At 71.5% G+C, this 96,231-nt stretch carries 73 protein-coding genes and 1 riboswitch; of the genes, 54 read left to right on the forward strand and 19 right to left on the reverse strand.

Annotated elements, in window-relative coordinates; all coding sequences use genetic code 11:
- Positions 1–201 precede the first annotated feature (201 nt).
- From glgB to ACZ61E_RS19315, 5 genes are all read right to left on the reverse strand, one after another.
- Positions 202–2,778, reverse strand: coding sequence for a 1,4-alpha-glucan branching enzyme (gene glgB / locus ACZ61E_RS19295; protein ID WP_469700886.1), 2,577 nt, complete (start codon positions 2,776–2,778; stop codon positions 202–204).
- 105 nt (positions 2,779–2,883) lie between these two features.
- The gene (locus tag ACZ61E_RS19300; RefSeq protein ID WP_469700887.1) at positions 2,884–4,374 is read right to left on the reverse strand and encodes a maltokinase N-terminal cap-like domain-containing protein; all 1,491 of its coding nucleotides are present in this window, start codon (positions 4,372–4,374) and stop codon (positions 2,884–2,886) included.
- A 270-nt stretch (positions 4,375–4,644) separates the two neighbouring features.
- Positions 4,645–6,369, reverse strand: coding sequence for a maltose alpha-D-glucosyltransferase (gene treS, locus ACZ61E_RS19305; RefSeq protein WP_469700888.1), 1,725 nt, complete (start codon positions 6,367–6,369; stop codon positions 4,645–4,647).
- Positions 6,366–8,354 carry an alpha-1,4-glucan--maltose-1-phosphate maltosyltransferase gene (locus ACZ61E_RS19310; protein ID WP_469700889.1) on the reverse strand — a complete coding sequence of 663 codons (1,989 nt, stop codon included), beginning with the start codon at positions 8,352–8,354 and terminating at the stop codon, positions 6,366–6,368. The genes treS and ACZ61E_RS19310 overlap by 4 nt, the downstream gene beginning before the upstream one ends.
- A gap of 441 nt (positions 8,355–8,795) precedes the next feature.
- The gene (locus ACZ61E_RS19315; RefSeq protein ID WP_469700890.1) at positions 8,796–9,713 is read right to left on the reverse strand and encodes an SDR family oxidoreductase; all 918 of its coding nucleotides are present in this window, start codon (positions 9,711–9,713) and stop codon (positions 8,796–8,798) included.
- 119 nt (positions 9,714–9,832) lie between these two features.
- Between ACZ61E_RS19315 and ACZ61E_RS19320 the strand changes: the two genes are divergently transcribed.
- From ACZ61E_RS19320 to ACZ61E_RS19350, 7 genes are all read left to right on the forward strand, one after another.
- The gene (locus ACZ61E_RS19320; protein WP_469700891.1) at positions 9,833–10,798 is read left to right on the forward strand and encodes an AraC family transcriptional regulator; all 966 of its coding nucleotides are present in this window, start codon (positions 9,833–9,835) and stop codon (positions 10,796–10,798) included.
- A 176-nt stretch (positions 10,799–10,974) separates the two neighbouring features.
- The gene (locus tag ACZ61E_RS19325) at positions 10,975–12,450 is read left to right on the forward strand and encodes a 4-hydroxyphenylacetate 3-hydroxylase family protein (protein ID WP_469700893.1); all 1,476 of its coding nucleotides are present in this window, start codon (positions 10,975–10,977) and stop codon (positions 12,448–12,450) included.
- A 521-nt stretch (positions 12,451–12,971) separates the two neighbouring features.
- On the forward strand, positions 12,972–14,402 hold the full coding sequence (locus ACZ61E_RS19330; protein ID WP_469700894.1) for an MFS transporter: 1,431 nt from the start codon (positions 12,972–12,974) through the stop codon (positions 14,400–14,402).
- 216 nt (positions 14,403–14,618) lie between these two features.
- Complete coding sequence (locus ACZ61E_RS19335; RefSeq protein ID WP_469700895.1) at positions 14,619–15,950, forward strand: monodechloroaminopyrrolnitrin synthase PrnB family protein; 1,332 nt, start codon at positions 14,619–14,621, stop codon at positions 15,948–15,950.
- Positions 15,947–17,245 (forward strand): flavin-dependent oxidoreductase, encoded by a 1,299-nt coding sequence (locus ACZ61E_RS19340; protein WP_469700897.1) that lies wholly within the window; start codon positions 15,947–15,949, stop codon positions 17,243–17,245. The genes ACZ61E_RS19335 and ACZ61E_RS19340 overlap by 4 nt, the downstream gene beginning before the upstream one ends.
- Positions 17,246–17,453: 208 nt before the next feature.
- Positions 17,454–20,090 carry an alpha-glucan family phosphorylase gene (gene glgP / locus ACZ61E_RS19345; RefSeq protein ID WP_469700898.1) on the forward strand — a complete coding sequence of 879 codons (2,637 nt, stop codon included), beginning with the start codon at positions 17,454–17,456 and terminating at the stop codon, positions 20,088–20,090.
- Positions 20,091–20,314: 224 nt separating this feature from the next.
- Positions 20,315–21,556 (forward strand): alginate lyase family protein, encoded by a 1,242-nt coding sequence (locus ACZ61E_RS19350; RefSeq protein WP_469700900.1) that lies wholly within the window; start codon positions 20,315–20,317, stop codon positions 21,554–21,556.
- A gap of 33 nt (positions 21,557–21,589) precedes the next feature.
- Here ACZ61E_RS19350 and ACZ61E_RS19355 read toward each other — a convergent pair whose 3' ends face one another.
- From ACZ61E_RS19355 to ACZ61E_RS19375, 5 genes are all read right to left on the reverse strand, one after another.
- Positions 21,590–23,188 carry a helix-turn-helix domain-containing protein gene (locus tag ACZ61E_RS19355; RefSeq protein ID WP_469700901.1) on the reverse strand — a complete coding sequence of 533 codons (1,599 nt, stop codon included), beginning with the start codon at positions 23,186–23,188 and terminating at the stop codon, positions 21,590–21,592.
- Positions 23,189–23,802: 614 nt separating this feature from the next.
- Positions 23,803–25,818 (reverse strand): M4 family metallopeptidase, encoded by a 2,016-nt coding sequence (locus ACZ61E_RS19360; RefSeq protein ID WP_469700902.1) that lies wholly within the window; start codon positions 25,816–25,818, stop codon positions 23,803–23,805.
- A gap of 287 nt (positions 25,819–26,105) precedes the next feature.
- On the reverse strand, positions 26,106–26,324 hold the full coding sequence (locus ACZ61E_RS19365; RefSeq protein ID WP_469700903.1) for a hypothetical protein: 219 nt from the start codon (positions 26,322–26,324) through the stop codon (positions 26,106–26,108).
- Positions 26,325–26,608: 284 nt separating this feature from the next.
- The gene (locus ACZ61E_RS19370) at positions 26,609–28,882 is read right to left on the reverse strand and encodes an ABC transporter ATP-binding protein (RefSeq protein WP_469700905.1); all 2,274 of its coding nucleotides are present in this window, start codon (positions 28,880–28,882) and stop codon (positions 26,609–26,611) included.
- The gene (locus ACZ61E_RS19375) at positions 28,879–30,786 is read right to left on the reverse strand and encodes an ABC transporter ATP-binding protein (protein WP_469700907.1); all 1,908 of its coding nucleotides are present in this window, start codon (positions 30,784–30,786) and stop codon (positions 28,879–28,881) included. The genes ACZ61E_RS19370 and ACZ61E_RS19375 overlap by 4 nt, the downstream gene beginning before the upstream one ends.
- A 230-nt stretch (positions 30,787–31,016) precedes the next feature.
- Between ACZ61E_RS19375 and ACZ61E_RS19380 the strand changes: the two genes are divergently transcribed.
- From ACZ61E_RS19380 to ACZ61E_RS19395, 4 genes are all read left to right on the forward strand, one after another.
- Positions 31,017–32,036: an ABC transporter ATP-binding protein gene (locus ACZ61E_RS19380; RefSeq protein WP_469700908.1), complete on the forward strand. Its 1,020-nt coding sequence runs from the start codon at positions 31,017–31,019 to the stop codon at positions 32,034–32,036.
- Between the two features lies 1 nt (position 32,037).
- On the forward strand, positions 32,038–32,781 hold the full coding sequence (locus ACZ61E_RS19385; RefSeq protein ID WP_469700910.1) for an ABC transporter permease: 744 nt from the start codon (positions 32,038–32,040) through the stop codon (positions 32,779–32,781).
- A 131-nt stretch (positions 32,782–32,912) separates the two neighbouring features.
- Positions 32,913–34,220: a sensor histidine kinase gene (locus ACZ61E_RS19390; RefSeq protein WP_469700911.1), complete on the forward strand. Its 1,308-nt coding sequence runs from the start codon at positions 32,913–32,915 to the stop codon at positions 34,218–34,220.
- On the forward strand, positions 34,183–34,821 hold the full coding sequence (locus ACZ61E_RS19395; RefSeq protein WP_469700912.1) for a response regulator: 639 nt from the start codon (positions 34,183–34,185) through the stop codon (positions 34,819–34,821). The genes ACZ61E_RS19390 and ACZ61E_RS19395 overlap by 38 nt, the downstream gene beginning before the upstream one ends.
- Positions 34,822–34,872: 51 nt before the next feature.
- On the opposite strand, the gene glgX is transcribed toward ACZ61E_RS19395, so the two are convergent.
- On the reverse strand, positions 34,873–37,239 hold the full coding sequence (gene glgX / locus ACZ61E_RS19400; protein ID WP_469701015.1) for a glycogen debranching protein GlgX: 2,367 nt from the start codon (positions 37,237–37,239) through the stop codon (positions 34,873–34,875).
- Positions 37,240–37,444: 205 nt separating this feature from the next.
- Here glgX and ACZ61E_RS19405 point away from each other — a divergent pair, with 205 nt between their 5' ends.
- The 15 genes from ACZ61E_RS19405 to ACZ61E_RS19475 all read left to right on the forward strand — a co-directional run bounded on the left by ACZ61E_RS19405 (position 37,445) and on the right by ACZ61E_RS19475 (position 52,076).
- Positions 37,445–38,668 (forward strand): L,D-transpeptidase, encoded by a 1,224-nt coding sequence (locus ACZ61E_RS19405; RefSeq protein WP_469700914.1) that lies wholly within the window; start codon positions 37,445–37,447, stop codon positions 38,666–38,668.
- A gap of 248 nt (positions 38,669–38,916) precedes the next feature.
- A complete protein-coding gene (locus tag ACZ61E_RS19410; protein ID WP_469700915.1) occupies positions 38,917–40,176 on the forward strand; it encodes a L,D-transpeptidase in 1,260 nt (419 codons plus the stop codon).
- 125 nt (positions 40,177–40,301) lie between these two features.
- Positions 40,302–41,072 carry an enoyl-CoA hydratase/isomerase family protein gene (locus ACZ61E_RS19415; protein ID WP_469700917.1) on the forward strand — a complete coding sequence of 257 codons (771 nt, stop codon included), beginning with the start codon at positions 40,302–40,304 and terminating at the stop codon, positions 41,070–41,072.
- 262 nt (positions 41,073–41,334) lie between these two features.
- Positions 41,335–41,844: an ATP-binding protein gene (locus ACZ61E_RS19420; protein ID WP_469700919.1), complete on the forward strand. Its 510-nt coding sequence runs from the start codon at positions 41,335–41,337 to the stop codon at positions 41,842–41,844.
- A 125-nt stretch (positions 41,845–41,969) separates the two neighbouring features.
- Entirely contained in the window at positions 41,970–42,185 is a 216-nt protein-coding gene (locus ACZ61E_RS19425) for an EF-hand domain-containing protein (RefSeq protein WP_469700920.1), read from the forward strand.
- Between the two features lie 49 nt (positions 42,186–42,234).
- Positions 42,235–43,137, forward strand: a complete 903-nt coding sequence (locus ACZ61E_RS19430; protein WP_469700921.1) for a CopD family protein — start codon at positions 42,235–42,237, stop codon at positions 43,135–43,137.
- A 269-nt stretch (positions 43,138–43,406) separates the two neighbouring features.
- Positions 43,407–43,787, forward strand: a complete 381-nt coding sequence (locus tag ACZ61E_RS19435; RefSeq protein WP_469700922.1) for a DUF6221 family protein — start codon at positions 43,407–43,409, stop codon at positions 43,785–43,787.
- A gap of 241 nt (positions 43,788–44,028) precedes the next feature.
- Positions 44,029–45,684 carry an ATP-binding protein gene (locus ACZ61E_RS19440; RefSeq protein ID WP_469700923.1) on the forward strand — a complete coding sequence of 552 codons (1,656 nt, stop codon included), beginning with the start codon at positions 44,029–44,031 and terminating at the stop codon, positions 45,682–45,684.
- A 2-nt stretch (positions 45,685–45,686) separates the two neighbouring features.
- A complete protein-coding gene (locus ACZ61E_RS19445; protein WP_469700925.1) occupies positions 45,687–46,094 on the forward strand; it encodes a roadblock/LC7 domain-containing protein in 408 nt (135 codons plus the stop codon).
- On the forward strand, positions 46,091–46,462 hold the full coding sequence (locus ACZ61E_RS19450; RefSeq protein WP_469700926.1) for a DUF742 domain-containing protein: 372 nt from the start codon (positions 46,091–46,093) through the stop codon (positions 46,460–46,462). Before ACZ61E_RS19445 ends, ACZ61E_RS19450 begins: the two co-directional genes overlap by 4 nt.
- Positions 46,440–47,045: a GTP-binding protein gene (locus ACZ61E_RS19455; protein WP_469700928.1), complete on the forward strand. Its 606-nt coding sequence runs from the start codon at positions 46,440–46,442 to the stop codon at positions 47,043–47,045. The genes ACZ61E_RS19450 and ACZ61E_RS19455 overlap by 23 nt, the downstream gene beginning before the upstream one ends.
- A 137-nt stretch (positions 47,046–47,182) precedes the next feature.
- Positions 47,183–48,388, forward strand: a complete 1,206-nt coding sequence (locus tag ACZ61E_RS19460) for a cytochrome P450 (RefSeq protein ID WP_469700929.1) — start codon at positions 47,183–47,185, stop codon at positions 48,386–48,388.
- Between the two features lie 92 nt (positions 48,389–48,480).
- Positions 48,481–49,734, forward strand: coding sequence for a cytochrome P450 family protein (locus tag ACZ61E_RS19465; RefSeq protein ID WP_469700931.1), 1,254 nt, complete (start codon positions 48,481–48,483; stop codon positions 49,732–49,734).
- 225 nt (positions 49,735–49,959) lie between these two features.
- The gene (gene ctaD / locus ACZ61E_RS19470) at positions 49,960–51,729 is read left to right on the forward strand and encodes an aa3-type cytochrome oxidase subunit I (protein WP_469700933.1); all 1,770 of its coding nucleotides are present in this window, start codon (positions 49,960–49,962) and stop codon (positions 51,727–51,729) included.
- Positions 51,726–52,076 carry a hypothetical protein gene (locus ACZ61E_RS19475; protein WP_469700935.1) on the forward strand — a complete coding sequence of 117 codons (351 nt, stop codon included), beginning with the start codon at positions 51,726–51,728 and terminating at the stop codon, positions 52,074–52,076. Before ctaD ends, ACZ61E_RS19475 begins: the two co-directional genes overlap by 4 nt.
- 50 nt (positions 52,077–52,126) lie before the next feature.
- Here the strand turns inward: ACZ61E_RS19475 and ACZ61E_RS19480 are convergent, their stop codons facing one another.
- The 5 genes from ACZ61E_RS19480 to gcvT all read right to left on the reverse strand — a co-directional run bounded on the left by ACZ61E_RS19480 (position 52,127) and on the right by gcvT (position 57,121).
- Positions 52,127–52,624 carry a DUF4396 domain-containing protein gene (locus tag ACZ61E_RS19480; protein ID WP_469700936.1) on the reverse strand — a complete coding sequence of 166 codons (498 nt, stop codon included), beginning with the start codon at positions 52,622–52,624 and terminating at the stop codon, positions 52,127–52,129.
- Between the two features lie 76 nt (positions 52,625–52,700).
- Entirely contained in the window at positions 52,701–54,083 is a 1,383-nt protein-coding gene (locus ACZ61E_RS19485; RefSeq protein ID WP_469700938.1) for an L-serine ammonia-lyase, read from the reverse strand.
- 132 nt (positions 54,084–54,215) lie between these two features.
- Positions 54,216–55,484, reverse strand: coding sequence for a serine hydroxymethyltransferase (glyA, locus tag ACZ61E_RS19490; protein WP_469700939.1), 1,269 nt, complete (start codon positions 55,482–55,484; stop codon positions 54,216–54,218).
- Positions 55,485–55,500: 16 nt separating this feature from the next.
- Positions 55,501–55,878, reverse strand: a complete 378-nt coding sequence (gcvH, locus tag ACZ61E_RS19495; protein WP_469700941.1) for a glycine cleavage system protein GcvH — start codon at positions 55,876–55,878, stop codon at positions 55,501–55,503.
- 79 nt (positions 55,879–55,957) lie between these two features.
- Positions 55,958–57,121 carry a glycine cleavage system aminomethyltransferase GcvT gene (gene gcvT / locus ACZ61E_RS19500; RefSeq protein ID WP_469700942.1) on the reverse strand — a complete coding sequence of 388 codons (1,164 nt, stop codon included), beginning with the start codon at positions 57,119–57,121 and terminating at the stop codon, positions 55,958–55,960.
- A gap of 157 nt (positions 57,122–57,278) precedes the next feature.
- A riboswitch (glycine riboswitch) is annotated at positions 57,279–57,376 on the reverse strand.
- A gap of 227 nt (positions 57,377–57,603) precedes the next feature.
- On the opposite strand from gcvT, the gene ACZ61E_RS19505 reads away from it, so the two are divergent.
- From ACZ61E_RS19505 to ACZ61E_RS19580, 16 genes are all read left to right on the forward strand, one after another.
- Positions 57,604–58,278: an AAA family ATPase gene (locus ACZ61E_RS19505; protein ID WP_469700943.1), complete on the forward strand. Its 675-nt coding sequence runs from the start codon at positions 57,604–57,606 to the stop codon at positions 58,276–58,278.
- A gap of 594 nt (positions 58,279–58,872) precedes the next feature.
- On the forward strand, positions 58,873–59,622 hold the full coding sequence (locus ACZ61E_RS19510; protein WP_469700945.1) for an enhanced serine sensitivity protein SseB: 750 nt from the start codon (positions 58,873–58,875) through the stop codon (positions 59,620–59,622).
- Between the two features lie 132 nt (positions 59,623–59,754).
- Complete coding sequence (locus tag ACZ61E_RS19515; protein ID WP_078074958.1) at positions 59,755–60,549, forward strand: enhanced serine sensitivity protein SseB C-terminal domain-containing protein; 795 nt, start codon at positions 59,755–59,757, stop codon at positions 60,547–60,549.
- A gap of 397 nt (positions 60,550–60,946) precedes the next feature.
- Positions 60,947–61,945 carry an ABC transporter permease gene (locus ACZ61E_RS19520; protein WP_469700947.1) on the forward strand — a complete coding sequence of 333 codons (999 nt, stop codon included), beginning with the start codon at positions 60,947–60,949 and terminating at the stop codon, positions 61,943–61,945.
- A gap of 83 nt (positions 61,946–62,028) precedes the next feature.
- Complete coding sequence (locus ACZ61E_RS19525; RefSeq protein WP_469700948.1) at positions 62,029–63,783, forward strand: ABC transporter substrate-binding protein; 1,755 nt, start codon at positions 62,029–62,031, stop codon at positions 63,781–63,783.
- A 108-nt stretch (positions 63,784–63,891) separates the two neighbouring features.
- Entirely contained in the window at positions 63,892–64,905 is a 1,014-nt protein-coding gene (locus ACZ61E_RS19530) for an ABC transporter permease (protein WP_469700949.1), read from the forward strand.
- Positions 64,902–66,035 carry an ABC transporter ATP-binding protein gene (locus tag ACZ61E_RS19535; RefSeq protein ID WP_469700951.1) on the forward strand — a complete coding sequence of 378 codons (1,134 nt, stop codon included), beginning with the start codon at positions 64,902–64,904 and terminating at the stop codon, positions 66,033–66,035. The genes ACZ61E_RS19530 and ACZ61E_RS19535 overlap by 4 nt, the downstream gene beginning before the upstream one ends.
- A gap of 35 nt (positions 66,036–66,070) precedes the next feature.
- A complete protein-coding gene (locus tag ACZ61E_RS19540; protein WP_469700952.1) occupies positions 66,071–67,321 on the forward strand; it encodes an ABC transporter ATP-binding protein in 1,251 nt (416 codons plus the stop codon).
- 288 nt (positions 67,322–67,609) lie between these two features.
- Entirely contained in the window at positions 67,610–69,280 is a 1,671-nt protein-coding gene (locus ACZ61E_RS19545) for an ABC transporter substrate-binding protein (protein WP_469700953.1), read from the forward strand.
- A 164-nt stretch (positions 69,281–69,444) separates the two neighbouring features.
- The gene (locus ACZ61E_RS19550; protein ID WP_469700954.1) at positions 69,445–70,449 is read left to right on the forward strand and encodes an ABC transporter permease; all 1,005 of its coding nucleotides are present in this window, start codon (positions 69,445–69,447) and stop codon (positions 70,447–70,449) included.
- 19 nt (positions 70,450–70,468) lie between these two features.
- Positions 70,469–71,422, forward strand: coding sequence for an ABC transporter permease (locus ACZ61E_RS19555; RefSeq protein WP_469701017.1), 954 nt, complete (start codon positions 70,469–70,471; stop codon positions 71,420–71,422).
- Positions 71,423–71,428: 6 nt separating this feature from the next.
- A complete protein-coding gene (locus ACZ61E_RS19560) occupies positions 71,429–72,508 on the forward strand; it encodes an ABC transporter ATP-binding protein (protein ID WP_469700955.1) in 1,080 nt (359 codons plus the stop codon).
- A complete protein-coding gene (locus tag ACZ61E_RS19565; RefSeq protein WP_469700957.1) occupies positions 72,505–73,578 on the forward strand; it encodes an ABC transporter ATP-binding protein in 1,074 nt (357 codons plus the stop codon). Before ACZ61E_RS19560 ends, ACZ61E_RS19565 begins: the two co-directional genes overlap by 4 nt.
- Before the next feature lie 248 nt (positions 73,579–73,826).
- The gene (locus tag ACZ61E_RS19570) at positions 73,827–74,501 is read left to right on the forward strand and encodes a trimeric intracellular cation channel family protein (protein WP_469700958.1); all 675 of its coding nucleotides are present in this window, start codon (positions 73,827–73,829) and stop codon (positions 74,499–74,501) included.
- 38 nt (positions 74,502–74,539) lie between these two features.
- The gene (locus ACZ61E_RS19575; protein ID WP_469700960.1) at positions 74,540–75,397 is read left to right on the forward strand and encodes a thioesterase family protein; all 858 of its coding nucleotides are present in this window, start codon (positions 74,540–74,542) and stop codon (positions 75,395–75,397) included.
- 711 nt (positions 75,398–76,108) lie between these two features.
- On the forward strand, positions 76,109–77,272 hold the full coding sequence (locus tag ACZ61E_RS19580; RefSeq protein ID WP_469700962.1) for a cysteine desulfurase family protein: 1,164 nt from the start codon (positions 76,109–76,111) through the stop codon (positions 77,270–77,272).
- A 760-nt stretch (positions 77,273–78,032) separates the two neighbouring features.
- Here ACZ61E_RS19580 and ACZ61E_RS19585 read toward each other — a convergent pair.
- Entirely contained in the window at positions 78,033–78,797 is a 765-nt protein-coding gene (locus tag ACZ61E_RS19585; protein WP_469700964.1) for an N-acetylmuramoyl-L-alanine amidase, read from the reverse strand.
- A gap of 60 nt (positions 78,798–78,857) precedes the next feature.
- Here ACZ61E_RS19585 and mnmA point away from each other — a divergent pair, with 60 nt between their 5' ends.
- The 3 genes from mnmA to ACZ61E_RS19600 all read left to right on the forward strand — a co-directional run bounded on the left by mnmA (position 78,858) and on the right by ACZ61E_RS19600 (position 83,826).
- On the forward strand, positions 78,858–79,988 hold the full coding sequence (mnmA, locus tag ACZ61E_RS19590; protein ID WP_469700966.1) for a tRNA 2-thiouridine(34) synthase MnmA: 1,131 nt from the start codon (positions 78,858–78,860) through the stop codon (positions 79,986–79,988).
- A 203-nt stretch (positions 79,989–80,191) separates the two neighbouring features.
- Positions 80,192–82,741, forward strand: a complete 2,550-nt coding sequence (locus tag ACZ61E_RS19595) for a beta-galactosidase (RefSeq protein ID WP_469700967.1) — start codon at positions 80,192–80,194, stop codon at positions 82,739–82,741.
- 161 nt (positions 82,742–82,902) lie between these two features.
- Positions 82,903–83,826, forward strand: coding sequence for an acetamidase/formamidase family protein (locus ACZ61E_RS19600; protein WP_469700968.1), 924 nt, complete (start codon positions 82,903–82,905; stop codon positions 83,824–83,826).
- 108 nt (positions 83,827–83,934) lie between these two features.
- Here ACZ61E_RS19600 and ACZ61E_RS19605 read toward each other — a convergent pair whose 3' ends face one another.
- Together ACZ61E_RS19605 and ACZ61E_RS19610 are read right to left on the reverse strand one after the other, a co-directional pair.
- Complete coding sequence (locus tag ACZ61E_RS19605) at positions 83,935–84,723, reverse strand: alpha/beta fold hydrolase (protein WP_469701019.1); 789 nt, start codon at positions 84,721–84,723, stop codon at positions 83,935–83,937.
- 98 nt (positions 84,724–84,821) lie between these two features.
- Entirely contained in the window at positions 84,822–85,151 is a 330-nt protein-coding gene (locus tag ACZ61E_RS19610; RefSeq protein WP_469700969.1) for a DUF427 domain-containing protein, read from the reverse strand.
- 124 nt (positions 85,152–85,275) lie between these two features.
- On the opposite strand from ACZ61E_RS19610, the gene ACZ61E_RS19615 reads away from it, so the two are divergent.
- The 9 genes from ACZ61E_RS19615 to gatB all read left to right on the forward strand — a co-directional run bounded on the left by ACZ61E_RS19615 (position 85,276) and on the right by gatB (position 96,066).
- Positions 85,276–85,815 (forward strand): LOG family protein, encoded by a 540-nt coding sequence (locus ACZ61E_RS19615; RefSeq protein ID WP_469700971.1) that lies wholly within the window; start codon positions 85,276–85,278, stop codon positions 85,813–85,815.
- A gap of 74 nt (positions 85,816–85,889) precedes the next feature.
- Positions 85,890–86,579, forward strand: a complete 690-nt coding sequence (locus ACZ61E_RS19620) for an SDR family oxidoreductase (RefSeq protein ID WP_469700973.1) — start codon at positions 85,890–85,892, stop codon at positions 86,577–86,579.
- 44 nt (positions 86,580–86,623) lie between these two features.
- Positions 86,624–87,637, forward strand: a complete 1,014-nt coding sequence (locus ACZ61E_RS19625) for a methionine synthase (protein ID WP_469700975.1) — start codon at positions 86,624–86,626, stop codon at positions 87,635–87,637.
- Positions 87,638–87,707: 70 nt separating this feature from the next.
- Positions 87,708–89,972 (forward strand): NAD-dependent DNA ligase LigA, encoded by a 2,265-nt coding sequence (ligA, locus tag ACZ61E_RS19630; protein WP_469700977.1) that lies wholly within the window; start codon positions 87,708–87,710, stop codon positions 89,970–89,972.
- 235 nt (positions 89,973–90,207) lie between these two features.
- Complete coding sequence (locus ACZ61E_RS19635) at positions 90,208–92,334, forward strand: putative bifunctional diguanylate cyclase/phosphodiesterase (protein ID WP_469700979.1); 2,127 nt, start codon at positions 90,208–90,210, stop codon at positions 92,332–92,334.
- Between the two features lie 141 nt (positions 92,335–92,475).
- Positions 92,476–92,772 carry an Asp-tRNA(Asn)/Glu-tRNA(Gln) amidotransferase subunit GatC gene (gatC, locus tag ACZ61E_RS19640; protein ID WP_015036350.1) on the forward strand — a complete coding sequence of 99 codons (297 nt, stop codon included), beginning with the start codon at positions 92,476–92,478 and terminating at the stop codon, positions 92,770–92,772.
- 5 nt (positions 92,773–92,777) lie between these two features.
- Positions 92,778–94,283, forward strand: a complete 1,506-nt coding sequence (gene gatA / locus ACZ61E_RS19645; RefSeq protein WP_469700980.1) for an Asp-tRNA(Asn)/Glu-tRNA(Gln) amidotransferase subunit GatA — start codon at positions 92,778–92,780, stop codon at positions 94,281–94,283.
- A gap of 5 nt (positions 94,284–94,288) precedes the next feature.
- Positions 94,289–94,522, forward strand: coding sequence for a hypothetical protein (locus ACZ61E_RS19650; protein WP_242574006.1), 234 nt, complete (start codon positions 94,289–94,291; stop codon positions 94,520–94,522).
- A gap of 26 nt (positions 94,523–94,548) precedes the next feature.
- Positions 94,549–96,066, forward strand: coding sequence for an Asp-tRNA(Asn)/Glu-tRNA(Gln) amidotransferase subunit GatB (gatB, locus tag ACZ61E_RS19655; RefSeq protein WP_469700981.1), 1,518 nt, complete (start codon positions 94,549–94,551; stop codon positions 96,064–96,066).
- Positions 96,067–96,231 lie beyond the last annotated feature (165 nt).

Genomic DNA, 96,231 nt, shown 5'->3' on the forward strand with positions numbered 1-96,231 from the left:
CCCCCCCCCCCCCCCCCCCCCCCCCCCCCCCCCCCCCCCCCCCCCCCCCCCCCCCCCCCCCCCCCCCCCCCCCCCCCCCCCCCCCCCCCCCGGGAAGCAGGCCGGGACGCACACCGGGACGCCCGCGAAGACGTCCGCCGGGACGCCGCGCGCCGCCTCACCCTGCTGAGCGCCGCCCGGCCGGGACGCGCGGGCGGCGGGTCACACCGGCTTCAGCCACAGCGTCGCCAGCGGCGGCAGTGTGAGCTGGATGCTCGCCGGGCGGCCGTGCGCGGGCACCGCCTCCGGCTTCAGGGTGTCCGCGTTGAACACGTCCCCGCCGCCGTACCGCCCGGCGTCGGTGTTCAGGACCTCGGTCCAGCCCGAGACTCCCTCCGGGACACCGATGCGGTACTGGTGCCGCACCACCGGCGAGAAGTGGGACACGGCGAGCAGCGGCTCGCCCCGCGCGTCGAAGCGCAGGAACGCGAACACGTTGTCCTCCCCGGCGTCCCCCTCCACCCAGGCGAAGCCCTCGGGAACGGTGTCGCGCTGCCAGAGCGCCGGGGTCCGGCCGTAGACGTCGTTCAGATCGCGCACCAGGTCCCGTACGCCCCGGTGGTCGGCCTCCGCCGCGTACGACGGGTCCAGCAGCCACCAGTCCGGGCCGTGGCTCTCCGACCACTCCGCGCCCTGGGCGAACTCCTGTCCCATGAAGAGGAGTTGCTTGCCAGGATGCGCCCACATCCAGCCGAGGTACGCCCGGTGGTTGGCGCGCTGCTGCCACCAGTCACCGGGCATCTTGGAGACCAGTGACCTCTTGCCGTGGACCACTTCGTCGTGCGAGATCGGCAGGACGTAGTTCTCGCTGTACGCGTAGACCATGGAGAAGGTCATCTCGCCGTGGTGGTACTTGCGGTGCACCGGCTCCTTGGAGACGTAGTCCAGGGAGTCGTGCATCCAGCCCATGTTCCACTTCAGGCCGAAGCCGAGACCGCCGAAGCCGCCCGGTCCGATGTGGTGCGTGGCACGGGTGACGCCGTCCCAGGCCGTGGACTCCTCGGCGATCGTGACGACACCGGGGCAGCGGCGGTAGACGGTCGCGTTCATCTCCTGGAGGAAGGCGACCGCGTCCAGATTCTCCCGTCCGCCGCGCTCGTTCGGTGTCCACTCACCGGCCTCGCGCGAGTAGTCGAGATAGAGCATCGAGGCGACGGCGTCGACCCGCAGGCCGTCGATGTGGAACTCCTCGCACCAGTACACGGCGTTGGCGACGAGGAAGTTGCGGACCTCGGTGCGGCCGAAGTCGAACTCCAGCGTGCCCCAGTCGGGATGCTCGGCGCGGGACGGGTCCGAGTGCTCGTACAGCGGCCTGCCGTCGAACTGGGCGAGCGCCCACTCGTCCTTGGGGAAGTGCGCGGGCACCCAGTCCACGATGACGCCGATGCCCGCGCGGTGCAGCGTGTCCACCAGGAACCGGAAGTCGTCGGGCGTGCCCATCCGGGAGGTGGGGGCGTAGAAGCCGGTGACCTGGTAGCCCCAGGAACCGCCGAAGGGATGCTCGGCGACCGGCATCAGCTCGACATGGGTGAAGCCCAGGTCCTTGACGTACGAGGGGAGCTGGAGCGCGAGTTGACGGTATGTCAGTCCCGGTCGCCAGGAGCCTAGATGAACCTCGTACACGGAGAACGGCGCCTCGTGCGCCGGCACCTCGCCGCGGTGCGCCAGCCACTCCTCGTCGTGCCACACATGGTGCGACTCGGTGACGATCGACGCCGTCGAGGGCGGCACCTCGGTGCGGCGGGCCATCGGGTCGGCGCGCAGCGTGTGCGAACCGTCGGGGCGGGTGATGTCGAACTTGTAGAGCGCGCCCTCGCCGACACCGGGCACGAACAGCTCCCACACCCCGGTCGAGCCGAGCGAGCGCATCGGATAGACCGTGCCGTCCCAGTAGTTGAAGTCACCCGAGACCCGCACACCCCGCGCGTTCGGCGCCCAGACGGTGAAGCGGGTGCCCGTGACGCCCTGGTGGACCATCGGGCGGGCGCCGAGCGCGTTCCACAGCTCCTCGTGCCTGCCCTCGCCGATGAGATGCAGGTCGAGGTCGCCGAGGGTGGGCAGGAAGCGGTACGGGTCGTGCACCTCCAGCTCGTCGGTCTCGCCGGCGCCGGCCGCGCCCTCCTCGGCCGTGGGACCGTAGCGCACCAGGAGGGAGTACTCGGGGACCTCGCGCCACGGCAGGACGCCGGAGAAGAACCCGTCGCCGTCGTCGTGCAGTCGGACCCGCAGGTCCTTGGCGACGACGGTCACACCCTTCGCGTACGGGCGCAGTGCCCGCAGCACGACACCGCCCTCGCCGGTGTGGGCGCCGAGCACGGAGTGCGGGTCGTGGTGCCCGCCGCTCAGCAGCCGGTGCCGGTCGGCCTCCGCCGGCGGGGCGGGGCGCGCGACACGACCACCGGCCTCCTCGCGCGGTTTCGTCGCCTTGGACGGCTCCGGCACGTTCGCGGACCCGGCGGCGGACTCTCCGGCGGCGGGTCCGCCGGTGGCTCTGCCCGTCTCACCCGTGCCACCCGCCCTCTCGGCCCGCGCGGCCTTCTCGGCCTTCTCCGGTTTGGCGGCCTTCGCCGCCTTCCCGGCCCCGCCGGACTTGGTGTCCTTCGCCTGCTTGGCTTCCTTCGCCCCCCTCGCCGGGGGTTCGTCGCGCTTGCGGCGCGGGCCGGCGGGGGCCGGGACGCCGTTGGCGGGGCGCTGGGGCTGTGGCTCTGACGGGTTCTCGGACGGCGGGCGGGCGGTCACTGGGGCTGCCTCCTCGGCGGGGACGACGGGGGTCTCGGGGCCGGTGGGCCGACGGGTCGGCCCACCGGTCTTCGGTGTCGGCGGTTCGGTGTCGCGTGACGGATGTCAGGGACGGTGGCCGGCCAGCCGCTGGATCGCCGCCATCGGGACGGGGAGCCAGTCGGGGCGGTTCCGGGCCTCGTACAGCACCTCGTACACCGCCTTGTCCGTCTCGTATGCCCGCAGCAGCGCGGCGTCCTCGCGCGGGTCGGTGCCCGTCGCCTCCGCGTAGCCGTCGCAGAACGCGGACCGGGAGCGCTCCGCCCAACCGGGGTTCCACGGCTGGTGGTTACGGGCGGCGTAGTCGAACGAGCGGAGCATGCCCGCGACATCGCGCACCGCGGGCTGCGGACGGCGGCGTTCGGTGAGGGGCCGGGCCGGTTCGCCCTCGAAGTCGATCAGCGACCACTCGCCGTCCGGTGTCCGCAGCGTCTGACCGAGGTGCAGATCGCCGTGCACACGCTGCGCCCGTGTCACGGAGCCGCCTCCGGCCGCCGTCCCTTCCGCGTCGTCCGGACCGCTCCCGGAGCGGGCCAGCGCGTCGAAAGCGGTCCGCAGCCCGCCGACGTACGGCAGCAGCGCGGGCACCGCCTGCGCGGTCGCGTCCAGCCGCCCGGACATGGCCTCGGCCAGATTCGCCGTCTGGTGCGGGCCGAGCGAGACGGTGGGCAGCGCGGCGGCCAGCGCCAGGTGCACCTCGGCGGTGGCCCGCCCCAGCGCCCGTGCCTCACCGGTGAATTCACGCCCGTCGGCCAGCGCGCGCAGCGCGAGCCGCCAGCCGTCCTCGGAGTCGCGCAGGAACGGCTGGAGCACCCCGAGCGTCAGCGACTGGGGTCCCGCCCCGCCGCCCACGTCCGCGTCCACCGCCCCGAACCAGGCGACGGGTGACGGCACGCGTCGGCTGCCCTGGCGGGCGAGGGCGAGCGGCAGCTCCAGATCGGGGTTGGCGCCGGGGAAGACCCTGCGGAGGATCTTGAGGATGTACTTCTCGCCGTAGACGAGCGACGAGTTCGACTGCTCCGCGCCCAGCAGCCGCGGTGTGAGTCCGGCCGGGATCGCGACCGCGCGGTCGAAGCGCAGCGGGCCCAGGGCCCCGGGGGAGCGCAGCTGCTCCAGCAGAAGATCGGCCAGGCGCGGATCGTGCAGCGCCTCGTAGACGACCCGGCCGGCCAGCGGCCCCTCACCCACGGGGCCGATACGGGCGGCGGCGAGCTCCGGCGGCAGGGCCGGGCGTACGCCGATCAGCAGTTGGTAGCAGTCGTCGGCGGGGGCGACGGGGACCGCCGGCGCGTCCGGGTCGGGGGTGGAGCGCTGCTCGACACGGACCAGCAGATGGAGGAGGCCCGGCCCCTGCCCGTGGGTGTCGGGAGGCATCAGCTCGGTGGCGGCCACCGCCGAGAAGCCGGTGATCGGCCGGCCCTTGCCCGCGAACCAGCGCTGCCGCGGCAGCCACTCGTGGAGCAGGGGGGCGAGTGAGTCGATCAGTCTCCCGGCTCCCGCGGGTGGCAGCGCGGCGCCGGAACGTGGTGAGCTCCGGGTGGATGCAGCCTTCGACATGGCATCGCGTCCTTTCCCCGGGGCACACCACAGGATGCGCAGAGTGTCCCGGATTGCGGCAACGGAGTCCGGCCTGTGCGGGACGTGTCGGGTGAGGATGGCCCGTACGGACCGAAAGCCCGCCCGGCGCGGGAGTCCGCCCGGACCGTGAGTCGGTTCGTACGTACGGACTCGATGTCGGGGATGGTGCCCCGTGCGGGGCGGACGTAACCGACCGCCCCGCACCTGCGTTCGGACCGGTCGGATCGCGCCGGCCCGAAGTGCCCGTCGTCAGCCGGGTGTGGGGTCCTGCCTGAGCCGGAACCAGTAGAAGCCGTGGCCCGCCAGCGTGAGCAGATAGGGCCAGTCGCCGATCGCCGGGAACCGCACCCCGCCGATCAGTTCGACCGGGTGGCGACCGCTGAACGCGCGCAGGTCCAGCTCGGTGGGCTGTGCGAAGCGCGAGAAGTTGTGCACGCAGAGCACCAGGTCGTCGCCTTCGCCGTCCTGTGACGGGGCCTCGCGCAGGAACGCGAGCACCGCCGGGTTCGTCGAGGGCAGTTCGGTGTACGAGCCGAGTCCGAAGGCCGGGTTCTGCTTCCGGATCTCGATCATGCGGCGGGTCCAGTGCAGCAGCGACGAAGGCGACGCCATCGCGGCCTCGACGTTCGTCACCTGGTAGCCGTAGACCGGGTCCATGATCGTCGGCAGGTAGAGCCGGCCGGGGTCGCAGGACGAGAAGCCGGCGTTGCGGTCCGGGGTCCACTGCATCGGGGTGCGGACCGCGTCGCGGTCACCGAGCCAGATGTTGTCGCCCATCCCGATCTCGTCCCCGTAGTAGAGGATCGGGGAGCCGGGCAGCGACAGCAGCAGGGCGGTGAACAGCTCGATCTGGTTGCGGTCGTTGTCCAGCAGCGAGGCCAGCCGGCGCCGGATGCCGATGTTGGCGCGCATCCGCGGGTCCTTGGCGTACTCCGCGTACATGTAGTCGCGTTCTTCGTCCGTGACCATTTCGAGCGTCAGCTCGTCGTGGTTGCGCAGGAAGATGCCCCACTGGCAACCTGTGGGGATCGCCGGGGTCTTGGACAGGATCTCCGAGACCGGATAGCGGGACTCGCGCCGTACGGCCATGAAGATCCGCGGCATCACGGGGAAGTGGAACGCCATGTGGCACTCGTCGCCGCCCTTGGCGTAGTCGCCGAAGTAGTCGACGACGTCCTCCGGCCACTGGTTGGCCTCGGCGAGCAGCACGGTGTCCGGGTAGTGCGTGTCGCAGATCTCGCGGACCTCGCGCAGCAGCGCGTGGGTGGCGGGGAGGTTCTCGCAGTCGGTGCCCTCCTCCTGGTAGAGGTACGGCACGGCGTCGAGACGGAAACCGTCGATGCCCAGGTCCAGCCAGAAGCGCAGCGCCGAGATGATCTCCTCGCGCACGGCCGGGTTCTCGTAGTTGAGGTCCGGCTGGTGGGAGAAGAAGCGGTGCCAGTAGTACTGCTTGCGGACCGGGTCGAAGGTCCAGTTGGACGTCTCGGTGTCGACGAAGATGATCCGCGCGTCCGGGAACTGCTTGTCGTCGTCGGCCCAGACGTAGTAGTCGCCGTACGGCCCGTCGGGGTCCTTCCGGGACTCCTGGAACCAGTTGTGCTGGTCGCTGGTGTGATTCATGACGAAGTCGATGATCACGCGCATGCCGCGCTGGTGGGCGGCGTCGACGAACTCCACGAAGTCGGCGAGGTCGCCGAACTCGGGCAGTACGGCGGTGTAGTCGGAGACGTCGTAACCGCCGTCGCGCAGCGGGGACTTGAAGAACGGCGGCAGCCAGAGACAGTCGACACCGAGCCACTGGAGGTAGTCCAGTTTGGCGGTGATGCCCTTGAGGTCTCCGACGCCGTCGCCGTTGCTGTCCTGGAACGAGCGCACCAGGACTTCGTAGAAGACGGCTCGTTTGAACCAGTCGGGGTCACGGTCCTTCGCGGGAGTGTCCTCGAACAGGTCGTGGACGGGCTCATTGATGATCATGTTGTGGGTGACCCTCCGATCGGCGGGGACGGTCGCAGAACGACGATGTGCGCGGGTGTCACACCCGGCTCCAGGCGCACGTAGTTGGCCCTGCCCCAGTGGTAGATCTCTCCGGTGAGCTCGTCGCGCACCGGGGCGGTCTCGTGCCAGTCGAGGCCGAGCCGCGGCATGTCCAACGAGACCGTCGCCTCCTGGGTGTGGTGAGGATCGAGGTTCACGACGACCACCACGACGTCCGCGCCCGACCGCTTGCTGTACGCGATGACCGCGTCGTTGTCGGCGTGGTGGAAGTGGACGTCGCGCAACTGGCGCAGCGCGGGGTGCCGGCGTCTGATCCGGTTGAGCGCGGTGATGAGCGGGGCGATGGTGCGTCCCTCTCGCTCCGCCGATTCCCAGTTGCGGGGGCGCAGCTCGTACTTCTCCGAATTGAGGTACTCCTCGCTCCCGGGTTTCGCGGGGGCGTTCTCCATGAGTTCATACCCTGCGTAGACGCCCCAGGACGGCACCATCGTCGCGGCGAGTACCGCGCGTACCTCGAATGCCGGACGGCCGCCGTTCTGAAGATAGGCGTGCAGGATGTCGGGCGTGTTGACGAAGAAGTTCGGCCGCATGTACGACGCGGCCTCGCCCGAGAGCTCGGTGAGGTAGTCGGTGAGCTCCTGCTTGGAGTTGCGCCAGGTGAAGTAGGTGTACGACTGCTGGAAGCCGATCGCGCCCAGGGTGTGCATCATGGCGGGCCGGGTGAACGCCTCGGCCAGGAAGATCACATCGGGGTCCGACTCGTTGATGTCGGCGATCACCCGCTCCCAGAAGACCACCGGCTTGGTGTGCGGATTGTCGACACGGAAGATCCGCACACCGTGGTCCATCCAGTACCGCAGCACCCGGAGGGTCTCCGCGACGAGACCGTCCATGTCGCGGTCGAAGGCGATCGGATAGATGTCCTGGTACTTCTTGGGCGGATTCTCGGCGTACGCGATCGTGCCGTCCGGGCGGTGGTGGAACCACTCCGGGTGCTCCTTCACCCAGGGGTGGTCGGGGGAGCACTGGAGCGCGAAGTCCAGCGCGATCTCCATGCGCAGCGAGGCCGCCTTCGCCACGAAGGCGTCGAAGTCCTCGATCGTGCCGAGGTCGGGGTGGATCGCGTCGTGGCCGCCGTCCGCGGAGCCGATGGCCCACGGGACGCCGACATCGTGCGGCCCGGCGGTGAGCGTGTTGTTCGGGCCCTTGCGGTGCGCGGTGCCGATGGGGTGGATCGGCGGCAGATAGACGACGTCGAAGCCCATGGCCGCGACGGCGGGCAGCCGCTCGGCTGCGGTCCTGAACGTGCCGCTGACCGGCGGCTCGCCCGGCGTGACGACCGCGCCCTCGGAGCGCGGGAACAGCTCGTACCAGGAGCCGTACAGCGCTCTCTCGCGCTCCACCAGCAGTTTCACCGGCTTCGACGACGAGACCAGCTCGCGCAGCGGGTGGCGCGAGAGGGCGTCGTCGGCCTCCGGGGTGAGGGCCGCGGCCAGCCGGTCCTGGGCGGGCCGGCGCTCGTCGCGCAGGGCGTCCACGGCGGCGAGGACCGCCTCGCGGCCGTCCCGTTTGGGGACACCGGCCGCCGCCCGTTCGTAGAGGGCGGCGCCCTCGGCCAGGACCAGCTCCGTGTCGATACCGGCCGGGATCTTGATCCGGGCGGCGTGGCGCCAGGTGGCGAGCGGATCGCTCCACGCCTCCACCTTGTACGTCCACCGGCCCTCGGACGTCGGCGTGACGTCGGCGCCCCAGCGGTCGGTGCCGGGGGCCAGTTCGCGCATGGGGGTCCACGGGCCCGGCCGGCCGTCGGGGCCGCGCAGGACGACGTTGGCGCCGACGGCGTCGTGGCCCTCGCGGAAGACGGTCGCGGTGACCTGGAACGTCTCTCCGCTCACCGCCTTGGCCGGGCGTTTGCCGCAGTTGACGAGAGGGCGTACGTCCAGGACGGGAATGCGACCGATCATGAGATCACCTGAGGGCTGAGCGGGCGTGGCAGGCATGACAGGTGGAGCTGAATAGGGGCTTTCGCCGGAGTTTGATGTTATTTGTAGCTGCTCTGTCGGTGACTGGCGGGCTGCGGGCATGGCCGCTCCTGTCCGCGTTCACTCCAATAGCGGTGGTAATCGGGTGAAACGAGCGTGGTCCTTGCGTACCGGATGAGCCTTCCCCCGATGTTCCGGTCCACAATCCGCCGCCCCGTTAAGACCTGGGGAACTCTGGAGGCGTGGCCGTAATCGGCCAGAAAAGGCAAACGCCCCGTCCCCGCGGAGCCGCACGGGTGGCTCCGCGAGAACGGGACGGGATCGGGGGAAGGAGGAAACGGGTGGACCAGCGACAGGACCGGGACCGGCGACAGGACCAGGGACAGGGACGGGCCGGGGGTGAGTGGGGGGTGCCCGGGGGCGTCAGCTCGCCTCCGTCGACCAGACCTGCCACGGCTGGCGCGTCACCCACTCGTCCACCGGCGCCGGCTTGACGGCGAGCGCGTCCGCCGTCCGGCCGCCGTCGCCCGCCATCAGCAGCGGATCGGTGCCCGTGGCCATGTAGTGGTAGATACCGGCGACCCCGGCCGCCGCCTCGGCACCGGCGACCTGGGAGAGGGCCTGCTCGAACACCGTCGGCGGCAGCGGCAGGTACCGCACCTCGCGGCCGAGCCCGGTCGCGAACGCCGACGCCAGCTCGTCACCGGTCAGTGACTCGCTCCCGCCGATGTCGAAGGTCTCGCCCTCCACACCGTCCACGGTGAGCGCCGCGAAGACCGCCTCCGCCAGGTCCCGGTGCGAGATCCAGGCCGCGGTGGTGCCCGCGGGCAGCGGATACGCCAGTACGCCCTCGGTGACCAGCGCCGGACCGTTCCACGGGCTGAACAGGTTGTCCAGATAGACCGGCGGCCTCAGCACCACCAACGGCACACCGCTCGCCCGCAGTTCCTCCTCGGCGATCCGGCGCGTCTCGAAGGCGGCGACGTTCGTCGACTGCGCGGGGATACGGGTGTTGGCGTTGTAGACGATTCGCTGGATCCCGGTCTCGCGCGCGGCGGTGGCGATGTTACGGGCGTACCGCCGCACCTGCTCCGTCCCGTACACCAGCGGCATCATTACGGAGGCGTGCGTCGCGCCCCGCATCAGCCGCCGCACATCGACGGGATCGGCCAGGTCGCCGCCGACGAACGAGGCGCCGCGCAGCGGCGGGCGGTCCGCCTCGGCGGCACGCGTGAGCGTACGGACCCGCTGTCCGCGTTCGGCCAGCAGACGGGCGACGGCACCGCCCTGGAAGCCCGTCGCCCCCACGACGGCCACACGCATCGGAATCTGATCGGACATGTGTCTGAAGGCCCTTCGGTAGGGTGTGTCTGCTGTCGATGACGGCTCTCTCACAAGGCTGGTGGCGGCGGCTTCGGCCGATCAATTAACAAACCGGGGCGGGGGTTGAAGGATCGTCCATGGAACCGATGGAGCCCATCCAGACCGAAAGTGACGACCTCCTGAGCGAGTTGCTGAAGCCGCTCCGGCTCACGGGGGTCTTCGACAGCCGTTGGCACGTCAGCGCGCCGTGGGCCATCGAGGGTGACGCCGAGCAGAGCTGCGCGATCCTCCACTACATCGTCCAGGGCGGCTGCTGGGTCAGCGGCGAGGGCCAGCAGCCGCTGGAACTTCGCGAAGGCGATCTCGCGGTCTTCCCCACCGGCACCGCGCACCGCATCGCCGACCGGGCGGACCGGGGCGGCGCCCTGCGCCTCGGCGCCGTACTGCCCGAGCGGCTGCCCGGGACCTCCGGGGAGCTGAAGATCGAGGGCGGCGGTCCGGAGAGCCGGCTGCTCTGCGCCGGACTCCACTACGACGCGAGCGCCGCCACCGGTCTCTACTCGGCGCTGCCGTGGGCGCTGGTCCTCGACCGCACCCAGGTGGACAACGAGCCGCTGCTCCGCGACACGCTGCGGCTGCTGGCCTCGACACAGCGCCCCGTCGGCCCCGGCGACCGCCTCATCACCCTGCGCGCCTTCGAGATGGCGCTGGTCCTGGCGCTGCGCCCGCTGCTGCGCGAGATCGCGGACAATCCGGCGTCGCTGCCCGTCCTGAACCATCCGGGGATCAGCAGGGCGATGGTGATCATCGCGACGCGGTTCGCCGAGCCGTGGACGATCGAGTCGCTGGCACGTGAGGTCGGCATGTCCAGATCGGCCTTCACCGCGGCCTTCCGCGAACTGGTGGGGGAGGCCCCGGCCCGGCATCTGACGGGACGTCGGATGCAGGAGGCGGCACGGCTGCTGGGGGAGACGTCACTGCCGCAGTCGGCGGTGCCGCAGCGGGTGGGCTACCGCAGCGCGGTCGGTTTCCATCTTGCCTTTCGCAAGTGGTTCGACAGGACGCCGGGCGAGTACAGGAGCGGTGCGGTGCCCGCCGCGTAGGGGGCGCCGAGGTCGCGGTCTGGCCGGTTATTAAGGACCGCTGGACGGTCGTTCATTGCTGACCTCGCTTGCGTCAGGAAAGGCTCTCAACGTTGGGGGTGCCGTTCCGTTTGTTCCCGGTGTGCCTCGTGTGTCTCGTCCGTCGCAGGATTCGTTTGATCCGTTGAGGAGAAGTGTTGACCAGGTCGGGCCAGGAGTATTTGGAGTCGTTGCGCGACGGCCGGTCGATATGGCTGGACGGCGAGCGGGTCGGGGACATCACGCGGCATCCGGCGTTCCGCAACACGGCGGGATCCATCGCCCGGCTCTACGACCTCTCGCACGACTCGGCGCACACGCCGGTCCTCACGCGCGACGGCGCGCACCGCGCGTTCGCCGTGCCCCGCGGTTACGAGGACCTGGTCGCGCGGCGGCAGGCGTACAAGGTCTGGGCCGAGGCCGGTTTCGGCTTCCTGGGGCGTACGCCGGACTACATGGCCGGTGGCGCGGCGGGGTTCGCCGCCGCGCCGGACGTCTTCACCACCGACGGGTTCGACGGTGCGGCGAACGCGCTCGCGTACCACCGGCGGCTCGCCGACGGCGACCTATACCCGACGTTCACGATCACCAACCCGCAGGGGGCGCGCACCCCCTTCGACGCGGCGGGCGGCACGGCGGACGACGACCCGGTGGTACGGGTGGTCGCCGAGAAGGACGGCGGGATCGTCGTACGCGGCGCGAAGATGATCGGCACGGCGGCGGTCTTCGGCAACGAGGTCATCGTCGGGACGATCGAACCGCTCGCGCCGCGGGACGTCGACCGGGCGGTCTGCTTCTCGATCCCGGTCGACACACCGGGGCTAAGTTTCATCTCGCGCGTCTCCTACGAGGGCCGGGCGCGGAGCGTCTTCGACAACCCGCTGTCGTCACGGTTCGACGAGAACGACGCGCTGCTCGTCTGCGACGACGTCTTCGTCCCGTGGGAGAACGTGCTCACCTACCGCAACGTCGACGCGAGCTTCGGGATGTGGTGGCGGACACCGGCGTACGTGAACTTCGTGCACCAGGCCGCGACGCGCTTCTGGACCAAGCTGGAATTCCTCGCCGGGCTGGCGATCCTGCTGACGAAGTCCAACGGGACGTACGAACTGCCGCCCGTCACCCAGGCGATCGGCCGGCTGCTGGGCAGGGTCGCCCAGGCGAAGGCGTTCGTACTGGCCGCCGAGGCGAGCCACGAGCAGGTCGACGGCGGGCGCGGCGGAGTGATGCCGGGCAAGGACATCTCGTTCGCGCAGCGCATCATGGCGGGCGAGCTGTATCCGCAGGCGGTGCAGGAGATCAAGCTCCTGGCGGGCGGCGGAGTGATCCAACTGCCCGCCTCGGGCGAGGACTTGCTCCACCCGGAGCTGGGCCCGCTGGTACGGCGCTACATGCGCGCCCCGGGGCACTCGTCCGAGGACCGCGTCAAACTCCTCAAACTCGCCTGGGACGCGCTGGGTTCGGAGTTCGCCTCCCGCCACGAGCAGTACGAGCGCTTCTACCACGGCGCGCCGCACGTCTACCTGATGCAGCAGGTGTGGGAGGGCGACACGGCGTCCTGCGAACAACTGGCCCAGTCATGCCTCGACGGCTACACGCTCGGCGGTGAGCCCAAGGCCCCGGACTCCCGGTGACCGCGGCACGGGGCGAGGACGGTGAGCCCGACGCCGGGCGGCGACGTGCCGCCGGGCCCGGCCCCGTGCTCCCGCCGGGTCGGTCCGGCGCGCCCGAACCTGACGGCCCCGGCCGGCGACCCGACCCGACGGGCGGTTCCGACGGTCCGGCCGGCTCGGCCGGTCTCGCCGATTCGCCCGGACCGACGGATGGCTGTGACGACCCCACGGGTCCGGCCGACGCCTTCGGCGAGGCCGGGGAGCCGCTGTCCGGCACCGGTGTTCCGGCCGGGTCTGTACGGCCGTTGGGCAACTCCCTCCGCCGCGGCGGGCGGGCGGCGGGTGACGGGGCCGAGCCTGGCGGGCCCGCCGGTCCGGTCGGCGCCTTCGGCGAGGCCGGTATCGCCGCTCCCGCCGGGTCCGTAGGGCCGTTGGGCAAGTCCCGCCGGCGCGAGGGGCCGGCGGCCGGTGACGGGGCCGAGCCGTCGCCGCAGGGCGGGACAGAGTCTCCCGGCGCCCCGGGGTTTCGCTCCCCCGGCCCCGTGGCGCCGGGATCCCGGCACGGAGGCGCGCTCGCGCTGCTCGCGGGCGCGCAGTTGCTGCTCGTCATGGACACCGCCATCGTCAACGTCGCCCTGCCGTCCGTCGGGGCGGATCTCGGGTCCGGTTCCGCCGGGCTCTCCTGGGTCGCCAACGCGTTTCTGATCACCTTCGGCGGGCTGCTGCTCCTCGGCGGGCGCGCCGCCGATCTGCTCGGCCACCGGCGGGTGTTCCTCGGCGGGCTCGGGGTGCTCGGTGCCGCGTCCGCCGCGGGCGGGGCCGCCGGGTCCGTGGAGGTGCTCGTCGCGGCCCGCGCCGTCCAGGGCGTCGGTGCCGCGTTCGCCGCCGCGGCCGCCTTCGCCCTGCTGCTGAACCTGTTCCCCGACGGCCCCGCCCGGCACCGCGCCCTCGGCGCCTTCGCCGCGATGGGCGGGCTCGGCGGCGTCCTGGGCACCGTACTCGGCGGCGTACTCACCGACCTCCTCGGCTGGCGCTCCACCTTCTGGCTGAACGTCCTCGGCACACTCGTCCTCGCCGTCCTCGCGCTACGCCTCGTCGACGCCGGCACCCGCGGCGCGGAACGCGGCTTCGACATCGGCGGCGCGCTCACCGCGACGGCCGGGCTCGGGCTCGTCGCCTTCGGCCTGGTCGGCGCGGGCGAGGCCGGCTGGACCGGCGCGCGGACCCTCGGCGCGTTCGCCGCCGGGCTCGCACTCCTCGCGGCGTTCGCGGTTCTGGAGAAACGAATCGCCCGCCCGCTCGTGCCGCCCGCCGTCCTGCGCCGCCCCACCCTCCGGCTCGCCAACTGCCTCAGCGCACTCGCCCAGATGGCGCTGTTCCCGATGTTCTTCCTGGTCAGCCTCTACCTCCAGAGCGTCCTCGGCCAGAGCCCCCTCCAGGGCGGTCTCGGCCTGTTGCCGCTCTCCCTCGTCGTCGTCGCCACCGCCCCGCGGACCGGCCGCGTCATCCACCGGCTCGGCCTGCGCGCCACGATGACGCTCGGCTTCACGCTCCTGTTCGCCGGCATGCTCTGGCTGGCACTCGCCCTCGCCCCCGAGGGCACCTTCCTCTCCACCGTCCTCGCGCCCAGCCTCCTGCTGGGTGTCGCGCTGCCGCTCGTCATGGTCACCACCAACGTCGCCGCGACCGCCGGCGCGGCGCCCGGTGAGACCGGGCTCGCGTCCGGACTCATCAACACCAGCCAGCAGTTCGGCTCCGTGCTCGGCCTTGCCGTACTCGTCGCGGTCGCCACCGCGCGTACCGACGCCCTCGGGGCGGCCGGCGCCGCCGACGAGACCGCGGGCTTCAAGGCCGCACTCCTCGTCGGCGCCGTCTTCGCCGCCTGCGCCGCGCTGCTCACCCTCCGGCTGAGACATCCCGCGCCTGTGTCCGCGCCCCCGCACCGGGACCGGGTCGGCGGCGCCCAGGGGTAGACGCAGGAGGAGGAGCGAGTGCGCAGGCGGGGCAGGGCCCGGTCGACGGTCCAGGTCCGGACAGGGCCAGGGGGGATCGCCGCGAGCGGGCAAGGGGCCGCCGGCCGGTCGGGGCGCGCGATCGAGCGCGACAGTGGCCGCGACGGCGGGACGCCGCCCGTCCCGTGTCCCACCACCCACCCGACCCACGGCGAATTCATAGGGGGATGCACTTCCATGACGCTGTACGACCTGGTCGCGCCCGCGATCGAGGCGCGCTGCGAACCGCGCTACCGCATAGCCGCCATCCGCGCGGCCGATCCGCTGGGCGCCGACGCGACAGCCGCCGCCGTACCCGCGATGAACCGGGACGCCGACGTTCCCGCCCTCACCCTCGCACTGCGCGCGCTCGTCCCCGATGCCGGCCGCGCCGCCTCGCTCGGCGTGGTGGACGCGCTCGCCGCCGTACGCGACCTCGGCCTGCTTCTCGGCTCGCTCAAACGCCACGGCGTGGAGCCGCTCGCCGCCGTCCCCGAGGCCCTGCCCGTACTCCAGGAACTGGGCCGCCGCACCGGCATGGTGCCGCGCGACACCGTCCACCACTACACGACGTGGAACCCGCTCGGCGAACGCCAGCGCATGTACACCGGCGACAAGATGGAGGGGTACCTCCAGGACTCCGTGCGGATGGTCTTCCCCGCGCTCGTCGCCTCGCTCGACACCTGCACCGAGCTGGCCGGGCTGGAGCCGTACGACCCTCGATTCGCCGACGCGCTCGACCGTACGGGCCGGCACGTCCAGGCCATGGTCGACTCCATCGACTTCACGGTCGCGCAGGTCACACCGGAGTTCTTCGCACGCGGACTCCGCCCGTACTTCGAGGAGATCGACATCGCCGGCCGCCCCCATCTGGGCCCGGCGGCGGCGCAGGTGCCGCTCTGGCTGGTCGATCTGACGCTGTGGCAGAGCGACCGCAGCAGCCCCGAGTACGACGCGTTCCTCGACGACTCGGTCCGCTACAGCCTGCCGTCGTGGCGGGTCTTCCACGCCGCGCACCGGGGCTCGACCTCCGCCGTCAGCAAGCTCTCCGCCGCGATCAGCTGGGAGTCCACGCCCCGGCTGCCGCCGGTCCTCGCCGCCTCGGCGGTGTCACTGGCACGGGTGCTGCGGACACTCAAGACGTTCCGCGCCCGGCACATCGGCATCGCGCGCAAGGCGTACAGCGACGAACTGCGGCTGTACGAGGCGGGCAGCGGGGGCGCCCCGATCGCGCTGCTGCGCTCGGTGCTGGACCTGACGCGGGACAACGAGACGCTGGTGCGGCACGCGAACGTCCGCATGCAGGCGCCGATGACACCACCCGCGTCCGCGCGCAAGCCCGTGGCGAAGTCCGCGCCGAAGGCCGGGGGGAAGGCGGCGAGCGTGTCGGCGTCGGCGACCGCCTCGGCGGCAGCGGCGGCGGCCACCTCCGCGGCCACGCCGCGCCCGGCGCCCGCGCCCCTGTCCCTGCCCGCGCCCCTGCCCGCCTCCGCCGTCGCACCGCTTCGCGAAAAGAGACTCACCCCATGACCCAGATCATGATCGCGGGCGGTGGCATCGCCGGCCTCACCGCGGCCCTGTCCCTGCACGCCGCCGGTTTCGACCGGATCACCGTCGTGGAGGCGGCCCGCGAGATCCAGCCGCTGGGCGCCGGGCTGAACATCATGCCCAACGCGGTACGCGAACTCGACGCGCTCGGACTCCTCGGCCCTCTCGACGAGTGCTCCGTACGCACCGCCGAACTGCGCTACTACCACCGCGGCGGCGGTCTGATCTCCCGCGAACCGCGCGGTCTCTCGGCCGGCTACCGCTGGCCGCAACTGTCCGTCCACCGCGGCGATCTGCAACGCGTACTGGCCGGCGCCGTGCGCGAACGGCTCGGCAGCGACGCGGTGGTCGCCGGCGTGCGGGTCAGCGGTCTGGAGACCGCGCCGGACGGCCGCGCGCGCGTCCTGCTCGCGCACCGCGACGGGCGCGGCCGGGGCGGCGGCGCCTCCCTGGAGCCCGACGTGCTGATCGGCGCCGACGGCATCCGCTCGGCGGTACGGGCCGCGCTGAACCCCGGCGAGGGCGAGCCGCCGTGGAACGGCATGCTCGTCTGGCGGGGCGTCTCCCGCGTGCCCGCCGACCGCGTGGGCACGTTCATGTTCATCGCGGGCGACGACCGGCAGAAGGCCGTCGTCTACCCGATGACGCACCCGTCCGGCCCCACCGGGCGCGACCGGCACGTCCTCGTCAACTGGGCGCTGGCGATGCCCGCGACGGAGATCGCCGCCGCCGGGCGCGGCGACTGGAACCGGCCGGTGCCGGTCGCGAGGTTCGCCCACCACTACGCCGGCTGGGAGTTCGACGGTGTCAGCGTCCCCGAGATCCTGGCCGCCGCCGACCGCGCCCTGGAGTACCCGATGGTGGACCGTGAGCCCCTGGCGCGCTGGACCCACGGCCGTACCACGCTGATCGGCGACGCGGCCCACGCGATGTACCCGATCGGTTCGAACGGCGCGACGCAGTCGATCGTCGACGCGCGTGCGCTGGCACACGCCATGGCGACGCACCCGGACCGGGCCGAGGCGCTGGCGGCGTACGAGGCCCGGCGACGCCCCGCCATGACGGAGTTGCAGCGCGCCAACCGGCGGCAGGGGCCGGAGGTCGTCATCAATCTGGCCCACGAGCGCGCCCCGGGCGGCTTCACCGACATCGCGGACGTGATCCCGCCTGCCGAACTGGCGGAGATAGCGGCGCGGTACGCGGCGACGGGCGCGTTCGACCCCGAGACGGTGAACGCGGGCTCCCCGTACGAGGTCCCCCAACCGGCGCGCGGTTGACGGTGCGCGCCCCGGCCCCGCGCCGCTCCGCCCCGCCCGGCCCCGCCGGGTGCCGTTCACACGTCCGGGCCCGCGCGGACGGCCCCCGGCATGTGCGCTCGTGCGCCGTGGCCGACGCGGGGGCCGGGGCACTACCGTCAGGGTGATGGCGGGGCGCACAGCGTGGTGCGGTCGGCCGGTCCGGACGTCCCCTGCGAAGGTGGAACACGTGAAGGCAATCCGTCGATTCACCGTGCGCCCCGTCCTGCCCGAACCTCTGCGACCACTCAGCGGCCTCGCGCGCAATCTGCGCTGGTCCTGGCATCCCGAGACCTGTGATCTCTTCGAGGCCGTCGATCCCGACGGCTGGCGCGCCGCCGGGCATGATCCGGTGCGGCTGCTCGGGGCCGTATCCGCCACGCGACTGGTCGAACTGGCCGGGGACGCGGCGTTCCTCGAACGGCTGGCCGGTGTCGCCGCCGGACTCGACGACTATCTGCGCGGCGACCGCTGGTACCAGCGGCAGAGCGGCCAGGGTGCCGAGCTGCCCGACGCCGTCGCGTACTTCTCGCCCGAGTTCGGCGTCACCGCCGCCCTGCCCCAGTACTCCGGCGGTCTCGGCATCCTCGCCGGTGACCACCTCAAGGCCGCCAGCGACCTCGGCGTACCGCTCATCGGCGTCGGGCTGCTCTACCGGCACGGCTACTTCCGCCAGTCCCTGTCGCGCGACGGCTGGCAGCAGGAGCACTATCCCGTCCTCGATCCGAACGAACTGCCGCTGAGCCTCCTCCGGGAGGAGGACGGCAGGCCCAGCCGGGTCGCGCTCGCACTGCCCGGCGGCCGGTCCCTGCACGCGTGCGTCTGGCACGCGCGCGTCGGCCGGGTCCCGCTCCTGCTCCTCGACTCGGACATAGAGGACAACGGGCCGACCGAGCGGGAGGTGACCGACCGCCTCTACGGCGGCGGCAGTGAGCACCGGCTGCTCCAGGAGATGCTGCTCGGCATCGGCGGCGTCCGCGCCGTCCGCGCGTACTGCCGCGTCTCCGGCCACCCCGAGCCCGAGGTCTTCCACACGAACGAGGGCCACGCCGGCTTCCAGGGCCTGGAGCGGATCCGTGAACTCAGGCACACGGGGCTCGGGTTCGACACCGCGCTGGAGGCCGTCCGGGGCGGCACGGTGTTCACCACGCACACACCCGTGCCCGCCGGCATCGACCGCTTCGACCGCGAACTCGTCGCGCGGCACTTCGGTGACGACGGCGAACTGCCCGGGGTCGGCACCGATCAGGTGCTGCGCCTGGGCAGCGAGACCTTCCCCGGCGGCGACCCGAACCTGTTCAACATGGCGGCCATGGGTCTGCGGCTCGCCCAGCGCGCCAACGGCGTCTCCACCCTGCACGGAGCCGTCAGCCGCCAGATGTTCGCCGGTCTCTGGCCCGGCTTCGACCCGCAGGACGTACCGATCACCTCCGTCACCAACGGTGTGCACGCGCCGACCTGGGTCGCGCCCGAGATCGCCCGGCTCGGCCGCGGGAGTGCCGGTGTGGCCGACACCCCGGACGCCGACATCTGGGCCGTACGGCGCACCCTGCGCGAGCGGCTGGTGCACGAGGTGCGTGACCGGCTGCGCGCCTCCTGGCACCAGCGGGGAGCGGCCGACGCCGAACTGGGCTGGATCGACGGGGTCCTCGACCCCGACGTCCTGACCATCGGCTTCGCCCGCCGTGTCCCCTCGTACAAGCGCCTCACCCTGATGCTGCGCGACCGCGACCGGCTGACGGAGCTGCTGCTCCATCCCGAGCGGCCGATCCAGATCGTCGTCGCGGGCAAGGCGCACCCGGCGGACGACGGCGGCAAGCGGCTCGTCCAGGAGCTGGTGAAGTTCGCCGACGACCCGCGGGTGCGCCACCGCATCGTCTTCCTGCCCGACTACGGGATGGCGATGGCGCGCAATCTCTACCCGGGCTGCGACGTCTGGCTGAACAATCCCCTCCGCCCGCTGGAGGCGTGCGGCACGAGCGGGATGAAGGCCGCGCTGAACGGCTGTCTCAACTTGTCGGTGCTCGACGGCTGGTGGGACGAATGGTTCGAGCCGGACTTCGGCTGGGCCATCCCGACGGCCGACGGTTCGTCCGACGAGGACCGGCGGGACGCGCTGGAGGCGAACGCCCTCTACGCGCTGATCGAGGACCGGGTCGCGCCCCGCTTCTACGACCGTACGGGGACCGCGACCGCGACCGCGCCGGGTGCCGGTGCGGGCGGGGCCGCGCAAGCGGACCACGGTGACGCGCTCCCCGGACGCTGGATCGAGATGGTCCGGCGCACCATGACCACCCTCGGCCCGAAGGTGCTCGCCGACCGCATGGTGCGCGAGTACGTGGAGCGGCTGTACGCGCCCGCCGCCCAGGCCCACCGCGCGCTGGACCCGGTCGCGGCCGGGGAGTTGGCCGACTGGAAGAGCCAGGTCAGGGCCGCCTGGCCGGATGTGGCCGTCGACCATGTGGAGGCCGTCTCGGCCACCGCGTCGGGCGGCAGCGCGGAGCTGGGCTCGACTCTCGCGCTGAAGGTGCGGGTGACCCTCGGCCGGCTCCGGCCCGACGACGTGGAGGTGCAGGCCGTGGCGGGCCGGGTGGGCGCGGACGACACGATCGCCGACGCCCAGGTCTTCCCGCTGAAACCGGCGGGCGGGCCCGACCAGTCGGGCCGCTGGGTGTACGAGGGCCCGCTGGCCCTGGACCGTACGGGACCGTTCGGCTACACCGTCCGTGTCCTGCCCACCCATCCCATGCTCGCCGCCGCCGATCTCGGCCTGGTCGCGCTGCCGACCGAGGCGACGGGGGAGGGCGCGGGCGTACTGATGCGCTGACAGTGGCAGCCGCGGGGCCCGGTGGACAGTGTCCGCCGGGCCCTTTCGGCTGTCGGCTCGGCCCATTGGTCCAGACCTTGACGTGTCCATGCGATGGCTCTACATTCCTCACTCACACAAGGATTCACAACTCCGCTCATCGTTCATGTGGGTGAACTTGAACATGGTGAACGGCTCGCATGCGCAACGGAGTTGCGGAGCACCCCCCAACCGGAAGGCACCCCATGCGTCCCGGAGTCATCCCCAGAGTCCTCGGACTGTCCGCCGCGCTGGCCGGTCTGCTCGGCGCGGTCTTCACGGCCCCCGCGTCGGCCGGCGACCGTCCGGCGGACCGTCCCGCCGTCTCGCCCCGGCCCCTCCCGGCTGAGGCCGTCGCGGCCCCCGCGACCTTCACCCACCCCGGTGTCGGCGTCAGCCGCCCCCAACTCGACTTCGTACGCGGCAAGGTGCAGGCCGGCGCCCAGCCGTGGAAGGCCGCCTACGACCAGATGATGGGGAGCAAGTACGCCTCCCTGTCCCGCGTGCCCAAGCCCCGCGCGGTCGTGGAGTGCGGCTCGTACTCCAACCCCAACTACGGCTGCACGGACGAGCGCGAGGACGCCATCGCCGCGTACACCACCGCGCTGGCCTGGTACATCAACCGCGACGACCGTTACGCCAAGAAGTCCATCGAGCTGATGGACGCCTGGTCCAACACCATCCGCGACCACACCAACAGCAACGCGCCGCTCCAGACCGCGTGGGCCGGATCCTCGTGGCCCAAGGCCGCCGAGATCATCAAGCACACCTACACGAGCTGGCCCAACTCCGGCCGCTTCGCCACGATGCTGCGCACCGTGTACCTGCCGGAGATCATCAACGGCTCGGGCTCCAACGGCAACTGGGAGCTGAGCATGAACGAGGCCGCGATCGGCATCGCCGTCCATCTGGAGGACCGCGCCGCCTACGACAGGACCGTCGGCATCTTCCGCAACCGTGTCCCCGCGTTCATCTACCTGCCCTCCGACGGCGCGCTGCCCAGGACGGTGCCCGGCAGTGGTCTCGACACCCGCGACGAGATCGTCCGCTACTGGCACAACCAGTCCACCTTCATGCAGGGACTCGCGCAGGAGACCTGCCGCGACCTGACCCACACCGGCTACGGCCTCTCCGCCATCTCGCACGTCGCGGAGACCAGCCGCATCCAGGGCCAGGACCTCTACCCCGAGGTGGGCGACCGGCTGCGGCACGCGTTCGGGCTGCACACCAAGTACCAGAACGGCGAACCCGTCCCCGGCAACCTCTGCGGCGGCAGCCTGAAGGACAACCTCGGGCCGATCAGCGAGGTCGCCTTCAACGCGCTGGGCAACCGGCTGGGCAACGCCATGACGAACACCCAGCAGTACACCGAGCGGATGCGTCCGCAGGGCACGAACAACCTGTTCGTCGCCTGGGAGACGCTGACGCACGCGAACAACCCCGCGTGAAACCGTGATGCACGCTGGGACCCTGACGCTACGTCAGGGTCCCTTCACCCATTTCCCGGTCTCGTAGTCGTGCCCGTACAGGCCGTCCGAGGCCGACGCGCTCGTACGGAACGGCTTGCCGCCCTCGTCGATGCGCGCGACGCCCGTACGGTCCCCGGCCGACCAGCGCAGCTCCACGAACCAGTCGCAGTCGCAGCCGGTCGTGCTCGCCTCGATCCTCAGGACGAGCGGTTCGCCCGATGTCACCTGGTACGGCAGCTTCGGCGCGGGCAGCGGCCCCTGCTCGCTCCCGCCGTCCACGGGGCGGACGACGGGGCGTGACTTGTCCAGGTCGACGGCGAACACGGCGGGAGTGATCGAACCGCCGCAGCCGCTGCTCATGTCGTACGCGTTCCAGTCCAGCGGCGCCCGCCGCCCCACCACCCGGACGAACACCTCCTGGATGACCACGGGGCCCGCGCCCGGCGCGGCGCGCACCGTGGCCTGGGTGATGGACGACTTGCCGTGCACCGCGCCGAGCGCGTTCGCCCACGAGCGGGCGTCCTGGGCGTTGGGCGGCGGCGGTACGGCGGACGGCGCGCGGTTGATCAGATACGTATGGCCGCAGTCCAGCTGCCACTTGTGGCTGTCCACGCTCCACACCAGCGGCTTCGCGCCGTCCTTCCCGGCGTCCGGCTTCCCGCCGTCCGCCGAGGTGCCGCCGTCGCCCTCGTTGCCGCCCCCGGCCTCGCCGACGGCCGAGGACCCGGACGGCGACGCCTTCCGATCGCCGCCGGACTTCGACGGGCTCGCCTTGGCCGACGGGGCGCTCGACCGGGCGGACGGGGTCCGCGGATCCACCGGTCCGTCCGGCCCGGGATCGGAGAGACGCGGAGCGCCGTCGTCGCGCCGGGAGTCGGCGCCGCCGAGGTCGGCCGCGACGACGACGGTGCCGGCGAGGACGGCGACGACCGCGAGCGCGGCCCCGACGACCTGACGGCGGCGCAGCCGTGAGGCGCGGAAGCGCGGGACGGGCGGTGGCGCGGCGGCGGGCGGCGGCGGGTCGTCCTCGTCGGCGGAGCCGTCGTCGCGGTCGTCGTCGGAGTCGCGAGCCGAGTCGTGGGCGGTGCCGGAGGCGGAGGCCGCTCCGGCGCTCGGGGGACCTGCGGGACTGTCGGCGCCCTCCGGCGATGCCGGCCCGGGACCCGGCTCCGGCGCCGGCTCGCGTACGGGCTCCGGCTCACGCACCGCCCCCTGTCCGGCGACCCCGGGTGCGATCGCGGTCGCCGCCGTGGCCCCGGCCGCCTCCTCCCGCGCCTCCGCGTTCTCCTGCGCGTCGGCGCTGTCGGCGCTGTCGCCGGGGTCGCCGTCGTTCCCGTCCCCGTCCTCCGTGCGGGCCGCGTGCGCCCGCAGCCAGAGGCGGTGCAGCTCCACGCGCTCGGCCGACGTCGCGCCGACCACCCGGGCCAGCCGCTCGACGGGCGCGTAGTCCACGGGCAGCGCGTGCCCGTGGCAGTAACGGTGCAGGGTCGAGGCGCCCAGATGCAGTTGGGTGGCGAGCGATCCGTAACTGCGGTCGGTTCTCTCCTTCAGCGCGCGCAGACGCCGCGCGAATTCGGCGGTATCCGCCGGGATCTTCTCCGACCTGCCCATTACAGCGTCCCCGTCCCGCCCGTCGCGCGATTCCGCGCTCATTCCAGGCACTTGTCATTCCCCCAGGCCAGGGTACGCGCAGGCGTTCCACGCGTTCCGCACTTCCCCCGGGTTGTTGCGGGCGGGATCGATCACCGTCCAGTCTGGGATCACCGGCCGGGACGACACGCCCCGGTCGGCGGTTCACCAGAAGACCACCACCACGGCGATGGGCGGCTCCGGGAGGGGCGCACGCCGGGTGGAGGGCGCGGGCGACGGGGGAAACGGCGCGACGGGCCCGGCGGATCGGTGGCAGTGAGGGAGCGGGGGAGCCGTCGCGGCTCGGTCGGCGGCGGTCGGTCTCCTCACTGCCCGTGCCGACCACGATCCGCCGGCCCGCGAGCCGGTCGTCTGTGACACGCAGCCGGCGGACGGACGACGTGACGCGCTCCTCGACCGGGAGCGCACGGGGAGAAGTCCGCGCCGGCCGGTTCCCGGCCCACCCCTTCGGGCGCGCCTCCGAAGGGGTGGCCGGGGATTCGTCCACGGAGCGCATCGAGCACGGAGCGCATCGGGCACGGAGCACGGAACCGCCCGGGTCCCCAGGACCCGGGCGGTTCTCAACTCGACGTCGCTCAGGGGAACGTGAGCTTCACACTGTTGATACGTCCGGTGTCCTGCGCCGCGACGTCCCGGACCTGGAGCTTCCACGCGCCGTTGGCCGCCTCCGACGAGGCGTTCACGGTGTACGTCTCCACGACGTTGTCCGCCGAGTCGCCGCTGCTGGAGTTCTTCAGCCGGTAGGCCGTGCCGTCCGGGGCGAGCAGGTCGATGACCAGGTCACCGCGCCAGGTGTGCGTGATGTCCACGCCGACCGGGAGGGCGGCGGGCGCGTTGCCCGTACGGCCGGTGACGTTCACGGTCGAGGTGACCGCCGCGCCGTTGTCCGGGATCGCCACGGTCGCGGTGTTCTCGAAGACCGTGCCGCCGCTGCCGCCGGGGCGGGTGCCGACGTTGATGCCGGCCCACGCGTCGGCGACCGACTTGTACTCGGCGCTCGACGTGCCGTACAGCTCACCGGCGACCGCGAGCGTGCCGGTACGGGCTCCCGCGTAGTTGGTCGTCGAGTTGAACTTCGTGGTGAGCGCCTTGAACCAGATCTGCTCGGCCTTGGCCCGGCCGATGCCGGTCACCGGCAGCCCGTCGGACGTCGCCGAGTTGTAGCTGACGCCGTTGATGGTCTTGGCGCCGCTGCCCTCGGAGAGCAGGTAGAAGAAGTGGTTCGCCGGGCCCGAGGAGTAGTGGACGTCCACGCTGCCGATGCCGGAGTACCAGTAGTCCTTGGACGCCCCGTCCTTGCTCGGCTTGTCCATGTACCGCAGCGGCGTGCCGTTGCCGTTGATGTCGATCTTCTCGCCGACCAGGTAGTCGCCCGGGTCCTGGGCGTTGCCGGCGCTGAACTCGACGGCGGCGGCGAAGATGTCCGAGGTCGCCTCGTTGAGACCACCGGACTCACCGCTGTAGACGAGGCCCGCGGTGTTGGAGGTGACGCCGTGCGACATCTCGTGCGCGGCCACGTCGATGGACGTCAGCGGCTTGGCGTTGCCCGCGCCGTCGCCGTACGTCATGCAGAAGCAGCTGTCCTGCCAGAAGGCGTTGACGTAGTTGTTGCCGTAGTGCACCCGCGAGTACGCGCCGACGCCGTCGCCCCTGATGCCGGAGCGGCCGTGCACGTTCTTGAAGTAGTCCCAGGTGAGCGCGGCACCGTAGTGCGCGTCGGCGCCGGCCGTCTCCGCGCTGGAGGCGGAGCCGTTGCCCCAGATGTCGTCCGGGCCCGAGAAGAGGGTGCCGGTGCCCGAGGTGCCGCGGTTCAGGTTGTACGTCTTGTGGTTGCCGCGGCCCGTGTCGGTCAGCGTGAACGACGGGGCCGTCCCGAGCGTGACCTGCCCGCTGTACTGGGTGTTGCCCGTGCCCTCGTGGACCGCCTGCCACTCGTAGAGCTTCTCGCCGGTGGCCGCGTCGGTGACGACGTGCAGTTCGTTCGGGGTGCCGCCCTTCTGGACACCGCCGACGACCGTTTCGTACGCCAGGGTCGGCTTGTCGTCCGCCAGCCAGACGACCTTGCGCGGCGCGCGCTCGGCCGCGGCCTTCGTCGAGCCCTCGGCCTTCGCGGCGGACAGCGCCTGCTTCTCCGCGGTGGCGGCCGGTACGTCGGCGTTGGTGTCGACGGACTTGAGGGCCGCCTTCGACGCCTTGGTGACCGTCTCGGTGGCGCCCGCCTTCGTGGTGGCGACGACGAGGTCACCGCCGAGGACGGGGAGGCCGGCGTAGGTGCGCTCGTAGCGGGTGTGCGTGGTGCCGTCCCGGTCCTGGACGACGTCGCGTACGACGAGCTTCTCCTCGGCGCCGAGGCCGAGTTCGCCGGCCGTCGCCGCCTTCGTGGCGTTGGCCTCGCGTATCAGCTCGGCGCGCTGCGCGGGGGAGAGGGCCTTGGGGAGCGCGCCGGGGTCGGCCTTGCCGGCGACCGGTGCCGCGGGTGCCGAATCGGGAGCGGCGGCGGCACTGCCGGCCTGGACTCCGACGGCGAGAAGGGCTGTGACAGCGATCAGAGCGCCGGTCGCGGTGATGCGGCGGCTGGGCGTGGGTCTCACGCGAACTCCTTCTGCGAGGGGGGTACCGGGCCGCTCTCGGGTGGGCGGCCCGGACAGTGCGGGGCAAACGCGGGAGCAGGTGCAGGAGTGGGCTGGAGCACGAGATGTGGTGCACGAGATGCGGAGCTGCGGTGCACGAGATGCGGAGCGGTGGTGCTCAGAACGGAGAGAGAGTCCCAGGAATCCGGTCACTCTGTCAGGAGCGCGTCAACAAGTTGGCCGGAAATCGTCCGCTGCGCGAACTGCCGTGTTCGTTAAGCGAAATCCGCGGTGGTGTTGCGGCGGTGTTAAGCGGGCGTACGCCGGGCGATCGTGATGATCTCCGGACTCGGACCGGTCAGCGGGCCGCGGTCCCCGTCGCCGTACCGCTCCTCGACCGTCAGTCCCGACTCCACGAGGCACGCGTCGATCCGCTCGGCCCCGAGGAAGCGCAGGGTGCTGTCCCCGCCGGGGAACGTGCTCGCCGGGGAGGGTGAGACCGGGCCTGAAGGAGACGATTTCGCCACGCACGGACAGGACTTGACGGGTCATCCGAGCGCGGCGGAGCCCTCCGGGCCCGGCGCCGGCACCTTGACGGGCGCGGCCGGTCGTCCATGACTCCCACGCGCGAGCCAGCGGATTGCGCGTCTCGAAACCGAACCGGCCGTCGTCGGTCAGCGCCGCGCGTACGCCGGCCGGCGCGGACCGCGGCGTGTCGCCCCCCGAGCAGCTCCTGGAACGCGTGTCCGGTCATCACCCGCGCCGGGGGACCGGACGTCGCTCGGGCCGGGGCCGGGAGGCGGCCCGGAGGTCAGGCCAGGCTGTCGCGCCAGGCGCGGTGCAGGCCCGCGAACCGGCCGACGCCGCCGATCAGTTCGGCCGGGGAGCCGTCCTCCACGATGCGGCCGTGCTCCATCACCAGCACCCGGTCGGCGATCTCCACGGTCGACAGACGGTGCGCGATCACCACCGCCGTACGGCCGTTGAGCACCGTGTCCATCGCCCGCTGCACGGCCCGCTCACCGGGGATGTCCAGCGAACTCGTCGCCTCGTCCAGGATCAGTACGGAGGGATCGGCGAGCAGCGCGCGGGCGAACGCCACCAACTGGCGCTGGCCCGCCGAGATCCGGCCACCCCGCTTCCGTACGTCCGTGTCGTACCCGTCCGGCAGACCGGTGATGAAGTCGTGCGCGCCGATCGCCTTCGCGGCCCGCTCGATCTCGTCGCGCGACGCGTCGGGACTGCCGATCGCGATGTTCTCGGCGACGGTCCCGGAGAAGAGGAACGCCTCCTGGGTCACCATCACGACACCGCGCCGCAGCTCGGGGGTGTCCAGGTCCCGCAGGTCGGTGCCGTCGAGCAGGACGCGGCCCTCGGTGGGGTCGTAGAACCGGGCCAGCAGCTTGGCCAGCGTGGACTTGCCCGCGCCGGTCGAACCGACGACGGCCACCGTCTGACCGGCCGGGAGCGTCAGGTCGAAGCGGGGCAGGACCTCGCCGCCCGTCCGGTACGAGAAGCTGACCGAGTCGAAGACGACCTCGCGGCCCGGGTGCCCGCCCGTCAGCTCGGGCAGCGGGCGGGGGTCCGCCGCCTCGGGCACGGACGGGGTCTGGGCGAGCAGCCCCGCGATCTTCTCCAGGGACGCGGCCGCCGACTGGTAGGAGTTGAGGAACATCCCGAGCCGGTCGATCGGGTCGTACAGCCTCCGCAGGAACAGCACCGACGCGGCGAGCACACCGAGGGCGAGCGTCCCGTCGGCGACCCGGAAGGCGCCCCACAGCACGATTCCGGCCACGGCGACGTTCGCGGTGAGCCGGGAACCGATCACATAGCGCGCCATTTCGAGGATGGCGTCGCCGTTGGTGCGCTCGTGATGGTGGTTGAGCGCGTGGAACTCGGCGTCGTTGGCACGCTCGCGGCGGAACGCCTGCACGGGCCTGATGCCGTTCATCGTCTCCGCGAACTTCACGATGACCGCGGCGATGGCGGTGGAACGCTTGCCGAATATGGCGCCGGCCCTGCACTGGTACAGCCGCACCAGCGCGTACAGCGGTACGAAGGAGAGCACGGCGAGTCCGCCGATGCCGAGGTCCAGGTAGAGCAGCATCGCCGAGATGTAGACGAAGGCGAGGATCACCGCGACGAGTTCCTGGAGCCCCTCGGCGAGCAGCTCGCGCAGTGACTCGACGTCCGTGGTGGAGCGGGAGATCAGCCGCCCGGAGGTGTAGCGCTCGTGGAAGTCCACGCTCAGCGCCTGGGCGTGCCGGAAGATCCGGCCGCGCAGATCGAGGAGCACGTCCTGGTTCACCCGGGCGGACGAGCGGATGAACGCGTACTGGAAGACGCCGGCTCCGGCGGCGCAGAGCAGATAGCCGACGGCGACCGCGACGAGCGGGCCGCTGTCGTCGGCACGGAAGGCGGGTACGCCCCGGTCGATGGCGTACGCGACGAGCAGCGGGCCCGCCTGAACGGCGGCCTGCTGGAGCAGCAGGAGCAACGCGGTCACCGCCACCCGGCCCCGCCGGGCCCGCAGCAGCGACCGCAGCAGCGCGCCGGTGGCCCCACGAGGGGCGGGCAGCGCGTCCTTTGCGAAGGGGTCGTCGTCGGAACCCGCCTCCACGCCGGGCCCACCGGCGTCCCCGACGCCCGGGGGCGTGACGACGGTGCCGGAAGCCGCGAAGCCCGTGCCCGTGCCCGTACTCCCGACCGTCTCCGCGCCCGCGCCCGTGATGCCGCCCGCACTCGGGCGCGTGCCGGTGCGGGTGTCCTTGGCCGGTGCGGTGTCCGGGCCGGCGGGCGTGATGCTGTCTGTGCCCGTGATGGCGGGGCCTGTGCTCGGGCGCGTGTCGGTGCCGGTTTCCTTGGCCGGTGCGGTGTCCGTGTCGGTGGGCGTGCACATCCCGGTGGCCGGGCCCCCGGCCGGGCCCGTGCCCGCCCCCGTGCCCACGAGAGGCTGGGCCGATTCGGCCGTACGTGGTCCGCCCGGCACGGCGCCCGCGTCGGTCGAGCCGGGGGCGGGGGTCGTGTCGTCGTCCCGTCCCGGTTCGGTCGGACCGTCGCTCGTGGTCGTCGGCGACGACGTCATCCCATGCTCCTCTCGACGGATTCCGCCCCCGTGTCGATTGCCTCGTCGCGGCCCGCGCCCGGCCGCGACCCCGTCTCCGCGTCCGCCCCGGACATCAGCCACGCGTACTCCGCGTTGTCCCGCAGCAGTTCGTGGTGCGTCCCCACCGCCGTGATCCGGCCCTCCGAGATCAGCGCCACCCGGTCCGCGAGCATCACCGTCGAAGGCCGGTGCGCCACGACCAGTGCCGTGGTCTCGTCGAGCACCCGGCGCAGCGCCGCCTCGACCAGCGCCTCCGTATGGACGTCGAGCGCGGACAGCGGATCGTCGAGCACCAGGAAGCGCGGTCCGCCGACCACCGCCCTGGCCAGCGCCAGCCGTTGCCGCTGGCCGCCGGAGAGGCTGAGTCCCTGCTCGCCGACCTCGGTGTGCACACCCTGCGGCAGGTCCTGGACGAAGTCGGCCTGCGCCACGTCCAGCGCCCGCAGCAGCGCCGCCTCGTCCGCGTTCTCGGCGCCCATGCGAACGTTGTCGCCGACGGTCGCCGAGAACAGCGTCGGTTCCTCGAAGGCCACCGACACCAGCTCACGCAGCCGCTGCCGTGGCATCAGCGCGATGTCCTCGCCGTCCAGCGTGATCCGTCCGCCCGTCACCTCGTGCAGCCGGGGCACCAGCGCCGTGAGCGTCGTCTTCCCGGAGCCGGTCGCGCCGACGAGCGCCATCGTCTCGCCGGACCTGATGTGCAGGTCCACCTCCGCGATGACGGGTACGGACCCGTCCTCCGCGTCGGGATAGCGGAACGACACGCCCTCGAAGCGCAGCCCGCCGGACTCCTTGGCCAGGACCGTGTCCCGGCCCCCGCCTCCGGCCGCGACGACCCCGCCCCCGGCCGCCCCCTGCGCGTCCGCCGTCTCCTGTTCGGCGTCCATCACCTCGAAGTACCGCTCCGTCGCGGTCGCCGACTCCTGGCTCATCGCCAGCAGGAAGCCGATCGACTCCACCGGCCAGCGCAGCGCCAGCGCCGTCGACAGGAAGGCGACCAGCGTGCCGGTGGACAGATGACCGTCGGCGACCTGGACCGTGCCCAGCACCAGCGCCGCGCCGATCGCCACTTCGGGGATGACCATGATCAGTGCCCAGATGCCCGCCAGCAGACGGGCCTTGCCCAGCTCCGTACCGCGCAGCCGCTCCGCGAGCGCGCGAAACGCGAGCGCCTGGCTGCGGTGCCTGCCGAAGCCCTTCACGATCCGTACGCCGAGGACGCTCTCCTCGACCACCGTCGTCAGATCGCCCACCTGGTCCTGCGCCTTGCGGGCGACCAGTGAGTACTTCGCCTCGAAGACCGAGCAGAGGATCACCAGCGGCACCACGGGCGCCAGCAGCACCAGCCCGAGCGTCCACTCCTGCATCAGCAGGATCACGAAGCCGACGAGGATCGTCGTCGCGTTCACCAGCAGGAAGGTCAGCGGAAAGGCCAGAAACATACGCAGCAGCATCAGGTCCGTCGTGCCGCGCGACAGCAACTGCCCCGAAGGCCACCGGTCGTGGAACGCGATCGGCAGCCGTTGCAGATGCCGGTACAGATCCGCCCGCATCGCGGCCTCGACCCCCGCCAGCGGCCTGGCGACCAACCACCGCCGGAAGCCGAAGAGCAGGGCTTCGAGGATGCCGAGCAGCAGCAGATACAGCGCGCCGCGCCAGATGCCGGCCGTGTCACCCTCCGCGATCGGGCCGTCGACCATCCACTTCAGCACGAGGGGGAACACCAGCGCCAGGGACGAGGCCAGCACGGCGACGAACGCGGCGCTGAACAGGCGCACACGCACCGGCCGTACGTACGGCCACAGCCTGAGCAGCGAACGCACGGCCGAGCGTTTCTGGACGGCGGCTGGGTCCTTGGTAGATACATCTTCGGAGGTCGGCATCAAGGTGAGCCTACGTATCACCACTGACAGTGCCCACCGATTTCCGGCTGACGTCGGTAGCGGCGAACACCGACCGGTGCCCACCGTCCGCGCCCACCGTCCGGTGTCCGCCGGACGCCGTCGGCCCGGCGCCCCCGTCGAGGCCGATGCCGGTATCAACCGATCGGTTGATACGACTTCAAGCGCGATGGCCGATGCCGCCCCGCGCCGCCCGGGGGCATCCTGCTGCCATGGCGATCATCGAAGTGAACGGCCTGCGCAAGGCATACGGGGGAAAGCCCGCCGTCGACGGTGTCGACTTCACCGTCGAGGAGGGCGAGATCTTCGGGGTCCTCGGTCCCAACGGTGCGGGCAAGACGACGACCGTCGAATGCGTCGTGGGGCTCAGGGTCCCCGACGCCGGTACGGTCCGGGTCGCCGGGCTCGATCCGGTCGGCGACCACGAGCAGGTCACACGGATTCTCGGCGCGCAGCTCCAGGAGAGTGAGCTCCAGCCGAAGCTGACGGTGCGCGAGGCGCTTGAGCTGTACTCCGCGTTCTACCCCGAGCCCGTCGACTGGCGTCCGCTCGCCGCCCGCCTCGGACTGGAGGCCAAGCTCTCGACGCGCTTCGCGAAGCTCTCCGGCGGCCAGAAACAGCGCCTGTCCATCGCGCTCTCCCTGATCGGCGGCCCCCGCGTGGTCGTGCTCGACGAGCTGACCACCGGCCTCGACCCGCGTGCCCGGCGCGACACCTGGAGCCTGATCGAGGAGATCAGGGACTCCGGGGTGACCGTGCTGCTGGTCACCCACTTCATGGAGGAGGCGCAGCGGCTCTGCGACCGCATCGCCGTGATCGACCGGGGGAAGGTCGCCGCGCTCGACACCCCGTCCGGGCTGATCGCGCGCTCGGCGGCGTCCACCGTCATCTCCTTCACACCGTCGCAGCCGCTGCGCGACGAGGACCTGGCCGCGCTGCCCGAGGCGGTCTCCGTCGAGACGAAGGGCGACCGGATCGTCATCAACGGCACCGACGAGACCGTCAACGCGGTCATCACGCTGCTCGCCCGCCACCGCGTCACGGCGCACCAGCTCCGGGTCACCGAGGCGACGCTGGACGACGCGTTCCTCGACCTCACGGAGACCCCGGCCGGGAGAGCGACGCCGACGCCGACGCCGGCGCCGACGCCGACGAACACCGACACCGACCCCGGCGGCGCCGAGCACCGCGCCGCCACGGCGACCGCACCGCAGCCCGAAGAGAGGGTCTGACATGGCCTCCGCCTCCACCGCCGTCCTCAAGACCGAGGCGCGCCTGCTGGGCCGCGAGCCGGGAGTGCTCTTCTGGATCATCACCTTCCCGACGCTGCTGATGGTGATCCTCGGACTGATCCCCGGCTTCGACGACCCCGACCCCGACCTCGGCGGCCGGCGGGTCATCGACCTGTACGTCCCCGTCGCCGCCCTGCTCGCCGTGATCACGGCCGCGCTCCAGGCCATGCCGTCGATTCTGATCGGCTACCGCGAACGCGGCATCCTGCGCCGTATGTCCACGACGCCCGTGCGTCCCGCGACGCTCCTCGTCTCGCAGCTCGTACTGCTCGGCGGCGGCGCGCTCGCGTCGGCCGTGCTGGTGGTCGCCGTCGGCAGGACCGTCTTCGGCGTGGCGCTGCCCGGTCAGCCCGCCGGCTATCTGCTGGCACTGGTGCTCGCGACCGCCGGCGCCCTGGCGCTGGGCGGGCTCGTCTGCGCGATCGCCCGTACCCAGAAGGCGGGTCAGGCGATCGGCTCGGCCCTGTTCTTCCCGTCGATGTTCACCGCGGGCGTCTGGCTGCCCGTCCAGACGATGCCCGACCTGCTGCGCGACATCGTCGGCTACTCGCCCATGGGTGCCGCGTCCGAGGCGCTCGACGCCGCGATGCGCGGCGGCTGGCCGCACTGGGCGGACCTGGGCGTGATGGCCCTGTGGACGCTGCTGCTGACCGCCGGCGCCGCCCGCTGGTTCCGCTGGGAATGACCACCGGCGGGCGCTCGCGGCGACTGGTGCCGGTGCCGGGACGCGGGGGCCGGGCGGGTGCGGACCACAGGGGGGTCCGCAGCCGTCCCGGCTCCCTCCGGCCGCCGGCCGGGACGGGGCACACTGTGGGGATGACGACTGCCAGGGCGGCGCGCGTGCCGGTCTCCGTGGAGCAGCGGTGGGAGCAGTTCCACCGGTGGGGCCCCTTCGCCCTGCTGGCGCTCTCCTCGGTGATCTCGGCCCTCAGCGCGGACGCCTTCGGCATGACCCGCACCGCGCGGTACACGGCCGGGGCGCTGGTCGTCGTCGCCGTCGTCCTCCAGCTCTGCTGGGGCGCGCTGGGGAGCGACCCCCCGACCGAGCGCGAGCCGTCCGCCGCCGGCTTCGTCTACTACGGCCTGCGGACCGTCCTCGCCTTCGTCCTCACCTGGCTCAATCCGCTCTTCGCCGTCTACGCCGTCATCGGCTACTTCGACAGCGGCCATCTGCTGCCCGAGCGCGCCGTCCGGGCGGGCCTGCTCGTCTACGCCGTCATCATGGCGGGCTCGCAGTCCGGCGGACTGCCGCCGGACGGCGTCCTCCAGTGGGTCCTCTTCGCCGGGCTCCTGTTGCTCAACGGCTCCCTCACCCTCGTCTTCGCGCATCTAGGCCGCCGGGAGTCCGAGATCGCCGCCGAGCGTTCCGCCACCATCACCGAGCTCGAACAGGCCAACGCCCGCCTGGAGCAGGCCCTGGAGGAGAACGCGGGGCTGCACGCCCAGCTCCTCGTCCAGGCACGGGAGGCGGGCGTCGCGGACGAGCGCCGCAGGCTCGCCGCCGAGATCCACGACACCATCGCCCAGGGGCTGACCGGCATCATCGCCCAGCTCCAGGTGGTGACCGCCACCCCCGACCCCGAGCTGGCCCGCGAGCACCTCACGCGGGCCGCCGCCCTCGCCCGCCACAGTCTCGGTGAGGCGCGCCGCTCGGTGCGCAATCTCGGTCCGGCGGCGCTGGAGCACGACACCCTGGCCGAGGCCCTGAAGAAGACCGTCGCCGAGTGGTCCGACCGGACCGGCGTGCGGGCCGGGTTCACCGTCACCGGCACGGAGGAGCCCCTCCACGACGAGGTCGCCGCCACACTGCTGCGCATCGCCCAGGAGGCCCTGGCCAACACCGCCAGGCACGCCGGGGCGGGCCGGGCCGGCGTCACCCTCTCGTACATGGGCCATGAGATCACCCTCGACGTACGGGACGACGGGCGCGGCTTCGACCCGCTCGTGCTGCGCCCGCGCTCCGGCTCGAACGGGTTCGGACTCGACGGCATGCGCGCCCGCGCGGAGCGCATGGCGGGCACCGTCACCGTGGAGTCCGAGGTCGGCGGCGGCACGGCGGTCTCGGCTCGCGTACCTTTGGTCCGTCATGCCAGAGCGGACCATCACCCTGATCGTCGTCGATGACCATCCCGTCGTACGGGACGGTCTGCGCGGCATGTTCGAGTCCGCCGACGGTTTCGAGGTGCTGGGCGAGGCGTCCGGCGGCGTCGCCGGTGTCGAGCTGGCGCTCCGTGTGGACCCGGACGTCGTGCTGATGGACCTGCGGATGCCGGACGGCGGGGGAGTCGACGCGATAGCGGCGCTGACCCGGCGTGGCGCCCGTGCCAAGGTGCTCGTTCTCACCACGTACGACACGGACTCCGACACCATCCCCGCGATCGAGGCGGGCGCCACCGGCTACCTCCTCAAGGACGCGCCGCGCGAGGAACTGTTCACGGCGGTACGGGCGGCGGCCGGGGGGCGTACGGTCCTGTCGCCCGCCGTCGCGTCCCGGCTGGTCTCCCGCGTCCGTGCGCCCGCGGCGGGCAACGAGCCGCTCTCCGCGCGGGAACGCGAGGTCCTCGAACTCGTCGCGCGGGGCACGTCGAACCGGGAGATCGCCGCCGAGCTGTTCATCAGTGAGGCGACGGTGAAGACCCATCTCACCCACATCTACGCCAAGCTGGGCGTCAAGGACCGCGCGGCGGCCGTCGCCGTGGGGTACGACCGCGGGATCCTGGGCTGAGCCCCCCGCCGTCGCCCCTCACCAGGAGGCGGCGGCCGGCCCCGCCCCTCCTCAGGAGGGCGCGTCCCACCCCCGTACGCGCAGCAGCAGTACCGACCGCGCGGGCACCGTCGTCACCGTCCCCCCGTCGAGCACCGTCCCCGGCTCCGTCTCCTGGTCCTCCGACGAGGTGTCGACCACCAGCTCGTACGCCCGCGCCCACGGCTCGCCGGGCAGCGTGAAGTCCTGCGGCCGCGAGCCCGAGTGCAGCACCGCCAGGAAGCTGTCGTCGGTGATCTTCCGCCCGCGCGCGTCGCGCCCCGGGATGTCGCGGCCCGACAGGAACAGGCCCAGCGTCGAGGCGGGCGCGTACCAGTCCCCCTCGGTCATCTCCTCGCCGTCGGGCCGGAACCACGCCAGGTCGCGCAGCCCGTCGGGCGCCTGTGCGCGCCCGGAGAAGAACGCCCGGCGGCGCAGCACCGGATGCCTCCGCCGCAGCGCCAGGAGCCGTCCGGTGAGCCGGTGGAGGGCGTGGGCGCCCGGCTGGTCGAGCAGTGACCAGTCCAGCCAGCTCGTCTCGTTGTCCTGGCAGTACGCGTTGTTGCTGCCGCCCTGGGTGCGGCCCATCTCGTCGCCCGCGACCAGCATCGGCACACCGGTCGACAGCAGCAGGGTGGTCAGGAGGTTGCGCAGCTGCCGCCGCCGCAGGGCGTTGATCCCGGGGTCGTCGGTCTCGCCCTCCGCACCGCAGTTCCAGGCGCGGTTGTCGTCCGTGCCGTCCCTGTTGCCCTCGCCGTTGGCCTCGTTGTGCTTGTGCTCGTAGCTGACCAGGTCGCGCAGGGTGAAGCCGTCGTGGGCGGTGACGAAGTTGACGGACGCGTACGGCCGCCGGCCGCCCCACGCGTACAGGTCGCTCGACCCGGACAGCCGGTAGCCCAGATCCCGCACGTCGGGGGTGGCACCGCGCCAGAAGTCGCGTACCGCGTCCCGGTAGCGGTCGTTCCACTCGGCCCACAGGGGCGGGAAGGCCCCGACCTGATAGCCGCCGTCGCCGACGTCCCACGGCTCCGCGATGAGCTTCACCCGACGCAGCACCGGATCCTGCGCGATCACGGCCAGGAAGGGCGACAGCATGTCGACGTCGTGCATGGAGCGGGCGAGCGCCGCCGCCAGGTCGAAGCGGAAGCCGTCGACGCCCATCTCCGTGACCCAGTACCGCAGCGAGTCCGTGATCAGCCGCAGCACCTGCGGCTGGACGACATGGAGGGTGTTGCCGCAGCCCGTGTAGTCGCTGTACCTGCGGGCGTCGGCCTGGAGACGGTAGTAGCCGCGGTTGTCGATGCCGCGCAGGGAGAGCGTCGGGCCGTGCTCGCCCGCCTCCGCCGTGTGGTTGTAGACGACGTCGAGGATGACCTCTATCCCGGCGTCGTGCAGGGCGCGCACCATCCGCTTGAACTCGCCGACCTGCTGGCCCCGGGTGCCGCCCGCCGCGTAGCCGGCGTGCGGGGCGAAGTAGCCGATGGAGTTGTAGCCCCAGTAGTTGCGCAGCCCGCGGCGCAGCAGATGCTCCTCGTGCGCGAACTGGTGCACCGGCAGCAGCTCGACGGCGGTCACCCCGAGCCGTACGAGGTGCTCGATCGCCGCCGGGTGGGCCAGGCCCGCGTAGGTGCCGCGCAGCTCGTCGGGGATGCCCGGATGGCGCATGGTGAAGCCGCGTACGTGCAGCTCGTAGATGACCGTGTCCGCCCAGGGCGTCTTGGGGCGGCGGTCGTCGGCCCAGGTGTCACCGGGGGCGTCGTCGTGGACGACGACGCCCTTGGGGACGTGGGGCGCGGAGTCGTGCTCGTCGCGCACCGTGTCGGCCACCTGCCGCTGCGGCCAGTCGCGCACATGGCCGTACACCTCGGGCGGCAGCGCGAAGTCGCCGTCGACGGCGCGCGCGTACGGGTCGAGGAGGAGCTTCGCCGGGTTCCACCGGGCGCCCGTCCAGGGGTCCCAGCGGCCGTGCACCCGGAAGCCGTACCGCTGGCCGGGGCGTATGCCGGGCACGAAACCGTGCCAGATCTCGTGTGTCAGCTCCGTCAGCGGGAGGCGGGTCTCCACGGCGCCGCCTTCTGGGGAGCCACCTTCACCGACTCCGCCTCCTTCGGAGGCCGCGCCGTCGGCCCGGCCGCCGTCCGGCGCCCCGGCGTCGTCGAACAGGCACAGTTCGACGGCCTCCGCGCCGCCCGCCCAGAGGGCGAAGTTCGTCCCCGCGACCCCGTCCGGACCGACCCGGTACCGCGCTCCCAGCGGTGTCGGCGCGCCCGGCCACACCTCGGGCGGGGGAGCGGCGGAGGCCGTCTCCCCGACGGCCTCCGTCCCGCTCCCCGCCTGCCGCCCGGCGCCCGTCCGGACGCCCGGCTCGCCCTCTTCGACCGGATCTCTCACATGATCCATCATCGGATCCCGGACCGGTTCCCGCACTGTCTCCCGCTCGGCTGCGCTCGTCACCTGCCAGCCCTCCCGGCTCGTCGGCCCCGCACGTCCGGCGGCCACGGCGTCCCGGCCCCGGCTCCCCCTCGCGTGGTCCTCCCACGAGTTCTGCCCGCCGGAAGGCCCCCACTCACGTTTCCCCCGCGGGGGGGTCGTCGTTGGGTGGGTCGTGACACACGTACTGAAGCGGGCAAGGACCGGCGTCGCCGCCGTACTGACATACGCAGGTCTGATGGCGGGGCTGGCCGGACTCACGGCCTGCACCGTCGGCGAGACCTTCACCGAGAGCAAGTCCCGGGCGCCCGGGGACACGATTCGTATCAGCCCCGAGGACGGGGCCGGGAACATCAAACGCGGTGACCGGATCGAGGTGAGGATCCCCGACGGCCGGCTGGAGCGGGTCGAGGTCGCGCGGGTCGACGGCGCGCAGCGCACGAAGCTGCCGGGCCGGACCTCCGACGACGGCCTCGTGTGGTCGCCGGACGCGGAGGCGCGCGTCGTGCTCGCCGCCAAGTACAGCGTCGACGTGGTCGCCGTGGACGGCGAGGGCCGCAGGTCGGCCCGGCACTCCACCTTCACCACCGCTGTGCCGAAGCACCGCTTCATCGGCTACTTCCAGCCCGAGAACCGCTCGACCGTCGGCACCGGAATGATCGTCTCCTTCGACTTCAACCGGAAGATCGAGAACCGCGCCGCCGTCCAGCGCGCCGTCCGCGTCACCTCGGACCCGCCGGTCGAGGTCGTCGGCCACTGGTTCGGCGACCGGCGGCTGGACTTCCGGCCCCGGGAGTACTGGAAGCCGGGCACCGAGGTCACGGTCGATGTGCGGCTGCGGGACGTGCAGGCCGCGCCGGGGGTCTTCGGCATCCAGGAGAAGACCGTCGGATTCACGGTCGGCCGCTCCCAGGTGTCCCTCGTCGACGCGGAGAAACACAGCATGGAGGTGCGGCGCGACGGTGCGCTGGTGTCGACGGTGCCGATCACGGCCGGGGCGCCCGAGACCACGACGTACAACGGGAAGATGGTCGTCTCCGAGCTGTACGACGTGACGCGGATGAACGGCGCGACGGTGGGCTTCGGCGGTGAGTACGACATCAAGGACGTGCCGCACGCCCTGCGCCTGACGACGTCGGGGACGTTCCTGCACGGCAACTACTGGGCCACGCCGGACACGTTCGGCTCCACCAACGTCAGCCACGGGTGCGTCGGACTGCGGGACGTCAAGGGAGGCAGCGCGGACACTCCGGCGGGCTGGTTCTTCGACAGGACGCTCGTCGGTGACGTCGTGGAAGTGGTCAACTCCCGTGACAGAACGGTCGCTCCGGACAACGGGCTGAGCGGCTGGAACCTCGACTGGGCCAAGTGGAAGGCGGGTTCCGCGGCCGCCGGCTGACGGCGGGGAGCCGCACGCTCCCGGAGTCCCGGCCCCGCACCCACCCTCACCTGCGTGACCGTCCCTGATTCCGGGCGACGTTGGAACGGAACAGTGACAATCCCGGGGAGTCCGGGACGGCTCGCGGTGTGATTGTCTAGCGCCGTGCGCGCGAGCAGAGCGCGCGGGGGTGTGGAGCCCGGTCGTGCGTTGTTCGCACCCGGCTCCGAGGCCGTGGCGGGGCCCGGCCGTGTGAGGGGAGACGACCATTGAACGGGCAGCCGATATCGGGGGCATCGGCGGAAGCCGGCCGGGCGCGGCGAGCGGGACGGGGCAGGGGGCTCGCGGCGTTCGCGCTGGGGAGCCTGCTCCTGTTCGTGACGGCGTGCGGCGGGGGAGGCGGCGGGGGCGCCGACAGCGGTGACGGCAAGGGCGAGAAGGACGGCGGGAAGGTCGAGAACGCCGCCTCCCAGGCCGTCGTGACGATCGCGCCCAAGGACGGCGCCAAGTCGGTCGCCACGAGCGGCGCCCTGAAGATCACCGCGAGCAAGGGCAAGCTGACCAGCGTCGACGTCAAGGACGGCAAGGGCAACGCGGTCGACGGCGAGATCGCCGCCGGCGGCACCGCCTGGGAGCCGGCCCGGCATCTGGCCGGAGCCACCAAGTACACGGTGCACGCCATCGCCAAGGACTCCGAGGGCCGGGTCTCGGCGAAGGACACCACCTTCACCACCCTCGTACCGAAGAACACCTTCATCGGTCACTACACGCCCGAGGACGGCTCGACGGTCGGTGTCGGCATGCCGGTCTCGCTCAACTTCACCCGGGGGATCACCGATCCCGAGGCGGTGGAGCGGGCGATCAAGGTGACCGCCGAGCCGTCGGTCCCCGTCGAGGGGCACTGGTTCGGCAACGACCGGCTGGACTTCCGGCCCGAGAAGTACTGGGCCGCGGGCACGAAGGTGACCGTGGAGCTGAACCTCGACGGTGTCGAGGGACGGCCCGGTGTCTACGGCGAGCAGGCCAAGACGGTGAAGTTCACCATCGGCCGCTCCATGGTCTCCACGGTGGACGCCAAGGCCAAGACGATGAAGGTCGTCAAGGACGGCAAGCAGATCAAGAAGATCGACATCACCGCGGGCGCGCCGTCGACCACCACGTACAACGGCGAGATGGTCATCAGCGAGAAGCACAAGGTGACGCGGATGAACGGCGCGACGGTGGGCTTCGGCGGTGAGTACGACATCAAGGACGTGCCGCACGCCATGCGGCTGTCCACGTCGGGCACCTTCATCCACGGCAACTACTGGGCGTCGGCCGGGACGTTCGGCTCGGCCAACGTCAGCCACGGGTGCGTCGGACTGCGCGACGTACGGGGCGGGCACGACAAGAAGACGCCGTCCGCGTGGTTCTACGACCAGTCGATCATCGGCGACGTGGTGATCGTGAAGAACTCCGACGACAAGAAGATCGCCCCGGACAACGGACTCAACGGCTGGAACATGCCCTGGGCGCAGTGGACGAAGTAGTCCCGGAGTAGCCCCTCCCGCTGTTCCGGCGCGGCCCCCGAGGGCCCGGCGCACCCCGGCCAGGGTGCGCCGGGCCCTTCCGCGTACCGGCCTCCTCGCGCGTCGCACCGCCTAACCTGCCTGGTATGGCATCTGTGAATCTCGAAGTCTCCGGCGGCGTCGGCACCATCCGGCTCGACCGCCCGCCCATGAACGCGCTGACAATCGCGATCCAGGACCGCCTCCTCGAACTCGCGGCGGAGGCCGGTCGCCGCGAGGACGTCAGGGCCGTGATCCTGTACGGCGGTGAGAAGGTGTTCGCCGCCGGCGCGGACATCAAGGAGATGCGCGACATGGACCACGCGGCGATGGTCGTACGGTCCCGGGCCCTCCAGGAGTCGTTCACGGCCGTGGCCCGGATCCCCAAGCCCGTGGTCGCCGCCGTCACCGGCTACGCGCTGGGCGGCGGCTGTGAACTGGCGCTCTGCGCCGACTTCCGCATCGCCGCCGACAACGCGAAGCTCGGCCAGCCGGAGATCCTGCTCGGCCTGATCCCGGGCGCGGGCGGCACCCAGCGCCTGGCCCGGCTCATCGGCCCCTCCAAGGCCAAGGACCTCATCTTCACCGGCCGTCAGGTGAAGGCGCCCGAGGCGCTCGCGCTGGGGCTCGTGGACCGTGTCGTACCGCCGGAGGAGGTCTACGAGCAGGCGCACGCGTGGGCCGCGCGGCTCGCCCAGGGGCCGGCCCTGGCGCTGCGGGCCGCCAAGGAGACGGTGGACGCGGGCCTGGAGACCGATCTGGAGACGGGCCTCGCGATCGAACGCAACTGGTTCGCGGGCCTGTTCGCCACCGAGGACCGCGAGCGCGGCATGCGCAGCTTCGTGGAGGAGGGGCCGGGCAAGGCCAAGTTCCTCTGATCGCCGTGTGGTTGGACAGCCGGAGCGAGCGCGTCAACCTGGTGCCCGGTTCAGCTCCGCCTTAAGGCAACCTTAAGGCGGAGCGGTTGATCACATCCGGTGATCACCCGTGTGTGACGTGTTATCGCAGATCAGGATGGGTAACGGGGGTGGCTTCCTGCCACCGTCATATGCCGAACTCCCCTCCGTGGGTCGGCCGTTCGGGGGTACTCAATCCCCCGGAACGCCCCCGGCGGCCCGTCTGGGCAGCCATGATGGACCCATGGCGGGCCTTGAGGGTGTGGAACAACCGCGGCATGGCGGCGACGCGGCCGCTACGCGATTGACGCCGGCCGTCGAGGACGAACACGGGCGCGGAGTGCTCGAACTGTTCGGCAATCCGACGGAAGCGGAAGTCCGGCTGCCGTCCCGCCCGGAGTCCGCCCTGGCGGCACGCAGACTCACCCATGTCGTCGTGCTGCGCCAGTGGGCACTGTCCCCGCAACTCGCCGAGCACGCGGTGCTCCTCGTCTCCGAACTCGTCGGCAACGCCGTACGGCACACGGGCGCACGCGTCTTCGGCCTGCGGATGCTGCGCCGCCGCGGCTGGATCCGCGTCGAGGTGCGGGACCCCTCCCGCGGCCTGCCCTGTCTGCTGCCGGTGCGCGAGATGGACACCAGCGGGCGGGGGCTGTTCCTGGTGGACAAACTCTCCGACCGGTGGGGCGTGGATCTGCTGCCGCGCGGCAAGACGACCTGGTTCGAGATGCGGGTCTCGGACCGCCGTCCCTGAGCCGCGCGGCCCCTCGGGCGGCGTCGCCGCGAGCCGCGGCCTCCACCACCGGGCTGCCGCTGAGTTGGCGGAGCGGTGCCGATAATCTGACCACTGTCAGTAGGGACCAAGAAGGGGCTGAAGCAGTGGCGGACATCGAAGAGGCGCGCAAGGCGTTCGACCGTTTCGACGCGAACAGCGACGGGCTGATCACGGCGGCGGAGTACAAGAGCGCGATGGCGCAGCTCGGCGACTTCCATGTGACCGAGACCGTGGCCCAGGCCGTGATCAACGCCCATGACTCCAACAACGACGGCCTCCTCACCTTCGAGGAGTTCCTGGCGTCCCGCGCGAAGGGTTAGTACGGCCGCAGGCCCGGGCAGGCCGGCCACCGCACAGGAGGGGCGAGGGTTGCCGACACGGGTCAGGGCCGCCGCAGCCGGCGGCGTCGCGCTGGCGCTGCTCGTCGTGCTGTACGGCGCGGGCGTGGCCTCGCGCGGCACCGGCGAGCTGCGCATACCCGCCGCCGGCACCACCTCCCTCCTGCGCGCCGCGGTCTTCACCGCGCTCGCGCTGCACCTGGGTGAACTGGCCGGCGCCGCCCTCGCCCGCACCGGGCCGCTGCCCCGCGCGTGGGCGCTCCCCGCGGCGCTGGCCGGGGCCGCCGCGTCGGCCGGGCAGATCGTGGTCCTCGCGGTGGTGAGCGACCTGGACATCCCCGCGACGTACGCCACCCGCGAGGGCGGCCTGCTGCTCGTCATGGCCAACGGCTTCCTGCTGGCCGCCGGCTGCGCCGCGACGGGCCGGCCCCGCTGGGCGCTCGTCCCGCTCGCCGGCGTCGTCATCGCCGAGGCGCTGCGCGCCCATCCGGAGCCGTACACCCCCGAACTGGGCACGGCGCTCACGGTTGTGCACCTGACCGCCGCGTCCCTGTGGGCCGGCGGTCTCTGGCACGTCCTGCGCACGACGTGGCTGCGGCGCGCCGACCCCGCGGACGCCCGGGCCCTGCTGACCCGCTACGCCCGCGGCGCCGTCTGGCCGCTGGTCGTGCTGGCCGCCACCGGGACCCTGTCCACGCTGCGCCGGCTGCCCGCCGACACCGTGGTCACCTCCGCGTACGGCCGTGTCCTGATCGCCAAGCTCGTCCTCGTCGCGATGGCGAGCACGCTGGCCCTGGTCGCGCGCCGGCGGCTGCTGCTGAGCCGCGGCGCGCACCGGGCGGCCCGGGTCGAACTGGCCGTCCTGGCCTCCGTGTTGCTGCTCTCCGCCGTCCTCACGGTGGTCCCGGACCCGCACTGGATCAGCACCCGCTGAACGACTCCCCGGCCCGCGCCCCGGCGTACCCGTGCCGATGTCCGAATCGATGAGCGCCGGACTCGCGCGCGGCAATACTCCGGACCCCGCCGGGCAGGGTGAAGCGGGAGAGGGGGCCGTCAGAGGCGTACGGCGGCACGTGCCGCCGTACCGGTCGGTGAGGTGCCCGCCGCAACCTCCGTGCGGCATCCTCTGTTGGACTGAGCGGACGGGTACGAGATGAGCGGCACGGCGAGGGATCACGGATCGTGACAGAAGAGAACACGGACATGCTGGCTTTTGTTCGGGCGCGCCTGGACGAGGAGGAGCAGGTCGCGCGGGCGGCCGGCGGGGAGAGCTGGCGGTGTCCGCCCGAGGCGCCCGGCGAGGTCCACGACCGGTCCGGCGGGATCTCGTTCAGCGTGCGGACGCAGGGGTACGACCGTCACATCGCCCTCCAGGACCCGGCGCGCACGCTGCGCCGGATCGAGACGAGCAGAGTGCTGCTCGGCGAGTACGCCGAGGTCGCGCACCTGGACGTGGACCGCCCCGCGCACGACTTCCCCTCCGGCCGCGCCGTGGGGCTGGGCTTCGTCGTCCGCCAGATGGCGGCGGAGCACGCCGGGCACGGCGACTACCAGGCACGATGGCTGCCGCGTTTCGCGAGGTAGCCAACTGCATTGGTACGGGGGCCCGTTCGGACTCGGGCGGGGGCGGTCGCGGTGCGAATCGGGCAGGTCACCGCCCGTGTTCGAGAAGTGACCGCCTCATATGCCGATCGGATATACGATCACTCAACAATGTCCGGCACGGGGCTGGTTGACCGGTCCCGCCCATTCCGGAACCGCCCACGGACCGCTGCGGACGACTCACCGCCGGACATCGGCTTCAGCTCCCACTCGAAGGTTTCCCATGGTCCGATCCCCCACCACCCCGGCGGCCCCGCCGCACGAGCGCCGGGCACGCCTCCTGTGGCCGGTGGCGCAGCTTCTGGCCCTTCTCACCGCGGCCGTCGGCGCGGTGGCCCTGGCCGGCGCGCACATCGGGGCGGCGGTGGCGTACGGCGCGCTCGCCCTGCTGGTACCGGTCGCCATGGAACACCTGCGCAGACGGCACCGGGACGCCCTGTCGGACGCCGCCGGGCGGCGGGCCGAGACCGAACGCGTACGGGCCGAGGCCGCCGTCCGCGATGCCCACTGGCACCGGCTGAGCCGGGAACGCGCCGAACTGGTGCGCGCGGAGGTCGAGTTCCTCGTCACCAAGCGGCTCCCCGCGGCCTTCTCACGGACCGACGTCCCACGACCGCGCTACACCGAGGACGAGTTGGGCGCGGGCGTCGCCGAGTGGTTCGACCGGCTGCTGACCGCGGTCACCGAGGAGGCCGACGACCGCGAGGAGTCGCAGCGGCTCTCGCTGGTCGAGCTGGCGAGCCGGGTGCAGACGTCGGCGCACCGGATCCAGGCGACCGTGACCGGTCTGGCCGACCGCTATCCCGGCGACACGGACCTGCTGGAGACCACCATGCTGGTGGACCACGCCGCCACCCAGCAGGCCAGGCACGCGCAGAGCCTCAAGGTGCTGTGCGGTGAGTGGCCGGGCCAGCAGTGGCAGCGGCCGCTCGCGCTGGTGGACGTGGTCCGCGCGGCGTCCGGCCGCATCGTCGCCTTCAAGCGCGTCGAGGTCAGCGGTGACCCCGACGTCGGCGTCACCCCCTCCGTGGTCGAACCGCTCATCCACCTCATGGCCGAACTGCTTGCCAACGCCACGGAGTACTCGCCGCCCAAGACCGGCGTACCCGTCACGGTGCGCACGGTGCAGCGCGGCGCGGTCATCGAGGTCGACGACGGCGGCCTCGGGCTCGACGAGTACCGCCTCGCCGAGGCGCGCGAGATCGTGTCGGGCCGCAGGCTCCTCGGCGTCGGCGATGTCGGCGAGATCCCCCAGACCGGTCTCGCGGTGGTGGGCCGCTTCGCCGAACGGCACGGCTTCCAGGTCGACCTCGGGCCCTCTCCGTACGGCGGTGTCCGCGCCGTGGTCCTGGTGCCGGTGGACGTACTGGAGACGCTCGCGCCCGCCGGTACGCCGGCCGGGCGGGTCCTGCCCGCCGGCGTACCGGTCCCGGAGGTCCCCGCACGGGCCCCCGCGCCGCGCACGGAGCCCCCGGTCGCGCCCGCACCGGCCGGGACACCGGCGCCCGCCGCGACCCCCGCACCCCCGCCGGACGCCGGGCCCGGCACGCCGCGCACCGGCCGGCAGCTCCCCCGGCGCCGTTCGCGGCGCGAGGACTACGCGCCCCGCGCCCACGCGCCGACCCCCGCCCCCTCCGCCGTCACCCCGCCCGGCTCGCCGGAGGAGGCCGGTGACTGGATGGAGCAGTTCTTCGAGGGCTGCCGCCCCCAGCCGGACCCCGACGAGTCCGCGCAGGCGCCCGACACGACCACCGCGCCCAACACGACCACCGCGCCCGACATGCCCACCGGGTCCGGCGCCCCGGACCCCGCCCCCGACGAGAGCCCGAACGGCCCGTCTTCCGCCGCCACCCCCCACCCCCCGGAAGGACAGACGTGAGTATGAGCTACGTGGAGAACCCGGAGCAGCGCGGCTGGATGATCGCCGACGTCGCCGTCGTACCGGGCGTCGAGCGGGTCATCGTCTTCAGCGCCGACGGACTCCTGCTGGCCAGTTCGGACGGAATGGACCGGGACGCCGCCGAGCGCCTGTCGGCCAGCTGCTCCGGGCTCCAGTCCCTCGGCCGCAGTCTCGGCCGGGAGTTCGGCACGGACGGCGGAGCCGTGCACCAGCAGATGGTCGAGTTCAACGGCGGTTTCCTCTTCATGCGCAGCGCCAACGGCGCCCATCTCGCGGTGGTGACGGGCCCCGTGGTGGACCCGAAGCTGGTCGCCCGGCAGATGCAGGCGCAGGTGATGAAGATCGGCGCGGGCAACCTGAGCAGCCCGCCGAGGCAGGACTCCGCATGAACGGGCCGGGAGGGGAGTACGACGACAGCGCCGGCGCGTTACGTCCGTACGTCATCACCAAGGGGCGCTCCCGGCCGAGCCGCAACACCATAAGCATCGAGACACTCCTCGTGGCGATCGGCCCGCCACGCGCCCTGCCGGTCTCGGCGACCAGGGAGGAACGCGCCCTGGTACGGATGTGCGAGCGGCTGCTCTCCCTCGTCGAGGCCGCCGCGCATCTCGGTCTGCCGGTCAGCCTGGTGAAGGTGCTGGCGTCCGATCTCGTCGACAGCGGTCATCTCTCCGCCCGTTCGGGCGTCCCCCAGGCCGCCCCGCCCGACTCGCAACTCCTCCAGGAGGTACTGGATGGTCTCCGTCGGCTCCGCTGACCGCTATCTGCCCGACACCGTCCAGCAGGCCGTCAAGATCCTCGTCGTCGGCGCGTTCGGCGTCGGCAAGACCACGCTCGTCGGCTCGGTCAGCGAGATCGAGCCCCTGCGCACCGAGGAGGTCATGACACAGGCCAGCGTCGGCGTGGACGTCCTGGCCGGACTCACCACGAAGACCACGACCACCGTCGCGATGGACTTCGGCCGGATTACCCTCAACTCCCGCCTCGTGCTCTATCTGTTCGGGACACCGGGCCAGCGCCGCTTCTGGGATCTGTGGGAGGGGCTGGCGGAGGGCGCGCTCGGCGTGCTCGTCATCGTCGACACCCGCAGACTGGAGGACAGCTTCGACGTCCTCGAACAACTGGAGCTGCGCGGACTGCCGTTCGCGGTCGCGGTGAACCAGTTCCCGGACAGTGAGCGGTACGGCCCGGAGGAACTCCGCGACGCGCTGGACCTGTTGCCCCGCACACCGGTGACGGTGTGCGACGCGCGTGACCACGCCTCGTCCGTCGACGCCCTGATCAGCCTTGTCGAGTACGTCTCGGCCGGCTCGGCACGCACCCCGGAGACCGCTTCATGAGTTCGGCACCGAAGCCCGCCCCCGTACCCGATCCTGACGCACCGTCAGGCTTAGGCCCCGAGCCGGCGCCCCCGCCCGGCTGCCCCGCCCACCGCGCCCCGGGCCGCGCCACCGGACTGCTCCCGCTGTCCGCCGCCGTGGGCGCCCCCGACCCGCGCGCCGTCTACCGCGAACTCCGCGCCGAATGGGGCAACGTGGCCGGGGTGGAACTCGAACCGGGCGTCCCCGCCTGGCTCGTCATGGGCTACCGGGAACTGCTGACCGTCACCCGCCAGGAACAGATCTACTCCCGCGACGGCCGCAAGTGGCGCCACATGCACGACGGCGTCGTCTCACCCGACTCGGGCCTGCTGCCGATGATGGGCTGGCGCGCCAATGTCATCGGCGCCGACGGCGCGGAGCACCGGCGGTTGCGCAAACCGCTCGACGACGGCATCGCCCGGATCGACCAGCGCGGGATGCGCCGCCACGTCGAGAGGATCTGCACCGACCTGATCGCGGAGTTCTCCGAACGCGGCAGCGCGGACCTGGTGAACGAGTACGCCACGATCGTCCCGATGCTCTCCCTCGCCTCGCTGTTCGGCCTCGACGCCATCGAGGGCCGGGAGCTGCTGGACGCGCTCATCGCGCTGTTCGGCAGCGCCGGCGACTCGCAGGCCGGCAACCGCCACTTCGAGGAGATCCTGCTCGACACGGTGCGCGAGCGGCGCCGCAACCCGACCGACGACATGACCACGGTCTTCATCAACCACCCGAACCTCCGCAACGAGGCCGAGCGCCTCCAGTCCATCGTGGTGATGATCTCCGCCGGCAACGAGACCGTCACCGCCTGGATCTCGCACACGCTGCGCCTGATGCTCACGGACCCGCGGTTCGCCGCGCGGCTGCACGGCGGCCGGCTCGGAGTCGACGACGCGCTCGACCAGGCGCTGTGGCGCGACCCCCCGATGAACAACATGCCGGCCCGGTACGCCCTGCACGACACGGAGCTGGGCGGCCGGCTCATCCGGCGCGGCGACTGTCTGATCCTCGGGCACGCCGCCGCCAACGACGACCCCGCGATCCGGCCCGACGAAGGCGACGAGGAGCCCGGCAACCGCGCCCACCTCGCCTTCTCCGCCGGACCGCACGTCTGCCCGGCGCAGGTACCGGCGCGGCTCATCACCCGTACGGCGGTGAACACCGCGCTCAACCTGCTGCCGGACATGAAACTCGCCGTCCCCGCGGAACGGGTGACCTGGCGCCCCTCCCCCTGGACGCGGGTCCCCGTCACGCTCCCGGCACGGTTCTCCGCGGCCCGCGTCCCGGTCCGCGCCGGCCGGGGGCGGTTCCGGCGGGACTGAGCGGCCGGAGCGTACGGCACGCCCGAAACGGCCCGAAACCGGCGGGACTTCCCGGGAATCCCACCCACCAGCCCGAGTTCTGGAGAAGCGACATGACCACACCAGCGGCAGCCTCGTCCGAGGCCGGCATACCGGTCGTCACCCTCGACCCGCACGGCACCGACCACCACGGCGAGGCCGCCAGGCTCCGCGCACTCGGCCCCGTGGTCCGTATCAAGCTGCCCGGAGACGTCATGGCGTGGTCCGTGACCGACCACGCCCTGCTGAACGACCTGATCGCCGACCCGCGCTTCAGCAAGGACTGGCGCCGCTGGAACGCCGTCCTGCGCGGCGAGATCTCCGACGGCTGGCCGCTGATCGGCATGGTCAAGGTCACCAACATGGTCACCGCCGACGGCCAGGAGCACCGCAGGCTGCGGAAGCTGGTCACCCAGACGTTCACGCCCCGCCGGGTCCAGGAGCTGCGCCCGCGCATCGAGCAGATCGTGAACGAGCTGCTGGACGCGCTGCCTTCGCACGCGGACGCCGACGGCGGCGTCGATCTCCGGCGCCACTTCGCCCACCCGGTGCCCATGCGGGTGATCTGCGAACTCTTCGGCGTCCCCGAGCACGAGCGGCCCCGGCTCAAGGAGCTGATGGACAACATCTTCCGCTCCGACCTGGGGCCGGAGGAAGTGACCGCCAGCCAGATCGAGCAGTACCAGCTCCTCGCCCGGGTGGTCGACAACTGCCGCGAGAACCCCGGCCCCGATCTGACCAGCGCGCTCATCGCGGCGCGCGACGCGGACCCCGACTCGCTCAGCGAGGAGGAACTGGTCGGCACGCTCCTGCTGATGCTCTCCGCCGGTCAGGAGACCACGCTGAGCCTGATCACCAACGCCGTACGCGCCCTGCTCACCCATCCCGACCAGCGCGCCCTCGCCGAGCGGGGCGACGAGTCGGTCTGGGCGGACGTGGTCGAGGAGACCCTGCGCTGGGACGCCCCGATCGGCAACTTCCCCTTCCGCTATCCCCTGGAGGACGTGGAGATCGCGGGCGTGCGCATCCCCAAGGGGGAGGCGATCATGGCCCCGTACAGCGCGGTCGGCCGCGACAGGGCCCACCACGGCGAGTCCGCCGACGCGTTCGACATCACCCGGGAGCGGCGCAAGCACCTGGCGTTCAGCCACGGCCCGCACTTCTGCCTCGGCGCCCCGCTGGCCAGGCTCGAAGCGGCCCTGGCGATCCCCGCGGTCTTCACGAGGTACCCGGACCTGACCCTGGCCGTCGACCCGGCCGACCTGATCCCCGTCCCCTCGCTCTTCTCCAACAGCTCGACCACACTGCCGGTACGCCTGCGACCCTGACCGCCCCGAGAGGGTGTCGTAATGCAGATCATCATGAGTGCGCGGTCCAGGCGCGCACCCTCGCGCCCCACGAACGTGTGAAACCGGCCCTCATACCCCCTTCCATGTCACTCCGCGTACCCGGCATGCCATACATTGCGGGCGTAATCATCTTTGTTTGTCGTGATTTGCCCTGACGGCACAGGCGGGTTCGCTTTGGCGGTCGGTGACTGAACTGGAGTTGGTGTGGCCGCACAGTCCGGATCCGAGGTCGACGCGCCGCGGGAGAGTGACGACGACGCGTACGAGAACGAACTGCCGGTACGCCGCAAGAAGCCCGGCACCGTCGTCATCAAGTGGCTGACCAGCACCGACCACAAGACGATCGGCACGCTGTATCTGATCACGTCGTTCGCGTTCTTCGTGATCGGCGGCGTGATGGCGCTGGTCATGCGCGCCGAGCTGGCGCGTCCCGGACTGCAGATCGTGTCGAACGAGCAGTTCAACCAGGCGTTCACGATGCACGGCACGGTCATGCTGCTGATGTTCGCGACGCCGCTGTTCGCCGGATTCACCAACTGGATCATGCCGCTCCAGCTCGGCGCGCCGGATGTCGCTTTTCCCCGGCTGAACATGTTCGCCTACTGGCTCTACCTGTTCGGCTCGACGATCGTGGTGGCCGGTTTCATCACCCCGCAGGGCGCCGCGGACTTCGGCTGGTTCGCCTATTCGCCGCTGTCGGACGCGGTCCGTTCACCGGGCGTCGGCGCCGACCTGTGGATCATGGGGCTGGCCTTCTCCGGTTTCGGCACCATTCTCGGTTCGGTCAACTTCATCACCACGATCGTCTGTATGCGCGCGCCCGGCATGACGATGTTCCGGATGCCGATCTTCTGCTGGAACGTGCTGCTGACCGCCGTACTGGTCCTGCTCGCCTTCCCCGTACTCGCCGGTGCGCTGCTCGCGCTGGAGGCCGACCGGAAGTTCGGCGCGCACATCTTCGACGCCGCCAACGGAGGGGCGCTGCTCTGGCAGCACCTGTTCTGGTTCTTCGGGCATCCGGAGGTGTACATCATCGCCCTGCCGTTCTTCGGCATCGTCACCGAGATCATTCCCGTGTTCAGCCGGAAGCCGATCTTCGGCTACATCGGACTGGTGGGCGCGACGATCGCCATCGCGGGTCTCTCCGCCACGGTGTGGGCGCACCACATGTTCGTGACCGGCGGTGTGCTGCTGCCGTTCTTCTCGTTCATGACCTTCCTGATCGCGGTGCCGACCGGTGTGAAGTTCTTCAACTGGATCGGCACGATGTGGAAGGGCTCGCTGTCCTTCGAGACACCGATGCTCTGGTCGATCGGCTTCCTGGTCACCTTCCTCTTCGGCGGTCTGACGGGCGTCATCCTGGCGTCGCCGCCGATGGACTTCCATGTCTCCGACTCGTATTTCGTCGTCGCCCACTTCCATTACGTCGTCTTCGGCACGGTCGTCTTCGCGATGTTCGCCGGATTCCACTTCTGGTGGCCGAAGATGACGGGCAAGATCCTCGACGAACGGCTCGGAAAGATCACGTTCTGGACGCTCTTCGTCGGTTTCCACGGCACGTTCCTGGTCCAGCACTGGCTGGGCGCCGAGGGCATGCCGCGCCGTTACGCGGACTATCTGGCGGCCGACGGATTCACCACGCTGAACACCATCTCCACCATCAGCTCGTTTCTCCTGGGCCTCTCGCTCCTGCCGTTCTTCTACAACGTCTGGAAGACCGCCAAATACGGGAAGCCGGTCGAGGAGGACGATCCCTGGGGCTACGGCCGTTCGCTGGAGTGGGCGACTTCCTGTCCGCCCCCGCGGCACAACTTCATCACGCTGCCGCGCATCCGCTCCGAGTCCCCGGCGTTCGACCTGCACCACCCGGAGGTGTCCGCCCTCGACGACGCGCACAACGCGGGCCGACGGGACATCGTGGAGCCCGGACAGGGCGTCGCCGCCCCGCTGGGAGACGACAAGGGCGGGTCGTGACCGGCGGGCCGGCGCCGTCGCCCGGCGAGGCGTCCTCCGGCATCCAGCAGCTGGAGGGCTACCTGCTGGCGCAGAGCAGGGTGCGGGAGGCCCGTACGCACGCCGTGCTCTTCGCCGACCGCATGCCCTGGCTGACCAGCGCGCAGCACGAGGAAGTCGTCAGCCTCTACACCCAGGACCACATCGCGATGTCCCGCCGGGCGCTGGAGGTGGTCGTGGCGCGCGCGGGCGAGCTGAGGGCGGAGTACACGGCGCGCTACGAACTGCTCAGACGCAGGCTGCTGTGCGCCTACCTCGTCGCTCTGGCCTGCCTCGGGTTGGTGTTCCTCTGGCACTTCCCGCGCTGAGGCCCCGGGCGCCCCGCCCGGCGCGCGGGAGGGCGGTGAGCGGTGAGCGGTCAGCGCAGTGCGTGGACCACGGCATGGCCCTTGCCCCGCCCGATCATCCACTTGTTGACCGGGGCCGTGATCAGGAACGCGACGGCGAAGCCGCCGAGGAGCGCGTACCAGAACAGTCCGTCGGACAGATGCGCGTCCATCGCTCCGGGGGTGAGGGCGATGATGCCGTTGTCGACGAGTTCCATGACGGCGATGGAGACGGTGTCGGCGGCCAGCGCGGTCCGGATCGCCGATCTCCGGTCGAGGCCGGCCCCGCGGACCGCGAACAGGGTGAAGGAGTAGCCGAAGACGAAGGCGAGCGAGATCGCCAGGACCATCGTGGGCACGTTGCCCCACAGCAGAGCGGTGCCGATGACCATGCCGAGGATCTCGCCGACGGCGCACCCGGTCAGACAGTGCAGCGTCGCCCTGACCGCCGTGCCCCACGACGCGCCGCCGCCCGAGCCCGTTCCGGCCGCCGGGTGTTCCGCGTGGTCGCTGTGGTCGCCGTGGTCCATGGGTCTCGACCTCTCTCCGGTACCGCCCGGCGCCGCGCTTCCCGGCTCGGTGGCGGTCGCGGCCAGGATTGCCCGTTCAGCACTCGATGATGTTCACCGCGAGACCGCCCCGCGCGGTCTCCTTGTACTTGACCGACATGTCGGCGCCCGTCTCCTTCATCGTCTTGATGACCTTGTCCAGGGACACCTTGTGGCTGCCGTCGCCGCGCAGCGCCATCTTCGCCGCCGTCACCGCCTTGACCGCCGCCATGCCGTTGCGTTCGATGCACGGGATCTGTACGAGACCGCCGACCGGGTCGCAGGTCAGGCCCAGGTTGTGTTCCATACCGATCTCTGCGGCGTTCTCGACCTGTTCGGGGCTGCCGCCCAGGACCTCCGCCAGCGCGCCCGCCGCCATCGAGCAGGCCGAGCCGACCTCGCCCTGGCAGCCGACCTCGGCGCCCGAGATGGAGGCGTTCTCCTTGAAGAGCATGCCGATCGCGCCTGCCGCGAGCAGGAAGCGGACGACGTCGTCGTCCTTCTCGGCGCCCGTGTGGCCGGCCGCGGCGAAGTTCAGGTAGTAGTGCAGCACCGCCGGGATGATGCCCGCCGCGCCGTTGGTGGGGGCGGTGACGACCCGTCCGCCCGCCGCGTTCTCCTCGTTGACCGCCATCGCGTAGAGGGTGATCCACTCCATCGCACGCGCCGCCGGGTCGCCCTCGGCGCGCAGCTGCCGGGCCGAGTTCGCGGCGCGGCGGCGGACCTTGAGGCCGCCGGGCAGGATGCCCTCGCGCGTCATGCCGCGCGACACGCACGCCCGCATGGCGCCCCAGATCTCCAGCAGCCCCTCGCGGATCTCGGCCTCCGTGCGCCACGCCTTCTCGTTCTCCATCATCAGCGCGGAGATCGAGAGCCCGGTGTCACGGGCCAGCCGCAGCAGTTCGTCGCCGCTGCGGAAGCGGTACGTCAGCACCGTGTCGTCCAGTTTGATGCGGTCCTCGCCCACCGCGTCCTCGTCCACGACGAAGCCGCCGCCGACCGAGTAGTAGGTCTTCTCCAGGAGGGTGCCGCCCTCGGAGTCGTACGCGTGGACCGTCATGCCGTTCGCGTGGTACGGCAGCGCCTTGCGCCGGTGCAGGATCAGGTCCGCGTCGAAGTCGAAGGGGATCTCGTGCATCCCGAGCAGACTGATCCGGCCGTCGCCGCGGATGGCCTCGACGCGGGCGTCGGCGGACTCGATGTCGACCGTACGGGGGGACTCGCCGGCCAGTCCGAGCAGCACCGCCTTGGGTGTGCCGTGGCCGTGCCCGGTGGCGCCGAGCGAGCCGAACAGCTCGGCCCGTACGGAGGCGGTGTGGACCAGCAGGCCCTCGTTCTTCAGCCGCCGGGCGAAGAGGCTCGCCGCCCGCATGGGACCGACGGTATGGGAACTGGACGGGCCGATGCCGATCGAGAAGAGGTCGAAGACCGAGACGGCCACGGTGGAACTCCTTGCTGGTGGTAGACGCCGTTGTCTGCCGGGGTGGTGCGGAGAACGTACGTACGGGGGGGAACGGTGCGGGGCACCGCGCGCACCGGTCGGGTGCGCGCGGTGCCCCCTGGACCGGTGCGGTTACAGACCGGGGTACAGCGGGTGCTTCGCCGCCAGCGCCTTCACGCGCGCCGCCAGGGCGTCTCGGTCGAACTCCGGCTTCAGCGCCGCCGCGATGACGTCCGCGACCTCGGTGAAGTCCTCGGCCGTGAAACCGCGGGTGGCGAGCGCCGGGGTGCCGATCCGCAGGCCGGAGGTGACCATCGGCGGGCGCGGGTCGTTCGGTACGGCGTTGCGGTTGACCGTGATGCCGATCTCGTGGAGCCGGTCCTCGGCCTGCTGGCCGTCCAGCTCCGAGTTCCGCAGGTCGACCAGGACCAGGTGCACGTCCGTGCCGCCGGAGAGGACGGACACGCCGGCCTCGGTGACGTCGTCCTGGACCAGACGCTCGGCGAGGATCCGGGCGCCGTCCAGCGTGATCCGCTGGCGCTCCTTGAACTCCTCGGTCGCCGCGACCTTGAAGGACACCGCCTTCGCCGCGATCACATGCTCCAGCGGACCGCCCTGCTGACCCGGGAAGACCGCGGAGTTGATCTTCTTGGCCAGCTCCTGGGTGGAGAGGATCACGCCGCCGCGCGGACCGCCGAGGGTCTTGTGCGTGGTCGTCGTGACGACGTGCGCGTGCGGCACCGGGTTGGGGTGCAGCCCCGCGGCGACCAGACCGGCGAAGTGCGCCATGTCGACCATCAGATAGGCGCCGACCTCGTCGGCGACCCGGCGGAACGCGGCGAAGTCGAGCTGGCGCGGGTACGCGGACCAGCCGGCCACGATGAGCTTCGGGCGCGACTCCTTGGCCAGGCGCTCGACCTCGGCCATGTCGACCTGACCGCTCTCGTCGTCGACGTGGTAGGCGACGACGTTGTAGAGCTTGCCGGAGAAGTTGATCTTCATGCCGTGCGTCAGGTGACCGCCGTGGGCGAGGTTCAGGCCCATGATCGTGTCGCCGGGCTTCAGCAGCGCGAACATCGCCGCGGCGTTGGCCTGCGCGCCGGAGTGCGGCTGCACGTTGGCGTGCTCGGCGCCGAACAGGGCCTTGACGCGGTCGATCGCGATGGTCTCGATCACGTCGACGTGCTCACAGCCGCCGTAGTAGCGGCGGCCCGGGTATCCCTCGGCGTACTTGTTGGTCAGGACGGAGCCCTGCGCCTCCATGACGGCGACCGGAGCGAAGTTCTCCGACGCGATCATTTCGAGCGTCGACTGCTGGCGGTCCAGTTCGGCGTCGACGGCGGCGGCGACGTCGGGGTCGAGCTCGTGGAGGGAGGAGTTGAGGAGCGACTTCGAAGACATCACAGTCCCTGGGGTCTCAGTTGCCGGAGAATTCCGTGTACTCGTCGGCGGAGAGCAGGTCCTTCGGCTCCTCCGCGACGCGTACCTTGAACAGCCAGCCGCCCTCGAAGGGTGCGGAGTTCACCAGCGAGGGGTCGTCCACGACGTCCTGGTTCGTCTCGGTGACCTCACCCGTCACGGGGGAGTACAGGTCGCTGACCGACTTGGTCGACTCCAGCTCGCCGCAGGTCTCGCCCGCGGTCACCGAGTCACCGACCGCGGGGAGCTGGGCGTACACGACGTCGCCGAGGGCGTTCGCCGCGAACTCCGTGATGCCGACCGTCGACACGCCGTCATCGGCGGCCGACAGCCACTCGTGCTCCTTGCTGTAACGCAGCTGCTGGGGGTTGCTCATGTCGTGAATTCTCCTGTACGCGGGGGAGTGGTGGTGAACACGTGTCTTGCGGACTGAGATGCGGTGCGGTACCGGAGGGTCACTTCCGGCGCTTGTAGAAGGGCAGCGCCACGACCTCGTACGGCTCGATCGAGCCCCGGATGTCGACCCCGACGCCCGCCGTGCCCGCCGCGGCGTGCGACGCGTCCACATAGGCCATCGCGATCGGCCGGCCGAGCGTCGGCGACGGCGCGCCGGAGGTGACATGCCCCACCACCTGGCCGCCGGCCACGACCGGGTACCCGGCGCGCGGCACCCGGCGGCCCTCGGCGACGAGCCCGGTCAGCTTGCGCGGCGGCGCGCTCTCGGCGCGCTCCGCGGCGGCCTCCAGCGCCGTACGCCCCACGAAGTAGCCCTCCTTCTCGAACTTCACGACCCGGCCGAGGCCCGCGTCGAAGGGCGTGAGGCCGGTGGTCAGCTCCTGCCCGTACAGCGGCATACCGGCCTCCATACGGAGGGTGTCGCGGCAGGAGAGACCGGCCGGTACGAGTCCGGCGGACGCGCCCGCGGCCATCAGCGCCTGCCACAGCCCTTCCGCGTGCCCGGGCTCCACGAACAGCTCGAAGCCGTCCTCACCCGTGTAGCCGGTACGGGCGATCAGCGCGGGCACCCCGGCGACGGTGCCGGGCAGCCCGGCGTAGTACCTGAGCCCGGCCAGATCGGCGTCCGTGAGCTGGGCGAGGATGCCGGGGGAGAGGGGGCCCTGGACGGCGAGCAGCGCGTACGCGTCGCGGTCGTCCCGCACCTCGACGTCGAAGTCCGCGGCGCGGCCGGTCAGCTCGTCGAGCACCACCTGCGCGTTGGAGGCGTTCGCGACGACCATGAACTCGGGCTCGCCGTGGCTGTCGAGGCGGTACACGATCAGGTCGTCCAGGATTCCGCCGTCCTCCTGGCAGATCATGGTGTAGCGGGCGCGGCCGACGGCGAGCGAGCCGATGTTGCCGACCAGCGCGTAGTCCAGCGCCTCGGCCGCCTGCGAGCCGGTGACGGTGATCTCGCCCATGTGGGAGAGGTCGAAGAGACCGGCCTTCGTACGGACGGCGAGGTGCTCCTCACGCTCGCTGGCGTAGCGCAGCGGCATGTCCCAGCCGGCGAAGTCGGTCATCGTGGCGCCCAGTGAGCGGTGCACGGCGTCCAGCGCGGTGAGGCGCGGGGCGTCGGGACCGGCCGCTTCGGGGGCGGGGGTGTGAGACGTATTGCTCATAGGTGTGGCTCCCAGGGCATGACAGAGAGGACAATCCTCCCCATCTGTCATCGGAACCTGAGAGGTTCGTCACGACCGCACGTACACAGACGCATACGGAGTCACGACTTGCACCTTGGGTGGAACCACCTGACGGCGGCTCGCTTTTCAGATCTGCCTCGTCCGCGCGGTACTGGGCCTGAGAGATTCAAGGGAGGAACTTGCTCCTTCGGCGCCCGGCACCCACGGTGACCAGGACTCTCCCGCGCGGATTCGAACGGCCGGTATGGAGTTGGCGCGGACATCATCGCACGCGTCGGCCTCCGTAGGGAGGGAGGGCGCCGGGGAGATCGGTCGAGCCACCGCCGGTGGCACCTCTCCGGCGGGCGGGCCGGGACCGGCAGGGCCGTGATCAGCAAAACGCTTGTGCCGCATTACCAGTTCTTTACACTTCAAGGGCAAGGGTCATCGGCGATGACGATGGACCCGACAGGGGGAGGGCGATGACGTTGCAGCGGTCCCGTGCAAGTGCCTACGCGGCGACCGCGGGGGTGCCCGCCCAGCCGGAAGCGGTCCCCCGCAAGGCCCTGGCGGCCGTCCCGCCGGTCGTCCGCGACCTGCGGCAGCGGGGATGCCGGGTGCCCCGGCGCCTGGTGTTCGGCGACGGTGACGTGGTCGTCGTCTCGGGTCTGCCGGGCAGCGGGAAATCCACACTGATCGCCCGGACGGCCGCCGGCCGGGGGATCGACTCGCAGGACACCCGCGACCGCTGGGCGCGGCGGCTGCCGGGGAGGCTGCCGTACGCCGTCTACCGGCCGCTCGTGCGTCTCGCGCACTACGCCGGGCTGCGGCGTGCGCTGCGCTCCGGCGGGAGCGTCGTCGTGCACGACTGCGGCACCCAGGCGTGGGTACGGCGCTGGCTGGCCCGCGAGGCGCGCAGACGTGGCAGACGGCTCCATCTCGTCCTGCTCGACGTGACGCCGAAGACCGCCCGCGCGGGCCAGCGCGAGCGCGGGCGCGGGGTGTCCGGATACGCCTTCGCGCGCCACCGGCGCGCGGTCTCCCGCCTCGTCGCGGACGCGGAGGCGGGGCGGCTCCCGGCGGGCTGCGGATCGGCGGTCCTCCTGGACCGGGACGCCGCGGGCGCGCTGACGGGGATCGACTTCCCCGTCACCTGAGCGGCGGGGCCGCCCCGGCCCGGTGACCGCACCGGCACTCGGGCCTGCGCCTCGACCGGCCGCTCGGAGTGGCGTCCGGACCGGCGGTCGCGGCGGCGTTTGGACTGGTGTTCGCACCGCCGCTCGGAGTGGTGTCCGGACCGGCGTTCGGGCCTGTGCCTCGACCGGCCGCCCGGACCGGCGTTTCGCACCGGAGTTCGGACCGGCATCCCGACCGGCATTCGCAGTGGCGCCTGGACCGGCGTTCGCACCCCCGCTCGGAGTGGCGTTCGCACCGGCGTCCGGACCGGCGTCTGCACCGGCGTCCGAAGCGGCGCTTGGACCGGAGTTGGCACCGGCGTCCGGAGTGGCGTTCGCGGTGGCGTCTGGACCGGCGCTCGGGCCTGCGTCTCCACCGGCGTCCGGACCGGCGGTCGCAGCGGTGCTCGGACCCGGCATCCGGGGCGGTGCCCGGATCGGCGGTCGCAGTGGTGCTCGTCTTCGATCGCCGGATGCGGCCTCGATCCCGCCCCCTCCGCGATTGAGGACACCCCACCCACCGGCGTTAGGGTTTCCGCGGCGCGCCAGTGCGCACGGGCGGACACGGGAGAGTCAGTGAACACAGCATGGCCGGGCAACGAGCTGGAAGAGGTGCTCGCCGCCTCGCTCGGGAACGCCTCGGCGGGCGGACGGCTGGTCGAGGTCCTCGGCCGCAGTCAGCTCTGGGTGCCGCTGCCCAACGGCGGCGGACCCGACAGCCCCGCACTCGATCTGCCCACCATGGAGATCGACGGCGTGCCGTACGTCCCCGTCTTCAGCTCCGAGCAGCAGTTCCTCCAGTGCGTCGGCGCCCATATGCCCTTCACCGTCGCCCCCGCCCGTGAGTTCGCCCGCGGTCTGCCCCCTCGCCTCGGGATAGCCGTGAACCCCGGCGGCATGGTCGGGGCGCCCCTTCCGCCGCCCGCCGTCGCTGAGCTGTGCCGGGCGGGCCGTACACCGCTGGACGGCCCCGCCGGCGGAGGCCGGGTGCGGCTCTTCGAGCCCGACTGGCAGGAGGACCCCGTCGACTTCCTGACGGCGGCGGCCGAGGAGTTCGAGGCGTCGGGCGTCGTCCTCACCGCGCGCCGCGGCCTCGCGAGCATAGAGGGCGAGGCACCCGTCCTCTTCGTCGGCGTCCAGCTCTCCTCCTGGGAGGCCGCCGAACGCAACGCGCCCATGGACGCGCTCGGCCGGGCGCTCGGCCGGGTCCGGGCCGGCTGGCCGGTCAACCTGGTGCTGCTGGACGTCACCCAGGACCCGGTCGGCACCTGGATGCTGGAGCGGGTGCGGCCCTTCTACCAAAGGACGGCCGCGCCGTCCGCGTAACACGCCGTGGCGCTTCGGCCCCGGAACCGGCGATGACCGGCCGGACTAAGCTGGTTTGATGGCCCGGCCGGCACGGGCCCCGAGCGGGGGAGGCCGGTCCGGATGGTGGATCGACGAGGGGCGGGACCAAGAGTGAGCGCGTCAGGCACCGCGGCGACGGGGCAGGTCGAGCACATGCTGCGCCAGGTGACGCCAGGACGCTACGACGCCTACGAGGCGCTGCTCCAGGCACTCGCCGACAGCACCGCCGGCCAGGTGTGGATGCTGCTCTGGCACGGCCGCGCGGGCTCACCCGACGCGCAGTACGGGAACATGGAGGTCGACGGCCTCGGCTACGCGCCCTGCGTCACCTCCGCCCAGGAGCTCTCCGTCAGTGGCTGGAACCGCGCGCACGAGGTCGTCACCGGCCGCGACATCGCCCGCGCCCTCTACCCCGAACGCTGGGGGATCTGGCTCAACCCGCACGCGCCGGGCGGCGGCGTCGGCATCCCCTGGCTCGACCTGCGACGGATCGCCACGGGGCTCGACCGCATGCCGGCCGGTCCGCTGCGGCTGTCCGAACCGGCCGTGGAGATCCCGCAGTTCTACGCGCTGCTCACCCAGAACGCCCACCGCACCCCCGCCGTACGGTCGTTGCGCCGCGCGTGGGTCCACCCCGCGCTCGGCGCGCCGTACCTGACCATCGGCCTGGATCTGTACGACACCAGCCCGGCGTCCGTCGACGCCGTACGCGCGATGATGCAGCAGTCCATCGGCGCGGTCCCCGAGGGGCTTCCGGTGTCCACCGTCGCGATGTCAGACGAGTACGACCCGGTCACGATGTGGCTGCGGGCCAACTCCCGGCCTTTCTACGACCGGGAGGCCCACGGGGCGCCGCAGGCGGCCTCCGGTTACGGCTACCCGCCCGCCGCGCCGCGCGCCTACTGATTCAGCCGCCGCCGGGGTGCACCGACCAGTTCGGTCCACCCGGCGGCGCTGCTTCTCTCCGGACCGCCGCGAGCCGTAACGAAGCGCCCGGGGAGCGGTCGTCCGCCCCGCTCACGCGATCACAACGTCCGGATAACGGTAGGTGTGTGACTCCATCACGTTTGGGCAAACATTCCCTTTGGACTATGGCGGGTGATCACTACCGCAATGAAGACTCCCCGGCAGCGGGGACCGTCCGTCCTCCGTGCGAGCAGCCCGGCACCGCTCCACGGGAAGCCCCTTGGCGGGATCTTCCGCGACCATCAGCGCCGACGCGTGCGCCAACTGACGCGAGACAGGCCGTTGCAGCGGCGGGTACGGGGCCGGCGAGCGTCGGCCAGGAGGGGTCGAAGACGTTGTGACCGCACCGATCGAGACCACCAAGTCGGCCGCCGAGGTGCAGCCGGAGGCAGTGCTCACGGGCGCCAAGCAGAGCCAGATCGAGGGTCGTTCGCTCGGGCGAATAGCCTGGACGCGCTTCAAGCGCGACAAGGCCGCCGTGGCCGGCGGCATCGTTGTCATCCTCCTGATCCTCCTCGCGGTACTGGCCAAGCCGATCCAGGCCGTCTTCGGTCTCGATCCCAACGCGCTCAACCAGGACCTGGTGGATCCCTCGCTCCTCGCCCCCAAGGGCGCCTGGGGCGGCACGAGCTGGGACCATCCGCTCGGTGTGGAGCCCGGTCTCGGCCGTGACCTCCTCGCCCGCATCATCGAGGGCTCCTGGGTCTCGCTCCTGGTCGCCGCCGGAGCGACCCTGCTCTCCGTCGCCATCGGCACCCTCCTCGGCGTCGTCGCCGGTTACTACGGAGGCTGGGTCGACGCGGTCGTCAGCCGGCTGATGGACACCTTCCTCGCCTTCCCGCTGCTGCTCTTCGCGATCTCGATCTCGGCCGCCCTCCAGGACGGCGCCTTCGGGCTCAGCGGACTGCCCCTGCGGATCGGTGTGCTGATCTTCGTGATCGGCTTCTTCAACTGGCCCTACATGGGCCGGATCGTGCGCGCGCAGACCATGAGCCTGCGGCGGCGCGAGTTCGTCGACGCGTCCCGGAGCCTGGGCGCCGGAGGGCCGTTCATCCTCTTCCGGGAACTGCTGCCGAACCTCGTCGCGCCGATCCTCGTCTACGCGACGCTCCTGATCCCGACCAACATCCTCTTCGAGGCCGGTCTGAGCTTCCTCGGGGTGGGCATCGCCCCGCCGCAGGCGTCGTGGGGCGGCATGCTCACCACCGCGGTGGACCTGTACGAGGTCGATCTGCACTACATGTTCGTGCCGGGCATGGCGATCTTCATCACCGTGCTGGCGTTCAACCTGCTGGGCGACGGGCTGCGTGACGCACTCGATCCCCGCGGCAAGTGACCCCCGGTTCCACCGGCACCATCCACAGCGGCCGAACCTCCAGCTCCGTGCCGTACTCCATTGATAGAGGGGCTTTCCTCAGGATGAAGACCAAGAAGGCGACAGCTGTCCTGGCGACAGCCATCGTGCTGGCGCTGAGCGCGTCGGCGTGCGGCGGCTCGGACAGCAAGGACAACGACAGCAAGGGTGGTGCCGGCAAGGACGCCGGGCTGACCTCGGTCGTCAACAAGTCCGACAAGAAGGGGGGCACCGTCACCTACGAGCACTCGGACGTGCCGGACTCCCTCGACCCGGGCAACACCTACTACGGCTGGGTGCAGAACTTCTCCCGCCTGTACGGCCGTTCGCTCACCTCCTTCAAGCCGGCCGCCGGCAAGGAGGGCCTGGAGGTCGTCCCCGACCTCGCCGAGTCGCTGGGTGAGGCGAGCGCGGACGCCAGGACGTGGACGTACAAGCTCCGCACGGGCGTCAAGTTCGACGACGGCAGCCCGGTCACGTCCAAGGACGTCAAGTACGCGATCGAGCGCAGCAACTTCGCGCCCGAGGCCCTGTCGAACGGCCCCACCTACTTCAAGGCGTATCTCGAAGGCGGCGAGAAGTACAAGGGTCCCTACAAGGACAAGTCCGCCGAGGGCCTGAAGTCCATCGAGACCCCGGACGACCAGACGATCGTCTTCAAGCTCAACAAGCCGTTCGCCGACTTCGACTACCTGGCGACCTTCTCCCAGACGGCCCCGGTGCCGCAGGCGAAGGACAAGGGCGCCGAGTACGTCAAGCAGATCTCGTCGTCGGGCCCGTACAAGTTCGAGTCGTACAACGAGGGCCGCGGCGCGACCCTCGTGCGCAACCCGCACTGGGACAAGGCCACCGACCCGATCCGCCCGGCGCTCGCCGACAAGATCACCATCAAGTTCAAGGTCAACCCGACCACGGTCGACCAGCACCTGATGAGTGACAACCTCACCGTGGACGCCGCGGGCACCGGTCTCCAGACGAAGACCCAGCCCAAGGTCCTCACCAAGAAATCCGAGCTGGCCAAGACGGACAACTCGTACGCCGGCGCCACCTCTTACCTGGCGCTGTCGACGAAGGTGAAGCCCTTCGACAACGCGGACTGCCGCAAGGCCGTGCACTACGCGATCGACAAGGCGTCCGTCCAGGGCGCGCTCGGTGGCCCCACCAAGGGCGACGTGGCGAGCACGCTCCTCCCGCCGACGGTCAACGGGTACCAGAAGTTCGACCTGTACCAGACCGAGGGCGACAAGGGCGACGTCGCCAAGGCCAAGGCCGCGCTCGCGGACTGCGGTCAGCCGGACGGCTTCAAGACCAACCTGACGGCCCGCTCCGACCGCCCCGACGAGGTGCAGATGGCGACCGCCATCCAGGCGTCGCTGAAGAAGGTCGGCATCGAGGCGGAGATCAAGCAGTACCCGGCGGGCAAGTACTTCAGCAACTTCGCCGGTGTCCCCAGCTACGTCAAGGAACACGACCTCGGCATGATGATGATGGCGTGGGGCGCCGACTGGCCGACCGGCTTCGGCTTCCTCGACCAGATCGTCAACGGCTCCGCCATCAAGCCCTCGGGCGGCAACAACCTGATGGAGCTGGACGACCCGAAGATCAACAAGGCGCTGTCGGACGGTATCGCGCAGACCGACGACGCCGCCCGCACCAAGGCGTGGGGCGAGATCGACAAGCTCGTCCTGGAGAACGCCTCGGCCGTGCCGCTGATCTACCGCAAGAACCTGCTGTACCGCCCGGACTCGGCGACCAACGTCACCGTGACCCAGGCGTACCTGGGCATGTACGACTACCTGCTGATCGGCTCCACCACCTGATTCAGCGGCAGCGCCTTTCCAACCCCCCGACATGCCTGAAAGGCAGGTGAAGGCATCGGGTCCGCCGGCCGGGTCGTCCCCGGCCGGCGGACCCGGCGCCGATCGGCTGTGACTGCGTACATCATCCGACGCGTGATCGCCGCGGTAATGCTGTTGCTGGTGGTCAGCGCAGTCACCTTCGCGATCTTCTTCCTCGTCCCACGGCTCGGTGGGCAGACGATCGACCAGCTGGCGGTCCAGTACGTCGGTAAGGACGCCAACCCCGAATCGGTCGCCGCCGTCAAGGCGAACCTGGGGCTCGACCAGCCCCTCTACACGCAGTACTACGACTTCATCAAGGGCATCTTCGTCGGCGCGGAGTACAACTTCGGCCCCGACCCGTCCCTGTGCAACGCGCCCTGCTTCGGCTACTCCTTCAAGACGCACGTCGAGGTCTGGCCCGAGCTGATGGACCGGGTCCCGGTCACCTTCTCCCTGGCCATCGGTGCCGCCGTGATCTGGCTGCTCTCCGGCGTGGCCATCGGTGTCCTCTCGGCCCTCAAGCGCGGCTCGGTCTTCGACCGCCTCGCCATGACGCTGGCCCTCACCGGTGTCTCGCTGCCGATCTTCTTCACCGGCATGCTCGGTCTGGCCCTCTTCACCGTCCAGTGGCCCCTGTGGTCGGACGGCGTCAACTACGTCCCGTTCACGGAGAATCCGGCGGACTGGGCCTGGAACCTGATCATCCCCTGGTGCAGCCTCGCCTTCCTCTACTCCGCGCTGTACGCCCGGCTCACCCGGGCCGGAATGCTGGAGGTGATGGGGGAGGACTACATCCGTACGGCACGGGCCAAGGGCCTGCGGGAGAGCACCGTCGTCGGCAAGCACGGACTGCGGTCCGCGCTGACACCCATCGTCACGATCTTCGGTATGGACTTCGGTCTGCTGCTCGGCGGCGCCGTCATCACCGAACAGGTCTTCTCCTTCCAGGGCATGGGCGCGTACGCGATCCAGTCGGTGAAGGAGGCCGACCTGCCGATCGTGATGGGCGTGACCCTGTTCGCCGCCTTCTTCATCGTCTTCTGCAATCTGCTGGTGGACCTGGTGTACGCCGCCATCGACCCCAGGGTGAGGTACTCGTGAGCGAGGTTTCCAAGGAGCAGTCCGCCGTACGGGTTCCCGGTCCCGCCCCCGCGCCGGGCGAGCCGATGGCCGCCGGGTTCGCCGGGGCCACCGGGGCCGGCGGCCCCGGCGAACCCTTCCTCTCCGTACGCGACCTGCGTATCCACTTCAGCACCGACGACGGTCTGGTGAAGTCGGTCGACGGCGTCAGCTTCGACGTCCACGCCGGCCGGACCCTGGGCATCGTGGGCGAGTCGGGCTCCGGCAAGTCGGTCACCTCGCTCGGCGTGATGGGCCTGCACCGCTCCGCCAACGCCGCGATATCCGGCGAGGTCCTGCTGGACGGCGAGGAGCTGGTCGGGGCCGACCCCGACCGCGTACGGCGGCTGCGCGGCCGGAAGATGGCCATGATCTTCCAGGACCCGCTCTCCGCGATGCACCCGTACTACCGCATCGGCGCGCAGATCGTGGAGGCGTACCGCGTCCACCACAAGGTCACCAGGAAGGCCGCCCGCGCACGTGCGGTGGAGATGCTCGACCGGGTCGGCATCCCCGAGCCGCACAAGCGCGTCGACAGCTATCCGCACGAGTTCTCCGGCGGTATGCGCCAGCGCGCGATGATCGCGATGGCCCTGGTCAACAACCCCGAACTGCTCATCGCCGACGAGCCGACGACCGCCCTGGACGTGACCGTCCAGGCGCAGATACTCGACCTCATCCGGGACTTGCAGAAGGAGTTCGGCTCCGCCGTCATCATGATCACCCATGACCTCGGGGTCGTCGCCGAGATGGCGGACGACCTGCTGGTCATGTACGGCGGCCGGTGCGTCGAACGCGGACCGGCCGAGAAGGTGTTCTACGAGCCGCAGCACCCCTACACCTGGGGGCTGCTCGGCTCGATGCCCCGGATCGACCGCGAGCAGACCGAACGGCTCGTCCCCGTCAAGGGCCAGCCGCCGTCGCTCATCAACGTGCCGGAGGGCTGCGCCTTCAACCCGCGCTGCCCGTACGCGGATGTGCCCAAGGGCGGCATCACGCGCACGGAGCGCCCCGAGCTGGAGCCGGTCGGCTCCGGGCACCACTCCGCCTGCCACATGACGCGGGAGCAGCGGAACAGGATCTGGACCGAAGAGATTGCGCCGAAGCTGTGAGCGCCGACGCCGTGAGCAACGCAAAGGATCCCGCTGTGGCGGACAGGCCGGTGGAAACGGTGAAGGACGGGGCGCGTGAGCCCCTGCTGAGGGTCGAGGGGCTGGTCAGACACTTCCCCGTCAAGAAGGGGCTGTTGCAGCGCCAGGTGGGCGCCGTCAAGGCGGTCGACGGGCTCTCCTTCGACGTGCACGCCGGTGAGACGCTCGGCGTCGTCGGCGAGTCGGGCTGCGGCAAGTCGACCATGGGCCGGCTGATCACGCGGCTGGACGAACCGACCGGCGGGCGCATCGAGTTCCAGGGCCACGACATCACGCACATGTCGGCGGGCAGGATCCGGCCGCTCCGCCGCGACGTGCAGATGATCTTCCAGGACCCGTACTCGTCGCTGAATCCGCGCCACACGATCGGCACGATCGTCGGCGCGCCGTTCAGACTCCAGCACGTGGAGCCCGAGGGCGGGGTCAAGAAGGAGGTCCAGCGGCTGCTGGGCCTGGTCGGGCTGAGCCCCGAGCACTACAACCGCTATCCGCACGAGTTCTCCGGCGGACAGCGCCAGCGCATCGGCATCGCGCGGGCCCTGGCGCTCAGCCCGAAGCTGGTCGTCGCCGACGAGCCGGTCTCGGCGCTGGACGTGTCGATCCAGGCGCAGGTGGTGAACCTGCTGGACGACCTCCAGGACGAGCTGGGGCTCACGTACGTGATCATCGCGCACGACCTCTCGGTCATCCGCCATGTCTCGGACCGGATCGCCGTGATGTACCTCGGCAAGATCGTCGAGCTGTCGGACCGCAAGTCGCTGTACGAGCGGCCGATGCACCCGTACACGAAGGCGCTGCTGTCCGCGGTGCCGGTGCCGGACCCGAGACGGCGCGGGGTCAGGAGCGAGCGGATCCTGCTCAAGGGCGACGTGCCGTCACCGCTCTCGCCGCCCGGCGGCTGCCGGTTCCACACCCGCTGCTGGAAGGCGACGGAGGTGTGCCGGACGGTGGAGCCGCCGCTGATCCGGCTGGAGCCGGGGCACGAGGCGGCCTGTCACCACCCGGAGAACGCGCCGGACCAGATCCCGGACGACACGAAGGTGCTCGCCTCGGCGCGCGAGGCGATCGCGCTCGTGGGCGATGCCGTGGCCTCCGGCGCCGCCGCACCCTCCGGCCCCACCGGGGCTCCCGCACCGGGAGCCTCCGGGAAGGCCTCCGGGGGGCCTCCCGCGGCTGCCACGGGCGCCTCCGGGGAGGTTTCCCGGGGCGCCGCCCCAGGGGCCTCCGAGGGGCTCACCGGGGATTAGCCCGCGGGCGCCGCGAACCGTCGCGCCCCTTCCGTCCGCATGGTCCATCATGCGGACGGAGGGCTTCTGCGGCGTACGGGAGGTTCATCCGGTTCGCCCGCCCAACTGCGTCTCACCTGGCGTGACTTGACTGGTAGGGGTGAGATGCCCGAAGTAGGATGATTTGTCGAGTGTCCGGATCTCAGGTCTGCAACTCCGGATTGCGATCTGTTCATTTGGCACTTTCTTGACTGTAATGTTCGGCCGTCAAGACCGAGCCCTCGACTCGTTGGACCCCTGGGGTGGACCATGCGAATAATCAAGTCCCGAGCCGCTGGGGCGATCGTGACGGCCGTGGCCGTCACGCTGATCGCCACAGGCTGCTCCAGCGATCGCGACAAGGAAGGTGACTCGGGCGGCGCGAAGGACACCTTCGTCTTCGGCGGCCCCGGTGACCCCGGTTCGCTCGACCCGGCGCTCGCCAGCGACGGCGAGACCTTCCGGGTCACCCGGCAGGCCTTCGAGGCGCTGCTGGAGCACGAGTCGGGCGGCAGCGAACTGGCCCCCGGCCTCGCCGAGAAGTGGTCGAGCAACGAGGCCGGCACGGTCTGGACGTTCAACCTCCGCAAGGACGTGACCTTCCACGACGGCGAGAAGTTCAACGCCGCCGCCGTCTGCGCCAACTACGACTACTGGTTCAACTGGACGGGCACGTACCAGTCCAGCGCGGTCTCCTACTACTGGCAGACCATCATGGGCGGCTTCGCGAAGAACGAGGACCCCGAGACCCCGAAGGCGAACTACAAGTCCTGCACCGCGACGGACGAGAACACCGCCGTCATCGAGGTCAACGAGCCCTCCGCGAACCTGCCGGGCGGCTTCTCCCTCCAGGCGCTGGCGATCCACTCGCCCAAGGCCCTGAAGGAGTACGCGAAGCAGGAGGCCACCGCCAAGGGCGACGCGATCACGTACCCCAAGTACAGCCAGGTGGCCGGTACGGTCGCGGGCACGGGGCCGTACAAGATCAGCGAGTGGAACAAGGGCAACAAGGAAGTCTCGCTGGAGCGCTTCGACGACTACTGGGGCACCAAGGCCAAGATCAAGAATCTGGTCTTCCGCACCATCGACACCGAGGACGGCCGCCGTCAGGCCCTCCAGGCCGGTGACATCGACGGCTACGACCTGGTCGCTCCCGCCGATGTGAAGACGCTGGAGAACGGCAAGTTCCAGGTCCCCACGCGTGACGTCTTCAACATCTTCTACGTCGGCATGAGCCAGGGTAAGAGCGCCGCCCTGAAGAAGCCCGAGGTCCGGCAGGCGATCGCGCACGCCATCGACCGCGAGAACCTGGTCAAGACCCAGCTTCCCGAGGGCGGCGTGGCGGCGACGCAGTTCATGCCCGACACGGTCGCCGGCTACTCGGACGCGGTGAAGACGTACCCGTTCGACACCGCCAAGGCGAAGTCGCTCCTCAAGGACGCCGGTGAGAGCGCCCTGAAGATCGACTTCTGCTACCCGACCGAGGTCACCCGCCCGTACATGCCCGCTCCGCAGGACATGTTCGAGCTGATGAAGTCCGACCTGGAGAAGGCCGGGATCACCGTCACCCCCAAGCCCATGAAGTGGGCCCCGGACTACCTGGACGCCACCGAGGCGGGCAGCTGCGCGCTGCACATGCTCGGCTGGACCGGTGACTTCAACGACGGCTACAACTTCATCGGCACCTGGTTCGCCGAGTTCGACAAGCAGTGGGGCTTCAAGGACAAGGGCGTCTTCGACGCGCTGAAGACCGCGTCGACTGAGACCGACCCGGCCAAGCGGACCGACCTGTACAAGAAGGCCAACGAGACGATCATGGAATACCTGCCGGGTGTGCCGATCTCCTCGTCGCCGCCGGCGATCGCCTTCGCCGCCGACGTCAACCCGCCGAAGGTCTCCCCGCTGACGCAGGAGAACTTCGCCGAGGTGTCCTTCAAGTAAGGACAGCGCGCACGCCGGGTCCGCCCGGTCGCGGTGCACGTCCCGACCGCGACCGGGCGGACCTGTCTCGCTGACGGTCGGTCCACCACACGTGGACCGACCCGGACACAGATGAACACGGATGAACGACGCCAGGAGTACGCAATGAGAAAGGGGCACGCGGGGTGCTGCGACTCGTCGCACGACGACTGCTACAGCTGATACCCACCCTGCTCGGTCTGTCGGTTCTGCTCTTCCTGTGGCTGAACCGGCTGCCCGGCGGACCCGCTTCGGCGATCCTGGGTGAACGGGCGACCGACGCCGAAGTGGCCCGGATCAACCGGGCACTGGGACTCGACGAGCCGGTCTGGGTCCAGTACTGGCGGTTCATCAAACGGATCTTCGAACTCGACCTCGGTACCTCCACACAGACCGGCCAGCCGGTGTGGGAGGAATTCACCCTGCGCTTCCCGGCGACCGTCGAACTCAGCGTCGCCGCGATACTCATCGCGGTCGTGGTCGGCGTCCCTCTCGGCTACTTCGCCGCGCGGCGCCGCGGCAGCTGGCTGGACGTGACTGCGGTCTCTGGCTCACTGCTCGGCATCTGTATTCCGGTCTTCTTCCTGGCGCTGCTCCTCAAGGGTTTCTTCGCCGTCAACCTCGGGCTCTTCCCGAGCTACGGCCGGCTGTCGACCGGCATCGACGCGACGAAGGTCACCGGATTCGCCGTCCTGGACGGCCTGCTGACCGGCGAGTTCGACGCGTCGTGGGACGCGATCACGCATCTCGTACTCCCGGCGGTCGCGCTCGCCTCCATCCCGCTCGCCGTCATCGTGCGGATGACCAGGGCCAGCGTGCTCGAAGTGCTGGGCGAGGACTACGTACGCACGGCCGAGTCCAAGGGCCTGGACAAGCGCGTCGTACGCGGCCGCCACGTCCTGCGGAACGCGCTGCTGCCGGTGATCACCGCCATCGGCCTGCTGACCGGCAGCCTGCTGTCCGGCGCGGTACTCACCGAGTCGGTCTTCAGCTTCGGCGGGATCGGATCCTTCATCCGCACGTCGATCGACGCCCGCGACTATCCCGTGCTCGTCGGCTTCATCCTCTTCATCGCGCTGGTGTACGTCCTGATCAATCTGCTGGTCGACGTGGCGTACAGCCTCATCGACCCGAGAGTGCGGGTGCACTGACGTGAACGCCATACCGAACATGACGAAGAAGGCCGACAAGATCGACCGGCTCGCACAGCTCACCGAGCGGACCGAGAGCACCTCGGGCGCCGGACTGTGGCGCGAGGCCTTCCGCCGGCTGCGCACCAGCAAGACCGCGATCATCGGCGGCGTGGTGATCGGCCTGTTCGTGCTGATCGCGATCGTCGGCCCGTGGCTCGCCCCGTACAGCCCCACCGCGCAGGACTGGCGCGGCGAGGTCTTCCCCAACCAGGGCCGCTTCGTCGGACCGCGCGGTGAGAACTGGTTCGGCCTGGACCACCTGGGCCGCGACGAGTTCTCCCGGATGCTCGTCGGTGCCCGGCAGACCCTCCTCGTCGGTGTCGTGTCGATGCTCATCGGCCTGGTGGCCGGCGCGATCGTCGGCGCCGTCTCGGGTGCCGCCGCCACGCTCGGCGGCGAGGCGGGCAAGCGTGTGGACACCGTCATCATGCGTTTCACGGACATGATGCTGGCGCTGCCCTCGCTGCTGCTGGCCGTGTCCGTCGCGGCCGTGCTCGGCCAGTCGCTGACCACGGTGATGATCGCGGTGGGCGTGGTCCAAGTGCCGGTGTTCGCCCGGCTGCTGCGCGGTTCGATGCTCGCGCAGGGCAGCTCCGACTATGTGCTGGCCGCCAAGGCGGTGGGCATCCGAAAACGCCGTATCGTCCTCACCCAGATCCTGCCCAACTCGCTCAGCCCGGTGATCGTCCAGGCGACGCTCAGCCTGGCCACCGCGATCATCGAGGCCGCCGCCCTGTCCTATCTGGGCCTCGGCAATCCGGACCCGGCGATCCCGGAGTGGGGCGTGATGCTGTCACAGGCACAGCGCTTCTTCGACAACGCGCCGATGATGTCGGTCTATCCGGCGGTCGGGATCATCGTCACCGCTCTCGGCTTCACGCTGCTCGGTGAGGCCATGCGGGAAGCTCTCGATCCGAAGCTGCGAGGCTGAAGTCCCATGTCACTTCTCTCAGTTGACGAACTGTCGGTCACCTTTGCCGGGCACGCGACGGGCCGGGGCGCGGGGCGCGACACCAGGGCCGTCGACGGCGTGTCCTTCGACGTCGCCGAGGGCCAGGTCGTCGGCCTGGTGGGCGAGTCGGGCTGCGGCAAGTCCGTGACGGCGCTCGCCCTGATGGGTCTGCTCCCGCGCAAGGGGGTGAGCGTCGGCGGGCGCGCCGACTACGACGGCGCGAACCTGCTCGCCATGGACGAGAGGAAGATCCGCGACCTGCGCGGCAGCCAGCTCGCGATGATCTTCCAGGACCCGCTCTCCTCGCTCAACCCGGTCGTCCCGGTCGGCGTTCAGGTCACCGAGATCCTGAGCCGCCACCGGGGGCTGAAGGGCGAGCCCGCCCGCAAGGAGGCCGCCACGCTGCTCGACCGGGTCGGCATCCCCGACCCGAACCGGCGGCTCAAGGAGTACCCGCACCAGCTCTCCGGCGGCATGCGGCAGCGCGCGCTCATCGCCATGGCGGTCGCGTGCGCGCCGCGCCTGCTGATCGCGGACGAGCCGACGACGGCGCTCGACGTCACCATCCAGGCCCAGATCCTCGAACTCCTCAAGGAGTTGGTGGACCAGGAGGGCACCGCCCTTCTGATGATCACTCATGACCTGGGTGTCGTCGCCGGACTCTGCGACCAGGTGAACGTGCTCTACGCGGGGCGCGCGGTGGAGACCGCGGGCCGCCGTGAACTGTTCGCGCACCCCACCCATCCGTACGCGCACGGGCTGCTCGGCTCCATCCCGCGCCTCGACGCACCGCGCGGTGATCCGCTCAGGCCGATCCGGGGGTCGATCAACGACAAGATCGCGTGGGCCGACGGCTGCGCGTTCGCGCCGCGCTGCGACTTCTACACGATGGAGTGCCTGACGGGCACTCCCGAACTCACCGAACCGCGTGCGCCCGGCCATCAGGTGCGCTGCGTCAACCCGGTCCTGCCGGCCGATCCCGCCGACGCGGCGGCCGGGGCCGTTGCGCCCGGCGACGCCGACCCGGCCGGTCCGGCCGAACCCACGGCGGAGGTCCCCTCATGAGCCTGCTCGAACTGGACGGTGTGAAGGTCCACTTCCCCGTGAAGAAGGGCGTCTTCTTCGACCGTACCGTCGGTCATGTGTACGCCGTCGACGGTGTCTCCCTGAAGGTCGAGGCGGGCCAGACGTACGGCCTGGTGGGGGAGTCGGGCTGTGGCAAGACCACCCTCGGCCGCGCCGTGCTGCGCCTCGTCGACATCACCGACGGCGAGGTCGTCTTCGACGGCACGGATCTGGCGAAGCTGCCCGAGGAGGAGATGCGGAAGAACCGGCACCGTCTCCAGATGGTGTTCCAGGACCCGCTCGGCAGCCTCAACCCCCGGCAGAACATCGAGTCGATCCTCTCCGAGGGCATGGCGGCGCACGGCATCGGCGCCGACCAGGAGGAGCGCCGCGAGCGGATCAAGAAGATCCTCGCGGAGGTCGGCCTGCCCTCCAACGCGCTCTCCCGCTACCCGCACGAGTTCTCCGGCGGCCAGCGCCAGCGCATCGGCATCGCGCGGGCGCTGGTCCTCGAACCGGACGTGATCATCTGTGACGAGCCGGTCTCCGCGCTCGACGTCTCCATCCAGGCGCAGGTGATCAACCTCCTTGAGGAACTCCAGGAGTCCAAGGGCCTGACATATCTCGTCATCGCCCACGACCTGGCCGTGGTCCGCCACATCTCGGACGTCATCGGGGTCATGTATCTCGGCTCCCTGGTGGAGGAGGCCCCGAGCGACGCGCTGTACGCCGGGCCGAGGCACCCGTACACCAAGGCGCTGATGTCGGCGGTACCGGTGCCCGACCCCGAGGTGGAGGACCGGCGCGAACGGATCCTGCTCCGCGGCGACCTGCCCTCCCCGGCGGCGCCGCCGGCGGGCTGCCGCTTCCACACCCGCTGCCCCTGGAAGCAGGAGACACGGTGCGCGACGGAGCGTCCCGAGCTGACGGTCCTGGGCGACGGCCACCGGGTGGCGTGTCACTTCGCGGCGGAGATCGAGGCCGGGACGGTGGAGCGGACGAGGGCGACGGGGATCGCGGCGGTGACGGAGACCGGCCCCGGGGCGGAGTCGGTGTCGGAGCCGGTCTGAGACGGACACCGCACCGACGAGGCGGTCCGCCCGCCGGGTCCGCCCGCCGGGGCGGGCACGGCGGGCGCTGCCGGTCGGCCCGGCGGTGCGGTGCGGTGCGCGGGTGGCGGCGGTGCGCGGCGGAGTGGTCCGTTCCGGTCCGCCGCGCCTCCGTCCCCGCCCGGGAGCGCGCCGGGCGACTGCGCCCACTCGGGGCCCCGGGGGCGGGCGCCTGTCCGGTGTTCACCCGCCCCAGGTAGAACTGTCGGGTGTTCCAGGAACTGTTCAGCCCCTCCGTCCAGCACTCGCTCGACCTCGCCGGCATCTTCGTCTTCGCCATCTCCGGCGCGCTGCTCGCCGTCCGCAAGAACTTCGACGTCTTCGGCATGGCCGTGCTCGCCGAGGTCACGGGGCTGGGCGGCGGGCTGATCCGGGACCTGGTGATCGGAGCCGTACCACCGGCCGCGTTCACCGATCTCGGATACTTCATCATGCCGCTGGTGGCCACCGTCCTGGTGTTCTTCCTGCACCCGCACGTCGAGCGCATCCAGGGCGCGGTCAACGTCTTCGACGCGGCGGGGCTCGGGCTGTTCTGTGTGACTGGCACCGTGAAGGCGTACGAGTACGGGCTCGGCCTCACCGCCTCCGCCGCGCTCGGGCTCGCCACGGCGGCGGGCGGCGGTGTCCTGCGTGACGTCCTCGCCAACGAGGTCCCGTCCCTGCTGCGCTGGGACCGGGACCTGTACGCCGTCCCCGCGATCGTCGGGGCGACGACGGTCGTCCTCTGCATTCGCTTCGACGCGCTGAACGGGCTGACGAGCGGGCTCGCCGTCGTCACCGCGTTCGCGCTGCGGCTGCTGGCGATGCGCTTCCACTGGCGGGCGCCGCGCGCCTACAACCGCCGCTCGACGGCGGCCGAGGACCAGACGGGACCACATCTGTAAGCTACCGCTCAGTAATGCATTGTTGTACCGTGCCTCTCATGGCACAGGCAGCGCGGACACCCACCGCGGACAACGAGTTCGACCGCGACACCACCGTCACCCTTCGCGAACCGGGCGTCTACGACGCGGACCTCTCCGAGGGCTGGGCGATCCTCTCCGCCGTCAACGGCGGCTATCTGCTGGCGATCGTCGCCCGCGCGCTGCGTGACGCGCTGCCGCACCCCGATCCGTTCACGGTCACCGCCCATTATCTGACCCCGTCACGGCCCGGCCCGGCCGTCGTGCGGACCGAGACGGTACGCGCCGGGCGCACCCTCGCCACCGGACAGGCGTCCCTGTTCCAGTACGAGCCCGACGGCACGGAGGTCGAACGCGTCCGGGTCCTCGCGGCGTACGGGGCGCTGGACTCCCTGGGCGACGACGTCCGCACCTCGGTGAAGCCGCCCGCCCTGCCGCCCGCCGAGGAGTGCCTGGGTACGGAGGACGGCCCCACCGCCTTCCCCGGCGACTCCGGCTTCACCCGGCGCGTGGTGGTCAGGCTCGACCCCGCGACCACGGGCTGGGCGGTCGGTGAGCCGTCGGGGAAGGGCGAGGTGCGCGGCTGGTTCTCGCTGGCCGACCCTCGCGAGCCCGATCCGCTCTCCCTGCTGCTGACGGTGGACGCCTTCCCGCCGACCGCCTTCGACCTCGGGCTCACCGGCTGGACCCCGACCGTCGAACTGACCACGCACATCCGGTGCCGCCCGGCGCCCGGACCGCTGCGGGTCTTCGTGACCACACGGAACCTGGCGGGCGGCTATCTGGAGGAGGACGCCGACGTCTGGGACAGCGCCGACCGGCTGGTCGCCCAGTCCCGCCAGCTCGCCAGGGCGCCAAGGGTGCCCGGGGCGCGGTGACCGGAGGCCGTGTCCGCCGCCGGGGTCACGGAGCCGTAAGGAGGAAGTCGCCGGGCGACAGGGTGAGTTCGGCGGGGGAGTCCTCCTGCACGAGATGGCCCGCTCCCGCGACGAGACGCGACTCGGCGCCGGGGATCAGCCCGGCCAGCCGTTTGCCCCTCGACGGCGGGATCCAGATGTCCTCCTCGCTCGGCAGGCCGGCACCGACAGGTCCAACTCGCCGTACCGGCCCTGGATCTCGTCGGTGAAACGCCGCTCGTTCTGCGCGATCCGCCGGTAGAACGCGGCCTGCCCCGCCTCCGTGCACCACGGCTCCACCAGCGCGTCCAGGATGTCGGAACGCGGCGTCGTGCCGGGCCTACGCCTCGACCGTGCGCCCGGCACCGTGGCGCGCCACGGACCCCCGCCCACGGCATCCGGTCCGGGCGCCGCCGCGCCGGTCCGGGCGCCGCCGCGCCGGACCGGTCGGACGCGCGGCGGGCCGGGCCCGCTCCCGGGCGCCGGTCGTCCGGCGCCGATCCGGCCCCGCGGTGACGAACATCTCGGCGCTCCCGCCGCGACCGGTCACGCGGCCCCTTGCGAGCGGCGGGTCTGCCGTCCCCACCAGGGGCCGGGCCGGGGCGGCGGGCACCGTCCGGGGCGGCCGGCCGCCACCGGCGCCCCCGCCCACGGCGATCCGCGCCCGGCACGGCTCGTAGAATCGTCAGCACCATGGCCTATCTCGATCACGCCGCGACCACCCCGATGCTTCCCGAGGCCATCGAGGCGATGACCGCACGGTTCGCCGACGTCGGGAACGCGTCCTCGTTGCACGCCGCCGGGCGGCGGGCCCGCCGCACCGTCGAGGAGGCGCGCGAGGAGCTCGCCGAAGCCCTCGGCGCCCGGCCCAGCGAGGTCGTCTTCACCTCCGGTGGTACGGAGGCCGACAACCTCGCGGTCAAGGGCCTCTACTGGTCCCGCCGCGACGCCGACCCGGCCAGGACGCGGGTGCTCGCCAGCCCCGTGGAGCACCACGCCGTCCTCGACGCCGTCGACTGGCTCGGCGAGCACGAGGGCGCGAACGTCGAGTACCTGCCCGTCGACCGGTACGGCAGGGTCTCCCCCCAGGCGTTGCGGGAAGCGATCGAACGCGACCCGGACGACGTCGCGCTGGCCACCGTCATGTGGGCGAACAACGAGATCGGCACGATTCTCCCCGTACGCGAACTCGCCGAGGTGGCAGCCGAGTTCGGCGTACCGCTGCACTCCGACGCCGTCCAGGCATTCGGCCAGACCGAGGTCGACTTCGCCGCGTCCGGACTCGCCGCGATGACCGTCACCGGCCACAAGATCGGTGGCCCCTACGGCGTCGGCGCGCTGCTCCTCGGCCGTGAGTACACCCCCGTCCCCGTCCTGCACGGCGGCGGCCAGGAACGCCATGTGCGCTCGGGCACCCTCGACGTCCCGGCGATCGCGGCGTTCGCCGTCGCGGGGCGGCTCGCCGCCGAACGGCGGGGCGAGTTCACCCGCGACATCGGCGCCCTGCGCGACGACTTGATCGCCTCTGTACGGAAGGCCGTGCCGGACGCGGTCCTCGGCGGTGACCCCGTCGACCGGCTCCCAGCCAACGCCCACTTCAGTTTCCCCGGCTGCGAGGGCGACTCGCTGCTCCTGCTGCTGGACGCGCAGGGCATCGAGTGCTCGACCGGATCGGCGTGTACGGCGGGGGTCGCGCAGCCCAGCCACGTACTGCTGGCGACGGGCACCGACCCCGAACTGGCGCGCGGCACGCTCCGGTTCTCCCTCGGCCACACCTCCACGGAGGCCGACGTCGAGGCGGTCGCCTCGGCGATCGGCCCGGCGGTGGGGCGGGCGCGGACGGCGGGTCTGAGCTAGCGGCTGCGTCTGCGAGCTGGCGCCCGGGGCGGCTCCGGGGCCGGGGTGGCGGTGGGTGGCCTCAATCGCCGGCCGGGCTTGGGTGGTGCGGGCCGGTGGCCGGGTGCCGCTCCGGGGTCATGTCCGGACGGCGTGATTTACGGCGCGTGCAGGGTTCGTTGGACCCGCTGACCGGGCTTGTTCACGCGCCACAAATCAGCCTGAGTGTCCGGCCACGACCCCTGCGCGTCCCCCTTCCCTCCCGCGGGAAGGGGGACGGCCTGTCTCTGCGGGAGGCGGGAGGCGGGCCGGGGTTCGGTGGCCGCCCGGATACCCGCAGGACGCGGCCGGGGGCGGCCCGTGCCGGTGCCTCGCGGCGGGAGACAGACCGGGGGCGATGACCGCCGCGGTCACCCGCGACAGACGGCCCCGGGGGCCGGGGACCGCCGGGATCGCCCGCAGCAGACGGTCCCGGGGCCGGGGACCGCCGGGATTACCCGCCAGAGGGGCGCCCGGGGGTCGGTGACCGTTGCGGGTGACGGCGGAAGGGGGGCGGGGGCGCAGGAGGTGCGTGTTCGGACACTCAGGCTGATTTGTGGTGCGTGGACAAGATGGGTCAGCGGGTCCAACGAACGGGGCACGCGCCGTAAATCACGCCGTCCGGACATGCGCCTCCGGAGGCCCCGCACCCCGACCACGACCCACAACCGCAACCCAGACCCCGCACCCCGCACCCCGCACCCCGCCGGGAGGGCACCCGCGGATACCGACGGACCCCGGCTCACCCCGACCCCGACGGCGCCGCCTCCACCGTCTCCAGCTCCGCCCGTGCCGCCCGCACCAGCTTCATGTACCGGTCCCAGTCCCAGTGCGGCCCCGGATCCGTGTGGTCGGTGCCCGGCACCTCCACGTGCCCGATGATGTGCTTCCTGTCGACCGGTATCCCGTACCGCCGGCAGATCCCCGCGGTCAGCCGCGCCGACGAGCGGTACATCGCGTCCGTGAAGTCCTCCGGCCGGTCCACGAACCCCTCGTGCTCGATGCCGACACTGCGTTCGTTGTAGGCGCGGTTCCCCGCCTGGTACGCCACGTCCAGCTCACGGATCATCTGCGCCACGTGGCCGTCCTTGCGCACCACGTAATGCGTGGCCGCCTGGTGCGCCGGGTCCTTGAACACCTTGAGGGCCGTGCTGAAGCTGCCCTGCACCACATGGATGATCACCATGTCCACGGTGTAGTCGTCCGGCCGGTCCGCCCGGCGCCAGTTCGCCGACGACGCCGCCACCCACTCGGCGCCCGCGTGATCCAGCTCACCCGGCTTGCGGGGCTTCTCCACCCCCGGCACCCGGTACCAGATCCGCGTCGCCTGGTCCTGACCCGCCACGACGGCCACCACCCCGCCGCCGCCCACCAGCACGGCCGCGCCGCCGATCAGCAGCCCGCGCCGCCCGATCCCCGGTCCTTCTCCGACCGGTGTCCCGCCCGTGCCGGAGCTGTCCGCACCCGGGGTGTCACCGCTCGCGGCGCCCCGCTTCCTCTTGCCCATGGACCGACAACGGATACTCGCGCGACTCTGGTTCCCCGGCACCCTTACGCTTGTGTGGCTATGACTCAGACACCCCAGCGCCCCCTCCGTGTGCTCGCCGCCATGTCCGGCGGTGTGGACTCCGCCGTCGCCGCCGCCCGCGCCGTGGAGGCCGGTCACGACGTCACCGGCGTCCACCTCGCGCTCTCCGCGAACCCGCAGTCCTTCCGGACGGGCGCCCGGGGCTGCTGCACCATCGAGGACTCGCGCGACGCGCGACGGGCCGCCGACGTGATCGGCATCCCCTTCTACGTATGGGACCTCGCCGAGCGCTTCCGTGAGGATGTCGTCGAGGACTTCGTCGCCGAGTACGAGGCGGGGCGCACCCCGAACCCCTGTCTGCGCTGCAACGAGAAGATCAAGTTCGCGGCGCTGCTCGACAAGGCACTCGCGCTGGGCTTCGACGCCGTCTGCACCGGCCACTACGCGACGGTCGTCACCGGCCCCGACGGGACTCGTGAGCTGCACCGGGCGAGCGACAAGGCCAAGGACCAGTCGTACGTCCTGGGCGTGCTGGACGAGCGCCAGCTCGCGCACGCCATGTTCCCGCTCGGGGACACCCTCACCACGAAGGACGAGATCCGCGCCGAGGCCGAGCGCAGGGACCTGGCCGTCGCGAAGAAGCCCGACAGCCACGACATCTGCTTCATCGCCGACGGCGACACGCAGGGCTTCCTCGCCGCGCGGCTGGGCAGCGCCGAGGGGGACATCGTGGACGAGTCGGGGGCCAAGGTCGGTACTCACGACGGCGCGCACGGCTTCACCATCGGCCAGCGCAAGGGCCTGCGGATCGGCCACCCGGCACCGGACGGCAAGCCGCGCTACGTGCTGGACATCTCGCCCGTCGACAACACCGTGACGGTCGGCCCCGCCGCCGCCCTCGACGTCGGCGCCCTGACGGCCATCAGGCCCCGCTGGTGCGGCGGCACGGCCCCGTCCGGCCCCGGCGCCTACACGGCGCAGCTGCGCGCCCACGGCGACGAGACGGCGGTCAGGGCCGAACTGGTCGACGGCACGCTGCACGTCGAGTTCGCCGAACCCGTACGGGGCGTGGCCCCGGGCCAGGCGATCGTGCTGTACGACGGCACCCGCGTGGTCGGCTCGGCCACGATCGCGACGACGGAGCGCCGCACGGGAGCCCTCACCGGCTGACCGGCCCGATCCGCGCCGTACCCCGCGCCGCGCGGGCGCTTCGGCCTGCCCGTCCGTTACCCAAGCGTGATCAAGCGGACTCTTGTGGCTCCTGGGGGCCTGCTCCAAGGTGCATGTATGCGCATACAGGCAGCGCATACATTCCCCCCGTGCTTCATCGAGCCGCCCCCCGTTCTGCTCTCCCCCCAAGGAAGTACGACGCCATGACGCATGCCCCCGCCCCACGCCGCCGCACCGTTCTGGGCGGGGCCGCCCTCGGTACGCTCGCCACCGCCGGCCTGACCGCCCCCGGCGCACAGGCCGCCTCCGTCGCCGCTCCTGCCGCTCCCGCCGCCCCCGGCGACACCGCCCCGGGCGCGGTCTCGTACCGGGACAAGCAGATCCTCGTCGGCGGCAGGCCCGTGCTCGTACTGGCCGGAGAGATCCACTACTTCAGGCTGAAGAAGGCGGACTGGCAGTCCAGGCTCGACAGGGCGAAGGCCGCCGGCCTCAACACCATCGCCACCTACATCCCCTGGATGTGGCACGAACTGCCCGACGGCACCATCGACGTCACCGGCCGTACCCGCCCCGAGCGCGACCTCGGCGCCTTCATCGACCTCTGCCACCGCAACGGCTTCTTCTTCATCGCCCGCCCCGGCCCCTTCACCATGGCCGAATTGAAGGGCGAGGGCGTCCCCGAGCGGGTGCGCGAGGACCACCCCGAGATCGTCTCCACCGGCTGGAACGACGCTCCCGCCACCACACCCACCGTCGACTACCTCGCGCCCGCGTTCCTCAAGGAGATGCGCCACTGGTACGCGGCGGTCATGCCGGTGCTGGCGAAGCGGCTGCACGCCAACGGCGGCCCCGTCATCTCCCTGCAACTGGACAACGAGATCGGGATGCTCGCCTGGGTCAGCAACTCACCCGACCTCACCGACCACTTGACCGCCGACTTCGACGGCTGGCTCCGCGAGGAGTACGGCGACGGGCTCGCCGAGCGCTACCCCTTCACGGGCGAGGACCTGGCCGGGCGGCGGAAGGCGATCCGCAACCCCGAGGACGCCTACGGCGCCGCCCTGATGCACGATCTGGGCCGCTTCATGCGGGGCCGCTTCGCGCGCTACGTCACCGAACTGCGGTCGGCCGCCGAGGAGTACGGGATCACCGGCGTCCCGTTCGTGATCAACATCCACGGCACGTCCGACAGCCGCGCCGAACCGTTCCCCATCGGCATCAGCCAGCTCATGGAGACCTACGGGGGGATCGAGGGGACGATCTCCGGCGCCGACTTCTACCTCGGCGATCTGACCCTGCGCAATGTCACCGACCTGTATCTGATCAACGCCTTCATGGACGCGGTCAACGACAAGGACCAGCCGGTCACGGCGCTGGAGTTCGACGCCGGCCACGCCGACTACGGCCAGAACCTGGACAGTCAGACCAGCCCGTCCGGCGTCGATCTCAAGACCCGTCTCTGTATCGCGCAGGGCGCCAAAATGCTCAACTACTACCTCTTCGCGGGCGGGTTCAACCCCAAGCTGGACAAGCCCACGGGTGACGGGAACGACCGCATCGGCATCACCGGCGAGTGGCACGGCTTCGCCGCACCGGTCGACCCCGAGGGGCGGCCGGGCGTCAGCTACGAGCCGACCCGGCGCACCGTGCGCGCCATGGGCGGTCTCGCCGACGTCCTCGCGCCGATGCGCACCACGTACGACGACGTGGCGCTCGGCTTCGTACCCGATCACTATCTGACCGAGTACCACCCGCCGGAGCTGGAGTCCGTACAGCGCGTGCTGGACGAGGCGGTGAACACGCGCGGTGCGGGCCCGCGCGGCTCCCTGGCCCGCGCGATGCTCCTCGGCGGGTTCCGCTACCGGAGCGTGAACCTCCAGGCGGGTGATCTCGACCCGAAGGGCGTACCCGTGCTCGCGCTGGCCACGGGCGAGCACCTGGGGGCCGGGCTCCAGCGGCGCCTGGTCCGGTACACGGAGGCCGGCGGCAAGCTGCTGCTGTCCGGACGCCTGCCGGTCAAGGACATGGCCGACAAGAGCTGCACCGTCCTCGCCGACGCGCTGGGTCTCAAGCCCGGCACCACGCTGACCGACGCGAACCGTTTCTGGCTCTCCGTCACCGCACACGGCTGGGCGGCGCCGCTCCCCGAAGTACGGCTGTCACGCGCCCAGTTGTGCGAGCCCTCGCGCGGCACGACCGTGCTGCGCGAGCTGTCCACCGGCAAGGGCTGCGGCTTCGACATCCCGCTCGGAAAGGGCCGGGCGGTCGTGATCACCACGGACTACCAGTGCGATCTGACCTTCTGGGACCGTGCCTTCCGCGCCCTGGACGCCGCGCCCGCCCTCCGGCACAGCGCCACCGATCCGGGAGTCTTCCTGCTGACGACCGCCGACGACGAGCGCGGACGGCTGCTGCATGCCTTCAACGTCTCATCGGGCTACGACCAGGACTTCACCGTCACGGAGAACGGCAAGCCCCTCTTCGGCGGTGAGAAGCTCCATCTGCCCGGTCGTACGGCGGCGATCCTGCCGCTCGGGCTGACCGCCGGCGGCCTGCGCATCGCGTACGCCACGGCGGAACTCACCGGCGCCGCCGACGGCCGGGCGACCTTCCGCGCGACGGGCGCTCCCGGAACGGAATCGGTGGTCGTGGTGGAGGGCGCCGCGCGGTGCGACGGCGCGCGCGTCTCGACCGAGGGCGGCCGGACCGTACTGCGCGTACGGCGCGCGGAGTTCACCGTGCGCCGCGGCTGACGCGGGACCTCGCGGCCGGGGAACTCCCCGCACCCCCGGGCCGGGCCGGTCGTGTCCGGCGAGGGCCGCCGCGGGCCGCCCGCCGGGGGAACTACGGTGACGGGACGCGGGCGCCGTGCCCGCACCGTACGCACCCGATTCCCCGACCGGACGGAGCCCCCGTGGCCGAGCACATCCTGGACTCCGTGCCCGGCACCGTGAGCGACGTCTTCTCGCGCGAGCTGCCCCCGGTGCTGACCGTCGACCCCGGGGACACCCTCACCGTCCACACGCTCGACTGCGCGGGCCATCTGGAGCGCAGGCGCACGGCGGACGAGGACGTGCCCCGTATGTTCGACGAACGGCGCGGCCACTGTCTGGTGGGTCCGATCGCCGTGCGCGGCGCCGAACCGGGCATGGCCCTCTCCGTACGGCTGGAGTCACTGCGCCCGGACGACTGGGGCTTCACCGCGGCGGCGACGTCCGACACCCCGCTCGCCCGCCGGCTGGGCGTGACCGCCGAGGACGCAGAGTGGCTGCTGTGGGACCTCGACGCGGACAAGGGCACCGGGACCGACCAGTACGGGCACACGGTCTCCCTCGCGCCCTTCCTCGGCGTCATCGGCACACCCCCCGACGCACCGGGCGAGCACTCCACGACACCGCCCCGTACGTTCGGCGGAGGGAACATCGACTGCCGCGAACTGGTGGCCGGATCAACCCTGTTCCTGCCCGTTACCGTGCCGGGGGCGTTGCTGAGCGTCGGTGACGGCCATGCCGCGCAGGGCGACGGGGAGGTGTCCGGCACGGCGGTCGAATGCGGCATGACGACCCGTCTCACCGTCGGCCTCCGGCCCTCGCCGCCGGTCCCGACGCCGCACGCGATCACCCCGGCGGGCCGGATCACCTTCGGTTTCGACGCGGACCTCAACGAGGCGTCGGCGGGGGCTCTGGACGCGATGCTGACGTGGATCACGTCGCTGTACGGGGTGAAGCGGGGGACGGCGCTGGCCCTGGCGAGTACGGCGGTCGATCTGCGGGTGACACAGGTGGCCAACCGGGTGTGGGGCGTGCACGCGGTGCTGCCGGACGGCGCGATCCGCTGAAGCCCACGCCCCCGTGCCGGCACCGGGCACGGGAGGCGAGCACGCCGCCGCTCACCGTGCCCGGGGGCACCGTTCCCCGCGCCCCCGACGTTCCCCGCGGCGCCTTGCTCATGCCGCCGAGGCGAAGTACTCCGCCAGGACCGGCGCCAGCACATGCGGCGCCACCTCGTGTTCCTGACCCGTCAGGGTGCGATGGCGCCCGCGCGGCAGCGCGTCGGCCACCGCCCGCGCCGCCACCCGCATCGGCGCCGGGCTCGCGCCCCCGTCCACGACCATCACCCGCGCCGTGATCCGTGCGAGCCGCTCCGTGGGGACCGGGCCGGGACCCATCACCGCGTTGTCGTACGCGAGGGTGTGCGCCAGCGCCGTCATGCCCCGCCACATCGTCGCCCGGCGCATCCTCGCCACCACGTCGGGCGGCACCCCGACCACCGACAGGAACAGCTCGACGGCCTCGTCCCGCCGCCCCCGCGCCAGCAGGTCGTCGAGCCGCGCCGTGTACGCCGCGCCGCCCGCGGCATCCACCGCACCGGTGTCGTACGGAGGCTCGTACACCGCGAGTTGGGTGATCGGCAGCCCCGCCGCTGCCGCCTCCAGCGCCAGGGCAGCGCCCGACGACATGCCGTACACCGAGGCGCTGCCGCCCGCCGCTTCCGTAAGGAGGGCGGCGATGTCCTCGACCTCGCGCTCCACCGCGTACGGCGCCGTGTCACCGCTGCCGCCGCGCCCCCGGCGGTCGTAGGTGATCACACTGAAGTGCGGCGAGAGGAGCGCCGCCAGCGGTGCCTGTGCCTCCGCCGTGCTGAACGCCCCTCCCACCATGATCACCGGCGGTCCGCCGCCGCCCGTCCGCCGGTACGCGATGAGGGTGCCGTCGCCCGACTCCGCCTTGCCCACGTGGTCCATACGGTGTTGGACCGGCGCGCCCGCCGGAACTCATCGCCGGCGGGCGGAAATCCGTGAATTCCTCTCCGGGCGGGCCTCCGGCCCCGTGTTCAGCTCCCGACCACCTCGGTCTCGTAGAAGCAGAAGTGGTCCTTGATCCGCGCCACTTCGTCCTTCGGCTCGGGGTACGCCCAGACCAGGTCGGGCGCGTCGGGCAGCGACCAGTAGGAGGCGTCGCCCTTGAACGGGCAGTGGGTCGTGGTGTCCGACGGGCTCAGCAGTTCCGTACGCACGTCCCGCGGCGGCAGGTAGTAGCGGACGGGCAGCCCCGTCTCGCGCAGCAGCAGCGGGCGGTGGCTCTCCGCGACGACCTGCCCGTCACGTACCACCCGTACGTGCTCCGTGCCCTGCTCGACGGTGATGGTGTGGCCCCTGGCCATGGCGATCCGCTCCTTCGGTGATTCGGTCCCTCTGGTGACGCCGGTGTCACGCCGGTCCCTTCTACCGTCAGCAACGGACGGGCACGCCCTCTTCCCGAGGAGGTCACCCGGATACCGTGCGTCCATGAATATCTGTGTCTTCCTCTCCGCCGCCGAACTAGGCGAGCACTACGCCCGCCCCGCCCAGGAATTCGCCGAACTGCTCGGCAAGGGTGGTCACACACTCGTCTGGGGCGGCTCGGACGTCGGCCTGATGAAAGTCGTCGCCGACGGAGTGGAGGAGGCGGGCGGGCGGCTCGTCGGTGTCTCCGTAGGCTTCCTGGGCGCCTCGGTGCGCGAGCGGGCCGACGAGATGGTGATTGCCAAGGATCTCGCCGAGCGCAAGGCCCTGCTCCTCTCGAAGTCCGACGCCGTGGTGATCATGGTCGGCGGTACGGGCACGCTGGACGAGGCGACCGAGATCCTCGAACTGAAGAAGCACGGCATGCACGACAAGCCGGTGGTGCTGCTCAACACGGCGGGCTTCTACGACGGGCTAAAGGAACAGTTCGACCGTATGGACCGTGAGGGCTTCCTCCCGCTGCCGCTGACCGAGCTGGTCTTCTTCGCGGAGGAGGCGGTGGGCGCCCTCGCCTATCTGGAGGAGGCGGTCGGGGTGCGCTGACCGGCGGCCGGCGCCGCCACAGGGACCGGGCGGGACGGTGCGACCGCCGCACGGTGTGATGCGAACATGACCCCATGGCTACCCATCTGATCACCGGTGCGGGCTCCGGCATCGGCGCCGCGGTCGCGCGCCGGCTCCACGAGCGCGGCGACGACCTGCTGCTCCTCGCCCGCGACGCGGCCCGCGGCAAGGAACTCACCGCGGCCCACCCCGGCTCCCGGGCGCTCGTCGGCGACCTCACCAACCCCGACCGGCTCTCCTGGGCGCTGTCGCACCAGACACTCCCCGACCGGCTGGACTCGCTCCTGCACATCGCGGGCATCGTCGACCTCGGCCCCGTCGGCGAGCTGACCCCCAAGGCGTGGACGGGCCAGCTGAACGTGAATCTCGTCGCGCCCGCGGAGCTGACCCGGCTCTTCCTGCCCCAACTGCGCGCCTCGCACGGCCAGGTGATCTTCGTGAACTCGGGCGCGGGGCTGGCCGCCCACGCCGGGTGGGCCGCCTACGGCGCGTCCAAGCACGGACTGAAGGCGCTCGCCGACGCCCTCCGTCAGGAGGAGCGGCCGAACGGTGTCCGCGTCGCCTCGGTCTACCCGGGCCGCACGGCCACGCCCATGCAGGTCAAGGTGCACGGGCAGGAGGGCAAGGAGTACGACGCGTCCCGCTGGATCGACCCGGAGTCGGTCGCGACGACGATCCTCACGGCCCTGGACCTGCCGCGCGACGCGGAGATCAACGACCTGACGGTGCGGCCGGGACGATGAACGGGACCGACAGCGGCACTCACGGCGGGACCGGGACCGACGACATGACCGGGACCCGGGCCCCGGCGACAACTCTCCTGGGCGCCGCCACCGGCGTCGGCTCGATGCCCGGCGGAGACGCGCGCGAGACGGCCAAGGAGGTCACCGGCAGCTTCGAGCACTTCCCGCACCTCGCCGAACTGCCCGCGCGCGGCCCCGGCGCCGACATGATCGGCCGGACCGCCGGCCTGCTCGTCGAGGTCTTCGCCCGGGTGGAGCCCAGCGGCTGGCGGATCGGTGACCGCCCCGGCCGCGACACCCGGCGGGCCCGTTCCTGGCTCGGCGAGGACCTGGACGCCCTCGAAGAGTTCACCCAGGGGTACGAGGGCCCGCTCAAGATCCAGGCGGTCGGGCCGTGGACACTCGCCGCCGCGCTGGAACTGCGCAACGGCGAGTCGGCGCTCAGCGACCCCGGCGCCTGCCGCGACCTGGCCGGATCGCTGGTGGAGGGCCTGACGGCGCATCTCGCCGACGTACGGCGCAGGGTCCCGGGCGCCACGCCCGTGCTCCAGCTCGACGAGCCGTCGCTCACCGCTGTACTGCGCGGGCGGATCAGGACGGCCAGCGGCTACCGGACCCACCGGGCGGTGGACCGGCAGGTCGTCGAGGACGCGCTGCGCCAGGTGATGACGGCCGGCGACGGGGCCGCCGTCGTCCACTCCTGCGCCCCGGACGTGCCGTTCGCGCTGCTGCGCCGTGCCGGAGCGGCGGCCGTGTCGTTCGACTTCTCGCTACTCACCGAGCGTGACGAGGAGCCGATCGGTGAGGCGGTCGAGGGCGGGGTGCGGCTCCTCGCCGGAGTCGTGCCGGGCACGGACACCCGATTGTCGGACCCGGGCGGTAGCGTCATGGGTATCAGAACGCTGTGGCGCAGGCTGGGGCTGGATCCGGGGACTCTCACGGAGTCCGTGGTGATCACTCCGTCGTGCGGGCTCGCGGGTGCTTCGCCCGGGTATGCCCGCGCCGCGATGGCGCACTGTGTCAGGGCGGCGCGATCCCTCGCGGACAACCCTGAGTGACATTTCCGAGACATGGGTCGCGCTGACGGCGGGGCTCTCGGTGATCGCGGTGGAACGGAAGGACGAAACGGTGGCCGGCGAACAGCAGACGGCAGTGCCCGCGGAAGCGCGGGAGCGACACGCGCACCTCGCCGAGCAGGTCGAGGAGCACCGGTTCCGGTACTACGTCAAGGACCAGCCGGTCGTCAGCGACGGCGAGTTCGACAAGCTGCTGCGCGCCCTGGAGGCGCTGGAGGAGCAGTACGCGGAGCTGCGCACGCCCGACTCGCCGACCCAGAAGGTCGCGGGGGCGTACGAGACGGAGTTCACCGCGGTCGAGCACCGCGAGCGCATGCTCTCGCTGGACAACGCGTTCGACGACGAGGAGCTGGCCGCCTGGGCGGAGCGTGTCGCCCGGGACGTGGGCGCGCCCGGTTACCACTTCCTGTGCGAGCTGAAGGTGGACGGTCTCGCCGTCAGTCTGACCTACGAGCAGGGCAGGCTGACGCGCGCCGCCACCCGCGGCGACGGCCGCACCGGCGAGGACATCACCCCCAACGTCCGCACCATCGCCGAGATCCCGCACCGGCTGACGGGTGACCGCGTCCCGGAGCTGGTCGAGATCCGCGGTGAGGTCTACTTCCCGATGGACGGCTTCCAGGAGCTCAACGCCCGGCTGGTCGCGGCCGGTGACAAACCGTTCGCCAACCCGCGCAACGCGGCGGCCGGTTCGCTCCGCCAGAAGGATCCCAAGGTCACGGCGTCGCGCCCGCTGCACATGGTGGTGCACGGCATCGGCGCGCGTGAGGGCTTCGACATCGACTGCCTGTCGCACGCCTACGAACTGCTGGAGGAGTGGGGCCTGCCGACGGCCCAGCACAACAAGGTCGTCGAAGACCTGGCGGGCGTAAGGGAGTTCATCTCCCACTTCGGCGAGAACCGCCACTCGGTCCGGCACGAGATCGACGGCGTCGTGGTCAAACTGGACGAGATCTCCCTTCAGGGGAGACTCGGTTCGACCTCCCGCGCCCCGCGCTGGGCGATCGCCTGGAAGTACGCGCCGGAGGAGGTCAACACCAAACTGCTCGACATCCGGGTCGGCGTCGGACGCACCGGCCGGGTCACTCCGTACGCGGTGGTCCAGCCGGTCCATGTCGCGGGCTCCGAGGTCGAGTTCGCCACGCTCCACAACCAGGAGGTGGTGAAGGCCAAGGGTGTCCTCATCGGTGACACGGTCGTGCTGCGCAAGGCGGGGGACGTCATCCCGGAGATCCTCGGTCCGGTCGCCGATCTGCGGGACGGCAGCGAGCGCGAGTTCGAGATGCCGGCCGTGTGCCCCGAGTGCGGCACGGAGCTGCGGGCCATGAAGGAGGGCGACATCGACGTCCGCTGCCCCAACGGCCGCTCCTGCCCCGCCCAGTTGCGCGAGCGGCTGTTCTACCTCGGCGGCCGAAAGTGCCTGGACATCGAGAACTTCGGCTATGTCGCCGCCGCGGCGCTGACCAGGCCGCTGGAGCCGTCGACGCCCCCGCTGCTCGACGAGGGCGACCTCTTCACCCTCACCGTGGAACAGCTGCTGCCCATCAAGGCGTACGTGCTCGACACGGACAGCGGTCTGCCCAAGCGCGACCCGGAGACCGGCGAGGAGAAGGTCGTCACCGTCTTCGCCAACCAGGAGGGCGAGCCGAAGAAGAACGCCCTGGCGATGCTGGAGCACATCGCCGCAGCCAAGGAACGCCCGCTGGCCCGGATCATCGCGGGCCTCTCCATCCGGCACGTGGGACCGGTCGCCTCGGTCGCGCTGGCGAGGGAGTTCCGGTCCGTCGACCGGATCGAGCGGGCCACGGAGGAGGAGCTGGCGGCCGTCGAGGGCGTCGGCCCGACCATCGCGGCGTCGCTCAAGGAGTGGTTCGAGGTCGACTGGCACCGCGAGATCCTGCGCAAGTGGCGGGAGGCCGGGGTCCGGATGGAGGACGAGGGCGGCGGCGAGGACGAGGGCCCGCGCCCGCTGGCGGGGCTCACCGTGGTCGTCACGGGCACGCTGGAAACTCACACCAGGGATGGCGCGAAAGAGGCGCTCCAGACGCTCGGAGCGAAAGTCACCGGCGCCGTGTCGAAGAAGACCGCCTTCGTGGTGGTAGGTGAGAACCCGGGCTCCAAGTTCGACAAGGCGATGCAGCTGAAGGTGCCGGTGCTCGACGAGGCGGGGTTCGCCGTGCTGCTCGCCGAGGGCCCCGACGCCGCCCGAGAGGCCGCGGTACAGGCGCCGGAGGCCCCCGATGACGGTGCGCGGGAACCGGCCAAGGACGTCCCCCGGACGGCTGACGGTACGTCTGCCGCGAGCGGGACCGGCTGACCGAACGGGCACAACAAGCCCTCGTAGGTCACCCGTTCGGACGCATACCAGATGGATACGGAAGGGCGGGTTGCATTCGGGCAACAGCGGTAGAGCGCTGCCCGCCGACGCCGTTCGCGGCCTACTGTTGAGGGGTACGCCTGTCGTGCACGGCTGCGTGTGGGAAGTCAGCCGTGGTGGCATGACAACGTGCCATCGCGTGGTAACGGCACTGCCGGCTGTGAGAGGGACGGGAATGAAACCGACCGAGAGCGCCGCCCCGGTCTCACGCCCGCGTGGACTCGCGGGACTTGGAGGCATGTCCGCCGGAGTGCCGCTCGTCGTGGTGGGGGTCGCCGCCGCCGTGCTGGCGCTTGGCATCTCACTGGATCTGCGGGACGGCGACGCGCTCTTCCCGGGCGGCACCACCGGCTGGTCCCTCGCCGTGCTCACCGGCATCGTGGTCGGCCATCTCGTCGCACTCGGCCGCGACCGCTGGTGGGGTGGTACCGGCTCCGGCGCCGCCCTCACCCTCGCCGTGCTGCTCCTGTACGGCTGGGTGGCCGCCGGACTGGTCAGCCTCGCGGTCGTGGTGCTGGTCGGCATGGCCCGCAGACACCGCTGGCGGCAGGGCGCGCTCCACGGCGCCGTGGACATCCTCGGCATCGGGGCCGCGGCGCTGGTCCTGCTCGCCTTCGGAGACGTACCGACGGTCGCCGAGCCGTGGCAGCCCCTCCACTGGGGGATCCGCACCGTCCCCGAAATCGTCCTGGCGGCCGGGGCCTACCTGCTGGTGACCCGGCTGCTCCTGTGGTACTCGCTGACCCCGCAGGGCGGCGGCCTGCCCACCGTGGCCCGCACGGCGCTCCTGCGGCAGGGCCTGCTCGCCGTCGCGCTGCTCGGGATCACCCCGCTGATCTGTGTGGTCGCCGTGTCCCGGCCGGTGGTGCTGCCGCTGTTCGCCGTCCCGCTGATCGCCCTCGACTCCACGCTCTGGATCGCCAGGGCCCGCGCCGAGGAGCAGCTGCGCGACCCGCTCACCGGTCTGCCCAACCGGCAGTGGCTCCTCGAACGGACATGGACGGCGCTGGAGGAGGCCAAGAACCTCGGCGCGCGCTCCGCGCTGGTCCTGATCGACCTCGACCGGTTCCGCTCGGTCAACGACACGCTCGGCCATCTCGCGGGCGACAGACTGCTGTTGCAGATAGCGGACCGGCTCAAGCTGGCCCTGCCGCGCGGGGCGGAGGCCGCGCGGCTCGGTGGCGACGAGTTCGCCGTACTGCTGCCGCTGGTCGACTCCACGACCAGCGCGCAGCGCGTGGCCCGCCATCTCGCGGCCGAGCTGTCCTCGCCGCTCGACCTGGACGGGCTCACGCTCGTCCTGGAGGCGAGCGCCGGCGTCGCGGTCCACCCCGAGCACGCGGTGGACGCCGAGGGGCTGCTCCAGCGGGCCGACGTCGCGATGTACCAGGCCAAACGCGACCGTACGGGCGTGGAGGTGTACGAGTCCAAGCGCGACTCCAACACCCCCGACCGGCTCGGCCTGTTGGGCGATCTGCGGCGCGCGCTCGACGCGGGCGACGTGGAGCTGCACTACCAGCCCAAGGTCCGCTTCGACGGCCAGGTCGTGGGCCTGGAGGCGCTCGTACGGTGGGTGCATCCGGACCGGGGGAGGGTGCCCCCGGACGAGTTCATCGCCATCGCCGAGTCCTCGGGCCTGATGCCGTATCTCACCGAGTACGTACTGGAATCGGCACTCGGCCAGGTCGCCCGCTGGCGCTCCCAGGGCCTGTTCGTCCCGGTGGCCGTCAACGTATCGCCGCGCGACGTCCACACCCCGGGCTTCGCCGGCGCGGTCGCCGCGCGGCTCGCCCGGCACGGCGTCCCGGCCGGCGCGCTCCAACTGGAGATAACCGAGCACGTCCTGCTGGAGGACCCGCAGCGGGCCGCCGACACCCTGGCGGGACTGACGGGCCACGGCGTGAAGATGTCCCTGGACGACTTCGGCACGGGCTACTCGTCGCTGGTCCACCTGCGCCGTCTGCCGGTCAGCGAACTGAAGATCGACCGCTCGTTCGTGGCCCGCCTCGCCATCGACACCGAGGACGCGGAGATCGTCCGCTGCACCATCGACCTCGCCCACTCGCTGGGCCTGGTGGTCGTCGCCGAGGGCGTCGAGGACGACGAGACCTGGGAGCGTCTGCGCGATCTGGGCTGCGACGCCGTCCAGGGCTGGCTCGTGGCCGCCGCGATGCCCCCGCGCGAGGCGACGTCCTGGCTGCTCGCCCGCGGCGAGACGGGCTGGCACCGCACGCCGCCCGCACCGGCCCTGGAGCCCCCGCGCAGCGACGCCTCGGGCCCCTCCAGCCGCGTGGTCCAGTAGCCGGCGCACCGCCCCGCCGAGGGCCGGGACGACGACCCGGGCCGGAGCACGGGCCCCGATGCGGGAAACCGTTTCGTGGGCACGGTCCCGCGCCCCATAGGATTGGGTCAAAATCCCGACACTCACCCAGAGGATCGCTGCATGCCTGGCATCACGCGCGAGGAGGTCGCCCACCTCGCACGGCTGGCGCGTCTGGAGCTGAAGGGCGAAGAGCTCGATCACTTCGCCGGTCAGCTCGACGACATCATCGGCGCGGTCGCCCGCGTATCCGAGGTCGCCGACCAAGACGTTCCGCCGACCTCGCACCCGCTGCCGCTGACCAACGTCATGCGCGCGGACGAGGTACGCCCGTCGCTCACCCCCGAGCAGGCGCTCTCCGGCGCCCCGGCCCAGGAACAGCAGCGTTTCAAGGTGCCGCAGATCCTGGGGGAGGACTAACAGCCATGACGGACATCAAGACCGACATCATCCGGCTCACCGCCGCCGAGATCGCCGAGAAGGTCGCCTCCGGCGAGCTGACGGCCGTCGAGGTCACCGAGGCCCACCTCGCCCGTATCGAGGCCGTCGACGAGAAGGTCCACGCCTTCCTGCACGTCGACCGCGAAGGAGCCCTCGCGCAGGCCCGCGCCGTGGACGAGCGGAAGGCCCGGGGCGAGAAGCTCGGCCCGCTCGCCGGCGTCCCCCTCGCGCTGAAGGACATCTTCACCACCGAGGGCATCCCCACCACCGTCGGCTCCAGGATCCTCGAAGGCTGGATCCCTCCGTACGACGCGACGGTCACCCGGCGCCTCAAGGACGCCGGAGTCGTCATCCTCGGCAAGACCAACATGGACGAGTTCGCCATGGGGTCCTCCACGGAGAACAGCGCGTACGGCCCCACGGGCAACCCCTGGGACCTCACGCGCATCCCCGGCGGCTCCGGCGGCGGCTCGTCGGCCTCCCTCGCCGCGTACGAGGCACCGCTCGCCATCGGCACGGACACCGGCGGCTCCATCCGCCAGCCCGCGTCCGTCACCGGCACGGTCGGAGTCAAGCCCACCTACGGCGGCGTCTCCCGCTACGGCATGGTCGCCTTCTCGTCCTCGCTCGACCAGGGCGGCCCCTGCGCCCGTACGGTCCTGGACGCGGCCCTCCTCCACGAGGTGATCGCCGGACACGACCCGCTCGACTCGACCTCCATCGACGCCCCCGTTCCCCCGGTGGTCGAGGCCGCCCGCAACGGCACCGTCGCCGGTATGCGCGTCGGCGTCGTCCGGCAGTTCTCCGGCGAGCACTACCAGGCGGGCGTCATGCGGCGCTTCGCCGAGTCCGTCGACCTCCTCAAGGAGCTCGGCGCCGAAGTGGTCGAGCTGGACTGCCCGTCCTTCGACCTCGGCCTTTCGGCGTACTACCTGATCGCCCCCTCCGAGTGCTCCTCCAACCTCGCCCGCTTCGACGCGATGCGCTACGGCCTGCGCGTCGGCGACGACGGCACCCGATCGGCCGAGGACGTCACCGCCCTCACCCGTGAGGCGGGCTTCGGCGACGAGGTCAAGCGGCGCATCATGCTCGGTACGTACGCGCTCAGCTCCGGCTACTACGACGCGTACTACGGCTCCGCGCAGAAGGTCCGCACCCTCATCGTCAGGGACTTCGAGAGGGCCTTCGAGCAGGTCGACGTGATCGTCTCGCCGACCACGCCCACCACCGCCTTCGCCATCGGCGAACGCGCCGACGACCCGATGGCGATGTACCTTTCCGATCTGTGCACCATCCCGACCAACCTGGCCGGAAACGCCGCCATGTCGCTGCCCTGCGGACTGGCGCCGGAGGACGGTCTGCCGGTCGGATTGCAGATCATCGCTCCCGCGATGAAGGACGACCGTCTTTACCGGGTAGGCGCGGCGGTCGAGGCGGCGTTCGTGGAACGCTGGGGACATCCGCTGTTGGAGGAGGCACCGTCGCTGTGAGCGCAATGACCAAGAAGGCCAAGAGCTTCAAGAAGTCGAAGTCCGGCATGTACCTGTCGATCGGCACGACCGCATTCGGAGCGGTCAGCGTCCTCAAGCAGGCCAAGCTGGCCCGCGAGGACAACGACACGCTGCGGCTGATCGACGCCGCCGTCTCCGCCGCCGCCATCGTCACCGGCATCGCTCTGCTCTACCGCGAGCTGAAGCGCCTGGGCGACGACGACGTCCTGCTGGGCTAGAGCCCGCAGAGAGGGAAAGTTTCACCGTGACCGTCACTGAACACGTGTCGCTCGTCCCGTACGAGGACGCTCTCGCGACGTACGACCCCGTCATGGGCCTGGAGGTCCATGTCGAGCTGGGCACCAGAACGAAGATGTTCTGCGGCTGTTCCACCGAGCTGGGCGCCGACCCCAACTCGCAGACCTGCCCGACCTGTCTCGGTATGCCGGGGGCGCTGCCGGTCGTCAACGCGATCGGCGTGGAGTCGGCCGTCAAGATCGGTCTCGCGCTGAACTGCGAGATCGCCGAGTGGTGCCGGTTCGCCCGGAAGAACTACTTCTACCCGGACATGCCGAAGAACTTCCAGACCTCCCAGTACGACGAGCCGATCGCCTACAACGGCTATCTGGACGTCCAGTTGGAGGACGGGGAGATCTTCCGTGTGGAGATCGAGCGCGCCCACATGGAGGAGGACACCGGCAAGTCGCTGCACGTCGGCGGTGCCACCGGCCGTATCCAGGGCGCGTCGCACTCCCTGCTGGACTACAACCGCGCCGGTATCCCGCTCATCGAGATCGTCACCAAGCCGATCGAGGGCGCGGGGGCGCGCGCGCCGGAGGTCGCGAAGGCGTACGTGGCGGAGCTGCGCGAGCTGATCAAGGCGCTGGGCGTCTCCGAGGCCCGGATGGAACAGGGCCAGATGCGCTGCGACGTCAACCTGTCGCTGCGCCCGCACGGCCGGGAGAAGTTCGGCACGCGCTCGGAGACGAAGAACGTCAACTCGCTGCGCAGCGTGGAGCGGGCGGCGCGTTACGAGATCCAGCGGCACGCCGCGGTGCTCGACGGCGGCGGCACGATCATCCAGGAGACCCGCCACTTCCACGAGGAAGACGGTTCCACGACGTCCGGCCGTGTGAAGGAGGAGGCGGAGGACTACCGGTACTTCCCCGAGCCCGACCTCGTCCCGGTCGCGCCCCCGCGCGAGTGGGTGGAGGAACTGCGCGGCAAACTGCCGGAGCTGCCCCGGACGCGCCGTAACCGGCTCCGCGAGGAGTGGGGCGTCTCGGAGCACGACATGCAGTCGATGCTCAACGCGGGCGCGGTCGAACTGATCACCGCCACGGTCGAGGCGGGCGCCCCCGCGGACCAGGCGCGCAAGTGGTGGATGGGCGAGCTGGCGCGCAGCGCCAACGAGACGTCCACGGACCTCGCGGCGCTCCCGATCACCCCGGCGCAGGTCGCCCGGGTGGCGGAACTGGTCACGGCGGGCGACCTGAACGACAAGCTGGCCCGGCAGGTCCTGGAGGGCGTCCTCGCGGGCGAGGGCGACCCGGACACCGTCGTCGAGAAGCGCGGCCTGAAGGTCGTCTCCGACGAGGGCGCGCTGGGTACGGCGGTGGACGAGGCGATCGCGGCGAACCCGGCGATCGCGGACAAGATCCGCGCCGGCAAGGTCGCGGCGGCGGGCGCCCTGGTGGGAGCGGTCATGAAGGCCACCCGAGGCCAGGCGGACGCGGCCCGGGTACGCGAACTGATCCTGGAACGCCTGACCACGGAGACCTGACCCGCTCCGGCACCCCTCGCCACCCCGGGGGGGGGGGGGGGGGGGGGGGGGGGGGGGGGGCGGGGGCGGGGGGGGGGGGGGGGGGGGTGAGGGGGGGGGGGGGGGGGGGGGGGGGCCGCGCCCCCCCACCCCCCCCGCGACCCGCCGCACGGCCTCGGCCAGCCG

Source organism: Streptomyces sp. NPDC104581, from assembly GCF_055583685.1.

What these genes read in the sequence shown, in the direction of transcription:
- ACZ61E_RS19300 (WP_469700887.1), bottom strand. Translation starts at nt 4,374, where the DNA reads ATGTCGAAGGCTGCATCCACCCGGAGCTCACCACGTTCCGGCGCCGCG.
- treS (WP_469700888.1), bottom strand. Translation starts at nt 6,369, where the DNA reads ATGATCATCAATGAGCCCGTCCACGACCTGTTCGAGGACACTCCCGCG.
- ACZ61E_RS19310 (WP_469700889.1), bottom strand. Translation starts at nt 8,354, where the DNA reads ATGATCGGTCGCATTCCCGTCCTGGACGTACGCCCTCTCGTCAACTGC.
- ACZ61E_RS19315 (WP_469700890.1), bottom strand. Translation starts at nt 9,713, where the DNA reads ATGTCCGATCAGATTCCGATGCGTGTGGCCGTCGTGGGGGCGACGGGC.
- ACZ61E_RS19320 (WP_469700891.1), top strand. Translation starts at nt 9,833, where the DNA reads ATGGAACCGATGGAGCCCATCCAGACCGAAAGTGACGACCTCCTGAGC.
- ACZ61E_RS19335 (WP_469700895.1), top strand. Translation starts at nt 14,619, where the DNA reads ATGACGCTGTACGACCTGGTCGCGCCCGCGATCGAGGCGCGCTGCGAA.
- ACZ61E_RS19340 (WP_469700897.1), top strand. Translation starts at nt 15,947, where the DNA reads ATGACCCAGATCATGATCGCGGGCGGTGGCATCGCCGGCCTCACCGCG.
- ACZ61E_RS19350 (WP_469700900.1), top strand. Translation starts at nt 20,315, where the DNA reads ATGCGTCCCGGAGTCATCCCCAGAGTCCTCGGACTGTCCGCCGCGCTG.
- ACZ61E_RS19355 (WP_469700901.1), bottom strand. Translation starts at nt 23,188, where the DNA reads ATGGGCAGGTCGGAGAAGATCCCGGCGGATACCGCCGAATTCGCGCGG.
- ACZ61E_RS19370 (WP_469700905.1), bottom strand. Translation starts at nt 28,882, where the DNA reads ATGACGTCGTCGCCGACGACCACGAGCGACGGTCCGACCGAACCGGGA.
- ACZ61E_RS19375 (WP_469700907.1), bottom strand. Translation starts at nt 30,786, where the DNA reads ATGCCGACCTCCGAAGATGTATCTACCAAGGACCCAGCCGCCGTCCAG.
- ACZ61E_RS19380 (WP_469700908.1), top strand. Translation starts at nt 31,017, where the DNA reads ATGGCGATCATCGAAGTGAACGGCCTGCGCAAGGCATACGGGGGAAAG.
- ACZ61E_RS19385 (WP_469700910.1), top strand. Translation starts at nt 32,038, where the DNA reads ATGGCCTCCGCCTCCACCGCCGTCCTCAAGACCGAGGCGCGCCTGCTG.
- ACZ61E_RS19390 (WP_469700911.1), top strand. Translation starts at nt 32,913, where the DNA reads ATGACGACTGCCAGGGCGGCGCGCGTGCCGGTCTCCGTGGAGCAGCGG.
- ACZ61E_RS19395 (WP_469700912.1), top strand. Translation starts at nt 34,183, where the DNA reads ATGCCAGAGCGGACCATCACCCTGATCGTCGTCGATGACCATCCCGTC.
- glgX (WP_469701015.1), bottom strand. Translation starts at nt 37,239, where the DNA reads ATGGATCATGTGAGAGATCCGGTCGAAGAGGGCGAGCCGGGCGTCCGG.
- ACZ61E_RS19415 (WP_469700917.1), top strand. Translation starts at nt 40,302, where the DNA reads ATGGCATCTGTGAATCTCGAAGTCTCCGGCGGCGTCGGCACCATCCGG.
- ACZ61E_RS19420 (WP_469700919.1), top strand. Translation starts at nt 41,335, where the DNA reads ATGGCGGGCCTTGAGGGTGTGGAACAACCGCGGCATGGCGGCGACGCG.
- ACZ61E_RS19435 (WP_469700922.1), top strand. Translation starts at nt 43,407, where the DNA reads ATGCTGGCTTTTGTTCGGGCGCGCCTGGACGAGGAGGAGCAGGTCGCG.
- ACZ61E_RS19440 (WP_469700923.1), top strand. Translation starts at nt 44,029, where the DNA reads ATGGTCCGATCCCCCACCACCCCGGCGGCCCCGCCGCACGAGCGCCGG.
- ACZ61E_RS19445 (WP_469700925.1), top strand. Translation starts at nt 45,687, where the DNA reads ATGAGCTACGTGGAGAACCCGGAGCAGCGCGGCTGGATGATCGCCGAC.
- ACZ61E_RS19450 (WP_469700926.1), top strand. Translation starts at nt 46,091, where the DNA reads ATGAACGGGCCGGGAGGGGAGTACGACGACAGCGCCGGCGCGTTACGT.
- ACZ61E_RS19455 (WP_469700928.1), top strand. Translation starts at nt 46,440, where the DNA reads ATGGTCTCCGTCGGCTCCGCTGACCGCTATCTGCCCGACACCGTCCAG.
- ACZ61E_RS19465 (WP_469700931.1), top strand. Translation starts at nt 48,481, where the DNA reads ATGACCACACCAGCGGCAGCCTCGTCCGAGGCCGGCATACCGGTCGTC.
- ACZ61E_RS19480 (WP_469700936.1), bottom strand. Translation starts at nt 52,624, where the DNA reads ATGGACCACGGCGACCACAGCGACCACGCGGAACACCCGGCGGCCGGA.
- glyA (WP_469700939.1), bottom strand. Translation starts at nt 55,484, where the DNA reads ATGTCTTCGAAGTCGCTCCTCAACTCCTCCCTCCACGAGCTCGACCCC.
- gcvH (WP_469700941.1), bottom strand. Translation starts at nt 55,878, where the DNA reads ATGAGCAACCCCCAGCAGCTGCGTTACAGCAAGGAGCACGAGTGGCTG.
- gcvT (WP_469700942.1), bottom strand. Translation starts at nt 57,121, where the DNA reads ATGAGCAATACGTCTCACACCCCCGCCCCCGAAGCGGCCGGTCCCGAC.
- ACZ61E_RS19505 (WP_469700943.1), top strand. Translation starts at nt 57,604, where the DNA reads ATGACGTTGCAGCGGTCCCGTGCAAGTGCCTACGCGGCGACCGCGGGG.
- ACZ61E_RS19525 (WP_469700948.1), top strand. Translation starts at nt 62,029, where the DNA reads ATGAAGACCAAGAAGGCGACAGCTGTCCTGGCGACAGCCATCGTGCTG.
- ACZ61E_RS19545 (WP_469700953.1), top strand. Translation starts at nt 67,610, where the DNA reads ATGCGAATAATCAAGTCCCGAGCCGCTGGGGCGATCGTGACGGCCGTG.
- ACZ61E_RS19555 (WP_469701017.1), top strand. Translation starts at nt 70,469, where the DNA reads ATGACGAAGAAGGCCGACAAGATCGACCGGCTCGCACAGCTCACCGAG.
- ACZ61E_RS19560 (WP_469700955.1), top strand. Translation starts at nt 71,429, where the DNA reads ATGTCACTTCTCTCAGTTGACGAACTGTCGGTCACCTTTGCCGGGCAC.
- ACZ61E_RS19565 (WP_469700957.1), top strand. Translation starts at nt 72,505, where the DNA reads ATGAGCCTGCTCGAACTGGACGGTGTGAAGGTCCACTTCCCCGTGAAG.
- ACZ61E_RS19575 (WP_469700960.1), top strand. Translation starts at nt 74,540, where the DNA reads ATGGCACAGGCAGCGCGGACACCCACCGCGGACAACGAGTTCGACCGC.
- ACZ61E_RS19580 (WP_469700962.1), top strand. Translation starts at nt 76,109, where the DNA reads ATGGCCTATCTCGATCACGCCGCGACCACCCCGATGCTTCCCGAGGCC.
- ACZ61E_RS19585 (WP_469700964.1), bottom strand. Translation starts at nt 78,797, where the DNA reads ATGGGCAAGAGGAAGCGGGGCGCCGCGAGCGGTGACACCCCGGGTGCG.
- mnmA (WP_469700966.1), top strand. Translation starts at nt 78,858, where the DNA reads ATGACTCAGACACCCCAGCGCCCCCTCCGTGTGCTCGCCGCCATGTCC.
- ACZ61E_RS19595 (WP_469700967.1), top strand. Translation starts at nt 80,192, where the DNA reads ATGACGCATGCCCCCGCCCCACGCCGCCGCACCGTTCTGGGCGGGGCC.
- ACZ61E_RS19610 (WP_469700969.1), bottom strand. Translation starts at nt 85,151, where the DNA reads ATGGCCAGGGGCCACACCATCACCGTCGAGCAGGGCACGGAGCACGTA.
- ACZ61E_RS19615 (WP_469700971.1), top strand. Translation starts at nt 85,276, where the DNA reads ATGAATATCTGTGTCTTCCTCTCCGCCGCCGAACTAGGCGAGCACTAC.
- ACZ61E_RS19620 (WP_469700973.1), top strand. Translation starts at nt 85,890, where the DNA reads ATGGCTACCCATCTGATCACCGGTGCGGGCTCCGGCATCGGCGCCGCG.
- ACZ61E_RS19625 (WP_469700975.1), top strand. Translation starts at nt 86,624, where the DNA reads ATGACCGGGACCCGGGCCCCGGCGACAACTCTCCTGGGCGCCGCCACC.
- ACZ61E_RS19635 (WP_469700979.1), top strand. Translation starts at nt 90,208, where the DNA reads ATGAAACCGACCGAGAGCGCCGCCCCGGTCTCACGCCCGCGTGGACTC.
- gatC (WP_015036350.1), top strand. Translation starts at nt 92,476, where the DNA reads ATGCCTGGCATCACGCGCGAGGAGGTCGCCCACCTCGCACGGCTGGCG.
- gatA (WP_469700980.1), top strand. Translation starts at nt 92,778, where the DNA reads ATGACGGACATCAAGACCGACATCATCCGGCTCACCGCCGCCGAGATC.
- ACZ61E_RS19650 (WP_242574006.1), top strand. Translation starts at nt 94,289, where the DNA reads ATGACCAAGAAGGCCAAGAGCTTCAAGAAGTCGAAGTCCGGCATGTAC.